Source organism: Bradyrhizobium sp. URHC0002 (assembly GCF_054059515.1).
This window is the reverse complement of record NZ_JBSSCF010000001.1, coordinates 6,335,262-6,446,312: the sequence shown is the minus strand read 5'-3', so window position 1 is coordinate 6,446,312 and position 111,051 is coordinate 6,335,262. Positions and strand designations below refer to the sequence as shown.

Sequence of the window (111,051 nt, the reverse complement as noted above, 5' to 3'; positions counted from 1 at the left end):
AGGCCGCTGCTGCGCCCGGCGCTACCTTTCGCCATACCGCGCGCGAATTGCTGGCGCTGTCGGCCTGGCGCGCCAACGACGCTACGGCAACGCGACAATGGCTGGACCTGATCGCCAATGACGGCGAAACGCCGCCGAGCCTGCGCTCGCGTGCCGAAGCGCTGCAGGCCTTGCTGCCGCCGGTCGCCAAAAGCTGATACCGGCAGAACGAATTGGGAAATCCAGTATGCGCCGCCCGCAACGTTTGATCGCAACCGCTGTCCTCATCGCGCTTTCGGGTGCGCTGGCAGGCTGTGGCAGCACTGGCAATTTCGACCCGTCCGATCTGCTCGACTTCCTCGATACTAAGAAGAAGCTGCCTGGTGACCGCAAGCCGGTGTTCCCCGAAGGCGTGCCGGGCCTTGAGCAGGGCGTGCCGAAGGAACTCTACAAGGGCTCCCGCCAGCAGGTTGACGACCCGAACGCGCAGGCTGCCGCGCCTCCGCCGGCGGAAGAGCCGAAATCGAAGCGTGGCGCGAAATCCAAGGGCAAACAGGCTGCCGCCCCCGCCGCTGCAGCAGCAGCGGACCCCGACGCCGCACCCGAGGAAGAAGGCGGCACCACCGCCGCGCCGCCGGCGCCCAAGCCGGCCAAGATCGTGCGCAAGCGCACCACCGCGCCGCCGCCGGATCAATCGGCCGCGCCTGCGCAATCCCCGCAACAATCCGCTTTCCCGGCGCCGATGCCGAGCGGTACGTTCACGCGCTGATTTCTTCTATCCGTTCGATTGACACGCCTTTGGAAAAAGGGCGTTTGGATCATTTATGTCCTTTACGATTGCCATCATCGGCCGGCCCAATGTCGGAAAGTCGACGCTGTTCAACCGGCTGGTTGGGCAGAAGCTTGCGCTGGTGGATGACGAGCCTGGGGTCACCCGCGACCGCCGCGAGGGCGATGCGCGCCTCGGCGATCTCGAATTTACCGTGATCGACACCGCCGGCCTCGACGAGGGCGCCAAGGGCTCGCTCACCGCGCGGATGCAGGAGCAGACCGAAACCGCGATCGGTCTTGCCGACGCGCTGATGTTCGTGATTGATGCGCGCGCTGGGCTAACGCCCAACGATCGCGCCTTTGCCGATTTCGCGCGCCGCGCCAACAAGCCGGTGGTGCTGGTCGCCAACAAGAGCGAAGGCAAGCACGGCGAAGTCGGCGCGATGGAATCCTACGCGCTGGGTCTCGGCGATCCTATCCAGATTTCGGCCGAGCATGGCGAGGGTTTGAGCGACCTCTACGATGCGCTACGCGTGCTGATGCCGGAGCCGGTCGAGGAGGGTGAAGAGTTCGACGACGACGACATCATCGTATCAGACGAGGAACTCGCGCAGCGTCCGATCCGCGTCGCCATCGTCGGCCGCCCCAATGCCGGAAAATCCACGCTGATCAATCATCTGCTTGGCGAGGAGCGGTTGCTGACCAGCGCCGAGGCCGGCACCACGCGCGATTCCATTTCGGTGGAGATCACCTGGCAGGGACGCGAGTTCCGCGTGTTCGACACCGCAGGGCTCAGGCGGCGTTCGCGGATCGAGGAGAAATTGGAAAAACTGTCGGTGGCGGACGCGCTGCGCGCGGTGCGCTTTGCCGAAGTCGTCGTGATGATGATGGATGCGCAGAACCGGTTCGAGGAACAGGACCTGCGGATTGCCGATCTGATCGAGCGCGAGGGACGGGCGATCGTGCTCGCGGTCAACAAATGGGATTTGATGGAGCGGAAGGGAAGTCTGATTTCCGCGCTGCGAACCGATGTCGATCATTGGCTGCCGCAGGTCAAGGGCGCGCCTGTCGTCGCGGTGTCGGGGCTGATGGGCGAGGGCATCGACCGGCTGATGACGGCGATCCAGGAAGCCTACGCGGTGTGGAACAAGCGCGTGCCGACGGCCACGCTCAATCGCTGGTTCGAGCAGGCGGTCGACGCCAACCCGCCGCCCGCGGTTTCCGGCCGGCGGCTGAAGCTGAACTACATTACACAGGCCAAGGCGCGGCCGCCGAGTTTTATCCTGTTCTGCTCGCGCGCCGACGCCGTTCCACAATCCTATCTGCGCTATCTCACCAACTCGATGCGCGAGGCCTTCGACCTGGCGGGTACGCCGATACGGATTACACTGCGCGAAAAGGCCAATCCGTTCGCCCATAAGCGCAAGCGGCCGTCATGAGCGAACAGGCGTCCACCGCTGTTGCCGACGACAAGCCGCCGGCGCGCAGCGGCGCGGCAGCCTTCATCTTCGTCACCATCCTGCTCGACATGCTCGCGCTTGGCCTGATCCTGCCGATCCTGCCAAAACTCGTGGAGAGTTTTGTCGATAACGATACCGCAACCGCTGCGCGGATCTTCGGCCTGTTCGGCACCGCCTGGGCGCTGATGCAGTTCCTGTTCTCGCCGATCCTTGGCGCGCTCTCGGACCGCTTTGGCCGGCGGCCGGTCGTGCTGCTATCGAATTTTGGATTGGCGCTGGATTACGTGCTGATGGCGTTGGCGCCGTCGCTGACCTGGCTGTTCATCGGCCGCGTGATCTCAGGCATTACGTCCGCGAGCATCTCGACCGCCTTTGCCTATATCGCCGACGTGACGCCGCCGGAACGGCGTGCCGCGGTGTTCGGCAAGATTGGCGCGGCCTTCGGCGCCGGCTTCATTCTCGGTCCCGCCATTGGCGGGCTGCTCGGTGGCATGGATCCGCGCCTGCCGTTCTGGATCGCGGCAGGTTTGAGCTTTGCGAATACGCTCTACGGCTGGCTGATCCTGCCTGAATCGCTGCCGCCGGAACGCCGCGCACCGTTCCGCTGGAAAAGCGCCAGCCCGCTCGGCGCATTGCATCTCTTGCGTTCCAACCGGATTCTCGCCGGCCTGTCGCTGGCGAATTTCTTCGGGCAGGTTGCGCATGTGGTGTTGCCCTCCACCTTCGTGCTCTACGCCACTTATCGATATGGTTGGGACACGACGACCGTCGGCCTGACGCTGGCCCTGGTCGGCGTCTGCGCCATGGTGGTGCAGGGCGCGGGCGTCGGCCCGATCGTCAAGCGCCTCGGCGAGCGCCGCGCGCTGTTGCTGGGGCTTGCCTGCGGCGCGCTGGGATTCTTCATCTATGGCGCCGCTCCGAGCGGGCCGCTGTTCTGGCTCGGCATTCCCGTGATGGCGCTGTGGGGCGTGGCGGGGGCGGCGATCCAGGCACTGACGACGCAGCTCGTAGCGCCCGATCAGCAGGGCCAGTTGCAGGGGGCGACCAACAGCGTCAACAGCATCGCCCAGATGGTGGGACCGTTTCTGTTCACGCTGACGTTTGCTTACTTCATCAGCGATGGGGCGCCGTTCAAAATGCCGGGTGCACCATTCCTGCTGGCGGCGGCGTTGCTTGGGCTGGGGCTTTTGATCGCGTGGCGGACGCTGGCGCCTAAGCGCTGAATCGTAGGGCGGGCAAGGCGCAGCGTGCCCACCATTCACGAGGAAATCCGCAGAGATGGTGGGCACGGCGCAAGTGCGCCTTTGCCCACCCTACGCTCCCCGCTACGCCGTTACTTCTTCACCAGCGGGCACTCGCTGGCTTCGAGCGGCTTGGCGGCATCTTCCGCCGAGATCGTGGCGATCTGCTTGTAGTAATCCCACGGTCCCTTTGACTCTTCCGGCTTCTTCACCTCGAACAGATAGGCCGGGATGAGACGGCGGCCGTCGGCGCGCAGCGGGCCCTTTCCGAACAGCGGATCATCCGTCGGCAATTCCTTCATCTTGGCGACGACCTTGGCGCCGTCATGCGGATTGCCGCCGAGCGCTTCCATTGCCTTGAGATAATGCAGCACCATGGCGTAGTTGCCGGCCTGCGTCATCGACGGCATCGCGTTCTTGTTGGCGAGTGCGGAGAACCGCTTCGACCAGGCGCGCGTCTGGTCGTTCTGGTCCCAGTAGAAGGATTCCGTGAACGTCAGGCCCTGCGCGGTCTTCAGCCCGAGCGAGTGCACGTCGTTGATGAACAGCAGCAGCGCGGCGAGCTTCTGGCCGGCCGCGACGATGCCGAATTCGGCCGCCTGCTTGATCGAGTTGGTGGTGTCGCCGCCGGCGTTGGCTAGTCCGATAACCTTTGCCTTGGAGGCCTGCGCCTGCAGCAGGAAGGACGAGAAATCGGCGGTATTGATCGGAGCCTTGACGCCGCCAAGCACCTTGCCGCCATTGGCGGTCACGACGGCCGACGTGTCGCGCTCGAGTGCATGACCGAACGCATAGTCGGCGGTGAGGAAGAACCAGGAGTCACCTCCGGCCTTGGTCAGCGCCTTGCCGGTGCCGTTGGCGAGCATGTAGGTATCGTAAGTGAAGGAGACAGTATTCGGCGTGCAGGCCTTGCCGGTGAGGTCCGCCGTCGCCGCGCCCGAATTGAGCAGGACGTTATTCTTTTCCTTGACGAGGTTGTTGACGGCGAGCGCGACGCCGGAGTTCGGCGTGTCGGCGATCGCGTCGACCTTGTCGTTGTCGATCCATTGCCGGGCAAGGTTGACACCGACATCCGGCTTGTTTTGGTGGTCGCCGCTGATGACGTCGATCTTCCAGCCCTTCTTGGTCAGGCCGGAATCCTCGACTGCCATCTTGATCGCAACCACCGAATTGGGGCCGCCGATGTCGGCATAGAGGCTCGACATGTCGTTCAGCACGCCGATCTTGACGGTCTTGTCCTGGGCCAATGCTGGCGTCGCGAGGCCGAGTGCGGCAAGTGCCACGGAGGCGGCGAAGCGCCGCGCAATTCTAATCGTCATGGTATTCCTCCAGAAATGGTTGTTCGCCGGCTCTCTTTGCGGAACCTGCCAGCGATCTTGCGATAGTCCTTCTCGCCGGGCCGGGCAATGCACCTATCGTAGCGCGTCCGAGGTCAGCTTGAACTTCTGGATCCGCTTACCGGTATCGACCTCGGCGGTATAGACGTTCCCCTTGGCATCCACCGCCATGGCGTGAATCCAGTGGAACTGGCCGGCATTGCGGCCGTTGCGCCCAAAACTGCCGACCACGGTACCATCGTCCCGTTTCAGCACCCGGATTTCGTTGTTCTCGCCGTCGGCGCTCAGCAAATAGGTCTGCTTCGGGTCGGGCCAGATCGCGATATCCCACACCGCGCCATTGCCGCGCGTGTTCTTTTCATAAAACCATTCCTTAACGAAGGTTCCATCTTTCCTGAACACCTGGATGCGGTTGTTGATGCGATCGCAGACATAGAGCAACCCGTCATTGGCCAGCTTCACGCAGTGCACGGGGTTGGCGAATTGCTGCGGGGCCGGTCCATTGGGATCGTAGAGCGGCTGTTTGTCGTCGCTCGGTGGTTTGCCATAGGCGCCCCAGTGCCGCTTGTAGGCGCCAGTCGTCGCATCAAACACGATGACGCGACGATTGCCGTAGCCGTCGGCGACATAGATCTCGTTGGCGTCCTGGTCGACCGCGGTCTCGGCGGGCTTGCCGAGTTGCGTGGTGTCACTGGAGCCCTTGCTCGGCGCGATCGTGCCGATCTGCATCACGAACTTGCCGTCGCCGGTGAATTTCAGGATCGCGTTGTCGTTGTCGGCGTTGCCGCCGACCCACACGAAACCTTTTTCGTCCACTTCGATACCGTGCTCGCGGCCGACCCATTCGTAGCCTTCGCCGGGGCCGCCCCAGGAGCGCAGCAGATTGCCGTCGGCATCGAACTCGAGCACCGGCGGCGCCGACACGCAGCATTTCGAGCGAGGCGGGGTCAGCGCAGCACCCTTCTCATCGTCGGTCAGCGAGCGCGGACGATGGATCACCCAGATATGGCCCTGCGCATCGACGGTGATGCCGCCGACCTGGCCGAGGATCCAGTTGTTCGGCAGTGGTTTTGGCCAGGATGCGTCGACGGCGAAAGTCGGGATGTCGCCGGCGTGTGACGGTGCGGGCGTTGCAATCAGCATTGCGGCGGTGAAGCAGGCTGCGATGGTTCTGGAGAGATTTTGGCGGGCGCGATTAAGCGTCGGCGTCATGGGTGCCTCCCGATGATTTTTCTTGGCGGGTTCTCCCGCTGGGGAGGCAGTCAATCGTGGGGAGGTCTGGGAGTCAACGGTGGACACCGTCATTGCGAGCGTAGCGAAGCAATCCATGCCTCAACAAGCGGCAACATGGATTGCTTCGCTTCGCTCGCAATGACGCGAGAAACTCGCACCCTTACTCCGGCGCGCGAAAACTCATCAGCGTGCGGGTCTTGTAGTCGTACAACTTGCCGGTCTCGTTCCACTCCGGCGCGCACATCGGCACGATGAATTCTGCCGCCTGTTCCGGCGTATCCAGCGTCGTCGGATCTTCGCCGGGAAATACGCTGGCGCGCATGCGGGTGCGGATCGGGCCGGGGCTGAACAGATTGACGCGCAGTTTCGTGCTCACGGTCTCGTTGGCCCAGGAACGCACCAGCGTATCCAGCGCGGCCTTCGAGGCCGCGTAGGGCCCTTGATACGCATTTGCCTTGCTGGCGGCGCCGGAGGTCACGAAAACGGCGCGGCCGGCGTCCGAGACCCTGAGCAGCGGGTCCATGCACCGGATGAGCTGGAAGTTCGCGGTGACGTTCACCGCCATCACGTCGTTCCAGGGTTTTAGTTCGATATGACCGAGCGGCGAGGAGGGGCCGGCGATCGCGGCGTTGCCGACGAGAATATCGATCTTGCCGTGCCGCTCGTGCAGCGCTGCGCCGAGCCGGGCGATGCCGTCGAAATCGGTGAGGTTGAGCGGCACCAGCGTGGCGCTGCCCCCGTCTTTCCGGATCTCGTCGTCGAGTTCCTCCAGCCCGCCCTGCGTGCGCGCGATGGCCACGACATGCGCGCCGGCGCGGGCGAGCGCGCGCGCCGTGGCATAGCCAATGCCGCGTGAGGCGCCGGTGACGAGGGCGATCCGGGAGGCGAGGGGTTTGGTCATGTCGTGCCACTTTCGTCATGCCCGGACTTGTTCCGGGGCATCCACGTCTTTGCGGCGGGTTTTACAGACGTGGATGGCCGGGACAAGCCCGGCCATGACGGAAAATTACTGGATTATTCGCCGTATGCGCGCCGTCAGCTCGCCTCCGCCAGCAGCGACAATTGCCGGGGCTGCGGCTCGACCTGGGTCTGGTCGGTGAGGTGGGTCGGATAGGCGCCGGTAAAACAGTGGTCCGAGAATTTCGGATTGGCGGGATCGCGGCCCGGCTCGCCCATGGCGCGGTACATGCCGTCGATCGACAGGAACGCCAGCGAGTCTGCGCCGATGATGTCGCGCATCTCTTCCAGCGAATGGGTGGCGGCGAGAAGGCCGCCACGGTCCGGCAGGTCGATGCCGTAATAGTCGGGATACAGGATCGGCGGCGAGGCGAGGCGGAAATGAACCTCGCGGGCGCCGGCGTCGCGCATCATGCGCACGATCTTCTTCGACGTGGTGCCGCGCACCAGCGAGTCGTCGATCAGGATAATGCGCTTGCCCTCGATCGCGGCGCGGTTAGCCGAATGCTTCATGCGCACGCCGAGTTCGCGCACGCTCTGAGTCGGCTGGATGAAGGTGCGGCCGACGTAATGGTTGCGGATGATGCCGAGTTCGAACGGCACGCCGGAATGCTGGCTGTAGCCAAGGGCGGCGGGGACGCCGGAATCCGGCACCGGCACCACGACGTCGACTTCGACATGGCTCTCGCGCGCGAGTTGCGCGCCGAAGGCTTTTCGGACGTCGTAGACCGAGCGGCCGCCGACGATAGAGTCCGGCCGCGAGAAATAGATATATTCGAAGATACAGGGCCGCGGCGGCTTCGGCGGGAACGGCTTGTGGCTGTGCGCCCCGGCCTCGTCGAACACGATGATTTCGCCGGGCTCGATGTCGCGGACGTATTTGGCGCCGATCATGTCGAGCGCACAGGTTTCCGAGGTCAGGATCGGGCGGCCGTCGAGATCGCCGAGCACCAGCGGGCGGATGCCGAGCGGATCACGCGCGCCGATCAGCTTCTTGTTGGTGAGCGCGACCAGCGCATAAGCGCCTTCGATCGCGCGCAGCGACTCGATGAAGCGGTCGATGAAACGGCCGCGCCTGGATTGCGCGACCAGATGCAGGATGACCTCGGTATCGGTTGTCGACTGCATCATCGCGCCGTTCTTCACGAGTTCGCGGCGCAGCGTCAGTCCGTTGGTGAGATTGCCGTTGTGCCCGACCGCGAAACCGCCGGCATTGAGCTCGGCGAACAGCGGCTGCACGTTGCGCAGGATGGTCGCGCCTGTCGTGGAATAGCGGACATGGCCGACCGCCATAATGCCGGGCAAGCGTTCGATCACTTCGCGGCGGGAGAAGGTATCGCCGACGAGACCGAGGCGGCGTTCGGAATGGAAGCGGCTGCCGTCGAAGGAGACGATGCCGGCGGCCTCCTGGCCGCGATGCTGAAGGGCGTGTAGTCCGAGCGCTGTGATGGCGGCGGCCTCGGGGTGGCCGAAGATGCCGAACACGCCGCATTCCTCGCGTAGCGTGTCGCCTTCGAGATCGTCCTGCAACTCGATGCCAAGATCTAAATCAGGATTCGGATCGAGTTGGCCGGCGGGATCGGAAGGTTTTTGCATCGCGTCCATCGCCTCTCTTTTGGCCAGAATTAGCGTGCCGCCGGTTTCTCGATCAGCTTTTTAAGGCTGTCGCGGGCAGGTTTACTGTAGCCATCGCCGGACGCAGGGGCTGCCTGGTCGGCGTCAGTTTGATCGTCTTCAGGTTTATTCTTCTTGAATCTCTTTAAGATGGTGTTCTCGGGGTCGTCCGGCAAGAGCGACATTAACCATTGCCCGGTTCCATCCAGCACTGTTCGGGACTTCGCATTGGTGATCCAGTCCGGCCGCTGCTTGTCCGGGACCAGCCAGCTGAAGAACAGGAACGCGACCACCACGATCAAAAGGCCGCGACCCAACCCAAACAGGAATCCAAGCGTGCGGTCGAGCGCACCGATCCGGGAATCCAGGATCATGTCCGAAATCCGCACCGTAATGACGGAGACCACGATCAGCGTGCCGAGGAAGGTGCCGGCCACCACCACCACGGAAGCCACCGTGTCGTTATTGAAATAAGTCTTGGCGGTCGGCAGCAGCTTCGAGAAGGCATACAGCGTCACCAGCGCCGCCGCGCCCCATGCCGCGATCGACAGGATTTCGCGCATGAAGCCGCGCACCATGGCGAGCAGCCCCGAAATCAGCATTACTCCGAGCAGGACGAGATCGAGTATCGTTATCGGCATCGGCTGGTCAGGTTCCGCTCGTAAGTTCTCAAGCAGCGAATCGGCGGTCAGGATCACCCCAAGTGAGGGGCAGACGGCGCATCCCGCAAGGCCGGATATCGCGCCATCCCGTCCGCCTTTCGCGCGCGTTGTATAGCGGCGAGGGCGGTGCGCGTCACGCCGCTTTAGCTGTTTTCACGACGGAATCGCGCCGGTGTGGCATTTTTCTCCGTCACACCCTCGCGATTGGCGTCCCGGTTGCCGGAGCCTGCGCCTCTCGGACTGCCACGTGCCGCGATATCGGCGACCAGGCTGGTCAAGCCGCCGATGCTGTTCAGCGCAAGCCCGCCATCGCCACCGACCTCGCCACGGGCCGATTCGGGCAGAACGGCGCGCCCAAATCCCAGTTTCGCGGCTTCCTTCAATCGGGCGGAGGTTTGCGCCACCGGCCGGACCGCGCCGGAGAGCGAAATCTCGCCGAAATAGACCGCATCTGTTGGTAACGGTGCGTTCACCAAGGATGACACCAGGGCGGCTGCGGCGGCGACGTCGGCCGCGGGCTCCTGGATGCGCAGGCCCCCCGCCACGTTCAGATAGACGTCGTAGCCGGACAGTTTGACGCCGCAATGGGCCTCCAGCACCGCCAGCACCATCGACAGCCGGCTCGGGTCCCAGCCCACCACGGCCCGCCGGGGGGTGCCGAGTGTGGTCGGCGCCACCAATGCCTGCAATTCCACCAGCACCGGGCGGGTGCCTTCGATGCCGGCAAAGACCGCGGTGCCCGGGCTGCCCAGATCGCGTTCCGACAGGAACAATTCCGAGGGGTTGGAGACTTCGCGGAGGCCGAGGCCCGTCATCTCGAACACGCCGATTTCATCGGTCGGGCCGAATCGATTTTTGACCGCGCGCAGGATGCGGAACTGCTGCGAGCCTTCGCCCTCGAACGACAGCACCGCGTCGACCATGTGCTCGACCACGCGGGGACCGGCGATCTGGCCGTCCTTGGTGACGTGTCCGACCAGGATGATGGCCGCACCGGATTTCTTGGCGAACCGAATGAGCGCCTGCGCCGAGGCGCGGACCTGCGTCACCGTTCCCGGCGCTGATTCCACCGTGTCGGTCCACATCGTCTGGATCGAATCGATCACGATCAGGCGCGGCACCGCGCCTTCCGACAGCGTCGATACGATGTCCTCGACCGAGGTTTCGGCGGCCAGCTGTACCGGTGCGTCCGCCAGCCCCAGCCGTTCGGCGCGCAGCCGCACCTGCGCCACGGCCTCTTCGCCCGAAATGTAAACCACGCGATGGCCGGCACGGGCCATCAGGCTGGTGGCCTGCGTCAGCAGCGTCGACTTGCCGATGCCGGGATCGCCGCCGACCAAAAGCACCGAGCCGCGGACAAACCCGCCGCCGGTGACGCGATCGAGCTCCGTCATGCCGGAGGACAGGCGCGGGGCGTCCTGGGTTTTGCCGGTCAGCGATTCCAGCGCAAACGTCCGGCCGCGGCGCTTCGAACGGATCGAGACCGGTACGCTGCCCGCCGTGTCCTCCTCGGCCAGCGTGTTCCACTCACCGCAGGACTCGCACTTGCCCTGCCAGCGGTTATACGCCGCGCCGCAGTTCTGGCAGACAAAGGCGAGGGTGGATTTGGCCATGAAGGGAGTGAGTCGCAGTCCGGATGAATGAGCAAGACTCATAGCACGAAAAGAAGCAACGCATCAGGAAGCGATAGCGGGACACGTCCAGATGCCAATAGGTCGCTCCAGACCACGAATGCTCTGTGCCGGCTGCTCGACAAGCGATACGAAGTCGCCGCTCGAATGGCTCGATTCCGTCCGTGCCTGCTGCACCAGCGCGTCGCTGACCACGATGGCGCATCCGAATTCGCGGGTCAGCGCCTCGAGCCGGCTTGCCGCGTTCACCGTGGTGCCGATCACGGCGAATTCGAGCCGGTTGAGGCCGATGTCGCCGAGCACGACCTGACCGTAGTGCAGTCCGACGCTGACCTGGATCGGCGGCTCGTTGCGGCCGCTGCGTTCTCTGTTCAATTCAGCAATCGAGCCGACCATACCCCTCGCGCAACGTAAGGCGTTCAACGCGTCGGAATCGCCGGCGAACGGCGTGCCGAATGTCGCCATCAGGCCGTCGCCGAGATACTTGTCGAGTGTTCCGCCGTGCCGAAACACTTCTCGTTCCATCCGCTCATGGAACTGTCGCAGCGTGCCGATGACCTCCGTTGGGTCTCGCCCATCGGCATAGGTAGTGAAGCCCACGATATCGGCAAACAAAACGGCGACGTCCTGAGTGTGAACCTGCGTAAGCGGTTCGTCATTGACAGACAGCTGCTCGACGACATTTGGAGAAAAATATCGCGCGAGGTTGGCCCGTTCGCGTTCGATTCCAGCGTGGCTGATCAAGAGCGCGTTCGAACGGCGCACCGCCAGTGCCAGCGTCATAGCGACGATCAGGAACACGATAATTTCCTGGAAACGCTCCGGAATGCCGATCGATGAGGGGTTGATGATGTGGAACATCCTGACGTCGGAGCCGACAGCGGCCCGCACGCTTTCCGACAAAGCGGCGTGGGTTGCGGGCTGCAGGTAGGCCCAGCCGACGCCGATCGCCCACACGGCCGAGGTCCAGAAGCCCATCGCGACCACCGTTCGCCACGAATAGGCAAGGGTGGCGGTTGCCAGAAAGACAAAGAAATAGATGAAAGTCTCGAACCGAAATTGCATGCCGACCGGCCAGTTCGCGGCGCTCAACGGATTGGGCACGACCGTGAGCAGGGTAATTAGCGCCAGATCGCAAAAGATCAGGAAAAGCTCCGGCAGCGAACGCCCCACTTTGCCGACGTTCAGTTGGGCCCAGCCGATCGCGGCAAAAAGTCCGAGCATCACGACGTAGTAGATCACGTCCCAGTTTGGGTTGATGATCGGCAAAGTAACTGCAATCACTGCCAGCGCGATCCAACGGGCCCGGACAGCGAGAAGGAGACCCTGGCGCTTGCTTTCCGCAATCGCGGCTTCGGCGAACTTCTGGGTCTCTTGTTGGGCGTCAGCTCGTCCTGCCGCCTCGCTCCGATTTTTGATTTCAGCCGTTTCCGCCAATGCGCTCAAGACATTCGTCCCCAAACTAAATGTATCGGATGATGCACCATGCCATGGCACGAGGTGCCGTTCATGCCGGCATGATACCACCGGAGGGCGTACGTCCTAGCCCTTGAAAAAATGCAGCGCGAAGCGTTCGACGTCCGACCAGGAATGCGCCAGATGCACCGCTCCAGCATCGCGCAGCTTGAGATCATGGCCTTCGCGAATGTGGCTGGCTGCGCACAGGCCGACGACCGCCATCCCGGCGGCAACGGCCGCCTTGATCCCACCTGCGCTGTCTTCAATCACAAGACACTGGTCCTGGCGCACGCCCAATTTGCCTGCGGCGAACAGGAAAATGTCCGGGTGCGGCTTTCCTCGCGCAACCATGTCGGCGCTGAAAACATGACTGCCGAATTCCGCTTCCAGGGCCAACACCGAAAGGCACAACTGCAGGCGATCAATCGAGCTGGAGGAGGCGATGCATCGGGGAATGTGAGAAAAACGTCTGATGAAGTCTGTCGCCCCGCTCACTTCCTTCAAATCTGTCCGGAAACGCTCTAGCGTCGCAAGCTTGAGCTGGCCGGAAAAATCGGCAGGCAGCGGCCGTCCGATTGCCGCTTCGATCTCCGCCACGGCTTCGTCCCACCTCCGGCCGGAATAGCGCGTGAGCGCCTCGTCCAGCGTCGTTGAATGACCGAGCCTGGTAACAGTCTCCGCCAAAACGGTATTGGCAATCGCTTCGCTGTCGGCGATGACGCCGTCGAAGTCAAAAATCAGTGCGCCCACAATTTCAATCCCGGGAAAGATCAGGGTTTCCGCATTTAACATGCGGCCGCCATGAAGGGACTCGCGCGGCTGAAAGCAGTCGAACACTTTCCATTGCGTTGTGTGTCAGCGGTCGCGCGAAAATGCCCGGGATCGCGATCCCGGGCATCACCGCTTCCTGATTGATCCAGAGCTTACTTCACCGAGACGAACGGCACCGCCGAGCCCGGCACCATGGTGGTCGGCAGCACGCCGTTCCAGCGTTCGGCCTGCACCAGGGTAACGAGGTTGGGGTTGGTGCCAAGCGCCTTGGCGCGGGCCTCGATGGCGGCGGCTTCGGCTTCGCCGGTCAGCTTGATGTTGGTGGCGCGGGCTTCGCCGTTCAGCCGTAGCGCATCGGCGGCGGCCTGTGCCTCGGCGCGGACGGCGTTGGCCTTGGCGGTCGCCTGCGTGACGGTGATCTGCGCCTGCACCTTTTCGCGCTCGGCATTCTGCTGCAGCTTCTGCACCTCGACCTCTGCCAGCATGCGCTGCTCGATCGAGTGCAGATAGTTCGCGCTGAACTCGATGTTTTCGAGCTGGACGCTCTCGATCATGATCATCGGGTCGTCCTTCAGCGATGCCGTGATGGCGTCCTTGATCGCGGAGTTCAGCGGCCCGCGCTCCTGGATCGCTTTCACCGCCGTGTAACGGCCGAACACGATCTTGACCTGCTGATTGACAGCCGGGCTGACCACCTGTTTGACCGCGGTGTCCAGTCCGCCGAACTTGGCATAGAGATCGGCCACCTTGTCGGGGGAAGCGCGCAAGGTGACGCTGATCTTGAGGTCGGCGGGCTGCTGGTCATAGGAGTAGGAGTTCATCTTGTCCCAGGCATAGGTGAAGGTCTTGACGCTGACCTTCTCCACGCTGTCGATCAGCGGGACCTTGAAGCCCAAACCCGGCTGCGCAGTGCCAATGACCGCGCCATAGCGCAGCTTCACGCCGCGCTCGGTCTGATCGACGGTGTACCAGCTTCCCGCGGCGATGATGGCGATGACAATGATGGCGACGACGGCGCCGATGATTCCCCTGGGCATTTCAGTCTCTCCAGACGTAGGTGATACGAATCCATGCCGGCATTGATCTAGGTTCACTTGCCGAGTGGATGTGACACGCGTCACTTGGTCGGTTGTTCACCGCAATTGGTTCAGATCGCGCGCCTGCTTCGGCTGGGTCTTATGAAAACGCCGTCCACAGCAGGGAGATGCCGGCGGCGAGCATGATGCCGTCCATGAGGAGGCGGAAGACGTCGGGCTCAAGACGCAGCACGAAACGTTTGGCGATGAAGGCGCCGAACATCAGCGAGGAGCCCGCAATCAGCCCTTTCAGCGCGATATCAGGCGTCAGCGCGCCGAATCGTTCGAAGGTGACCGACTTGCTCAGATAAAGCCCGAGCGAACTTGCGGCTTCGGTGGCGAGAAAGGCGCCCTTGGTCAATCCGTAAAACAGAAACAGCGGCACGCTGAGCGGACCGGTGGAAACCACGATGCCCGTGAGATAGCCGATGATGGCGCCGCCGACCGCCAGGTGCCAGAGGCGGGCTTTAAGCTGATGGCGGGTCAGCCAGTGCCGCACCGGCACCATCGCGATCAGAAACAGGCCGATCGCGATATCGACGGCGTGCGACGGCAGCGCCAGCAGCGTCCGCGCGCCAAGGGCGGCTGCCGGAATCCCCGTGATCGAATAGGCCAGGCAGGCCCGCCAGTCGACCTCGCGCCACCAGGCGAGAATGCGCGAGAAGTTCGCCATCACGGCCGCGACCGCCATGATCGGAACGGCTTCTTTCGGCCCGTATTGATAGACCAATACCGGCATCAGCATGATCGACGAACCCGTGCCGACAATGCCCGAGATGGTGCCGGCGAGCAGGCCGACAATGAGGACGAAGAGGAAGCCCAACTTGCAGTCTTTCGCGATTTCCTGATGCTGACATCATGGTGGCAGCAGGCTCAGGTTACGACCTCCTGACATCAATGGGAAAGGACCACATCGTGCCGATCAAGGGAAGCTGCCATTGCGGCAACACGCAATTCGAGGTGAGCGAGGCGCCGGCCTCCGTGACGCGCTGCACCTGTTCGCTCTGTTCCAAGCGCGGCGCGCTATGGGCCTACTACACGCCTGCGCAATTTCGCCTGACTTCGCCGCCGGAAAATGTCGCGACCTATCTGTGGGGCAGCCGCACCGTCAAACATCACTTCTGCGCCGGTTGCGGCTGCGGCACCTATTCGGAATCACCGGATTGGTCGACCGGCAAGCCGGACTTCGACAATCCGAAGGTCGGCGTCAATTCGCGGCTGTTTGACGATTTCGACCTCGACGCCGTGCCGGTCACCGTCATCGACGGCAAGAACTTATGGTGACGGGCGGTTGGCCAGCAAGACTAGGCGGCATAAAGCTCGATCGGGGTATCGAACCCCTTGAGCTGGAATGCCTTTGGTTGGCTGTCCTTCAAATCAGGCTGAGAGCGCTGAAAAACCGCCTGCGTTACGAGGATCTGGTCGGCTTTCGCAACCGACTGGGCGCGAGAGGCGGTGTTGACCACGGTACCGATGGCCGTCAGATCCCGATGGGTATGACCGAACTCGCCAAAGCTGAGTTCGCCGGAGTGAATGCCGATGCCGATCCCTAGCTCGCTTGCAGTGAGGCCATGGGCTGCAACGAGAGCCTCGCGCCGTTCGCGCCAGTTTTTCTGAATGTCGCGCGCTGCCCGCACGGCGTTCCCGGGATGCTCGGCCCGCACCATGGGGAAATTGAAGACGGCCATAACGGCATCTCCGATCGTCTTGTTGAGGAGCCCGTCATACGCCCAGATCGCGTTCGCGCATTCGTCGTAGAATGCGTCGAGCAGGCTTGAGACGGCATCCGGCGACTGCGACTGCGACAGGCTTGTGTAGCCGCGCAAATCGGCAAACATGATGGTCGCGTCGATGGTGATCTTGCGGGCTCGCATCACCTTCGTGAACATCAGCTCGCAGATGGTGCAGGTGTTCGGGTTCATTCGGCTCGGGCGAACGCCAAACGCGCGAAATGGCGCCGAGATCACACCGCGAAGCGGCACCGGAACATGCATCTGCTCCCAGCACCCTTTGCAGATTCTCGATTGTTCCAACTCCGCCATTGTCAGTAATGATCCACGAGAGCGGGAGACGTCCCGATCCTACTAGCGAGGGTCAGTGCCGGCAAGGCGACGACATCACCGCAGCGCACACCTGCCGTCTGGCGGCCGAAGGCAAAGCTGCTAGGATCGCGCCAAAACAAGCATAACGGAGGATCGCCATGGACGCCGTGACGCCGAAGGGCGCGCAGACCGCTGACACGCATTCCCATCTCGTCCGCCCCGACGGCATGGAATGGCAGAAGACGCGTTTTCCCGGCTGCGAGGCCAAGACGCTGCTGTTCGATCGCAAGACCGGCCTGATGACCGCGCTGATGCGGTTCGCGCCCGGCGCGGTGCTGCCCGACCACGAACACGTCAATATCGAGCAGACCTACGTTCTTGAAGGTTCGCTCGTCGACAAGGAGGGGCCGGCGCAGGGCATCGAATGCAAGGCCGGCGAATTCATCTGGCGCGAGCAGGGCAGCCGACATGTCGCCTGGTGTCCGGAAGGCGGGCTGATGCTCGCGATCTTCCAGGTGCCGAACAAGTTCTTCGAAGCTGACGGCCGCGTCATCGACGCCGCGGGCGAGGATTGGGATGAAACCTGGGGACACACCCGCAAGGGATGATCGAGATCCGTTATTCGCGTGATCAAGGGAGCGTTTACCATGGCCCATATCGGCCGTTCCCGGTGATCATATTAAGCCTTGCTTAGATGTTCGCTGGCTACCGTGCAACCCAAAATTGACGGTGCTGGGAATATCGATGTCGCTCTTCAATGCTTTGGATCAGATCTCGCCTGCCGTTGATCGGCAGGCCGCGACAACTCGACTGACGTCATGGCTCTATGCCGCGACGCTGTTCGTCTCGGCGCTGCTTCTGTTCTCGATCCAGCCGATGTTTGCGAAGATGGTGCTTCCGAAACTCGGAGGCGCGCCGGCGGTCTGGTCGGTCGCAATGGTGTTTTTTCAGACGGTGCTGCTGGGAGGTTACGCCTACGCCCATCTGTTGAACCGTCTGTTGCTGCCCGGGCGGGCGGTCATGTTCCATCTGCTGCTGGTCGGTGCAACCGCGATGATGCTTCCGATCGCGATTGCGCCCGATTGGGGTGCTCCGCCGCTGGATGGAACGGCGCTTTGGCTGTTCGGCCTGTTCGCGGCTTCCATCGGCCTTCCGTTCTTTACCTTGTCAGCCAGTGCGCCGCTGCTGCAAAGCTGGTTTGCCGCGAGCGGACATCGACAGGCGAGCAATCCATATGTGCTTTACGCTGCATCCAATCTTGGCTCGTTCGCCGCGCTGTTCGCCTATCCCGTCGTCATCGAACCGTTCCTGACGCTGAAAACGCAGACGGCGGCCTGGTCCATCGGGTTTGCACTGCTGGCCGTTCTCTTGAGCGTCGTCGGATTGTTTGCCACGCGCGCGGTGCCTGCCGCGGCCCAGGCCGACGTTGCGGATGATGTTCGCGCGAGTGCAGGGGAGCGGATGCGCTGGATTGCGCTGGCCGCCATTCCGTCGGGTCTGGTCATCGCCGTTACGGCGTACATGACGACCGATATTGCTGCCGCTCCATTCCTCTGGGTGGTTCCGCTTGCGATCTTCCTGCTGACTTTCGTCGCCGTGTTTAGCGAGCGGCCATGGATCGCACATGCCAGCGTGGTCAGGTTTGTCCCGTTCGCGGTGGCGCCGCTCGCGGTGAGCCTGATCGGCGGGGAGAAGGTCTTTTGGCTGACCACGATTGCCCTCAATCTCGTCGCCTTCACGCTGCTGACGCTGATGTGCCACGGCGAACTCTATGCCCGGCGTCCAAACCCCCGACGATTGACCGAATTCTACCTCTGCACCTCGTTTGGCGGGGTGATCGGTGGCGCCTTCGCGGGCTTGGTGGCGCCGCTGATTTTCAACGGCAATTACGAATATCCGATCCTGATCGCGCTGGCGCTGCTGTGCATGCCCGGCTTCTTCGCCGGCGGGCTACGCAAGGCGCTGACAGACGCGACGCCGTGGCTCCTGCTCAGTGCGGTGCTCGCGGTGATCTGGTACGCCACCCTCTTGCAGCCGCCAGCGACGCTGGAGCTGCCGTTTCAAGTGCTGCTCGCGCTGCTGGCGGCCGCGATGCTGTTTCAACGGCAGCGGCCGATGCGCTTCTTCGGCCTGGTCGTCCTGAGTTTTACAGTGACGGCCCTGTGGCGACCTGGATTAGCGCCGATCGAAACGGCTCGCAGTTTCTTTGGCGTCCATAAGGTCGCCGAGGTCGGCGACGGCAAAGCCCGCGTCCTTTATCACGGCACCACGGTTCATGGTGCCCAGCGCTTGCGAAACGACGACGGCACGCCGGTCAGCGGTCCACTGTTGCCGCAGACGTATTACTATCCGGGAGGTCCGTACTCGGAGGTGATCGGTGCCGCGCGCGCTGTTCGCGGCAATCTGGACCACGTTGCCGTCGTAGGCCTGGGCACCGGTACGCTTGCCTGCCATCGCAAGGGCGGCGAGCGCTGGACGTTCTTCGAGATCGATCCGGAAGTAATTCGCATTGCACGTGATCCGCGTCGCTTCGAGTTCCTGTCACGCTGCGCGCCCGATGCGCCCATAGTGGCCGGAGACGCGCGCCTGACATTGGAAGCATCGCATGACCGTTACGACCTGATCGTGCTGGATGCCTTCTCGTCCGATTCCATTCCGGTGCATCTGCTCACGCGCGACGCGCTTGCAGGTTATCTTTCGAGGCTTTCGCCGCATGGTGTTATCATCGCGCACATCTCCAATCGCTACCTCGATCTGGCGCCGGTGGTGGCCAACGTCGCTCATTCCCACGGGCTGGTCGCCTTTATCCGCGAAGACAACAGCGCCGGTGATATCATGGTGACATTGAAGGCGAATGCCCGCCTTGTGGTAATGGCGCGCGAGGCGGGCGATACCGGAAGCGTCGCGGCAAGCTGGACGCCGTTGCGTTCCGATCCGGCAAGCGCGTTGTGGACGGACGACTATTCCAACATTCTGGGCGTCATGCTGCGCAAGAAATTCGGCGGGTAGGGGCTTGCTGGCAGCTACTTCAGCACGATCCAAGCCGGCGCATGGTCGCTGGCGCCTTCCTCGCCGCGCACCTTGCGATCGACGCCGGCCTTGAGCAGCCGCGGAGCTATCGCCGGGCTCAGCAGCAGATGATCGAGCCGCAATCCGGCGTCGCGCGGCCAGCGGTTGCGCTTGTAGTCCCAGAACGTGAACATCGGTTTCGACGGATGGAGCGTCCGGATCGCGTCGGTCCAGCCCTGGTCCACCAGCGCCTTGAACGCAGCGCGGCTCTTGGGTTGGATCAGCGCGTCCTTGTCCCAGGACTTGGTCGGATAGATATCTGAAGCGGTCGGCGCGACATTGTAGTCGCCGGCCAGCACCACCGGGATGTCCTGCTTGAGCAGTTTGTCGGCATGCGACCGCAGCCGCTTGAACCAGTCGAGCTTGTAATCGAATTTCGGCCCGGGCTGCGGGTTGCCGTTCGGCAGGTAGATGCTGGTGACGATGACGCCGTTGACGGCGGCTTCGATATAGCGCGCCTCGTCATCATTGCGATCGCCGGGCAGCGCGGTTTGGGTCAATACCGGCTCGGCGTTTCGCGCCAGAATGGCGACGCCGTTCCAGGTTTTTTGTCCGCGCCACACCGCGCCATAGCCGGCTTTCTCGATCGCCACAACCGGGAACTCGGCATCGGTCGATTTCAGTTCCTGCAGACAGACGATTTCGGGTTTGGCCGCGCCCAGCCAGCGCAATAGGTTCGGCAGGCGGCGGTTGACATTATTGATGTTGAAGGTCGCGATCTTCATGTAGAGCTAGCCGGCATCACTATGCTTCGCCTGACACTTCGCTGATATTTGGAGATTCCATGTCGAAACTACGCTTCGCCGTTCTCGCGCTCGCCATCGGATGCTCCGGATCCGCGATTGCTCAAACCGCTGACGGGCGCGGCGCCTGCAAAGCGGACTATGACAAATATTGCGCCGGTACGCTGCCCGGCGGCGGCCGCGTCGTCGCATGTCTGAACAAGCAGCAGAATCAACTCAGCGACGCCTGCAAGAAAGTGTTGGCTGGCCGGAAGAAGCAGTAATGCACAACCTCGACATGAGGCGCCGCAACGCACCCTTGGGAATGAAGAACTAGGTGGAAGCGGCAGCAGGCTCCGCTGGCGGCGGTGCAGGAGGCTCTGCAGTGGCATTACCACCCTTGTAAATTCGCGCGTAACGCTTGCCGAGGCTGGTCAGCACCTCGTAGCCAATGGTGCCAAAATGGTGGGCGAGTTCGTCGACCGTAATGCCTTCGCCGATCAGCGTCACCATATGGCCGCGCCGCACGGCATTCTTGTCGAGATCGGTGATATCGACCGCCGTCAGGTCCATCGAAATCCGCCCCGCGACCGGGCAGCGTTTGCCGGCGACCACCACCTCGGCGCCGCGGGTGCCGTCATTGGCGCTGGCGGCGCGGAAGTAGCCGTCGGCATAGCCTGCGGAAACGATCGCTAATCTGGTCGGACGCCGCGCCGTCCAGGTGCCGCCATAGCCGACGGTATCGCCGCGCTCCACGTTGCGGATCTGCACGATGCGCGCCTTCAATTCAACAACCGGCTGCATCGGATTGTCGGCTTCGGGCGTCGGATTGATGCCGTAAAGCGCGCAGCCCGGCCGCACCAGGTCGAATTGGAATTGAGCGCCTAAGAAAACGCCGGACGAATTCGCCAGCGACGCGGGTACGCCGGAAAACACGCTCGCGATCTCGCGAAAGGCCGTGAGCTGCCTGGCGTTGGCGGGATTGTTGAGCAGTTCGGCGGAGGCGAGGTGGCTCATCACGAGCGTAATGCCGTGATCGCCGGCGGTGATTCGGGGAATGATGCCCTGCGCCTCGGTGACCGTCATTCCGAGCCGGTTCATGCCGGTATCGATGTGAATGGCCGCGCCGCCCGACCAACCCGAGCGGCGGCAAAACACGTCCCATTCGGCGAGTTCGTTGAGGTCGCCGATCACGGGCTTGCAGTCGATCCTGGCGTAGGCCTCGCCGGTGTTCTGGAAGAAGCCGTCGAGCACGTAAATTGCGGCCGCGGGCGCCGCGGCGCGAACCACGCGGGCCTCATCAAGGGTGGCGACGAAAAACGTCTTGCAACCGGCGCCAGCAAGCGCCCGCGCCACCTGTTCGGCGCCGCAGCCATAGGCGTTCGCCTTGACGACGCCGGCGCATTCGGCTGGCACCGCGGTCTTCTCGAGCTTGCGCCAATTGGCGACGATGGCGTCGAGATCGACCGTCAGCACGCCGGTGGTCGTCACGAGTGCGGCGGCCTGGTTCGCCTCCGGCGAGAGCAGGGTGCCTTGCGGGATGGATTTGGGATCGGGGGCAATGTTCATGCCCCTTTTTACGCGGCGGAACGCGGCGGTTCAACCGCAGTTCGCCTCAATAGCCGCGGTCGGGCACGTGGCCATCCTGCGCGAGATCGCTGAAGCGCGTGAACTGGCCCTCGAACTGCACTTCCACGGTCCCGGTGGGGCCATGGCGCTGCTTGCCGATGATGATTTCGGCCTTGCCGTGTACCAGCGACATGTCGAGCTGCCATTTTTCGTATTCGGGCGTGCCGATACGCGGCTCCTTGTTGGCGAGGTAATATTCCTCGCGGTACACGAAGATCACGACGTCGGCGTCCTGTTCGATCGAACCGGATTCGCGCAGGTCGGCGAGTTGCGGCCGTTTGTCGTCGCGGTTTTCGACCTGACGCGAGAGCTGGGACAAGGCGATGATCGGAACGTTGAGTTCTTTTGCCAGCGCCTTGAGGCTGGTGGTGATCTCGGTCACTTCCTGCACGCGATTGTCGGACTTCTTGCCCGAGCCCTGCAGCAGCTGGATGTAGTCGATCACGATCATGTCGAGGCCCTTTTGCCGCTTCAGGCGGCGGGCGCGGGCGGTGAGCTGCGAAATCGACAGGCCGCCGGTTTCGTCGACGTAGAGCGGCAGCGACTGCAGCTCGATCGAATAGTCGCGGATCTTCTCGAAATCGGCCTCGGTGATGCCGCCGCGGCGGATCATGCTTGAGGCGATGCTGGTTTGTTCGGCCAGAATACGCGTGGCGAGCTGTTCGGCGGACATTTCGCAGGAGAAGAAGCCGACGATGCCGCCGTTGACGGATTTCATCGTGCCGTCGGCCTGAACTTCGGCCCGGTGCGCCTTGGCGATGTTGTAGGCGATGTTGGTGGCGAGCGCCGTCTTGCCCATGCCGGGGCGGCCGGCGACGATGATCAAGTCGGAGTGCTGCAGGCCGCCCATCTTGGTGTCGAGATCGCGCAAGCCCGTGGCAATGCCCGACAGGCTGCCGTCGCGCTGGAAGGCCTTGGCGGCCATGTCGACGGCGGTGGTCAGCGCCTGCGAGAAGCGCTGGAAGCCGCCATCGTAACGGCCGGACTCGGCAAGTTCGTAAAGCTGGCGCTCGGCGTCCTCGATCTGGGTGCGCGGGGTAAAATCCACCGGCGCATCGAAGGCGACATTGACCATGTCCTCGCCGATCCGGATCAGGTCGCGGCGCAGCGACATATCGTAGACCGTGCGGCCGTAGTCCTGCGCGTTGATGATCGTGGTGGCCTCGGCTGCGAGACGCGCGAGGTACTGGCCAACCGTCATGCCGCCAATGTCGGTATCGGCGGGCAGGAAGGTTTTCAACGTGACGGGGGTAGCGACCTTGCCCATCCGGATCAGGCTGCCGGCCGTCTCGAAAATGGTCTGGTGGATCGGCTCGAAGAAGTGCTTCGGCTCCAGAAAGTCGGAAACCCGGTAGAACGCGTCGTTGTTGACCAGGATCGCGCCCAGCAGGCTCTGCTCCGCTTCGATATTGTGCGGCGCGCTCCGGTAAACCGGAGTTCCCGCGTCGGGAGCGAGTTTGAGGACGTTCGAATCAGTCAGAGCCATAGCTTGTGATGTTCTTTGGGTTTTTGGTTTTGTTAGGATCGCCGTGGACGTGGGGCAGCGATAAAGCGCCACGTGCCGACGATCCGAAAGCCCGAGTATTCCTTATGCCCGATTCACACAATGCCATGTGTGAATCCAGAGCAGGCCCCTTGACGGATTTGGACCAGAAAACGGCGCCCATCCGGCGGTGCTGGAGCGACTTCCGTGAAAATGCGGGGCAAAGTCTTAGGAGAACCTGAACCTTACCGCGATTTGAACAGACATATCCGAATGCGGGGAGACGTTTTCGACCCGCGTCTTAAGCGTTGATCAAACCAGGATCAGGTAGATGAACGCGAACAAGGCGGCGCCCACCCCGAATGCGATCAAGGCGTAGTCGATCCTGATGTCTGAATCGAACGGAGCTGGGTAGATCTGCTGGCTCATGGCGGAGACGTACGACGGGCCGCCGAGGGTTTCTGTGAAGTAGATCACACGGACGTGATTTTCTTCACCGCAGAATGGGTGGGTTACGAAATCGGGAACGGGCCGGCGAGTTTCGCGTTGCCAGCTGTAACGGACCGGAAGGACAGGCGATGGGTCAGCAAATCCAGGGTTGGCGATCGGCGAGCGGCCAGCGCTTGTGGCTGTCGATGCTGATCGACACGATGGAAGAGATTTCGCGTCCGGAACTGCGTACCGCACCCTGTGACGATCAGTTGCTTGCGGCAGTGCGCGCCCAACTCGCCCATCCGGCGTTGGTTCGTACGCCTTATGCCTCGGCTTACAGCCTCCGGAACTGACGCCACCACGATTGGGACGGACTATTCGCCCGCCAACTGCAACCGCGGCCGCCTCCCGAGTTCCATTCCGCGCAACCGCGCTTCTTCCCCGGTAATGTAATCCCGCGTCATCGGCACGATCCCCTGGCGCCTGGTGAGCTGAATCTGGAAATTCATCAAGTTCTGCTTCCGGAACGACATTTCCGACGCCGCCAGGTAAAACTCCCACATGCGGGCAAAACGCTCGTCATAGAGGCGCACTGCCTCTTCGCGCCGCGCCATGAAGCGGTCACGCCAGGCCTTCAGCGTTTCAGCATAATGCAGCCGCAGGATTTCGATGTCGCAGACCAGAAGGCCCGCCTTCTCGATCGCGGGGATGACCTCGGAAAGCGCGGGGATATAGCCGCCCGGGAAGATGTATTTCGTGGTCCATGGGCTCGTCACATCGGGACCGGTAGAGCGGCCGATCGAGTGCAGCACCATGACGCCGTCTTCGCTGAGAAGCTCGGCACAGCGCCGGAAGAAGGTTTCATAGAAGTCGATGCCGACATGTTCGAACATGCCGACCGACACGATCCGGTCGAACGGGCCGGCAATATCGCGGTAATCGCTGAGCAGGAATCTGGCCGAACCCGTCAGGTTCTTCTCGGCGGCGCGGGCGTTCGAGGCCTGCAATTGCTCAGACGAGAGCGTGATGCCGGTGACGTCGGCGCCGGACATTTCGGCCAGATAGAGGCCGAGGCCGCCCCAGCCCGAGCCGATGTCGAGCACGCGGTTGCCGCGCCCGATCAGGAGCTTGGCGGCAAGATGGCGTTTCTTGGCGAGTTGGGCATCGTCGAGTGTCGTATCCGGCGTTTCGAAGTAGGCGCAGCTATATTGCTTGTCAGCGTCGAGAAAGAGGGAATAGAGCCGCCCGTCGAGGTCGTAGTGATGGGCGACATTGTTTTTCGCCCGGCCGCGCCAGTTGAATTGCCTGGCGTGGCGGCCGAAGTAGCGCAGCCACCATTGCAGCTTGGCCCAGTGCGGCACCATTTCGGGCTGATCGAGCACGATCGCCAGCACGTCCGCGATGGTGCCGTTCTCGACCACGAACGTGCCATCCATATAGGCTTCGCCGAGGGCGAGCTCGGGATTGAGGAGAATATGGCGCTGTGTTCGTTGGGTAAGGAACCGCGCGGACACCGATGGGCCGGTTCCGTCCCCGCAGTTAAACGTTCCCCCGCTCGCGGTCGTGAAGGTCATCGTGCCGCGGCGAATGAACTGGCTCAGGAAATAACGCAGCAACCGATCCATCGAAGCTCCAATGGAACGCGACGGTTACCCCCTCCGCACTCCAGAAGGATTAGTTCCAGGAGTGTCTCAAGTGTATCATAAGTACGATGATGCCGTGGCGCTAGTGCGTTGGAGTCAAAGCGGATATTCACAAATGTCACACTCACGCAGATGCGTACTGGGCGCGCTTCCATTCGCGCCATAATCGGCTAAAAGGTGACCCCGCCGTCGGCCACGTCATGCGATGCCGGTAGCGATTCCACGTCTGGAGAAGCAGGGAATGTTGAGCCGAGCGCTCAGTTTAGCGACGGTTACGATCCTGATCGGCTGCCTCACAGCAGGCGTGGCGCGGGCGGTCGAAAATCTCGACGCCGGCAAGAGCCCCTCCCAGATCTTCTCGAACACCTGCAGCGCCTGCCACAAGAGTCCGCGCGGCCTGTTGAAGAGCGTGTCGGCTTCGTCGTTGCCGGGTTTCCTGCGCCAGCACTATACGACCGGCACCGACATGGCCTCGGTGCTTTCTTCCTATCTGATATCAAACGGGGCGGCCGACCCCCGGTATCAGAGCAAGGATCAGCCGAAGAGGGATGCCAAGCAGGACGGAAGGCCGGATCAGTTCGACCGGCCCGGTCGCCGGCAGCCACCGGCCGCACCGGCGCAGGAGGCTTCCCGGCCGGATGCCGACCGAGCCACGCCGCCGGGCGAGGGCACGCGCCCGGGCCGCGACGCGAAGCGACGGCCGCACACAACGCCTGACGCCGCCAAACCTGCAGATGGGCAGGCCCCGGTGCAGGCCGCTACCGACAGCAAATCGGGCGTCAGGCAGAAGCAGGGCAGACGTGGCAAGCCCGCCGCCGAAGAACCGCCGAAAACCGAGCAGGCCCCCCCGGGCGATGCCTCGAAGGAAGATGCGTCGCGGGATGCCGCCAAAGCTGAAACCGCCGCGACCGATCCTGCCAAGACCGACGCGATCAAGACCGACGCGATCAAGGGCGAGGTCGACAAGCCGGCCAGCGAGGCAGCGCCGTCCGCAGGCGAGTCGGCCGAGACCGCCAAGGTCGATGCTGCTGCCAAGGAGAATGCCGGAAGTGAGCCAACGCCGCTCAGGCCGGATCCGGTGCCGCCAGCTTCCGCAGCGACCGCATCTGAGCCGGCCGCGGGCGCTTCTGCAGCGTCGCCACCACCGATAACGGCTACGGCGCCCGCAGCGCCGACGGTAACGCCCGCCGGCGCGCCCGTGCCGCCAATCTCGCGCTAGGATTTTCAGATTTCCAATGCCGGCCAACGGTGTGATGTCGCTTGACCAGATCTAGAGTGCCACTCTAGAGTAATGATCCAACGGTCTTGAAAGACGGACACGAATGACCACGGCACGCGAGGATCTGCTGGCGGCGGGATTGGCGGTGTTCGACCGCGACGGTTTCGAGGGCGCGACCGTGGCCGCCATCAGAACCCGCGCGCGGGCGTCCAATGGCAGCTTCTTCCATTTCTTCGGGTCGAAGAAGGAACTGGCCGGCACGTTGTTCCTGGAAATTCTCGCCCGCTACCACGCAGCCGTTATCGCCGCAGTCGATGAATCCTGCGGGGCGCGGGAAGGCGTGGCGCGGCTGATCCGCGCGCATCTCGAATGGGTCGTCAATTCCAGGCGCGAGGCGCGCTATCTGTTCGAGATTTCCCGCAGTGAATGGTCCGAGGAGATCCGTGGCGCGCAGCGCGCACAGAATTCGCGCCTTGCGGAAGCCGTTGAGCGATGGCGCGCGCCGCTCCTCGCGCGCGGCGAATTGCTGCCGATGACTTCGTCGCTCTTCTTCAGCCAGATCATCGGACCGGCGCAGATTTTTTGCCGCGCCTGGCTGTCGGGCCGCGACCGCGCCGATCCAAGCGAACAGGCCGACATCCTGATCGCCTGCGCCATCCGCGCGGTGGTCGCGCCCGATGCGATCCACAAACCGGGAGAAACCGTATGAGTGCGAATAACGATCCCGACTTCGCGCCGATCGCGACCCGTATCCGCGACAATGTCGGCCGCCAAGGCTTCATGACCCATATCGGGGCGGAGTTGTCCGAGTTGACGCGCGGCACGTGCACGCTTGCGGTCGACCGCCGGCCGGAACTTTTGCAGCAGCACGGCCTGTTCCACGGCGGCGTCACCGCCTTCCTGGTCGACAACGCCACCACGATTGCGGCCGCAACGTCGCGGGGGCAGTCGGCGCTGACGGCGGAATACAAATTGAACCTGTTGTCGCCGGCTGTAGGCGAGCGCCTGATCTGCCGGGCGCGCGTGATCAAACCCGGGCGTCAGGTCGCCGTGGTTGCGGCCGACGTGTTCTGCGTGATCGATGGTGTCGAGAAGCACACTGCGACCGCGCTGGCGTCGATTGCCATGCTCGACGAGAAAGCGGCTGCCAGAATCCCAAGCCCGGCCTGAAGGGGCCGGGCTTGAAACGCATCACAGCGCGATAGAGCGTTTTCAAGCGAAGTGGGCGCCGGTTCGCGTGAAGAAAACGCGTCAAAAACAGGAATCTAGAGCTTCGGTTCTGATTCTATCAGAACCGATAATGCTCTAGACGCGTTACTTCTCTGTCGACGCGGGCGCCGGCGCCTCGTCGTCGTGCTGGGCTTCCGGATCGAAGAACTCGCCGGCGGCGGCGAGCGCCTCGGCGGCGGCGTCCTGGTCTTCCTGACGGGTCGAGATGTCCTCGCCGCGGTTGATGCGCTCGGCTTCGTCGGCGCTACGCGCCACGGTGACGCTGACGCTGACTTCGACTTCCGGATGCACAGCGATGGCGATCTGATGCTTGCCGATGGTCTTGACCGGCGCATCGAGCAGGACCTGGCTGCGGCTGATGGTGACGCCGTCGGCCTCGAAGGAAGCGATGATGTCGCGCACGCTTACCGAGCCGAACAACTGGCCGGTCTCGGAGGCCTGACGCAGCACGACCACGTTGCGGCCGTTGATCTTCTCCGCGACCTTGGTTGCTTCGCCCTTGGCCTTGAGGTTGTTGGCCTCGAGCTCGGCCTTCATGCCGTCGAACTTGGCGCGGTTGTCGGCGGTGGCGCGCAGCGCCTTGCCGCGCTTGAGCAGAAAGTTGCGGGCAAACCCGTCCTTGACGCGGACGACTTCGCCCATCTGACCGAGCTTGGCGACGCGTTCCAGCAAGATGACTTCCATTTTCGTTCTCCTTTTGAGTATTCCATATGCGGTTGAAGTGGATGGTTGCGGTTTCAGGATGCGGGCAGAGGCGGAGGCTTGCCGTTGCCGCGCAGATAGCGTTGGCGAAGGCCGAATACGGCGTCTGCCAGCCCGAGCGCGATCATCGCGAGTACAGGCCAGCCGAACGCGACAACGATCGCGTAGGTGCAGCAGAGCCAGAAGACGCGGCTCTTGAGTGCCTGCGTCAGCGTGTGCAGCACGGCAAAGCCGGTGAGGCCATAGGCCATCATCAGCGCGGTGGTTGCGATCTGCGCGAACATTGCGACGAGCCCGCCGATGAAGCAGAGGGCCAGCGCGACGCAGAGCGCCACCAGCGTCATCGGGGGCAATTCCGCGCTCTTCAAATCGGGCCAGGGCCGCTGCAGCCGGCCTGACGTCGCGGTGATCTTGCCCGCCAGCCAGAGGTTGAGCGTCAGCGTCATCATGGCAACGATCGTGGCCGCCGCTGGCGCGATGACAGCGAGCGCGGTGACCCAGCGTTCGATATCGCTCGACGATGCCGCATCACGCGACCCCAGGATTCGCATCAGGCCACTGCGCAGTGACCTGGTGATGGTCTCGGCGTCGCTACCGAGCGTCAGCATGGCCGAAATCGTGGTCAGTGCGGCAAAGCCTGCGATCCAGAGCAGGATGCGGCCGACCGGATACCATTCGAGTTGAGGTGCGGCCGGCGCGGCACCGTTAGCTGCGGCCGGATCGGCCGTCGGCCGTCCCAATAGCGCGAGATGGCCGAGCCACCAGGCCGGCAATGCAACGGTGATGACAAAGGCGATGCAATAGGGCAGGCCGAAAATCACGCCGAGGCCGGAAGCGGCGACAATGCCGCCGATCGTCGCGGCGATCGGTCCCCATCCCAAGGCCGCCACCATCAGCGGCAGCGGCGCCAGATAGAACAGCAGCAATGAGATCAGCGCGCCCGAGATGATCGAGGCGAACATCAGCGCCGACGCGCAGCCGGCTGCAAGACCAATGAGGACAATCGCGATCATCAGCTGTCCCGCTCCTTTCGAGCGGTTAGAGGTCGTTCGACCCCAACCATCGGCGACCGGACGACCCGGAAGCCTTATGAAGAATTGCGACCGGCGGCGCGGACGCCGCCGGTCGAAGACGTCTTAGCGAATGACGTAGGGCAGCAGGCCGAGGAAACGCGAGCGCTTGATGGCGCGCGCGAGCTCACGCTGCTTCTTGGCGGACACGGCCGTGATGCGGCTCGGCACGATCTTGCCGCGCTCGGAGACGTAACGCATCAACAGCTTGGAATCCTTGTAATCGATCTTCGGCGCATTCGGACCCGTGAACGGGCAGGTCTTGCGGCGACGGAAAAACGGACGGCGTGCACCAGCTTCAGCCATGGTTCTTACTCCTCTTCCGTCGCTTCAACAGCGGCGTCTTCGCGCGGACGGCGCGGGCCACGGTCGCCACGGAAGCCACCGCCTTCACGATCGCCACGGAAGCCGCCTTCGCGGTCACCGCGGAAGCCGCCGCCACGATCGTCGCGCTCGCGGTCACGATCGGCCTTGCGCATCATGGCCGAGGGACCTTCCTCGTGCTCTTCGACGCGGACGGTGAGGTAACGGATGACGTCTTCGGAGATCCGCTCCTGGCGCTCGATCTCGGTGACCGCGGAGGAGGGCGCATCGATATTCATCAGCACGAAATGCGCTTTGCGATTCTTGTTCATGCGATAGGTGAGCGAACGCACGCCCCAGTTCTCGGTCTTGACGACCTTGCCGCCAAGCCCTTCGACGATGCCCGTCATCTGGGTGGTCAGCTCTTCGACCTGCTGGGTGCTCGCATCCTGACGTGCGAGAAAAACATGCTCATAAAGAGGCATGGGTGTCCTTTCCTGTGTTGGCGCGGTTCCCGGCGGCAAGCCCTTCGAGACCTTCGGAAAGGACTCGATAATGCTCAGAAGGCGGAAGCACGGGACGACGGGCCAACTGGCCCTGCCACATCAACATCGCCAAAAAGGTGAGATTGCTGAGACCGTCCGTTCAGCTCCCGGCCGGGATCCACGGATGGCGCGGTTTATAAGGATTTCCAGCGCGCTGGCAAGGCTTCTTGCGGGGGATTGAGAGGGGCGCGGCCTGCCCCACGCGATGCGGGTGAGCCGGCGTGATCGGTTGACATATTTGTTTGTATAGCATACAAACAACGGGCGAGAGGGCAACAAATGGCTCCCAAATCCGTCCAGAGCGCTTCTGAAATGCTCGCCGGCGATCCCAAGCACGCCGCTCGTGCCACACGTACGGCCGGGCGCCAGATGCGGTCGCGACTGCTGGACGGCGCCAGCCGGCTGTTCAAGGAGCGGGGCCTTGCCGGAACCTCGATTTCGGACATTGCGGCGGCCGCGGACGCGTTTCCGAGCCAGATCACCTATTACTTCCGCACCAAGGAAGCCCTGTTCGTCGAAGCCGCCTCCCGCGACATGTTGTACGTGGCGCGCGCGGCCGAACAGGCCGCGTTGCTGGCCGATACGCCGCGGAATTACACACGCGCACTGGTCGAGACGGTCACGGCGACGGATTCGGTCGCCTTCTTTACCGAAGCGCTGACGCTCACGCGCCGCCGCCAGGACCTTGCGCCGTTGGTAGAACGCACCATCGAGCGGCTGCACGGCGAGGGGATGCGCGCCTATGCCGGCCAGATCGAACGGCATGGCTGGAAAAGTCTGCGCGATCCCGACGCCAGTTCGCGCCGGTTCTGGGCGCTTGCCATCGGCGTGATGGTCGAGGGCCATGCCATGGGCCGATCGGCCGAGGAAATGTGCGCCGAGATGCTGCGCGTGCTGGGCGATCAGGCGACGACAAGGATTGCCGACGACAGTACCCGACTGCGTCTCGTCGGCGACCGCGACGCTTCCGATTCGAATACAACCGACGGGGAGGGATCATCATGACCGCGCTTCGCATGCGTGCCCGCGACTTCCTGAACGAGGACCAACTGATCGCCGTGCGCCAGCGCGTGACGTGGAAGGGGATAGCCCTGATCGCGCATGCGTGGGCGCTGATATTGGGATCGATCGCGCTGGTCGCCTGGTGGCCCAACCCGCTTACCTTTCTGCTGGCGGTGGGCATCATCGGCTCGCGCCAGCTCGGGCTGGCGATCCTGATGCATGACGGCGCGCATGGATGTCTGTCGGCCGACGAAAAGGTCAACCTGACGCTGAGCCAATGGTTCTGCGCTTATCCGATCTTCGCCGAGACCCGCGCCTATCGCCGCTATCACCTGCAGCACCATGCGCGTACGCAGCAGGAGGACGATCCGGACCTGGTGCTGTCAGCGCCGTTTCCGATCACGGGGGTTAGCTATCGCCGCAAGTTCATACGCGATATCACCGGCCAGACCGGTTACCAGCAGCGCAAGGCGCAATTGCTCAATGCGCTGGGACCGAAGGAATGGCCTTTCGCGCAACGCGCCGCGCACTTCTGGGAAAAGCTTGGCCCGCAGTTTGTCGTCAACGTCGTGATGTTCGCCGGCCTTGCCGCCGCTGGCGTGTGGTGGGCCTATCCGCTGTTATGGCTGTTGCCGCTGCTGACCTGGCAGATGGTCATCACCCGCATCCGCAACATCGCCGAGCATGCGGTGGTCCCGGACTCGGCCGATCCCTTGCGCAATACCCGCACCACGCACGCGAATTTCCTGGAGCGGCTGTTCATCGCACCCTATTACGTCAACTATCACCTCGAGCATCATCTGCTGTTCTACGTGCCCTGCTACAACCTGCCGCGTGTCCACCGCATTCTCTTTGAAAGCCGGTATGCGGATCGTATGGAAGTGCAGCCGAACTACGCCGCCGTGCTGCGGCTCGCGACCGCCAAGCCAGACCAGGAGGACCGTCCCGGCAAACTGGTGAGCAGCGTGCGCCGCGCGCGGGCCGGGGCGGAGGTTGGCCATGATCAGGCCGCAGGCGGCTTTTAGAGGTGCACATCTCGTTCGCCCATGGGGTGACTTCCCTGGGCGACACTAGCCGTGAAGGAGCCAGCGAATGATCAATCTGACGACCTTGGCTGCTTACGGGGCGGTTGTGCTCGGCTTCGTATTCATTCCGGGTCCCGCCACGCTCCTCACGGTTGCACGGGCAACGAGTTCGGGCACCAAGGTGGGAATCGCTACCGGTGTCGGGATCGCGGCTGGCGACATGATTCACACCTTCATGGCGATCGTCGGCATCTCTGCGATCATCGCCACCTCGGCGTTGCTGTTCAGCATCATCAAATACATTGGCGCGGCGTATCTGGTTTATCTCGGCATTCGTGCAATTCTTGAAAAAACACCGGCCAATCTGACAGCGGGGGCACTACCAATTTCGGCCGGCAAGGCATTCAGACAAGCTATTTTGGCCGAGGTGCTAAACCCGAAAACTGCACTCTTTTTTCTCGCGTTCCTCCCGCAGTTCGTGGCGCCCGAAAACGGATCGGTGATGCTTCAATTGACGATCCTGGGCATCCTTTTTGTCCTGTTGGGGCTCGTCAGCACCGTGGTTTTTGCGGTCTGCGCGGGAGGACTGGGCAACTTTCTCCGTCGAAATCCCACCGTGCTAAAATGGCAGGGCAAGGCCGTTGGCGGCATCTATTGCGCGCTAGGTGTCCGGTTGGCGCTGCAGGAACGCTGAGCCCCCAATTTCCGACCCTCCCACGGAACGCGCCATCCCGCACCGCGGCTTGACATCCCGGCCTTGGTCAGTGTCTTACGGCCCCAATTCTCACGAGGGAGCGCCGATGACGGCTGCATTTACGTTTCCGGGGCAGGGTTCCCAGGCGGTCGGCATGGGCAAGGCCCTGGCAGAGGCCTTTCCGGCCGCGCGGGCGGTATTCGACGAGGTCGATTCGGCGCTCGGCGAGAAGCTGACCGCCATCATCTGGGACGGCCCGGCCGAAACCCTCCAGCTTACCGAAAATGCCCAGCCGGCCCTGATGGCGGTCTCGATCGCCACGCTGCGGGTGCTGGAGACCGAGGCGGGCTTTTCCATCGGGCGGGATGCGGCTTTTGTCGCCGGCCATTCGCTCGGCGAATATTCCGCGCTGGCCGCGGCCGGCAGCCTCAGCATCAGCGATACCGCGCGCCTGCTGCGTACCCGCGGCCTTGCGATGCAAAAGGCGGTGCCGGTCGGTGCCGGGGCGATGGCCGCACTGCTTGGCCTTGATTATGAGGCGGCGATGGCGGTTGCCAGCGAAGCCGCGCAGGGTCAGGTCTGCCAGGCCGCCAACGACAATGGCGGCGGGCAGGTGGTGGTGTCCGGCGACAAGGCCGCCGTCGAGCGCGCACTCGAAATCGCCAAGACCAAGGGCGCCAAGCGCGCGATGCTGCTGCCGGTGTCCGCGCCGTTCCATTGCAAGCTGATGCAGCCCGCGGCCGATGCGATGGCGGAGGCGCTGGCCGGAGTGACGATCAAGGCGCCGGCCTCGCCGCTGGTGTCGAATGTGTTGGCGGCACCGATCACCGATCCCGACGAGATCCGCCGCCGCCTGATCGAGCAGGTCACCGGCACCGTGCGTTGGCGCGAGTCGGTGGCCTACATGGCGGCGCATGGCGTCACGCGGTTCTTCGAAATCGGCGCCGGCAAGGTGCTGAGCGGGCTGGTCAAGCGCATCGCCGACGGCGCGGTCGGCGTGTCGATCGGGGGACCCAACGATATTGCGGCGGCCAAGGACGCATTGGCGGCTTCGGCCTGAAGCTTCCGGAAGGAGACATCGATGTTCGATTTGACGGGCAGGACGGCGCTGGTGACCGGCGCGACCGGCGGCATTGGCGGGGCGATCGCGCAGGCGTTGCACGCGCAGGGCGCGACGGTGGCGATATCAGGAACGCGCCGCGAGGTGCTGGATTCGTTCGCCGGCAAGCTTGGCGATCGCGTCCACGTGCTGCCGTGCAACCTTTCCGACAGCGCTGAAGTCGAGGCGCTGGTGCCCGCAGCGGAAGCTGCCATGGGGCAGGTCGACATTCTGATCGCCAACGCCGGCATCACGCGCGACAATCTGTTCGTACAGTTGCGTGACGAGGACTGGGACGACGTCATCCAGGTCAATCTGACCGCGACCTTCCGCCTCGCCCGCGCGGCAACCAAATTGATGATGCGCAAGCGCTTCGGCCGGATCATCGCGATCACCTCGATCGTCGGTGTGACCGGCAACCCCGGCCAGGCCAACTACACCGCGTCGAAGGCCGGAATCATCGGCCTGATCAAGACGCTGGGGGCGGAATACGCCAAGCGCAACGTGACCGCCAATTGCATCGCGCCGGGGTTCATCAAGACGCCGATGACGGACGCGCTCAACGACAAGCAGCGCGAGACCATCCTGACGAAGGTTCCTGCGGCGCGGCTGGGCACGCCGGAGGACATCGCCGCGGCGGCTGTCTATCTCGCCTCGAACGAGGCCGCCTACGTCACCGGTCAGACGATTCACGTCAACGGCGGAATGGCCATGTTTTGAGCCAGTTATCGCCCCGATCGATGCGGCCAAAGGCCGTTTCCCGGGGCGGTTGAGGCTTGTAGTCAAGGCTTGGGAAGTATGGTAACCGAACCCCCGACGGATGGGCAAACAAGGCCATTGCAGGATTTTGAAACCCTGTATATTGGCGTGGCAACGCCTGCCGTTCGCCGGGGCTTTGTCGGCTACCAACGTGCCGAATCAAGACTATGCGATAGCGAAGGAAGTTTAACGACCACGATAGCTCGTAGCGTTTCTGAAGCGTCTTGGGGTCGGGTCCATTGGAACAAGCACGAGGTTGAACGATGAGTGAGATTGGCGAGCGGGTTAAGAAGATTGTGGTCGAACACCTCGGTGTTGAACCCGATAAGGTTGTCGACAACGCAAGTTTCATCGACGACCTCGGCGCCGACAGTCTCGACACCGTCGAGCTTGTGATGGCATTTGAAGAAGAGTTCGGTTGCGAAATTCCTGATGATGCCGCCGAGACGATTTTGACCGTCGGCGACGCCACGAAGTTTCTCGAGAAGAACGCGAAAAGCTGACGTCCCGGGCGGGTAGTGACAGAGCCGGACGGGCCGTCGTTGAACGGTCCCCCGGTTTCTTGTTTTGGGCCGCCGGTTTCGGGCTGGAGTTTCTGACATGAGGCGGGTTGTCGTCACGGGGCTGGGCATGGTTACGCCGCTCGGCTGCGGCGTTGACACAACGTGGGCGCGTATCCTCAACGGCCAGAGCGGCGCCAGGGAGATCGATACATTTGAAGTCGCCGATCTTGCGAGCCGGATCGCTTGCGTGATTCCACGCGGCGACGGCAGTGACGGCACTTTCAATCCCGATCAGTGGATGGAGCCGAAGGACCAGCGCAAGGTCGACGACTTCATCATCTTTGCGATGGCCGCGGCGCGTCAGGCGCTCGACGACGCCGACTGGCATCCCTCGACCGAAGAAGACAAATGCGCGACCGGCACCCTGATCGGCTCGGGGATCGGCGGCCTGTCCGGCATCGCCGATACGGCGCTGCTGCTCAAGGAGCGCGGGCCGCGAAAAGTCTCGCCGTTCTTCATTCCGGGGCGGCTGATCAATCTCGCTTCCGGCTATGTCTCGATCGAGCACGGCCTCAAGGGCCCCAACCATTCCGTGGTGACCGCCTGTTCGACCGGCGCGCATGCGATCGGCGATGGTGCCCGCCTGATTGCGCTCGGCGACGCTGACGTCATGGTCGCGGGTGGAACGGAATCGCCGATCTGCCGGCTGGCAATGGCGGGCTTTTGCGCCGCGCGCGCGCTCTCGACCGGCTACAACGAGACGCCGGAAAGGGCCTCGCGGCCGTACGACAAGGATCGCGATGGATTCGTGATGGGCGAGGGTGCCGGCATCGTGGTGCTCGAGGAATATGAGCACGCGAAAAAGCGCGGTGCGAAGATCTATGCAGAAGTGGTGGGCTATGGCCTGTCGGGCGATGCCTATCATATCACCTCGCCGGCGCCGGATGGCGATGGCGGCTTCCGCAGCATGAGCGCGGCGATCAAGCGCGCCGGGATCGCGGTATCCGATATCGACTACATCAACGCCCACGGGACTTCGACGCAGATCGGCGACGAGATCGAACTCGGCGCGGTGGAGCGGCTGCTCGGCAACGCCGCCTCCAAGGTGTCGATGTCGTCGACGAAATCGTCGACCGGGCATCTGCTCGGGGCTGCCGGTGCGATCGAGGCGATTTTCAGTATCCTTGCGATTCGCGATAACGTTGCTCCACCCACCATCAATTTGGAAAATCCGTCTGTGGAAACGGCGATCGATCTGGTGCCGCAGACGGCGCGCAAGCGCGAGATTAACGTCGCGCTGTCGAATTCCTTCGGTTTCGGTGGCACCAATGCCTCCGTGATCGTTCGGCGCGTGGCTGATTAGCAGTTGTTTATAACTACTCCACCGTTTTGCCGTATTCGGCGATGACTTCTACATACGGGCGTGTGCTATCGGCTGGTCAGGGGATTGCCCGGCCGCGATTGAACCGACAGGATTCAGGTTGCATCGATGAGTGAGAGGCCGCCCATTTCACCACGGAGCCCGCGCGCTGCGTTGGAGCCCGAGCAGGTGCCGCCGCCGCCGAGGCGGTCGGAGCGCGCCCGCAATCCCTTCGTGGTGGTCGGCAATGCCATCATCACCATCCTGATCATTGCGATGATCGGGGCAGGGGCGGTGTACTATTACGGCAGGCAGATGCTGGAGACCCCGGGCCCGCTGCAGGAAGACAAGGTCGTCAACATTCCCGCGCGTGCCGGCAAGCGCGACATCGCCGACGCGCTGCTGCGCGAGGGCGTGATCAACGTCAATCCATGGGTATTCATCGGTGGCGTGTTTGCGCTGAAGGCGAGTTCCGACCTCAAGCCGGGCGAATATTCCTTCCAGAAGAAATCCAGCCTGCGCGATGTCATCGCCACCATCGTCGAGGGCAAGGTGGTGCAGCACGCCGTTACCATTCCCGAAGGCCTGACGTCCGAACAGATCGTGGCGCGGCTTACCGACAACGACATCTTCGCTGGGAGCGTGCGGGAAATGCCGCGCGAGGGCACGCTGCTGCCGGAAACCTACAAATTTCCGCGCGGCACCACGCGCGATCAGGTGATCCAGCGCATGCAGCAGACCCAGAAGCGGGTGCTCGCGGAGATCTGGGAACGCCGCAATCCGGACGTTCTGGTCAAGTCGCCCGAGCAGCTCATCACGCTGGCCTCGATCATCGAGAAGGAAACCGGCCGGGCCGACGAGCGCAGCCGCGTGGCCGCCGTATTCACCAATCGCCTGCGGCAGAGGATCAAGCTGCAGTCCGATCCGACCATCATCTATGGCCTGGTCGGCGGCAAGGGAACGCTGGGCCGCCCGATCAAGCGCTCCGAGATTACGCAGCCTTCGCCCTACAACACCTATGTGATCGAGGGTCTGCCGCCCGGACCAATCGCCAATCCGGGCCGCGCTTCGCTCGAGGCGGCGGCCAACCCGGCGCGCACGCGCGACCTGTTCTTTGTGGCCGACGGGACCGGCGGGCACACCTTTACCGAGACCTACGACCAGCATCAGAAGAACGTCGTCAAGCTGCGGGCGCTCGAAAAACAGATTCAGAACGACACCGTCGAACCGTCCGAGGATGCGCCGCCGCCCACGTCAGCCGGAGGGCCGGCCGATACCAATCCGACCGCAACCACGCCGCGGCCGGCGGGGGCGGCGAAAAAGCCGCCCGCCCGTCCTGTGGCGCCTGCGCCTGCGGCGGCGCCAGCCCGCCAAGGCGCCGCGCAGTCGACCACGACGCCGCCGGTGGTTCAGCGCTGACGCCCGGCCGGTTGAGTCCGAGTTCCGGCTACAGCCGGAACGTAATTCCACTTTGGCGGAAATCGGCTTAAGGTCGCACCGTCCCTTTCGAGTCTCGAAATCCCAGTCTTTCGGAGAGTATTACGCGATGGCGCTATCGAGCATGACCGGTTTTGCCCGGAGCCACGGCGCCAGCGGCCCCTATACGTTCGAATGGGAACTGAAGTCCGTCAACGCGAAGGGTTTTGACCTGCGCTTGCGGCTGCCGCCCGGCTGGGACGAACTGGAGGCCTTTGCCAAGAAACGCGCCGGCGAGGTGCTGTCGCGGGGTACGGTATACGCCAACCTCAACGTCAAGCGCGCCAACGCGGTCTCGACCATACGCATCAACGAAGACGTGCTCGCCTCGATCGTGAAGGTGGCGGGCGTGCTCGCCGGCAAGATCGACGCCGTGGCGCCGAGCATCGACGGGCTGCTCAGCATCAAGGGCGTCATCGAGGTCGTTGAACCCGAAAGCGACGAGACGGAAGACAAGGCGGCGAGGGACGCGGCAGCCACAGCCTTCGAGCAGGCGCTCGCCCATCTCGTCGAGATGCGCCGCCGCGAAGGCATGACGCTGGGGCAAATTCTGATCCAGCGCATGGATGAAATCGAGAAGCTGGCGAAAAAGGCCGAGGCCGCGCCCGGTCGCAAACCGGAGGCGATCAGGGCGCGCCTGGCCGAACAGGTGGCGGCCCTGCTGGAGACTTCCGAACGTTTCGATTCCGACAGGCTCAACCAGGAAGCGATCCTGATCGCGACCAAGGCCGATATCCGCGAAGAGCTCGACCGTATCGCCTCGCACGTGGCGCAGGCCCGCGAGATGATCGGCAAGGGCGGACCGGTCGGCCGGCGGCTCGACTTCCTCTCCCAGGAATTCAACCGCGAGGTCAACACCTGCTGTTCCAAATCGAACGATCTGGAATTGACCCAGACCGGGCTCGAGATGAAGAACGTGGTCGAGCAATTCCGCGAGCAGGTCCAGAACCTGGAGTAGGCGATGACGGCTGGAAGTTTCGACGGGGTGGAACGGCGAGGGCTGATGTTCGTGCTGTCGTCGCCCTCGGGCGCGGGCAAGACCACGCTGTCGCGTTTGCTGCTTGAGCGCGAGCCGGGCCTCAAGATGTCAGTTTCAGCGACGACGCGCCCGATGCGGCCGGGCGAGGTTGAGGGCCGCGACTATTTCTTCGTCGACAAGCCCAAATTCGAGACGATGGTGAAGCACGGCGAACTGCTCGAATGGGCGACCGTATTCGACAATCTCTACGGTACGCCGCGCGCACCGGTCGAAGCGGCATTGTCGGCGGGACAGGACGTTTTGTTCGACATCGACTGGCAAGGCACCCAGCAGCTACATCAGAAGGCGAGCGTCGATGTCGTCCGGGTCTTCATTCTGCCGCCATCGGCCGCCGATCTGGAGAAACGGCTGCACACGCGTGCGCAGGATTCCGACGAGGTGATTCGCGGGCGTATGAGCCGGGCCACCCATGAACTCAGCCACTGGGCGGAATACGACTATATCGTCGTCAACCACAACGTCGATGACGCGTTCGCCGAAGTGCAGTCGATCCTCAAGGCCGAGCGGCTCAAGCGTGAGCGCCGCACCGGCCTCACCGAGTTCGTTCGCAAGCTGCAGCGCCAGTTGGAAAAATAGCCGCCGCTTCCGTTTCGGTTACGTCTGCGCGCTGCGGGCGAGCCGGGACAGCATTTCCGTAACCTGCAGCTCCCGCTCCCGATCCTGGGGCACGCGATCCTGGGGCACGTGTCGGCGTTCCTGGGGCGGGCGTGGCCGCTCTTGAGGTACTCGGGTCGTCCGTTCCTGAGGTACGCGCGTCCGCTCTTGTGGTACGCGCGTCCGCTCTTGTGGCACGCGTGGCCGCTCTTGAGGCGCGCGTGCACGCTCCTGGGGTACGTGTGTCCGATCCTGGGGTAGGCGCGGATTGTACACACCTCCGGTGCGCCGCAGCCCGGCGTCCTCGTCGTGGAACATCGGTTGTGGCGAACGCCGCTTCGTCTTTGCAGTATCCCACATCGCGCGCCGCTTGCGGCGTATGGCGCGGCGCGCCCGCATGCGGCCGATCCGAACGATCGCGCTTACCGTGAGGCCGGCCAGCGCGAGGGCGGCGGCCATCACCAAAAGCAGCTTCTGCAACGACGCGGTCGGCTTTGCCGGCGCAAGGTCCACTGCGGCGGGCGCAATCTGATCAACCGCGGGCTGCTGCACTTCCTCGGCCTGCGGCGGCTGGCTTGCCGGTGGGTTCGAGGCTGCGACCTGGAGACCGGTTGGAGTTGCCAGAGATCTCGTGGTGGGAGCGTCGTTCCATCGTATCGACGACAGCGGCGCCGGCGCGAGCACGTTCGGCATGGCCGCGCGCGCGCTATCCTGCACGACAGGTGGGGGGGCGGCCGCTGCAGCCGTTCGCTCGACTCTGGCGGGCGGATTTGGCTCGGCGCGGGGTTGCTGGGAGACCCATTCGGCACGTGCGTCGGCGATCGACTTGCGGGTGATCGTTCGTTGCTGCGGCGACGCCGGCTCCTCTGCGGCCGAAGCCGGGGCCGAGGCTGGCGGCGCGGCGCGTGCGAACTTGTCGTCGGCCGTGTCGCTCTCCTCCCGGAGATACCAGCACTGACGTTTGGTGACGCGGTCGATGCGATAGTACCAATGGCTGCCCGAGGGGGTCGCGCCCTTCGGCGCGGACAGGCAACTATCCGCGGCGGCCTGGGTCGTTGCCGGCGCGGCGGCTTCCGCTGCAGTCGATAATACCTGGGCCCGGAGATCCGTCACCGCGGTCAGGTTGGCGCCTGCCACGACACCGGCAAGGAGAGCCGGGACGAATTTCACGGAACGGTTCGACATACACAACCCCGGCAACGCAACGCGACGCGACTCTTTACGCCCTCAATCTGGTCAGAGACTTGGGTGGCAATGAGCCGCAATTTCGGAGCAGATGGGGTATAATTGGGGCCGGCGGGCCGCCTCAATTTGAGGCGGGCTACAGCCATGAAAAACAGGCGTTTTTCTACTGTTTAGAGGCGGTCCAGCGTCCGGTACAGCCATCGGATCGCACGAATGAACCGGAGCCGGTGCGGCCCGAAAAACGCCCGGTACTGTTCCAACTCAAGCCCTGCACGGATCCGCCACTCCGCGTGGCGCCATTTGGGCTGACCGAGCCGGAGCTCAACTCGCCCGAAATCCTGCCGCCGGCGATGACAAATCTCTCGGTGGCGCTGCCGCAAGGCGTGCCCACGGCAACGGAGACCCATGAGCCATCGAAATTGCCACCGCCGCCGCCTTCACCACGGCTTTTTCGCGACGCGCGGGCCGGCTCGTCGGATTCGGGTTTGGCGCGACGCGCCGGCTTGGAAGATTCGACCTCGCGTGGCTTCTCGCGTGAACCGGACAGCGATTTTTCCTCGTTGCCGATGCTGCCGCCGGCGCTGCCGGATTGCGCTACCGCCGCGCCTGATATGGCGACCGAGATCACGACCGAAAGGAGGCCAATTCCGATCGAACGTTGAGCCGAATATTCCATAATGACTTGTTCCAATATTTCCCGGCCGTGGCGAGCAACCGGGCTATTGCTTCGCCGCCGTCCATCTTCCGGTGCAGCCATCGGACTGCCGGAACGTTCCGCCGCCGTTGCGGCCCGACAGGCGGCCGGTGGTGATGACCGTGATGCCATTGCCGGTGGTGGTGCCGTACACCCGCCCGTCGGGACTGACGGTGCCTCTGGCGGTCTCGCCGATGATCTTGCCGCTGGTGACGACGACCGCGTTGCTGCTGGTGCCCTGACAGGTCACGCCGACGCTGCTGACGATCCAGGCGCCATCGAAATTGTTGCCGCCACCTTCGCCGCTCTTGCGTCCGGCGCGGCGCGGTTCATCCGCCTCGGGCTCGCTGCGTCGTGCGGGTTTTGAGGATTCGGGCACGCGTGAACCGGACAGCGATTTTTCATCGTTGCCGATGCTGCCGCCCGCGCTGCCGGATTGCGCATAAGCAAGGCTGGAGCCGCAAACCAGCGGGATCAGCAGGGCAAGGATCGGGACCGAACGTCGGACGGCATTTTGCATCAGCAGGTGCTTCCAATCTCGCGAATAAAATTCAGCGGCCGGAACCATCGGCACAGACCGCGCCAATAATTCGGCAAGATTTGCCAGCCTTGCCGCACTCGTCGAGCGCCGCTTTCCTGGCCTGCGCAACGGTGTCGCGCTGAATCAGCGACCACGATTCGTCGGAGATCGCGAACGCGCCGCATCGCGAGCCGTAGAAACTCAACTCCATCGGACACTTGTTCGCGCCGCACTTGCTGCGTGCGTCGTCGATCGCCGCCCGGCGCGAAGCGTGATTCCAGGACATTCCCCATTTGTCGCCATCGGGCCCGTAGACGATCGAGGCCCACGGTTTCAAATCGTCCATCTTGCGCAGCCGGGTCAGCACGCCTTCGGTGGCTTCACCGTTCGGCGTCATCTTGACCTTCTCCTGAAACTTAGCGACCGCCAGGCGCATGCCGTTCTTGCTGTCCAGCGGCTCCGGGTCGTAATTCAGCTCGAACAGGCGGTCGCTCAATTCGCGCAGCAGCACGGGATCCTTGATCGGAATGCGGTCGGGATCGGGACGCAGCGTCGAGGCCAGCGGATCGGGCTGTGGCGCGACCGCGAGCTGTTGGGATGAAGCGACCGGGGCAGGGGCCACGAAATAGAAATTGCCGTCGATCGGCGAGGACGACACCCAGGGCTGCTGCGATCCGCCGGTCTGGCGTTTCACGGCGAGGCCGACCTGGTTGAAGGTCTGGAAGATGTCGAGCCCGGCCTGCTTGACGGTCGCGGCAAGCGCTTTGGTATAGGGGCTGTGGCCGTCGGCGCCGTCGAGCGCGACATTGCCGGGCTGCGTCGCATAGGAGATCAGCGTCCCCTCCGGCGCGCGCATCTGCGCCAGACCGCCGTCGGAGGCGCGCAATCCGCGGGCGCCGAATGGGTTGTTCCGGCAGGCATCGAGGATCACCATGTTGAGGCGCGTCCCCGAGCCCTGCATCTGGCGCAGCACGAGGTTGACGTCGACCATCTGGAAATCGACATCGGCCTCGCGCGTCGGGTTGGCGCTGACCGGAACGAGATAGTTCGCGCCGGAGACCTGCACGCCGTGGCCGGCATAGTAAAACAGCGCGACGTCGGCGCCCTGAACCTGGCGGCCGAAATTCTGCACGGCCAGATCCATCGCCGGCTTGTCGAGATCGAGCTGGGCGCGACCGCCGATCAGGGTGAAGCCGAGGGCTGCGAGCGTCTCGGCCATCAGCGCCGCATCGTTGCGGGGGTTATCGAGCCGGGTGACGTTTTGATAGGCCGAGTTGCCGATGACCAGCGCGACGCGCTTTTCGGCCGCGGCAGGTGCTGTGAGGGTGAGCGCCAGCCATGCCGCCAGGCCTGCGATTTTCCAGATTTTCCCGCCGAACCCCCCGGGCATTTTCAATAAGACCCCATAATGAAACGACGGCAGATTATCAGTCCGCGCGCGCTGCGAAAAGCGGTACGGCGTCGCAAACAGGGGCGGATAGGCTGGGCAATGTCGGTACTCCGATGCGCGCATCGTTTGATTTCGATGGATGCGGCCGGTGGCTTGATACGATAGTGCGATCTCGCGGCGCGGCGCGCCCGAAGTGATGCGATCTTCGATGCCCTCTCGAAAACAGAGGGTGCAGGGAAAGCCGGGTGTCCATGATACCCGCAGTCGTGCGCAAGAATGCACACGGCGGACCGCAAGTGCGCCGGAACACCCGGCCTTCCCTGCGCAACTGATCCGCCCATAGACATCGGGCAGACCTCGCGTCCAATGCGTATTTTGCATTGGATGATGCAGATGATGCGAATTAATCTGACAAGAAGCTTCCACGACTAATTCTCGAGGCGCTGGAAACGCAGCCAGGATCGAGCCCATCGATCGCAGCGCTTTTCCGATGCGCCTGCCCCGGCGCCGGAGATTACCGAATGAAGTGCATTCCCGTCCTGTTAGCCGTCATGTCGCTCGGACTCATCCTGAATCACGGAGTATCCGCCGCAGAGACGGCCGACCTCGTCATCAGCGGCGGGACGATCTACACCGGTGCAGATGAAGCCCCGTTCGTGGGCGATGTTGCGGTCACTGACGACAAGATCGTCTATATCGGCCCCCATGCCGGCGCACCGACCGCAAAGACGAGCATCGACGCACAGGGCATGATTGTCGCGCCCGGCTTCATCGACGTTCACACCCATCCGGAGAATTATCTCCGCTCGCCCGATGCGGCCAAGCGGCTGAACGCGCCGTGGCAGATGCAGGGTGTTTCAACCACCTTCATTGGCGTCGATGGCCGGGGGACGCCAGAGGTGGCTGCCGATCAGGCGCAGCTCGAAGCCCAAAAGATCGGCACCAACGTCGTCAGCTATGTCGGTTTTGGCGCCGTCCGCGAGGCGGTGCTGGGCGAGGATGCGCGTGCGCCGACGCCTGCCGAACTGGAGCGCATGAAGCAACTCGTCGCCAAGGGGATGTGCGACGGCGCCATCGGCCTTTCCGCCGGCCTGTTCTATGCACCGCAGAGTTTTGCCAGGACAGACGAGGTGGTTGCGCTGGCCAGGGAGGCCGCCCGGCGCGGCGGCGTCTACGACACCCACCAGCGCGACGAGAGCTCTTACTCCATCGGCCTCATGAACTCGGTCAAGGAGGTGCTGCAAATCGGCCGTGAGGCCGAAATCCCCGTGCACTTCGCGCACCTGAAAGCACTTGGCATCGATCTGCAGGGACAAACGCCGGAAGTGATCCGCCTGATCGAGGCGGCGCGGGCGACCGGTCTGAAGGTGACGGCCGACCAGTATCCATGGCTGGCTTCCAGCACCAGCCTCGACGCGGCGCTCGTGCCGCGCTGGGCGGTCGATGGCGGCTATCCGGCGATGATCCAGCGCTTCGACGATCCGACGGCGATGGCCAAAATTCGCGGAGAGATGATCGAGAATTTGCGCCGCCGTGGCGGCGCGGAATCGATCCTGCTGACCAGCGTCGACCGGCCTTGGACCGGCAAGCGGCTGTCGGAAATGGCTGATACATGGAAGATCGAGCCGATCGACGCCGCCGTCCGGATTCTCCGCGCCAATGTCAAAGATTCGATCGCCTCGTTCAACATGATCGATAGCGACGTCGATCTGGTCATGAAGCAGCCATGGGTCGTTACCGGTTCGGATGGTACCGATGGTCATCCCCGCCAGTACGCCACCTTTCCGCGCAAGTACGCGGTCTATGTGCAAGAGCGGCATGTCATCGACTTGAAGACTTTCATCCGGCAATCGACCGGCCTGTCGGCCGATATCTTCAAGCTCGATCGGCGTGGCTACCTGCGGCCCGGTTATTTCGCAGATGTCGTGGTGTTCGACCCCGCCCGCTACGCACCCAAGGCGGACTATGTGCGCCCGCGCGAGTTGAGCGTCGGCGTGCAAACCCTGCTGGTCAACGGCGCGCTGTCCGTTCAGGACGGTAAGTTGACCCCCGTCGCCGCCGGTCGGGCGCTCAAGCACACGCCGACATCAGGGACTTGCCCTTAGGAAAGCTCGCATTACGCAATTACGGTGGCAGTGCACCCAATAGACACGTCGCACCTTCGCGAGCGAAGCCCGAGCGCGATAGCGCTTATTTGAAGTCGCAGACCGTTTGGCCGTCCTTACTGACGCCTTCCGAACCGCGGAAGGAAATGTTGTTCCACCACTGCCCAAGGGCAGTCGGATCGCAGGCGAGCTTCACGCTCATGCCCCCGGCGAATTTGATCCAGTCGGCGAAGCTGTTGTTTGACACCGCGATCACCACGGGAATGTCAGCGTCCAGCGCCCGCTCGATCACGCGAGACAATCCCTTGCCGTCACGCTCGCGCTTGCCAAAACGGTTAATGATCACGAGGTCGGCGCCCGCCTCCATCGCGCCGGCGACCCGGGCGGCCGCGTCCTGTAGCCGGCCGAGGTCCAGCTTGCAGCCGCTTGCCGGGGAGGTTGCATTCTGCGCCAGCGCCAAAACCTCGCCGTTGTGAATCAGCACGGCCGAGAGGCTTGCATCGGCGCATTGGCCGGCCTGCACCATGCCGACCGCACGAAAGCCGCGGGCATTGAGGTCCGCGGCGAAGGCGCGCAGGACCGCATCGGGATCCTCATCCCGTTCGTACACAAGGGCAGCGAGGTCGCATTGGGCATCGAACATGGGCCGCCTCCGGTTGTCCTGTTACGAAGTGGGGCGCGGCGGTTCCGCCGCGCCCCCTGGTGCGATCAGGCCGCAGCTCCCGGGCCGTTGATGATCTGCAACTGGGTGAACTCGGCGAGTCCTTCCTCGGCGAATTCGGTGCCGATGCCCGACTGCTTGGCGCCGCCGAACGGGATGTTCGGGGCCATGTCGAGATGCTTGTTGATCCAGACTGTGCCAGCCTCGATCTGGCTGGCGATGGCGTGGGCACGCTGGACGTCGGACGACCAGACCGACGCGCCGAGGCCGTAGGTCGTGGCGTTGGCACGGCGGATCACGTCATCCTTGTCGGAATATTTGATCACCGGCAGCACGGGGCCAAACTGCTCCTCGTCGACCAGCTTCGAGCCTTCCTGGATGTCGCGCACGATGGTCGGCTCGATGAAATAGCCGGGGCGATCCATCGCCGAGCCGCCGGCGATGACGTTGCCGTTCTTGCGGGCATCATCGAGGAATGCCTTCACCTTCTCGTACTGCATCTTGTTCTGCAGCGGTCCGAGCTTGGTACCCTGCTTGGAGCCGTCGTCGACCACCGTGTTCTTGGCGATCGCGACCAGTTCGTTACAGATTTCGTCATAAACGGACTCGTGGACGTAAAGCCGCTTGATGGCGAGGCAGACCTGGCCTGAATTCTGGAACGCACCTTCGAAAATGCCGGGTGCGACCTTCTTCGGATCGACGTCGTCGAGCACGATGCCGGCGTCGTTGCCGCCGAGTTCCAGCGTGATCCGCTTCAATGTCTGCGCCGCGCTCGCCATCACCTTCTGGCCGGTTGCCGACGAGCCGGTAAAGGAAATCTTCCGGATATCCGGATGCTTGGTCATGGCGTCGCCGAGGTCGTTGGCGTCGGTGATCACGTTGAGCACGCCCTTCGGCAGAATATCCTTCACGATCTCGGCGAATTTCAGCGTCGCCAGCGGCGTGGTCGGTGCGGGCTTCACTACCAGCGTGTTGCCGGCAAGCAGCGCCGACGGCAGCTTGAAGCTGAGGATCAAAAGCGGATAGTTCCAGGGGATGATGGCGCCGACTACGCCAAGCGGACGGCGATACGCCTCGACGCGGCGGTCGCCGGAATTCTCGATCACGCGCATCGGCAGTTCGAGCGAACCGAGATAGCGGAAGAAGCCGGCCATGCCCATGACCTCGCCGGTGGCGTCCGCGAGCGGCTTGCCCTGCTCGGCGGTCAGGAGGCGCGCCAGTTCGCCTGTGTTGGCTTCGATGGCCTCGGCCATCTTGACGACGAGCGCGCGGCGCTGCTCGATCGGGGTCGCCGCCCAGGCCGGAAAGGCGGCCTTGGCCGCAGCGACGGCCTTTTCGAGCTGATCCCTGGAGGCGCGCGGGCACTGCGTCAGCACCTCTTCGGTGGCGGGATTGAGGACCGGCATGGTCAGGTCGCCGGGTATCATTTTGCCGTCGATGAGAAGATTGTAGTCGCTCATTGGCTTTCTCTCCCTGTCAACGGGCCGTTCACGGCCTCGTTATATTTTACCGTATATCACGTATGCGACGACCTCGCCACGGCCTAGGTGGCTGGACGAGGGCGCCGGTAACGATATATTCTATCGAATATAACGAGAAGATGATCGGGAGTTTCCGGTATGGAGATCGAGACCCAGGAGCTTACCACCTGCGAGGTGGCGGCCGATGGTTGCGCCATTTCTCTGGGGTTTGTGGATTCCAAGGGCGAGCCGGCGACGATCCGGTTGTCGGTCAACCAGGTCGGCGCGCTGGTCATGACCTTGCCCGGGCTGATCAGCAAGGCGCTGCAGACCCGCTTCGGCGACCAGAGCCTGCGCTATGCCTATCCGCTCGATTCCTGGGTGATCGAGCAATCCACCGACCCGAAGCATGGCATGATGACATTAAGGACGTCCGACGGCTTCAGCGTCTGCTTCTCGATCCCGCGCAAACAGCAGAGCGAGCTCGGCGAGGCGTTGACGGCGCCAGCCCCGAGGGCGACGACACGGTCGAACTAGCGTGGCAGCACCCCGCGACGTTGGCAGATAACGATCCCTGCAAAACATTGATCGCAATAACACAAGGGAGACCAGACATGGCTGTCACGCAGGCAATTCCGATCACGCGCCATCCTTTTGCGGATGGTTCCTACAAGAAGATGCTGATTGACGGCCAGTGGGTCGACGCGGCCTCCGGCAAGAAATTCGAGACACACAACCCGGCGACCGGCGAGTTGCTCGCAACCGTTGCCGAGGGTGACGCGGAGGACATCAACCGCGCCGTGGCGGCAGCCCGCCGCGCGTTCGAGGGGCCGTGGAGCAAGGTCCGGCCGTATGAGCGGCAGGGTCTGCTGCTGAAGCTCGCCGATCTCGTCGAGAAGAATTTCGAGGAGCTGTCGCAGCTCGACACCGTCGACATGGGCGCGCCGATCAGTCGTACCCGCGGCAACAAACTACGCGTGCTTGGCATGCTCCGCTATTACGCGGGGCAGGCGACCGCGCTGCACGGTGAGACCATCGAGAACTCGCTGCCTGGTGAAGTCTTCTCCTACACGCTGAAGGAGCCGATCGGCGTGGTCGGCGCGATCATTCCCTGGAACGGTCCGCTGGGCGCCAGCGTCTGGAAAATCGGCCCTGCAATCGCGACCGGCTGCACGGTGGTGCTGAAGCCCGCCGAGGAGGCGCCGCTCACCTCGCTGCGGCTCGCCGAGCTCTGCATGGAAGCCGGCATTCCCCCTGGTGTCGTCAATGTGGTGCCCGGCTATGGCGAGACCGCGGGTGCGGCGCTCGCCTCCCATCCCGGCGTCGACAAGGTCGCGTTCACCGGTTCGCACGTCACGGGACAGTCGATCGTGCGGGCGTCGGTCGGCAACCTCAAGCGTGTCTCGCTCGAGCTTGGCGGCAAGTCGCCGGACATCGTGTTCGCCGATGCCGATCTCGACGCCGCGGTGCCGGGGGCCGCGATGGCAGTGTTCGCCAATTCCGGTCAAATCTGCAGCGCCGGCACGCGGCTCTTCGTCGAGAGCAAGATCTATGACGAGTTCGTCGACCGCGTCGCCGAATTCGGCAAGAAACTCCAGGTAGGTAACGGCCTCGATCCGAACACCCAGATAGGGCCGCTGGTGTCGAAAGATCAGCTCGATCGCGTCTCCGGCTATCTCGACATCGGCCAGAAGGAAGGTGCGAAGGCGCTCGCCGGCGGTTCGCGGCTGACCGAAGGCGCGCTGTCGAAGGGCTATTTCGTGCCGCCGACGGTGTTTGCCAACGTGCAGGACAATATGCGGATCGCGCAGGAGGAGATCTTCGGCCCGGTGATTTCCGCGATCTCGTTCAAGGACAGCGACGATCTGATCAAGCGCGCCAACGCTACCACGTTCGGCCTCGGCTCCGGCGTCTGGACCACCAATGTCAGCAAGGCGCATCAGGTCGCGAAGGCCTTGCGCGCCGGCTCGGTTTGGGTGAATTGCTACCAGGCGATGGACCCGGCGGTTCCGTTCGGCGGCTACAAGATGAGCGGCTACGGCCGCGAGTCCGGCAAGCAGCACGTTGAAGAATATCTCAACGTCAAGGCGGTCTGGATCAAGACGGCCTGACGTTGCGCGAGAGCGGCGGCCTTTTGGCCGCCACTTTCTTTTCAGCGGTTTGCCGCCTTCTTCGATCGACCGATGTCGGTACGCAGCGCCTGCAATTCCTTGCGGACGGCGCTGGCGGCGTCGCGCTCGATCTTCCGGTAGCGCGCGACCAGCGAGACCCCGAAAGGCGTCAGCGCCGTCCCGCCTCCATTCTTGCCGCCGGTCTGCCGATCCACCGCTGGATGACGACAGATGCGGTTGATTTCGTCCACCAGGTCCCAGGCGCGCTTGTAGGACATGTTCATCGCGCGGCCGGCCGCCGAAATCGAACCGAACTCCTGGATTTTTTCCAGCAACTGGATTTTTCCCGGGCCGATCCGCCCCTCGGTATCGAGGTCGATGCGAACACTAAGCGTAGGGAGCGGAGCAACGTTGGACTTCTGCATGGAATCGCTTTCTGGTCCCGAGACCGCAGCTTGCCACTGCGGTCTGTTGCGAACAATGGCGCCTGATGCGCTGCCGGGCGGGCGATAACTTGTCGCCGCGCGCCCCCCGCAAGCTGCTTGCGGCCAGCGCCATATCCGATAGGATATAACGTCTGCGCATGAAACGCTAACTTGATGGGATCGACGGCGATGGCTCATCGTGAAGCAGTGACAGGCTACTCCGGTCAACACGTCGTTCCGGAACCGCGGTATCAATGCGCATGCTGCGCAGGATTCATCGAAAATCTTTCCAGCGAAACGATCCCGAGCGGGCTCGACCTCAAGCTTAATTTCATCTCTGACGAATGCTTGTTGATTTGCAACGCATGCACATCCCGGCTGGTTGAAGCCAATAAAATGCGACCGGCAGATCGCCGGAAGTAGGTGCGTTGCCCTAGCAAGCCCATCTGGCGGACCGTGAGCGGCGGCTATTGCGCTATTACGGTGACAGTGCACTCAAGTGAAACGTCGCTGCGATAAGTCAAGTGCACTGTCACCGTAATCTTTCGCTCTACCAAGCCCTCAGGGTATGATCTCCGGCCGCACATACCAGTCTTTGGAGGTCGCTTTTCTGTGCAGCGGGAAGGGATTGAACTGGTTGGCGAGGAAGATTTCGGAGAATCCCTGATCACACGAGCCAAAGCCAACACTCGCGCACGGCGCCAAGTAGACCCGTAACCTGCCAGCACTCATGTGGACCTGCCAATCGGCGGTCACGGCCTGCAAATCGCTCACGGTCACGTCGGGGCCCGAACTGACTGGACTCGCAGCGCCGGCGCGGTCCGTCGCCTGGGCTCGGGTCGAGTAGGTTCCTCCCGGCAGCCCGCATTCCTGATATTTGAACTTATCCTGGCTCAGAGCCGCGGGTTTTCGCGCTCGCGTCCCCAACTCGACTTCGACGTTGGCGAGCTGTCCCTCGGGATCGGATGCCGAGCCTGTTACCGTGATGCAGTCACCACTGACTGAGGCGCTGCTGACCGTGACGCTGGGTGGGATATTCGGCGGGGGCGATCCAACTGTGATCGGGTTGCCTGATATGTTCGTGGTGGCACCGTCATTGTCTTTCGCGGTCGCGACGGGCACGTAGATGGCATCCGTATGCAGATTGTCGAACGTCACGGCCCAATTGCTGGTCCCCGACGCGGCTTTCGCTGGTTGAGGAAAGCGGCCATCAAGCCGCACTGTCACACCTGCAACCGAGCCCGCGGAGGCGGAAGCCGTTCCATTCATGCTGATCGAATTTCCGGTGGCCTGAGCCGAACTGATGGAGATCGACGGGGGCGGGGTCTCGCGGAAAGGATGCGCCTTGAAGAAAGCCCATTGCAACTCGCTGGCGCTCGGCCCGGTCGGATCGGCAAATTGTCCGCTGTTGTCGCCGACCCAATAGTGAGTACCGGTGCCGATGAAATCGCCGCGCTTGCCTTCGTAAAAGACGGTCTCGACCACGGAGCGCTGCGGGCTGCCATACCTTGTCTGGGTGCAGGGCACGCCCTCAGCCGTGCAATCCAGTGTCGCGGTCGCAGAGGGGCTGAGTCCGTAACGGCGGATCCAGGCATCCCGCATGTTCTCGGAGGCCAATTTATTGACGACGCAATCGTTGCGCGAGTGAATGGCCATGATCGGAACTGGACGCTGCTCCTCGGGTTGCTGCTGCTCCGTCTTCATTGCGACCACATCGGCGGAGACCGGCTTGAAACTCCCCGGATTGGCGCAGACGAAACCCACCGCGGAGGAGGTCTCTGCGTAGGGCAAACCCTCGACGGAGCCGGCCGCGGCAAAATAGTCGCTGTGCGCGACGGCGAGCGCCACCGACATCCCGGCGCCGGAGGACAGGCCGGTCACATAACGCCGGTTGGGATCGATCTTCAACTCAGCCTCGATCTCGAGCGCGATCTGGTGCAGGTCCTCGGCCTCGCCGGCACCCTTGTGAATGTGCTGGTCGAGAAAGAAACCCCAGCAATTCATTTCCCGCATACCGTCATAGGAGGTGATGAAGGGGTAAACCGCGATGAAGTTGTCGCGCTCCGCCAGATCCTTGAAGCGCGTCTCGTTGATCATGTTGACCTCGGTCTGGCGGCAGCCGTGCAAGATCATCACGAGCGGTACCGCATCCTGCCCCGTGTAGGCGGACGGCACAAAGACCTGATAGTGGCGGTCGCGCGAACCTGCGTATGATTTTGCCGTGAACACCTTCTGCCGCAATTCGCCGGCAGAAGCAGCGCCGCTGAGCAACCAGCAAAGAACAAGCGTCAGCAATCGGCACAGGATGGGAAACATTGGACCCTCCGATCTTCAACGACACCAAAGATGCGACGCCGACGTTTGACGCGATCAAGGTTTCGGCGTCACCAGATCGATAAGCCGTTAGCAGCAATAACAGTCGCACTGCAGCGACGGCGATCCTGTGATCCAAAACACAGGTCCAAAGTATCTTTTTTGCGAGGAGATAGCGGAACAACGGCAAGCCGACAGGCGACGGAAACGCCGTGCCCAGCGGACAGCGATGCTGCGGCAAGCCGAACGGCGGCTTTCGCTTTCCCCCTACGTGCTGCAGCGATAGCTGATCGATCTTTCCAATTAGTACCATTGGTCAGTGCTGCCATGTTGCAGCAGCGAAGCCAGACACAACCTCTATCGACGTACTCGGTTGAGCCCGTTACGATGCGCTTGAATTGAAGCGGCGGGAGCTCTTTGGACTGCAGCAAGAAACCAGAACTCACACGGGGGGCGGCGATGGTGCGGGCGCGGCATGCGGTGCTGGTGGCGGCGATGATGGCGGCGATGGGCAAGCCGGTCGCGGCGGAAGTGCTCGACGCCACCTATCGCGGCACGATGGTGTGCGACAAGCTGCCGTTTGCCAGCCAGCAGGCGCGCGAGGCCATCGAGGTCACGATTTCCGGCGGGGCTGTGCGCTACAATCATGTGGTGCGGTTGCGCAATGCCGCCGTCGAAGCCGCGGCCGAGCAGGGCACGGGAACGATCGACGGCCAGAAAATCAATCTTCAGGGCACCTGGAAAAGCGGCAGCCGACAATACGAGGCGAAATACAGCGGAAACTTCGTGCGGCGCAGCGCCAAGCTCAAGGGCACGCAGACCTGGACCGACGGCGGCAAGACCGCAACCCGTGCCTGCGCGGGCGCGATCAAGCGGCCGCTGAAGCCATTCCTGCCGCGCGACAGGAAGTAGGGGGCTGCGGGGTGGGATCGTGAGGCACTCACTCCCGCGCTCGCAGGCTAGGCGAGCCCGCCGTGGCGCGCTATTCTTCTTCCACCCCACGTTGTCTCGGCTGCAACAAAAACGGGTGACTCATGGACAGCGATCCCTCACAGATCCCGGTTGAGGCGATTCCATTCGAATACGGCCTGACCCACTTTGCGCAGAGCGTCAGAGGACGAGCCAAGATCGTCGCGATCGGCTCGTCGTCGACGATAGGCCACGGCAATATCAAGCCCTATCCGGAGCGGCTGCTGTCGTTTCTCCAGGCCCAATATCCGAACGCAGAGATCACCATGGTCAACCGGGGAATCGGCGGCCAGGAAGCGCCGCTCGAGTTTCAGCGGTTCGATACCGACGTCATCGCCGAGAAGCCCGATCTGGTGATCTGGCAGGTCGGAACGAATGCGATCTGGCAAAGCCCGAGCGCTGTTCCTCCACCTCCGTCCTTCGACGAAACCACCAGCGCCATCCGCGAAGGACTGGTCAAACTGCGCAACCAGACGCAGGCCGACGTCATCCTGATGGACCTCCAATACGTCCCGGCCGTGCTGACCCCGGCAAAGAAGGACAAGGCGATCGCGATGGTCAAGGCGATCGGCGAACTGGCGCGCGACGGCGTCAATGTATTCCGCCGCTTCGAATTCATGAAGGGCTTGTCTGAGGTCGAGCAGGTTTCGTTCGACCGGATGGTCGACCCGGATGATGAGCGCAGGCTGCACGACAGCGACTGGGCCACGCATCGTGTGGCGTGGGCGATGAAGCTCGCGATCGTCGGCGGCGTCAACAAGGCATGGTCATCGGCAGCCGTGCCTTCGCGACCGTCACAGCCAAGTTAAGCGCACTGTCGCCGTCGTTCAGTTCCGCACTGTCAGCGCAATTCGCGCGCTCATCGCACTCGGCGGAACGATTTCATCCGTGACCGACAGGCTCGACCGGAGCCCGGTAGAGCTCGTTACTGTCTCCGTCGGTAACCCGCACGGCACATCCTCTCGAACATAGCTCGGGACGAACGATGCAAAGTTCGTTCACGAGGCTATCGGCTTTATCGATCGCGTAATCTGTGGTTTCGAGGATCATGCCGCCCTGGCTTTGGAACTCCGCGCCGATGACGAGATCAAAATTGAAGTATGGCATTCGAGCCCCCTGCCAAATTCCAACTTCCTGGAATCTAACCTGAGTCTGGTTGGTTCCTTCATTACAACTCTGCTTGCGATATCTGATTGCAGCCGCCTGTTGCGTTTCGGTATCGCGACCGCACCATAGCGCACATTGACGGTGCATCTGCGCGGTGCGCTCTGTTGCAGCACGCTGTCCATGAAGATCGTTCTCGATTCGAAAAACCGTTCAGCACCGTCAAGCGATCGCCCGCATTCCGTGGAATTACGGTGAAGGTGCGCTCGCCGATGATGCCTCCGAAGACGCAACAGCGTCGCTGTCGCCGCAATTCATGGCAACGGATGCGCGCCTGCACCGCCTCAGTTCTTCAGCACGGCGCGGGCGAGCGCCATTCAACGCTTCTGGTACGGGTGGAAGATGTGGTCCTTTGCCTTCACCGCCACATGGCACGCGTGTCCGCAGTCGGAGGGGCTGGGATCGGCCGTGAAATTGTCGGATGCGGCTTCGTAGTTGAACAGGGCGTATCCCCATCCGCCGCTTTGCGGAAATCTCTTGCTGTCCTTTTCGATGACGAAGGCCTGCGTGAAGACGTCTGGCACGTCTACGGCGAATGGGGCCTCCGTGCTCTTCTTCGGCTTCCACTGAAGTTTTGCGATCTTGGAGCCATCCGGGAAAGGCTGGCCGTTGTTTGGTACGCCGGCCTTGTACGCCTCGATCATGGTCGGATTGGCCACGATCACCTTGAGCACTTCATCGGTCCGGGCGGAAGAGACCACCGCCCAGTCCTCGTATCCCTTGAAATCAGAGAACGCGATTCCGCTTGGCGAATTCAGCGAGTACTTGTCCTGCGCGTAAACGGCCGCGCCGCCCACGACGACAAGCCCTGCCGCGGTTATCGCAATCCTGAGTTTGCTGTTGCGCTTCATGGGTGATCCCTTTTGGTGCCTGTTTCATCTTTGGCCACTTCGGGGTTCCATCTTAGCCATTTGGCCATGCCGGGGGTTATGCACTTTGCGGGGATCAGCCGTCCCGCTTCGTCCTGACATCGTCGCGGCGCGGGGTGAGCTTCAATGCCCGTTCTTTCGGCAAACCCGAAGTTGCCGACATGTTGTGGAATCACATACCTTCCGCGCGGGGTAGTGAAGAAAACGGGATGGAAACAATGAAGATCCATGTCCTGGAGCGCGCCCTGACGGCTGCCTGCATCGTCGCTGCCATTGCTGTTGTATGGTGGGGCTTCAAGATACTGTCTGCGTGACTTGGACGGCATCGGTGGCTCGACCGCTCCCAGGCGGGAACTCCGCTACCTAAGCGCTGGCGAGACGCCATTTCTGCAAAGCGATATGTGAACCGCTTCACTTAGGCGTGGCAAAAAGGATTCACCATTCTCAATCAGACAAAAGAAAGCCAAAATCTAATTGACGCCGATTGAGAGCTGAATCATGTTAGCGAATCATCATTGCAAGTAACGAGTATTGCTTCCGCGTAAGCCTTCTTCGAATTTTTGGGTGACGCGCGATGTATTACGGCATCTATCTCTTCGCCATTGCGCTTGTCATCATGATAGGTCAGTTGGCCTTTGCGCTCTATCAAGTGGCAAGCTTGTTGTATCTGTCATGAGCAGGACAGGGAATTTCACCTTGCCCTGCCACACAGCCGCCATCATCCACGCCGGCAGGTAAAGGCGCGGTACGATTGCCGTCGCGATGATGTGAGCGCGGCTGCCTCAGTTCTTCAGCACGATCCGCCCGACGACTTTCCCGGCCCGTAGCTCGTCGATCCATTTCTGGACGTCGGCCATCGGCTCTTCCTTCATCGGCGTCGGCTTGATCTTGCCGGCGCGGGCGAGCGCCATCAATTCCTTGGCTTCGGCGAGCGTGCCGACCATGAAGCCTTCGATGGTCATGCGCTTGTAGACCCATTGCACCATCGGCAGGCTGAAATTGCCGCCCATCAGGCCGGAGACCACGATCTTGCCGCCGCGCGCCACCACCGACACCGCAAAGGCCATCGATTTCTCGTTGCCGGCAAAATCGACGATCTCGTCGAAGCCACCTTCGGTCTCCTTGATCATGCGCCTGACGACTTCAGGCTCGGCGGGATCGTAGGCGACCGCGGCGCCGTTCTGCAGTGCGCTCTCGCGCGCGGCGGGGCTGAGATCGGCGACGGCGATCTTCTGCGTGAACATCGCCTGCGCGAACGAAAGCCCCATCATGCCGACGCCGCCGAGGCCGATCAGCAGCAGATTGCGCTGGCGCGGGCGGTCGACCAGCCGCTTCAGCGCGCCATAGGCGGTGACGCCCGAGCACATCAGGGTTGCCGCCTGATTGACCGGTAGCGGATCGTAATCCAGCAGGTACTTTGCGTCGGGCACCAGCACGTGGGTGGCAAAGCCGCCGTCGATGGACACGCCGAGGAAGCGCTGCTTGACGCAGAGGTTCTCGTCGCCGTTGGCGCAGTCGCGGCACTGGCCGCAGCCGATCCAGGGGAATACCGCCTGCTTCTTTCCGATCAGCTCCTTCGAGGCATCGGGACCGACCTCATCGACGACGCCGGCGATCTCGTGGCCGAGCGTGAACGGCAGCGTCATGCCGCGCGTGGTGTCGAGCCGCTTGCCGCCGCCCAAATCAGCATAGCCGTCCTGGATGTGGAGGTCGGAATGGCACAGCCCGCAGCGCTCGATGCGGACGAGGACTTCGCGGCCTTGCGGCTTCGGCGTGTCGACGATGGTTTCGCACAACGGCGCATCGAACTTGACCAGCGACTGGCGACGCATCAGCGCCATGGCAATATCTCCCTTGAGCAGACGTTTCTTCAGGACGTTTGAGTTCTTGTGTTTCGTATATCGGTCAATTCACGGGCCATGGCAACAAAGCCCGAGATCGGAATGGTCTCCGCCCGCCGGGTCGCATCGACCTCCGCGGCTGCCGCCAGCCGCGCCGGATCGACCGACAGCGATTTGAGGCTCTGCCGCAGCATTTTCCGGCGCTGGCCGAAGGCCGCGGCGGCCACCTGTTCGAGGGCGCGGCGGTCGCATGGCGCAGGCGTGCTGCGCGGCACCAGCCGCACCACCGAGGAGGTCACCTTGGGCTGCGGCACGAAGGCGGCGGGGGAAATATCGAACAGGATTTTGGTCTCGGCGCGCCAGTTGGCGAGCACCGCGAGCCGGCCATAGGCCTCGTCATTCTCCTGCGCGACGATGCGCTCGGCGACCTCGCGCTGAAACATCAGCACCATCATGTCGTACCAGGGCGGCCATGGCTCGATCGAAAGCCAGTCCACCAAAAGCGCGGTCGCGATGTTGTAGGGCAGGTTGGCGACGATTTTTGCGCGCTCGCCGCCGAGCATCGGGCGGGGGTCAAAACGCTGCGCGTCGGCGTGCACGATCTCGAGCCGGCCGGGATAACGTTTTGCGATGTAGTCGAGCGGCGCCAGCGCGCGCTCGTCGCGCTCGACGGCGATGACGCGCTTCGCGCCCAGCGCCAGCAACGCGCGCGTCAGACCGCCGGGGCCGGGGCCGATTTCGATGATGGTGGCGCCTTCGAGCGGACCCGCGGCGCGCGCGATCCGCGCGGTGAGGTTGAGGTCGAGCAGGAAATTCTGGCCGAGGGATTTGCGCGCCGACAGGGAATGTTCGCGAATGACGTCGCGCAGCGGCGGCAGATCGTCGATCGCGCTCATGAAGGTTTGGTCGTCGCCATCCGTGCGGCGAGCCGCAGGGCTGCGGCGAGACTCGACGGATTGGCCCTGCCGGTGCCGGCAATGTCGAAGGCCGTGCCGTGATCCGGCGAGGTGCGGATGAACGGCAATCCCAGCGTGACGTTGACGGCGTCCTCGAACGCGATCGTCTTGATCGGGATCAGCGCCTGGTCGTGATACATGCAGATGGCGCAGTCGTAGGTCTTGCGGGCCGCTGCGTGGAACATGGTATCCGCAGGCAAGGGGCCCCTGGCGTCGATGCCTTCCGCGCACAGCGCCTCAATGGCGGGTGCGACGATGTCGATGTCTTCGCTGCCGAGCGAGCCGTCTTCGCCGGCATGCGGGTTGAGGCCCGATATCGCAAGCCGCGGCCGGGCCAGGCCGAAATGCGCCCGGAGATCCGCGACCGCAATCCGGGCGGTGGTCACGATCAGCTCGCTCGTGAGCTGGGTCAGTGCCTCGCGCAGCGAAAGGTGGATGGTGACGGGAACGACGGCGAGCGCCGGCGACCACAGCATCATCACCGGCTGCGGCGCGCGGCCGCCATTGGCGGCGAGCTCGGCGAGAAATTCGGTGTGGCCGGGATGGCGGAATCCCGCGCGGTACAGCACGCTCTTGGCGATCGGGTTGGTGACGACGGCGCCGGCTCTGCCGCGCCTGACATGGTCGACGGCCTGGCGAATGGAGGCCAGCGCGGCGGTCGCGCTGGTGTCGTCGGGCTGTCCGGGCCGCGCGGTGGCGATTTCGCCCGTCGCCACCACGGGCAACGCTTTCGCGAATGCTGCGCCCGCTTCCTCAGGGACGGCATCGGCAAGCTCGACCTGCAATCCCAGGATTTTCGCTCGCTCCGCAAAGAACGCGCGGTCGCCGAGCAGATAGAACGGCGGAAGATCCAGCTCTTTGCGCCGCAGCCAGGCTGCGAGGGCAATGTCGGGGCCGATGCCCGCGGGCTCGCCGGATGTCAGCGCGAGAGCCTTGGTCTTCAGAACCTCAGTATTCAGAACATTGGTATTTGGAGGCTTGGCCATCAGAGCTTGGCCATCAACGACATTCGATCATCGCGGCTTTGCGGAGGTCGTTCAGATAGGATTTCTGTTTCGCCTCGTATTTCTGGGTGAACATCTTTTCGCGGATTTCCCGCTTCTTCGGCGTGTCGATCTTGGTCGGTTTGCGGTCGCACAATGCCACCATCTCGACGCCCTGTTTGGTGATCTCGGGCGGGGTCAGATGGCCGACCGGCGTCTTGTCCAGCAGCTCACGCAACGGGCCGGGAATGTCGGCCGAGGTCTTGGTGACGGTCTCGCGGATCGCAGCATTCTGCATCGACTTGAAGTAGGAATTGGCCTGCTCGCAGGTCTGGACGCGCTCGCGCACGGTTTCCGCTTCCTTGCGCCGCAAATCGACCGCCGCCGGCGCCGAGCCGCGCGGCACGATCAGCACGATCGGCTGCAGCTTGTATTCGAACGCCTCGGTCTGGGTCGGTTCGCCGCTTTCCTGGGCGGCGGCGGCAACGTCCTTCTCGCCGACCTGGAGGCTCTCCTTGAAGCGGCCGCGCACCAGACTGCCCCAGACCATCTCGGCCTTGAGGCGAGACTTCAGCGTATCCGGCCGGATACCCTGGCTCTCCAGGGATTTGGTCAGCTGCTCGGGCGACAGCCGCATGCGTTGGCTCATTCCCGAATAGGCTTGATCGACATCGCTAGCGGTAGGATCGACGCCGAATCTCTTGGCCTCCTTGATCTTCACCTTTTCATTGGTCAGCTCGTCGACCACTTCTTGTCGCGACATCTGCTTCCGCGTGGTCAGGAAATTGAGCTTAGTACGCTGCTCGATATCGAGACTGGTGATGGGTTCGCCGTTGACCATGCAGGCAATCGACTGCGCCAGCAACGGCGACACCCCGCCGGCCAGCACGGCAAGCGCGACGGCGCAGCAAGCGGCAAGGGGCCAAACATGGGACCAAGGTCGGCGAGAAGGGAGCTTGATGGTGGTCATGGTCATGTCAGCAGTATCAACCAATTCGTACCGCGTTGCGCTGGGTACTCTCGGGCACGGTCGGCCTCACGCTACTGAATGCCGCCGCTGCCGGCCGTCGAGGATGAATTCGCGAGGGTTCGCAGGCCGATCTGCAGCATGAACGCGTGGCTGAGCACCGGCGGCGTCGTGCCGGCGGAGTAGCTGTACGACGTGACGTAATTGGCCGCCAGCACGAAGCAGTCATCCACATAGCCGGCGCCGACGATGTACTGGTTCAGCTTGTTGGCTTCAAGATCCCACCGCGCCGCTCCCGACACCACCCAGTTCGACGCAAGCTTGATCGAGGCGCTGCCGAGCAGGCCTTCACGCCGGGTCAGGTATCCGAGCTCTGGCTGTGCGGCATAGTTGCCGTACATCATGCTCACCGACCAGCGGTCGAACGCAGCGCGTCCTTCGGCTTCGAAGCGATTGACGTTCAGCGTCGCCTCATCGATGCGCGAGCGCACGCTGAACGTATAGGTCCGGTTCGGGGAATAATTGACGCGGGCGACGTAGTCAGACCGGGTGTTCTCCAGGCCGGAATTGAGCCCGGTGTTAGTCGCATCCTTCACCGCATACGAATTCAGGCCGTACAACTGGTAGGATTGTCCGACCAGCACATTGATGCTGCCGCCACGATCGAACTGCGTGGTCGCCTGGACGCCGACATTGGCGCGTCCGCCGCCTTCGACGCGGTCGTAGCCCGAGAACTTGTCAACCGCGAACAGGTTGCTGGCGTCGAACACCATGCTCTGCGCGTCTTCGTTGGGCAGCTTGCCGGCGTAGGTCTCGTTGGGACGGGCGATGATCTGCGCGATCGGCTCGATCGTGGTGGTGCCCCAGGGCTGAACGTTGATGAAGGGATAGCGATATTCGAGGCCGACGGCCGGCATCGGACGCAGCGCCTGGGTGTCGCCGACGGGAAGGAAATTCGAAACACCCGGCTGGTTCGAAACCGAGGAATTGATGGCGTCGACGCGCATAATCGCAAACGGCGTCCAGATTTGACCGAACGGATCGGTGTACGACTTCCGCCATTGCGCTTCGGCCGTCAGGCGCGTGTAAGTGCCGGGGAAGCCGCGCAACAGGCATTGCGACGGCGTCCGCGCCAGTGGATCGGCTGATGTCGTTGTGCACAGGCTGGCGGTGTTGGCCAATGTCGTGATCGGGTCGAAGGCCGCCGTATCACGCGAGAGGTTGGTGAAGTTGGTCCTGTAGCTGACTTCGCCGCCAAAGATCGGGCGGTTGATCACGTTGTTGTAGTCGATCACTGGATAGACCACCGGAACCTGATTCTGGTTGCCGGAGAAGGAGAGGTAATAGATCGTGCGCGCGTCGAAGTAGCTGCGGCTGCCGACGCCGGTCAGATAAAGCTGCGAGATCGCTTCCGTCGGAAGGCTCAGGAACGAGCCGAGCGGGTCCTTGTACTGGGCCAGCCGGTAGTCCGAGAAGAAGTAGTAGTCCGACAGCAGGACGCCGTCCCAGCCCCAAACCCATTTGTCGTTGAGCGCGAACTGGCCTTTGGTGTCGACGCCGCCGCGGAACTGGCGGTCGCCGGGCTGACCGGCGTAGGCGCCCTGGTCGAGCTGATCGATGCCGTAGGCGCGGATCTGGTAGGAGCCGTTGATCAGGCGCTGGCGGAATTCACCCTGCAACAGCACGCCCTGCCGCGTGGTGAAACGCGGATTGAAGGTCGCGTCATAGTCCGGTGCGATCGCCCAGTAGAACGGGGTTTCCACGCCGTAGCCGTAGCCTGTGACCGTCGTGTAGGACGGCATCAGGAAGCCGGTCTTGCGCTTGACGGTCGGATCGGGCGTCGAAAAATACGGCAGGTACGCCATCGGCACGCCGAAGAACTCGAGCTGCGCGTTTTCGAAGTACAGCATCTTGTCGGTCTGGTCGTGGATGATACGCGCACCCTTGACCTGCCACAGCGGCGGCTTCTTCGGATTGTCCTTACAGGGCGCGCAGGCGGTGTACACGCCGTTCTCGAACACGGTGTAATTGCCGGCCGAGCGATCGGCGCGCGTCGCCGCCATCCGCGTGGCGTCCGCGGTATCGACGCGCAGCGAATCGACGAACCCGTCACGGTAGTCGTCGCTCAGGTCCATGATGTTGGCGTAGGTGATTTTGCCTTCCGCATCGGTAAGGCGGATGTTGCCTTCCGCATGCAGCCGCTTAGTCTTCTGATCAAAGATGACCTTGTCGGCCTCCACGCTGGTGCCGTTGTAGAACATCTGCACGTTGCCGACCGCCGACACGCGCTGGTTGTTGTAGTCGTAGTCCACCTCGACCGCTTGCACGGTCATCTTGCCGTCATTGGTGACGGGGCGCGGCGGCGGCTTGGGTGGCCGTGGATTGTAGGTGAAGCTTTGCGCCGAGGCCGGAACCGTCAGGGCAAACTCAATCGCGCCCGCCAAAACGAATCCGGCGAGCAGCGCAAACATAGAAACGCCAAAGGCGGCCAAGCGCGTTCGGGAGCGGCGCACATCGGTGCGCCGCCTGAACGCAGGCGACCTCAACTGGCGGGCGGCGACAACGGCCACTACCCGTCCTCCTGGTACAGCAAGGCCAAAAAGCCGGTGAGGCCACCCACACAGACGGGCAACCACGCCGCAGCGATCGGATGCATCAACTCAGCCTTGCTCAAATCCTCAGTAACTTTCGATAAAACGTAGAGCAGAAAGCCCGCGCCCACGCCACTCAAAACCATCTTTTGCACGCCGCCCATCCGGAAGAAGCGAAGGCTCACGGAAGCCGCCAACATCACCATTGCAGCCAGCAAAAACGGCTGTGCGATGAGCTTATGGTACTGCAAACGGTAGCCTGCGGTCGCGAAGCCCGAGCTTTCGGAAGAGCGGATATAGCCGGGAAGTTGCCAAAAGGACACGGTTTCGGGGGTGGAGAAACTGTTGCGAACCTGGGCCGGGGTGAGGGTGGTCGTGAGGTAATAGTTGTCCTGATCAACCGGAGGTTTATCCAGGGAGTACCTGCGTACCGATTTGAAGGCCCAGCGGCCTTCCTCGAGGGTGGCTTCGCGGGCTTCGATTCGCTCCTTGAACTGGAGATCAGAGTCGAACCGGAACACGGTCAGTCCCGTCAGCCGGACGCCCTGCTGTTCGCTGCGCGCCGCATTGATGATCGACTGGCCGTCGCTGTTGATCTGGTTGAGCCAGAAACCGGATGCATCCTGGATGCCGCCGCCGGGGGCCGAGCCGAACAGTTCGGCCTCCATTCGTTTGGAGAGTTCGCGTAAGTTCGCCGACATCGGGTTGTAGGCAACGGTCGCCACGATGCCGAGGATGATCGAACTTGCCAGCGCCGGCGAGATGAACTGCCAGGCGGATACGCCGGCCGCACGTGCGACCACCAGTTCGAGCCGCCGCGACAGTGCCAGATAGCAGGTCATCGCGCCGATCAGGACGCAGAATGGCATCAGCTTTTCGAGCAGTTGCGGCACCCGGTAAAGCGATGTCTGAGCCACTGTAATCGCGGAGGCCGACACCAGCCCGGAGGTCTTGCGGACCATTTCGATGTAATCGACCAGCACGAGCAGCACGAAAATGCTCGCAAACACGCCCACCGCCGCGACCAGGAAGCGGCCCGCAAAGTATCTCCCGAGCGTGTTGGTTATCATGCTCATGCTGTGACCGGCCGTCCAAACAGCCGCGCCAGCCGCGCGTTCGACCTGTTGATGGCCTCCATCAGCATAGCCGGCGGCTCCACCACGATGCCGCCGACGATCATCCACAGCCCGAGACCGATCGAACCGAACAGCATCAAATACTGGACGATAGCCATGCCCGGCGACTTCACCGTCATGACCGAGCAGGCGAATCCCGCCATGCGCAGGCCGAACACCGCCAGGATCGATCCGCCAATGGAAAAATTGCGGCTCTGGCGCGTGGTGCGCGGCGTACCGAGGAAGGCAAAGGTCAGGACTGCGAACGCGAACGGATAAACCGGCGCCAGGAAGCGGTCATGCAACTCGGCGCGAAACTGCCCGGACAATTGCTTGAAAACCGCATCGTCTTCCGAGGGCGAAACCAGCTCCCAGAGATAGCGTTCGCGAATTCCCAGTGCGACGTCGCGGCCGCGATTGGAGAATTTCGACATGTCGAAGGCATAGCGGGCGAAAGCCACCAGCGCCGGATCGCGCTTTCCCGCCTCGAAACGTTCGAGGTTGCCGTCCTCCAGCACTAAATAGGAGCCGCTCTCGTTCTTCAGCACCGTGCCATGGTCGGCGATGATGGTGACGCGCTCCTTGGGATCGCGGCGGTCATCGACGAAGATGCCGGCGAGAACGCCGCCCGGTTGCCGTTCCCGAATCCTGATCGTCAGGTTCTGGTCGAGCTGGGCGAAACGTCCGGGCTGCAGGATGTTGGTCAGCACGTCGGCCGTGATCTCGGCGTCCCATTGCTTGATCCGGCGCAGGCCGTCGGGAGCGAGAAAGGCCGCAATGAAGATGACCAGGAGCGCCACCACGCAGGTGGCGAAGAAAAACGGGCGGAACAGCCGGTACGGGGAAAAGCCCGCGGCGTTCATCACGATGATTTCGGAATCGGTGGCGAGCTTGTTCAGCGTATGCGAGATCGCGATCATCAGCGCGATCGGCGCGATGACCAGCACCAGCGCCGGAATCACCAGGCTGGTGATGCCGAGAAAGGTGATGATGGTCTGGCCCTGGCTGGTCATCAGATCGATGCCGCGCAACGCCTGCGTAATCCAGATCACGCCGGTGAGGCTGACCAGGACCAGCGCAAACGACGCGAGCGTCGTGCGGAAAATGTACCTGTCGATCGACCCCATCGTTACCGTACGATCCCGCCCCTACGCGCCCCAAAGGCTGCTTCCGACCAAACCCCTTTTACAGGGTTCCCCATTGGTCGAACCGCCTATCACCGGTCGTCTACACCACACTACCATCCCTTTGATCCGTCAACAAAATGGCCGGGCCGTGGCGTCGGGCCGATATGGTTAATAATTCACTTCTTGTGGCCTTCCGGCCACTGCGGCGCTTGGCAGCGGCGCGGGTGACAGGCCATAGTGCCGAAAACATCAGGTCCCGAGCGATTTGGGCCGTTACCGAAGAGAACATTCCATAATGCGGCCCGATTCCGGACCGCAAGACAGCCCTGAATTCTGGAGGATTTCCTATGTCCGACGCCGTCAAGGTCGGCTTTGTCGCCTTTTCCGCCGCGCCCCGTGGCGTTCTCGTGGTGTTTTGCGATGACGCATTGAAGTTCGGCGAGACGACGCGGAAGGCGCTGGGGAAGGCGGCCGATACCGTCAAGCGGGCGGCGGCGGCTAACCAGTTCAAGGGCAAGAGCGGATCGACGCTCGATATCCCGGCGCCGGAGGGAATCAAGGCGGAGCGCCTAATCGTGGTCGGTGTCGGCAAGGCGGCCGATATCAAGGAGAAGGATTTTCTCAAGTTCGGCGGGGTGACGGCGGGCAAGCTCAACGCCGCCAGCGCGGCGGTCACCGTGATCGCGGAGCTGCCTGAAGGGGCGATGCAGGGCGATTCCGCCGCCGCGATCGCGTCGGGCATCCGGCTGCGGGCGTACAAATTCGACCGCTACAAGACCAAGAAGAAAGACGGCGAGAACGACGCGCTTCGCGCCGACGTTTCGATCGCTGTCGAGGATGTAGCCGCCGCGCGCAAGGCCTTCGCGCCGGCATCCCATGTCGTGGATGGCGTGGTGATCGCGCGCGAACTCGTCAACGAGCCGCCGAATGTGCTGTACCCGGTGGAATTCGCGCGCCGCGCCAGCCAGCTCAAGAAGCTCGGCGTCGAAATCGAGGTGCTCGACGTCAAGGCGATGCAGAAACTCGGCATGGGCGCATTGCTCGGCGTCGCACAGGGCTCGACGCAGCCGGGCCGCACCGTCATCATGCGCTGGAACGGCGGCAAGAAGAGCGAGCAACCCGTTGCTTTCGTTGGCAAAGGCGTTTGCTTCGATACTGGCGGCATTTCCATCAAGGGCGCCGCCAGCATGGAAGACATGAAGGGCGACATGGGCGGCGCGGCCTGCGTGGTCGGCCTGATGCATGCGCTGGCTGCCCGTAAGGCAAAGGTCAACGCGGTCGGCGCCATCGGCCTGGTCGAGAACATGCCCGATGGCAACGCCCAGCGCCCCGGCGATATCGTCACCTCGATGTCGGGGCAGACCATCGAAATCATCAACACCGACGCCGAAGGCCGGCTCGTGCTGGCCGATGTGCTCTGGTACGTGACCAAGAAGTTCAAGCCGAAATTCATGGTCGACCTGGCCACGCTGACCGGCGCGATCATGGTCGCGCTTGGAACCGAATATGCCGGCATGTTCTCCAACAACGACGAACTGGCCGAGCGGCTGAGCAAGATCGGAAATGAGACCGGCGAGCGCGTCTGGCGCATGCCGCTCGGCCCCGAATACGACAAGCAGATCGATTCGCAGTTTGCCGACATGAAGAACACCGGCGGCCGTAACGGCGGCTCGATCACCGCCGCGCAGTTCCTGCAGCGTTTCGTCGACAACACGCCGTGGGCGCATCTCGACGTCGCGGGGACCGCGATGGGCGCGCCGAAAACCGACATCAACCATAGTTGGGGTTCGGGTTACGGCGTTCGCCTGCTGGACCGGCTGGTCGCGGAATATTACGAAGCTGCGAAGTAATCTGGTCGCTGCCGGATGACGGAAATCCTGTTCTATCATTTGCAGGGCATGTCGCTCGAAAGCGTACTGCCGCCGCTTCTGGAAAAGTCGCTCGAGCGCGGCTGGCGCGTGGTCGTGCAATCGACCTCGCCGGAGCGCACCGAGGCGCTCGATGCGCATTTGTGGACCTACAGCGACGATTCGTTTCTGCCGCACGCCACATGGCGCGCCGGCGATGCACAGGACCAGCCCATCATTCTCTCAATCGAGGAAGGCAACCCGAACCGGGCCAATGTCAGGTTCCTGATCGACAACGCGGCGTTGCCGGCCGATTGCGACAGCTACGAACGGGTGGTGCTGGTCTTCAATGGCGACGATGCAGAGGCGCTGACCGCGGCGCGCGGCGCTTGGACCGATTGCAAGGCGCGCGGGTTCGATCTGACGTATTGGCAGGCCGATGAGCGGGGCCGGTGGCAGCGGCGGCAATAGCAATGCTTGAAAAAATTTAGCGATCGCTTGGAAATTGGCGACTCTCGGGAATTAATGATAATCTGCGGTTCCTGCGCCGAGCTTTGCGGGCAGCCATGGTCGTGCCGCAAAGTGATGGTCGGACAAGTGGTTACAGTAAGGGGTGGGAGCCTGGTCTAGTGTGCGACGCGGAATGATCGATCGAAAACCACTGTTGACGTTGTTGCTGCTCGGGCCTGCGCTTGCAGGCTGCACGGGTGCGTCGGACCTTATGTCGAGGGACGCGGACTGGTTTTCGCGCACCGGACGCGTGTTCATCCGAAACGTGTCGATCGAAACGCCTCCGCTCAGCCCGGACAAGCCCGTGACGCCAGATGAACTCGTCGCCGCGGACGGCGGCTGTCCCGGAATGGCGACGCCGGGCGCTGGTGCAAACGCGCTGACAGATGGCGCGGCAGGTAGCCCGCCTCCCTCGACGACGGGGACGGTGGCGCTCGGTCATACCGAATGCGACGTCGTGCGCGGCATCGGTGCACCCGACAACGTCAATTTCTCCAGCAACGCGCGCGGTGACCGCGTGGCGGTCGTCAACTATTCGCGTGGCCAGCGGGCCGGCATTTACACCTTCACCGCGGGACGCCTGACCTCGATCGAGCGCGGGGCCGAGCCGGCGGCGCAGCCGAGAGGCGCCAAGCCGAAGAAGAAGCCGGCTGCGTAAGCCTCGCGGCCATAATGGGTTTTAGCCCGCCGCTTCGTCAAACTGAGAGCTGGCTTCCAGCCAATTTTCCTCTGCCTGCCGCAGCGCGTTTTCGGCGCCGGCGCGCGCCTTGCTGAGCTGGGCGGCCTGCTTGGGATCGCGCGTGAATAGATCCGGCAAGGCAAGCGCGGTGTCGATCTTGGCAATAATGCCGTTGATGCGCTCGATTTCGGCCTCGGCCTCGGCGATCCGCTGCTTCAGCGGCGTTCGCCTTTCGCTTTTGCCGCGCTCGGGCTTTGCGCTCTCCTTGCTACGCTCGTTGTTGCGTTCGCGCGAACCGCCGCGTGGGTCACCGATCGACAACACCATTCGCCTGTAGTCGTCGAGGTCACCGTCGTAGGTCGTCACCGTCTGATTGGCGACGACCCACAGTTGATCGGCGCAGGCTTCGATCAGGTAGCGGTCGTGCGAGACCATGATCACGGCGCCGGGAAAATCGTTGATCGCCTCGGCCAGCGCCGCACGGCTGTCGATGTCCAGATGGTTGGTCGGCTCGTCGAGGATGATCATGTTCGGGCCGAAGAATGTGGCGAGCCCGAGCAATAGCCGCGCCTTCTCGCCGCCCGACAGGCTCTTGACCAGGGTGTCGCCGGCCTTTCCGGAAAACCCGATCGCGCCGGTGCGGCCGCGCACCTTGGTTTCCGGCGCATCGGGCATCAGCCTGCGGACGTGGTCGTAGGGCGAGCCGTCGAGGTTGAGCTCGTCGACCTGATGTTGCGCGAAATAGCCGACCGAGAGTTTTTCCGCCCGTGTGACCCGGCCGGAGAAAGGCAGCAGCTTGTTGGCCAACAGCTTGACCAGCGTCGACTTGCCGTTGCCGTTGGAGCCGAGCAGGGCGATGCGATCCTCGGTGTCGATCCGCAGCGTCACGCGGTTGAGCACCGGCCTTTTCGGATCGTAGCCGACCGAGACGTCGTCGACCGCGATGATCGGCGGCGACAGCATTTTCTCCGGCGTCGGGAACGTGATTTCGCGCACATCCTGCGTCACCAGCGCGGTGACCGGCTTCATCCGCTCCAGCATTTTCACGCGGGACTGCGCCTGGCGGGCCTTGGAAGCCTTCGCCTTGAAGCGATCGACAAAGGCCTGCAGCCGCTTGCGCTCGTCGGCCTGGCGCTTGGCGTGCTTGGCGTCCAGCATTTCGCGCGTGGCGCGCTGTTCCTCGAACGAGGAATAGGTGCCTTTGTAGAGCGTCAGCTTGCCGCGATCGAGGTGCAGGATCTGGTCCACCGAGGTGTCGAGCAGGTCGCGGTCGTGGCTGATCACGATCACGGTGCGCGGATAGTTGGCCAGATGGTCTTCCAGCCACAGCGTGCCTTCGAGGTCGAGATAGTTGGTCGGCTCGTCCAGCAGCAACAGATCCGGCGCCGAAAACAGCGTCGCCGCCAGCGCCACCCGCATGCGCCAGCCGCCGGAGAATTCCGAACACGGCCGCGCCTGGTCCGCGGTGGAAAATCCGAGGCCGCTCAGGATGGCTGCCGCGCGGGCCGGCGCGGAGTGGGCGTCGATGTCGACCAGCCGCATCTGGATCTCGGCGATCCGGTGCGGATCCTCGGCGGTTTCGGCTTCATTGAGCAGCGCGTCGCGCTCCAGATCGGCTTTCAGCACGACGTTGATGAGGCTTTCCGGCCCATCGGGCGCTTCCTGCGCCAGACTGCCGATGCGCCACCGGGGCGGTAGGGTGATGCCACCCGATTCGGTCGGCAGGTCGCCGCGGATCGCGTGAAACAGCGTCGATTTGCCGACGCCGTTGCGACCGACGAAGCCGACGCGCGCACCGGGCACGATCTGCACCGTACTGTCGTCGATCAGGAGCCGCCCGGCAATGCGGACCGAAATATCCGTGATGGAAAGCATGCGGCCTTGTCACCGGAGCCGGCGCCAAACGCAACCCATTTATCGGCAAATCAGCGATCCGGCGGCCCTCAATGCAGTTCGTTGTCGCGGCGGCGCAGTTCGTCGACGAGTTCGCGCAAACGTGGCGACAGGTCAGTATCGGGGCGCAGGCTTTGCTGCAGACGTTCGCCGATGGCGTCGCAGATCGACACGCATGTCTTGTGATCGATCTGTTCGATATCGCTGTTGATTCGAGGTTGCATGTCGATCTCTACGAGTTCCACCTCACAGCGTTCGCAAGGCTTGATGATATTGATGGGTCAAGTCACAACGGCGAAATTGGTTTCCGTGCATGGACGGCATGCATTCTCCTCCAAGTAGTGGAATCCGTTCGGCAATCCGGTTCCACGGCATAAAAAAAAGCCCCGGCGCGGCGGCCGGGGCGTCAGTCAGGGGGAAGCTCAAATCAGGTTCAGTAGCAGCGGTTCACCAGCCGCCAGCGCGGACCCCAGGGGGTCGGAACCAGGCGCCGCGCGTAGCAGCCGCCATATCCGCCGCCGTAATAGGCCGGGCCGCCGATGAAGACGCGGGGTCCGCCCCAGCCGTGATGATGATGCCAGCCGCCATGATGAAAGCCGCCGCCCCAGGCCGAGGCCGATGTCGGCGCCAGCGCGGCCGCACCCAGCGAAGCCGCGGCTACTGCAACGAGCGAGAGTTTGCGTAACATGATCGTCTCCTCAAAGTTTCGGTGCCAGCTGGCACCATCAGTGAGATCGGGTCCCGTGACGTCCAGAGCCCGGCGGATGCGCGTGCCCTGCGTTCGATCGTCGTTAAGCCTACGGCCGCGAAGCTGAATGAGGACGGCACGGCGGCTTCAGACGGGGTTCACCTGCGTGAAATTGCTGTAATCTTCGCCCCCGCGGCGCGTGCGTGGCACGAAAACACGCCAAAAAGGTGTGGCAGGCGCGTCACACGGTCGCTTGCCGTCGTGAGGTGGCGCCGATATAAGCCCCGCAACTCTCCAACCAGCGTTTTTGCAAGGACGTATACAATGGCGACTGAACGCACTTTCTCGATCATCAAACCGGACGCGACCGAGCGCAATCTGACCGGCGCCGTCAACGCGCTGATCGAGAAGGCGGGCTTGCGTATCGTGGCCCAGAAGCGCATTCGCATGACCCGCGAACAGGCGGAAACCTTCTACGCCGTTCACAAGGCGCGTCCGTTCTTCGGTGAACTGGTCGACTTCATGACCTCGGGTCCGGTCGTGGTGCAGGTGCTGGAAGGCGAGGGCGCCGTCCTGAAGTATCGCGACGTGATGGGCGCGACCGATCCGTCGAAGGCGGCGGACGGCACGATCCGCAAGGTCCATGCAAAGTCGATTGGCGAGAACTCGGTGCACGGTTCGGACGCACCGGAGACCGCCGCGATCGAAATCGCGCAGTTCTTTTCCGGCAACGAAATCGTCGGCTGATTGATTGGGAAGGCGGCAAGCAATAGCCGCGCGCAACGGCTGAAGGGCCGGGGGGAGAAAACGCTGTGAACTGGCTGTGGCAAATCTTTGATCCCGCGACGATCTCGGCGTTCTTCACCCAGTTTCATACCGAGATGCAGCAACCCGCTTTCTGGGTTGCGCTCGGCAAGATCATGTGGATCAACATCCTGCTGTCGGGTGACAACGCGCTTGTCATCGCGATGGCGTGCCGGGGCTTGCCGCCGCGGCAGCGGTTCTGGGGCATGGTGCTCGGTGCCGGCGTCGCCGTCTTCCTGCGCATCATCTTCACCGGCATCGTCGTGACGCTGATGAACCTGCCGTTCCTCAAGCTGGTCGGCGGATTGGCGCTGCTCGTGATCGCGGCAAAGCTGCTCGTGCCGGAAGACGAGGACGAGGGCGACGTGCACGCTGCCGCGCATCTATGGGCGGCGGTGCAGATCGTGGCGATCGCCGACATCGTCATGAGCCTCGACAACGTCATCGCGGTCGCTGCGGCGGCCAATGGCAGCATTCCCCTGCTTGTCCTCGGGCTTGCCATCAGCGTTCCCCTGATCGTCGCGGGAGCTGCGCTGATCATGGCGTTGCTGACGCGCCTTCCGGCGCTGGTGTGGGCCGGCGCGGGCCTGCTCGGCTGGATCGCCGGCGAGGTGATGGCGACCGATCCTGCAGTGCAGCCGTCGCTGCACGCGTTCTTCAACGGTCCGGTCGGTGTCGGCCTCGATGGCCTCCTCAAATCGCTCGGCATGGCGCCGCAGTTCGCCAACAACGGGCATGGCGGCGAGGTGATCCTTGGAATCATCGGCATCATCATCGTGCTCGTCGCGGGATCGATCTGGCGAAAGCGCAAGCTGCAGGGCGCCGAGCACTCCGCCCCGGCGTAGGCAAGGACCTCCGCCGCCGACGGACATGGTGGCTGATGGGGCTACCGATTGCCTTTGCCCCCGGCCGGTTCCATACAGGTTCCCATGACCGAGCCGTTATTGGGGCGCAGCGTCAACCGACTCGAAGACGAGCGCTTCGTGCGGGGACGCGGGCGCTACATCGCCGACCTCGTGGCGCCAAACGCGCTTCATGGCGTCGTCGTTCGTTCGCCGCATGCGCATGCGCGCATCACGGCGATCAGCGTCGATGCGGCACGCCGGATGCCCGGTGTTGCGGCCGTGCTCACCGGACAGGAATTGGCCGCCGACAATATTGGACCGCTGCCGTGCGCGGTGACCCATATCCCGATGACGACGCCGCTGGTGGTGCCGCCCTGTCACGCCCTGGCGCGCGACACCGTTCGTTATGTCGGCGAGCCCGTCGCATTCGTGGTTGCGGAAAGCACTGAGGCCGCGCGCGATGCCGCCGAGGCCATCGTCGTCGACTATGTGCCGTTGCCGCCGGTGGTCTCGATCGCGGATGCGGTTCTGCCGGACGCGCCGGAGATCTGGCCGGAGGCAAAGGGCAACATCGCGTTCCAGTTCAACCGTGGCGAGATCGGCCCGGTAGAAGCTGTGATCCGCGACGCCGCCCATGTCGTGGAATGCGAACTGGTCAACAACCGCGTCGTCGCCGCGCCGCTGGAGACGCGCGGTGCGCTGGGGCAGTTCGATGCTTCGAGTGGCCGTCTGCACCTGACCGCCTCGGCCGCCGGCGCGCACGCGATCCGCGACCTGCTCGCCGACGGTGTCTTTCGCATCGGCCGGGAAAAACTTCGCGTCAGCATCCCCGACGTCGGCGGCGGCTTCGGGATGAAGAACGTGCTCTATCCGGAATGGATGCTGGTGCTGTGGGCGGCGCGCCGCCTCGGCCGCCCGGTCACGTGGATCGGCGATCGCAGCGAGGATTTTACCGGCTCCGTCCATGGCCGCGACAGCCTTATCCGGGCCCGCCTCGCGCTGGATCAAGACGGCCGCTTCCTCGCGCTCGACACAAAAGTCCTCGCCAATATGGGCGCCCATGTTTCGACGGTGGCGCCGGCCGTGCCGACGATGGCGATGGCGAGCGCGATGGGCGGCGTCTACGACATTCCGCTGATCGCCTTTCAGACCAGCGGCGTGTTCACCAACACGACGCCGATCGACGCCTATCGCGGCGCCGGCAAGCCCGAGGCGAACTATCTGATCGAGCGCTGCATCGACCTCGCCGCCCACCAGCTCGGGATGGATGCGCTGAAGCTGCGGCGCAAGAACATCTTTCGCCGCTTCCCCCATTCAAGCGCGATGGGGCTTTCGGTCGAGCAGGGCAGCTTTGCGCATGCGATCGATCACGCGGTGAAGGCCGCTGCGGGATTCGATGCGCGCCGACGAAGCTCGCGCAAGCGGGGCAGGCTGCGTGGCCTCGGCTACGCCTGCTTTCTCGAAACGTCGCGTGGCCAGCCCAATGAAGTGGCGGAAGTGCGTGTCGGTGACGATGGCCTGATCGATCTGATGGTCGGCACGCATTCCAACGGTCAGGGCCACGAGACCACGTTCGCCCAGATCGCGGCCGATGCGTTTGGCTTGCCGGCGGAGCGCTTCCGGTTTCGGCAGGGCGATACGGATGATCTCGATTCCGGTGGCGGGCACGGCGGGGCGCGCTCCATGCATCAGGGCGGCACCGCACTGTTGATGGCGGCCGAAGGCGTGATCGAGAATGCGCGGCGGCTTGCCGCGCGTCTGCTGCAGGCCGACGTGGAGGCGGTTCGCTACGAAGCCGGCATGTTGCGCGTCGCCGTGACCGGGCAGGAGATCAGCCTCGAGGAGGTGGGGCGCGCTTCGTATCAGACGCCCGGCGACGATGTCGCGCCCGGCCTCGCGCACAAGGCGACCCATTTGTGCGACCGCTACACCTTTCCCAACGGCTGCCATGTTGCCGAAGTCGAGATCGACGCCGAGACCGGCGAGGTCAGGCTCGACCGCTACGTTATCTTCGACGACTACGGCCGGCTGCTCGATCCGCGCCAGACGCTGGGGCAGGTCCATGGCGGCGTCGTGCAAGGGATCGGGCAGGCGTTGTTCGAGCACGCGCTGTTCGATGCCGAGACCGGGCAGATACTCTCGGGCTCGCTGATGGATTATGCGCTGCCGCGCGCGGACGACCTTCCCGCGTTCGAGGGCAATCTAACGGGCGACTTTCCAAGCCGCGCCAACCGGCTGGGCGTCAAGGGAAGCGGTCAGGCCGGCGCCATCGCAGCCCCCGCCACCATCATGAACGCCGTGATGAACGCGCTGACCCCGCTGGGCGTGCGGCATCTCGACATGCCCGCAACGCCCTCCCGCATCTGGCATGCGATCCGGGCGGTAGCAGCGCAATCACGCACTGGCACGACGTCCGACGACCAATAGTCCCGATGAGGGACTGAGCCAGCTCAGGCCTGACAGACAGCCGACGACCGTTGCTGCGATGGCGCCCATGACGGTGTGGGCGCAACGGTCGTATCCGGTCGTGATCCGTCGCCAGTCCTGATCGTCCGCTCCTAATCACGGCAAGGTGACGAATGACCTGATTACGCCGTCGTTGACATGCAGGTATTTACCTGCATATCATATTCTCCATACGAGCGAGACCGATGCAGGCCGACAAGGTTTTCAAAGCGCTGGGCGATCCGACACGCAGAAAGCTGCTTGATCTTCTTTGTGAAAAGAACGGGCAGACGCTGGGCCAGCTTTGCGAAAACCTCGACATGGCCCGGCAATCCGCCACCCAGCACCTCGAAATCCTGGAGGAGGCCAATCTGGTGAGCACGGTCAAGCGCGGCCGGGAAAAGCTGCATTTCATCAACCCCGTGCCGCTTCACGAGGTCTACGAGCGGTGGGTGCGGAAATTCGAACGACAGCGGCTCAGCCTGCTGCACGACCTGAAGAAAGAGCTCGAAGGAGAATAACAATGACCCAAGAGACGACCAGCTTTGTCTACGTAACCTATATTCGCTCGACGCCGGAGAAGGTGTTTGCGGCGATCACGAAACCGGAGATCGCGAGGCGTTATTGGGGCCACGAGAACGTCTCCGACTGGAATCCCGGAGCGAAATGGGAGCACGTCCGCGCCAATGATGAACGGACCGTCCAGGTCGTCGGCAAGGTGATCGAAGTCTCGCCGCCAAGCCGTCTCGTCATCACCTGGGCGAATGCGTCGCAGGCCGCCGATCCTTCCGCCTACAGCCGGGTGACGTTCGAGATCGAGGAATACGAGGACATGGTGCGGCTGACCGTCAGCCATGACGAACTCATAGCCGGCAGCGGGATGGCGAACGGCATCAAGAAGGGGTGGCCGGTCGTCCTCGCCAGCCTGAAATCCCTGCTGGAAACCGGCGAGGGACTCGATGTTTTCGCCAAGCCGAAATCGGCTTGATCCCTTGCCGCATCAATCCAGAACCGGAGAATGACCATGACCAAGCCCTATATCGGCGGATGTGCGTGCGGCGCGATCCGTTATGAGACGAGCAGCAAACCCATCGTCGAGAGCCACTGCCAATGCGGCGATTGCCAGAAGCGAAGTGGCACGGGGCATGGATCCTATCTGGTCTTCCCCCGGCGAGCCGAAATGAGCATTACCGGTGAAGCGAAAGACTGGCGGGTCGCCGGCGACAGCGGGAATGAAAAGCTCCACGCCTTCTGCCCGACCTGCGGAACGCCGGTCTACCTGACATTCGTCGCCATGCCGGAACTGATAGCGGTCCACGCGACCAGCCTTGACGACCCGAGCCAGTTCAATCCGCAACTGGTTACGTACGGCATCCGCGGCCATGCCTGGGACGCGATGGATTCATCGCTGCAGACATTCGAGCGAATGCCGCCTGGTTAGGCGTTGCCGGGAGCCATACGAACGCGGGCGATCATCTGGACAGCCGGATCGCGAATGTCGAGTGAGGTCACTACAGGCGAGGCAGTGTCATTCGGCGCGCTGATCTCGCTTTTATTGAGCCGTGCCTGCCACAGCTTCGATCTCGACACGAAAACCGTAGTGCAACGTCGGGACGGGAACGACCGCGCGGGCCGGTCGGACGGCGCCGATCCACTCGGAATAGAGTTTGTCGAAGACCGGCCAGTCATTGATGTCCGTGACGTAGACGCGAACATGAATGAGCTTGTCGACGGCGCTGTTTGCTGCCTCCAGGGCAGTCGCGAGATTGGCCAATACCTGACGCACTTGGGTCTGAAAGTCCCTGTCCGCAAGCCTCGCGCCATTGGCGGAGATCGGCAATTGTCCGGACACAAAAACAAGAGCACCGGCTCTCACCGCGTGACTGTAGTGCCCACCAGGAGCCGCCATTCCGTGAGGTTCCAGGTAGTCAATGTCACCAGCCATTGAACCTCCGCCATGTTTCAATGCTGCCGTCCGTGGTGGCATGATATTCGGAGAATTGCGCTCCGGTAGCGCAGGCGTGATTCGGGAGTATTCGAAGTCGTGTGCCGATCGGGAAGCGATTTTCAGGAGAGATGAGACGTCCGTTCGTCGCGGCGAGGATCCCATGTTCCTGATTTGCCGCGATCATGACCAAGTCTTCCTTGAGCGGGCGCCCTCCTAAGTCGCATGCGATCCCGTATCCGTAATCATGGCGCTGACGAGCAGTGCCGCCGTCTCGGCTCATCGCCATCCATCCGGCATCGACGATGATCCAGCCTTTTTCCGATTGATGGCCGACCACGGTCGTCAGCACGGAAAGGGCAATATCGTCGATCCCGCAGACGCCGACATTCGTCATGAACAGATCGAAGAACACATACACGCCGCAGCGCACTTCCGTAACGCCGTCCAAGGCGCGGGCGGATAGCGCCGTCGGGGTCGATCCGACGCTCACGACCGGGCAAGGAAGGCCGGCGGCACGAAGCCGTTCGGCCGCGCGCACGCTCAAGGCACGCTCCTGCTCCGCCAGGCGCTCCAAGGCCTGGGGATCGTCGAGTTCATAGGAATTTCCGGCATGAGTCAGCACGCCGCAAAGCGCAGCGCCACCGGTGTGAAGAATGCGACCGATCTCGATGAGACGCTCCTCCTCGGGGCCCACACCTGAGCGGTGCCCGTCAGTGTCGACTTCGATCAGGACTTCGAGAGGATCGCGGTGCGACTGCGCCTCGACGACGGCTTGCGCAGCCTCGACCGAGTCGATCAGAATTTTGAGACGGCAGCCCTGATCACGCAGTGCTTGGGCCCGGCTCAGCCTGTGCGGAGCGATGCAGACCGCGTAGAGAATGTCGTCGTAGCCCGCGGCAAAAAACTCCTCGGCTTCGCGCAGGGTCGAGACAGTGATGCCTTTCGCGCCTGCGGCGCGCTGGCTGTCGGCAACAGCGACGCATTTGGTCGTCTTGACGTGGGGACGGAAACCGACGCCCAAGGCGTTCATCCTGTCCTGCATTCGCGCGATATTGCGCTGCGTGCGCGCGACGTCGACGACGGCAGCGGGCGTTTCGATATCGGAGAAAGATGTCATGCTCAGTCCAGATATTCGCCCTTGGCGCGCAGCACTGGTACGTCGTGCTCCAGCCCTTGAGCGATCAGCGCGCTGACCGCGCCGGGCTCGAGATCCGCTCCCCGTGGCAGTTCGACACCAACCGCTGTCATTTGCCGCATGACATCCGGGTCGGCGAGTGCTGCGCGCAAGGCGTCATTTAATTTCTGACGCACCGCCGCGGGCGTTCCCTTCCGCACGAAGACCGCGTTCCAGGAGCGGAGGTTCACGCCCGGATAGCCGGCCGCTGCCGCAGTAGATACTTGAGGCGCCTGCGGCAGGGGTTGATCACTCAGCGCTGCGATTGCCTTGATCGTTCCGCCGAGCACTTGAGGCAGCGCGGTGGTGGTCTGGTCGCACATGAAGTCGACGTGACCACCCATGAGATCGTTCATCGCGGGGGCAACGCCGCGATATGGAACATGGGTGATGTTCAGTTTCAGGTTCGACAGCAGCAGAACGCAGGCGTAATGCGAAATCGATCCGACGCCGGCGCTGCCATAGGTGAGTCTCTCGCGGTTGGCACGGGCATAGATGACGAAGTCCTGTAGATTGGACGCCGGCAAGTCCAGCTTCGCGACAAGAAGCGTGGATGCCATCCCAGCGAGGCCCACCGGCTCGAAGTCGGCGACAGGGTCGTAAGGCAGGCGCTTGAAGAGCGCGACATTCGCGACATGTGTGCCGATGGTGCCAAATCCGAGCGAGTATCCATCCGCAGGCGCCTTTAGCAACTTGGTCAGGCCGATGGTGCCGCTGGCGCCCCCGATATTTTCCACGACGATGGATTGCTTCAAGTGGGCAGCCATGGCCTGAGCCACTGCCCGTCCAAGCGCGTCGCTCGGGCCACCGGCGGGAAATGGAACGATCAGCGTCAATTGCTTCTCGGGAAACCCCTGAGCAGTTGCCGCAGAGATGTTCAATGCAACCGCGAGCAAGGCCGCTAACATGCGGGATATCATGAAAAGTCCTCCAGCCACGGAATGAGCTCATCGAGATTAGCAGACTCTTTCTCGGCTGCCGGCGCGCCATCGGGACGCGCCAAGCCCACGCGATTGTGCCAGTAGGTGCGCAGTCCGACGGCTGAAGTGCCGATGAGGTCGTAGCCGGAGCCTGCGACAAACGCTGCGTCCGCGGCCGACACGCCCAGCATGTCCAGGGCCAGACGATAGGGGCGGGCGTCGGGCTTATAGAAGCCGGCCTCCTCCGCGGTGATCACGACATCCCATTGCGTGCGGAGACGGGCGGCGGCCATTCGTCCAAGGCGCGTCGAGCAATTGGTGACGACTGCCAGGCGCGTGCGTCCGGCCAACCGGTCGAGTGCAGCCTGCGCGCCGCTCCAGACGGGGAGGGATAGCCAATTTGCTTCGAGGGCGTCTGCCGCCGATGGAGCGAGACCGGTCGTGCGCGCAGCCTGGCGGACCAGATCCTCATACGGGACATAACTCCCGCAACCATATGTCAGGCGGAGATACTCGGCCCTCCAGGTTCGGCCCGATGCTTCGGATCCGGCGGAGGCATTCCAGACGCTCCAGGAATCGAGGAGCGCGGTGAGAAGATCAAAAAGAACGGCGCGCGGCATGGTCATGTCAAACCTCTATCATCCCAGTGATCAGTTGTGTTTAAGTAGGATTATCTCTTCCGTTCAGGAAAATTGAATGATTGCGCTTGAGGATTTGCGGTTTGTGGTGGCCCTGAGTCGAACCGGCTCGCTAAGCGCGGCGGCGCGGGCGCTCGATGTCACGCCGCCGGCTCTTTCCATGCGATTGAAGAAGCTGGAGGCTGTTCTCGGGGTCAACCTTGTCGTTCGCAACTCCCGGGGGCTGCGCTTCACGCCGGAAGGCGAACGACTTGTCCATGAAGGCCAGTCGCTGTTGGCGCGTGTCGATGGGCTGGCGGACAGTCTCAGCGGTGGCGCATTTGCTGGCCCCTTGCGGGTTGTCGCGCCGTTTGGCTTCGGCAGGATCCATGTCGCGCCCGTCATGGCGGCATTCATTCGCGACTACCCGCAAGTGCGTGCGACGTTGGATCTTTCCGAAGCGCCCTGGAACAGCAATGTCGAGGCTGACGTCGTCATCCATATTGGAACAGTGCGGGATTCCTCGTGGGTGGCTCATCTCCTTGCCCGCAACGCGCGCTGGGTCTGCGCCAGTCCCAGCTATCTTCGACGACATGGAACGCCGTCACACCCTCGAGAGCTGGTGCAGCATGCCTGTCTCTCGGTTCGCGAAAACGAAGAGGACGTGACGCTGTGGCGCTACAAAGACAGCCACACATCGTCCCGGCGGTCGGAGGCGCTTCGAATAAGTCCGGCACTCACGAGCAACAATGGCGAGGTTGTTCGTGAGTGGGCCGTCGCGGGGCTGGGCGTCGCTCTCAGGTCCGAATGGGACGTCGCACCATCCGTCAAACGCGGCGAACTGCGTCGGCTGTTTGCTGAATACGAATTCGAAGGGGCCGACATTCTGGCTTTGGTGCCAACGCGTCGCGGGGTCTCAGCTCGTGTTTCGCATTTTGTTGAAAGCCTGAAGACCCGCTTTCAACCGAAGCCGCCTTGGCGAAGTCTTTGACAGTATGACCAACCGCTACTCGGACTGCGCTCGAAGCCGCCTTGTTAACGCTTGCTCCTGCGGCCGTTTCCCTTCGCCGGCCAGCGCCCTTCGTTGACGACGGCGCGGACGATCTCGACCACGGTGCTGCGTACCTCGAGGAACGCCTTGGTCTGCGGCCGGTCCGCGAGCGCGACCAGAGCGCAGGAGCGCGTCAGCGGCGGATCGATGATGCGCCGTGCGTGATATTTCTCCGCCGCCAGGTCGGAGAGGACGGTTGCGCGGGAGAGGATCGCGCATCCCAATCCAGCCTCGATCGCCATTCGCAAGGCCGACAATGAATCGACTTCGAGCGTTTCACTGGGCGTGATCTGATTGCGGAGAACCTGGGTCTGGATGATGGCGCGCGATGCCGGCATCGGCGTTAGTCCAACCACGCTTCGTTGCGGAATGGCGGAGAAGGCGATCGGGCTGGATGATCGCCCGATCAGGTTCGGATGCCCGACGAGGTAGAGGTCCTCGTCGTGCAGCGCCTCGACATCCAGGCGGGCGTCCCTCGGGGGATTATAGGCCAGCGCGAGATCGACCGTGCCTGAGAAGACGCGCTCGATCAGCGCCGGCGACAGCGCCTCGACCATCGTCAGGTGGACACCGGGGGAGTTCTTTCGCACCGCCTTCATGACATCGAGGGCGACCATCGAGAGCGCGGTGTGGCTAAGGCCGATGCAGACCGGCCCGGTCGCGGCCTCGTTATAGGTCCGTACGTCCTCTTCCGCCTTGCCCAGCGCGGACAGCACGGCGCTGGCATGTTCGTAGAGCCGCCGGCCGGCCGCGGTCAGCGCGATCCCGCGCGGCCGTCGTTCCAGCAGCTTGACGCCGAGATCGGTTTCGAGGGCGGCGACATGGTGACTCAACGCCGACTGCGCGACATTGAGCGTCTCCGCCGCCCGCGACAGCACGCCGGCATCGGCGATGGCGATAAAATACCTGATCTGCCGCAATCCGAGCGCCACTGAAATCGCCCTCACATCTAATTATCAGAACGGAATGATCTTCATATTATATTTGCCAGATGTCTATGGGCGCGGCAAGCTGAGGTCATAACCAATAAAGACCACCCGGGGAGCTCGGCGCATGGACCTGCCGGATAGCGTCGTCATTAGCGAGGAGGGGCCTCGCGAAGGTTTTCAGATCGAAAAAGGCCCGATCGCGACCGCCGACAAGATCGCGCTGATCGATGCGCTTTCCATGTGCGGGCTTCGCAGGATTCAGGTCGGCTCTTTCGTCAATCCCAAGCATGTTCCGGGTTGGGCCGATGCTGAAGCGGTCATCGAAGGGTTCACCCAGCGTGAAGGCGTCGAATACTCCGCGCTGTGGTTCAACGAGAGCGGATTGCAGCGCGCGCTTGCGTTCAGGGGGAAGCTCACTCTTGCCGGTTTCATTTCGCTGAGCGCATCCGAGCCTTTCGCGATCAGGAACCTCAATCGCGACCGCGCCGGACAGATCGAGGCGATGCGCAAAAACTTGCGCGCGCACCGGGAAGCGGGCGTGCCGATCAGCAAGATCATCGTGATGGCCGCCTTCGGCTGCAACTTCGCGGGAGACATCGCGCCGGCGCAGGTCGTCGAGACGGTCGCAGACGCACTTGCCATCGCGCGCGAGGCCGGCGTGGCGGTGCAAGACGTTACGCTGGCGGATTCCATGGGCTGGGCAACGCCCGTCCGAGTAGCGGCCGCGGTCGACGCCGTTCGCGACCGCTGGAGCGATTTGCGGATCGCGCTTCATCTGCACGACACGCGCGGGCAGGGCATCGCCTGCGCCTATGAGGGCCTGCGGCTCGGAGTGATCGCGTTCGATGCCGCGGTGGCAGGGCTCGGCGGCTGTCCGTTTGCCGGCCAGCCAGGCGCGCCCGGCAACATCGCCACCGAAGAACTCGCGCTGCTCTGCGAGGAGATGGGTATCGCGACCGGCCTCAACATCGAGGCGCTGATCGAGGCCGGGCGGCTTGCCGAGCGGATCGTCGGGCACCGGCTGCCGAGCGCTGCATTGCGATCGGGAACGCTCGCCGCATTCAGGAGACGGGCTGCATGACGACTTCTTCCAAGCCGCTCGCGGGGCTGAAGGTGCTCGATTTCGGTCACACCATCATGGGGCCGTGCGCCGGCGTCGTGTTTGCCGATCTCGGCGCCGACGTGGTGAAGATCGAGCCGGTCGACGGCGATCCGACGCGGCGATTGCCGGGTTTCGCCGCCGGATTCTTCGCGACCTACAACCGAAACAAGCGCTCGATCGCCATCGACTTGAAACGATCAGAGGGACAGGCGATCGTGCATCGGCTGGTCAAGGATGCCGATGTCGTACTGGAGAATTTTGGCCCGGGCACCATCGAACGGCTGAAATGCAGTTGGGAGGATCTGCGCCAGATCAACCCGCGCCTCGTCTACCTCTCGATGAAGGGTTTCCTCAAAGGACCATACGAGAACCGCGGCGCGCTCGACGAGGTGGTGCAGATGCAGTCCGGGCTCGCCTATATGACCGGGCCGCCGGGCCGGCCGTTGCGCGCCGGCGCCCCTGTCATCGACATTCTCGGCGGCGTGTTCGGCGTGGTGGCAGCACTATCAGCGCTTCGAGAGCGCGACGCCACCGGCATCGGGCAGAAGGTCGCCAGTTCGCTGTTTGAAAGCGCGACGTTCATGCTCGGTGCGTTGGTGGTCGGCAGCGCCGTGATCGGCGGACCGCTGCCGCCGATGCCGGCCCGCAAGAATGCCTGGGGCGTATACGACGTCTTCACCGCTTCCGACGGTGGCCAGGTTTTCATCGGCTGCACGTCGGACGGACATTGGCAACGCTTCTGCGAAGCTTTTGGATTCGACGACTGGCGCGACGATCCGCGGCTTGCGGGGAATGCCAATCGTTGCGAGGCGCGCGAGTGGATGCTGCCCGAGCTGGAGCGGCGGATCACGAAATTGCCGCTCGATGAAATCCTTGAAAAGTGCGAGGCGGCGCGGGTAGCCTATTCGCGCGTCGGACGGCCCGATGAATTGTCTGGTGATCCGCATCTGCTGGCCCATGGCGGCCTGCTTGCGACGGCCGTATCCGGACTGGGCGGCGGACCGCTGGTCGGAATCCCCGCGCTTCCGGTGGAGTTCGGCGACGGGCGCGAACGCGCAAGTCTCGACCGCCAGCCACCAAAGGTCGGCGAACACTCGCGCGAGATTCTGAGCGCAGCCGGATATTCGGAGCAGGAAATCATCGAACTGCGCGCGGCGGGCGTATTGGGCGAGGCTGCGAGCGTGCCGGCATAGAAGCGAACAAGAAGAAGCGAACAAGAGCGGTCCAGCCGCCTCGCGCAACGCAACATGGTCAGGGAGGAGGCGGAGCATGATGTCCGGCAAACTGGTTCGAGCGAGGGCTCACATCCTCGGCGTGGCGACCGCGGCGCTTGCACTGGGCGCGGTCGCGTTGCCTGCAAAGGCGCAACCATATCCGTCGCGATCGATCACGATGCTGGTCGGCTATTCCGCGGGAGGGCAGGCCGACGCGTTGGCCCGGATCGTAGGCAAGCAACTCGGCGAGACCCTCAAAGTATCCGTCGTCATCGAGAACAAGACGGGGGCCAACGGCATGATCGCGGCCCAGGCGGCCGCGCGCGCCGAGCCTGACGGATACACCATTCTCATGGTGACGGATGCGATGGTCACCATCGATCCGCACCTCGCCACAAGCAACCATTTCGACCTTTCGAAGGCGATGGAGCCGGTCATCAACGTCGCATGGTCGCCGCTGCTGCTTGCGGCGGCCAACAATGTGCCGGCGAATTCGGTGGCTGAGCTCGTCGCGCTGGGCAAGCAAAAGACGCAGAATTTGAGTTTCGGGAGCTCGGGCAGCTCCACGCCGCACCGCCTCGCAGGCGAGATGCTGCAGAAATACGGCGGCTTCACCATGACCCACATTCCCTACAAGGGGACGGCGGCCTCGGTGAACGATCTGCTGGGCGGGCAGATCCCGCTGCTGTTCGGTGCACCCACGGCGGTCGAGCCGCTGGCTGCGGCGGGCAAGATCAAGCTGCTCGGCGTCACGTCGGAAAAGCGCTACCCGTTGCTTCCCGACGTGCCGGCGATCAGCGAAACTTTTCCCGAGTTCAAGATCGTCAGCTATATCGGATTCATGCTCCAGAGGAACACGCCCAGGCCGGTGATCGCTACCTTGAACAAGGAAGTGAACCAGATACTTGCGTCGGATTCGATGCGGGCCTGGCTGGACAAGCAGGGCATGGTCGCCGTCGGCGGTACGCCTGACGATTTCAGGCGCCAGATCGAGGTGGACTATCAGGCGCGCGGTGAGCTTGTCCGCGCGCTCGGCATTACCGGCGAGTGAGCGAGGAAGCGCCGTCGTCTCCTCAGGCGCTTTTTGGTTTCTTCCGGGCAGCGCGCGCCGAAACGTTCAATGCCGCGGCCTCGCGAATGAGCGCCTTCAACGCCTTTTCATCGATCTTGTCGCCGTGATGGAAATCGATCGCGCGCCTGGTGTTGCCTTCGAGGCTTGAGTTGAAGAGGTCTGTCGGATCGTCCAGCGCGGCGCCTCTGGCGAAGGTCATCTTGACGACAGCCTTGTACGTCTCGCCGGTGCAGATGATGCCGTCGTGCTCCCACACCGGAACGCCCCGCCACTTCCACTCCTCGACCACGTCGGGGACGGCCTGCTTGATGATGCCCCTGATGCGCGCCAGCGTCTCGCCGCGCCAATCGCCCAGCTCCTTGATCCTCGCATCGATGTGCCGGGAGGGAGAGTCTCCTGCTTTTGCTTCCTTCGCGCCGGTCTTCTTCATGCTTGTCGCTTTCTTCATGGCTGTTGTCGCTCCGCTCACATTCGTTCGCCGGGCAATTGGCTGGCTTGCTTTACCCAGGCGGCAAGCTGCGCTTCATCGAGCTGGTCGTCCTCGTGAATGTCGAGGTAGCGGGTGTCCTTGCCCTTGGACGCGCCGGGAGGGAGAGGGTGCAGCGACGAGCCGCGGAAGAAAGCCACTTTGACGTACTTCGTGAAGCAGTGAAAGCTGAGGAACCAGCCTTGGTCTCCAACGCCATAGAAGGGGGAATTCCATTTCACGGCCTTGCTCACGCCGGGGACGGTGCGCGCGATGAGGGCATCAAGATGGTGCCCGACATCGCGTTTCCAGCCCGGCATGGCCGCGATGAAGGCCTGCACGGGTGCGTCGCCGTCCCCCTTCGCGATCTGGGGATTGCCGCCTGAGAGCAGGACCGGCTTTGCGGCGGCCTTCTTTGCGACCTTCGCCGACTTCACCTTGGCCATTGCGGTTCGCTCCTATCCGGCGCCTCCCGCGCCGCGCAACTTGGCGGCATAGGGCAGCGCGAACATGTATAGACCCGTGAACAGGAGCAAAAACAGCGGGAGCAGTGGCGAGTAGACGACCAGGGCCGGAGGTTCCCCCAATCCCATGGCGACGAAGTTGGCGATGACGGTCGCCGTAAAGACGATCGACAGCCAGCGATGGATCTGCCGGATGGACATATTCCAGTTCAATGAGACCTCCTTTGATTTGAAACAAGCGAAGCGCGACGCGGCGGATTTCAATCCGCCCGCGCCAGGACCTCATCCAGCTTCGCAAAGAACTGCTGCCATCCGACCTTGGCGCCGCCAAAGGCCTGCTTCTGATCCGGCCGGAAGCCCGATTGCTCCATGCGCAGCAGGGTCCCCGTGCGCGTTGGCGTGAGCGTAAACGTCACCACGCTCTGCAGATCGAACGCCGCATCCGCGTGCTTGAAATTCCAGGTGTAGGAGAGCGCCTTGTTCGGCTCGATAGCGAGGACCTCGCAGTCCAGCACGCCGCCCCAGTCGCCGCGAAGATTGAAATGGTGGCCCACGACCGGCTTGAAGTCGTTCTTCATCAGCCATTCCTCCATCAAATGCGGTTGCGTGAGCGCGCGCCAGAGCTTTTCCGGCGGATGCGGCATCTCCCGTTCGACGACGACGGTGCGTGTTTCAGTCGCTGTATTGGTCATTGGTCCATCCGTTTGAGCAGGTCTTCGAGATCGTCGAATTTTCTCTGCCAGAATCCGGCCATCTCGCTCGTCCAGTCGATCAGCGGGGCCAGGGCGCCGAGCTGCGCGCTATAGTGCGTCTGTCGGCCTTCGTGGCGGTCGCGCACCAGCACCGGCCTGCTTGAGAACGCCGAGATGTTTTGAAACGGCCGGTTGCGAGATCCCGGCCCGCGCCGTAAGCGCCCCCACCGTCTGCTCTCCTTCGCGGCACAGCCGCTCGAAGATCGCCCGACGGGTCGGATCGGCAAGTGTTTTGAAGAGTACATCGTGGGCAGTTGGCATCTGGGATCGATAACCTTTGGGTTATTGGTTGATCCATAACCGCGGAGATATGCATTAGTCAAGCAGGAATTTGGAGCGGCCTAGTAGGCTTGCTCGAGGAAGCCGGCGGTCGCCATCGCGCGGGGCCGCGATGTCGCAATAGTCTGGCTATCCCGGGCCGAAATCATACTCCGATGGTTATGCATCATCTGGCCCGGCCGCCGTGCAGAGCCGCAGGCCACGGGCGTCGACGGCATGGTCGTTGGCTCGTTGTCGAAGGCGGCAGAAACGACCATGTATGGGGCAGGGAGGTGAGGCCTATGGGAGATGCCAATCGTCAGGCCCATTGGGAAAACGTCTACACGACGAAGCGCGAGACCGAGGTCAGCTGGTTTCAGCAAAGCCCGGCGCCTTCGCTCGACTTGATCGTGCAAACGGGTGCAACGAGTGAGTCCGCCATCATCGACATCGGCGGCGGCGCTTCGCGGCTGGTCGACTGTCTCGTTGAGCAGGGGTTTGAAGATGTCACCGTGCTCGATGTGTCGGGCGCAGCATTGGCTGCCGCTAAGAGCCGCCTTGAAAGCCATCTTGGCGCCGGCGCAGAGAGCGTCAACTGGATCATTGCTGATGCGACGACATGGGAGCCGGCGAGGGTCTACGACATCTGGCACGACCGGGCGGCGTTCCACTTTCTCACGGATGCGAACGATCGCGCCGCCTACATCGCCCGCCTTGGGCGTGGCCTCAGGATCGGCGGTCACGCCATCATCGCTACTTTCGCGCCCGACGGGCCTGAAAAGTGCAGCGGCCTGCCGGTCGCGCGCTACGACAGCGCGAGCCTCGGCCAGACGCTCGGCGCAGCGTTCTGGCTGGTCCATACTGAGCGGCACCGGCATGCGACGCCTTGGGGCTCAGGGCAGGCCTTCCAGTTCAGCGTGTTCCGGCGCGAGGGCTGATCCGGGCCCACGAGCGGCGCGGCTAATGCGCCATGCCGCGGGCCAGTTCCTGGCAGGCCTCCATGCAGCGGCGGCAGCTTTCCGCACAGATGCGGCAATGCTCATGCATGGATGCGTGCTTCTGGCACTCCTCCGCGCAAAGCCGGCAGGCGGCAGCACAGACGCTGAGCATGCGGCGCATCACTTCGTCGTCGGAACCGGTCCTGCGGGTCATGATGCGGCCGGTGATGTTGCAGATGTCGGCGCAATCAAGATCCACGCGGATGCACTGGGTCAGCTCCTGCACCATGCGCTCCGACAGGCAGGCGTCGGCACAGGAGGTGCAGGTCTGGGCGCAGGAGTAACATTCCTCGATGCAGCGGATCAGGGCGTCGTTGATCTGGCCCTGGGCGGCCGGGTGGGTGCCGATCATTTCGCGGGCGTGCATGGTGGGCTCCTTGCTTGAAGGCCGGCCGCAGACGCGGCGGCCGCTCATTTTAAGCCGCAGCCAGCGAAAATGTTCTGGGTTTCGGCAATATTCCGGCGTCCATCCGGCGGGTTCCGTTAACATAATCCGCTTTCGTGATGGAACCTAGCTTCCCATCATGGGCCGGATCATGCGAAACCCCCCCCGTGAAACGTTCGATCCACCTTTGCCGGCTGGTGGCGGTCTTTTTGATCGCTGGCCTCGTATTTGCCCCGCTCGCGGCGCGGGCGAACGCGAATCCAACGGCATCGATGGCCATGGCCGCCATGGCCGACGAAGCAGCGTCCGTGTCCGAAGACATGCCGTGCTGCCCGGAGAAATCGTTGCCGATGGATTGCGCCGATTGCCCGCTGATGGCGATCTGCATGGCCAAGACGTTGCAGGCGCAGCCCTCGGCCGGCGTTGCCGAAATCCAGCCGGTTACGCTTCGAATGCTGCTTCCCGGCAGCGATCCCGAAGTGGAAAGCGTCGCGTACTCACCCCCTCCAAAACCTCCCCGATCCCTGGTCCGTTCGGCGTAACGCCGAAATTCGCGCGCGGCGCTTGGTGGCGTACGCGCCCATGCTGCGTTCGCAGCTGACCAGAAGATCGAGGGTTATCTCCATGAAGGCCAATCAGTTTTCGCGCAGCCTGCGGCTTGCGCTGACCGGCGCTGCCTTGACGTGCGGCGCTACCGTCGCGTTCGCCGATATCAAGAATTACGAATTCAAACTCGTCGAACCGACCGTCAAGGCCGGTCCCGACAAGACCATCGCCGTGAGGCTCGTCGACAAGACGACGGGCAAGCCGGTTCCGGATGCGGTCATTTTCGCCACGCGCCTCGACATGGCTCCGGATGCCATGCAGGAGATGGTCACCAAGATCGAACCGGTTCCGGGAGCTGAGCCCGGCACGTACAAGTTCAGGGCCACGTTCGGCATGGCCGGCCGGTGGCAGTTGTCACTCGGCGCCAAGGTGCAGGGTGAAACCGGCACGGTCGAAAACAAGCTCGTCATCCAGGCCGACCAATGAAACGGTCGGTTCTGATTGGAATCGCCGCTGCCGTCACGGTTGCGACGGTCGCAGGCGTCCTCTCGCGTCCGTATCTCTGGCCGAGCAGCGAGACGAAGCACGCACACGTCATGGAGCGGGCGCGCGCCGAACCGGGTGCTGCGATCTACTATCAGGATCCGGACGGCAAGCCCTTCTATTCGCTGACGCCGAAGAAGACGCCTGATGGCCGCGACTACCGCGCCGTTCCTGCCGGGGCCGACGTCAGTTTCGACGATCCGGCGGATGTGGCGGCTGCGCCGCCTGCGGATCGCAAGATCAAGTATTACCGCAATCCGATGGGCCTGCCGGACGTCTCGCCGACGCCCAAGAAGGACGCGATGGGGATGGATTACATCCCCGTCTACGAAGGGGAGGACAGCGACGACGGATCGGTCAAGCTGTCGCCGGGCAAGATCCAGCGTACCGGCGTCAAATCGGAACCGGCTACCCGGCGTGTGATCCGCACCACGGTCCGCGCCCCCGGCACCATTCAGCTCGACGAGCGCCGCGTCTCTGTGATCGCGATGCGCTCCGAGAGCTATGTCCAGAAGGTCGCCGACGTCACCACCGGCACGCATGTCGTCAAGGGACAGCCGCTGATGGAAATCTACAGTCCGGCAATCTCGTCGGCGGCCGCGGAATACATCTCGACGCTCAATTCCAAGGTCACCGGCGGCGACGGGCCCTACGGCAGGGGCTCGCGCCAGCGACTGATGAATCTCGACGTGCCCGAAGCCGCCATCGCCGCCATGGAGAAAGGGCGCAACGTTCCGATCGGAATCGAATGGACGTCGCCACGCGACGGCATCGTTCTCGAACGCAACGTGACCGAAGGCATGCGCGCGCAACCCGGCGAGACCCTGTTTCGGATCGCCGATCACAGGGTGGTGTGGGCGATCATCGATGTCGCCGAGCGCGATCTGGGGGCGATGGCTGCGGGCCAACGCACGATCGTGCGCGCGCGAAGTTTCCCCGGGCGGGAGTTTGCGGGAAAGATCAACGTGATCTATCCGCAGATCACCAAGGAGACGCGAACGGCGCGGGTGCGCGTCGAATTGCCCAATCCGGAGGTGTTGCTGATCCACGACATGTATGTCGATGCCGAGATCGAGACCGGCAGCGCGGATTCCGTGCTCGCGATTCCCGAAAGCGCCGTACTGGACAGCGGCAGCCGGCAGGCCGTGCTGGTGGACAGGGGGGAAGGGCGGTTCGAGCCGCGCGAGGTCAAGCTCGGCCATCGCGGCGAGGGCTATGTCGAGGTCCGCGAGGGCCTCGCCGAGAATGATCCGGTGGTGACATCAGCCAATTTCCTGATCGATGCCGAAAGCAATCTCAAGGCGGCGCTGAAGGGATTTGCGGAAGGGACCCAGCCATGATCGCCCGCCTCATCGCGTGGTCGGCGCGCAACCTGCTGCTGGTGTTCTTCGGCACCACCTTCGCCGCCGCCGCTGGCCTCTATGCGTTGGCGCACCTGCCGCTCGACGCCATTCCTGATCTCTCGGATACGCAGGTGATCGTCTACACGGAATATCCGGGGCAGGCGCCGCAGGTGATCGAGGATCAGGTCACCTATCCCCTGACCACGGCCATGCTCACGGTGCCCCGCTCGAAGGTCGTGCGCGGGTTCTCGTTCTTCGGCGTGTCGTTCGTCTATGTCATCTTCGAAGATGGCACTGACATCTATTGGGCGCGCTCCCGCGTGCTGGAGTTTCTCAACAGCGCGGCCTCGCGGCTGCCCGCCGGCGTGACGCCGACCATGGGCCCCGATGCCACCGGCGTGGGCTGGGTCTACCAATATGCCGTGATGTCGAAGGAGCTGAATCTCGCAGACACCCGCGCCATCCAGGACTGGAACCTGAAATTTGCGCTGGCCAAGGCGGAGGGCGTCGCCGAGGTCGCCAGCGTCGGTGGCTTCGTGCGGCAATACAACGTCGTGCTCGATCCGCAGCGGATGCGCGATCTCGGCATCACCATGCCAAAGATGCGCGATGCGATCCGCGCCAGCAATGCCGATGTCGGCGGCCGTACCGTCGAACTGTCCGAGTTCGAATATGTCATCCGTGGCAAGGGCTATCTGAAGGGGATCAACGACCTCGGCAACATTGTTCTGAAGAGCAGTAACGGCACGCCGGTGTTGCTCAGGGATATCGCCCGCGTCGAACTGGGGCCGGACGAGCGCCGCGGCATTACCGAGCTCAACGGCGAGGGCGAGGTCGCCAGCGGCATCGTGCTGCAGCGTTTTGGCGTCAATGCGCTGGACGTGATTCAAAACGTCAAGAAACGGTTTGCGGAGATCGCGAGCAGTTTGCCGAAATCGGTCGAGATCGTGCCGGTCTATGACCGCTCCAACCTTATCAACGCCGCCATCGACACGCTCAAGAACACGTTGCTGGAGGAGTGCATCATCGTTGCATTGGTGTGCATCGTGTTCCTGCTGCACGTCCGCAGCGCGCTGGTCGCCATTTTGATGCTGCCGGTCGGTGTGCTGATGGCGTTCGGGGCGATGAAGCTGTTGGGGCTCGGCTCCAACATTATGAGCCTCGGCGGCATCGCGATCGCGATCGGCGCCATGGTGGATGCGGCGATCGTCATGATCGAGAATGCCCACAAGCATCTCGAACGGGCGGAGGCCGGGCAATCCCGCGTGAAAATCCTGATCGAGGCGGCGGCGCAGGTCGGCCCGGCGCTGTTCTTCAGCCTGTTGATCATCACCGTCTCGTTCATGCCGATCTTCACGCTGGAGGCGCAGGAGGGTCGTCTGTTCAGCCCGCTCGCCTTCACCAAGACGTTTGCGATGGCGGCGGCGGCGGTCCTTTCTGTCACGTTGGTGCCGGCGCTGATGGTGGTGTTCGTGCGCGGCAAGATCATTCCGGAGCACAGGAATCCGATCAACCGTTTCCTGATCTGGATCTATCGGCCCGTCATCAAGGCGGTGATGCGCGCCAAAATCCTCGTGATCCTGATCGCGGTCGGCATTCTTGCCGTCACGGTGTGGCCGGCTCGACAACTCGGCACCGAGTTCATGCCCAATCTGAACGAGGGCACGCTGCTCTACATGCCGACCACGCTGCCCGGACTTTCCGTCACCAAGGCAGCTGAATTGCTGCAGATGCAGGACCGGATCATCCGGAGCTTTCCCGAAGTGGCGTCGGTTTACGGCAAGGCCGGCCGCGCCGCGACCGCGACCGATCCGGCGCCGACCGAGATGTTCGAAACCATCATCAACCTGAAACCGAAGGCCGAATGGCGGGCAGGGCTGACGCCCGAGGGGCTCACAGCCGAAATGGACAAGGCGCTGCAGTTTCCCGGCGTATCGAATGCCTGGACCCAGCCGATCAAGGCCCGCATCGACATGCTTTCGACGGGGATACGCACGCCAATCGGCGTCAAGGTGATCGGTACTGACCTGGTCGAGATCGACCGTTTGGCCAAACAGGTCGAGCAGGTGCTGCGGACGGTGCCGGGGACGTCATCGGCTTATGCCGAGCGTGGCATCGGCGGCTACTACCTCGATATCGTTCCCGACCGCGCGGCGCTCGCGCGCTACGGCATCATGATCCAGGACGTGCAGGACGTCATCGCGACCGCGCTCGGCGGGCAAACCGTGACGACCACGGTCGAGGGCCGCCAGCGCTTTTCCGTCAACATGCGCTATCCCCGCGACCTGCGCAGTGACCCGCAGACGATCGCCCGGGACGTCCTGGTGCCGATGCCGGCCGGCGGCGCGGTACCGCTGGGGGAGGTCGCAAAAATCGCGCCGGCGCGCGGGCCGACCTCGATCCGGACCGAGAACGGCCAGCTCGCGGTCTACGTCTATGTCGATATCAGGGATCGCGACATCGGCGGTTACGTCGCCGATGCGCAAGGTGCCGTCAAAGCCAGCATCCAGTTTCCACCCGGCGCCTATTTGATGTGGAGCGGGCAGTATGAGTATCTGGAGCGGGCGGCGGCGCGGCTCAAGATCGTGGTGCCGGTGACGCTCGCGATCATCTTCCTCTTGCTCTATCTCAATTTCCGCTCGCTGACGGAAACGCTAATCGTGATGCTGTCGCTGCCGTTCGCGCTGGTCGGCGGTCTCTGGCTGATGTGGTGGCTCGGCTTCAACCTGTCGGTCGCCGTCGTGGTCGGCTTCATCGCGCTGGCGGGCGTCGCCGCCGAGACCGGCGTGGTGATGTTGATCTACCTCAACCAGGCGCTGGATGAGCGGCGGGCGCGCAGGGCGGCCGAAGGCGGCGCGCTGACGCGGAGCGACCTTTACGACGCCATCATGGAAGGCGCGGTGGAGCGGGTGCGTCCGAAGATGATGACGGTGGTCGCCATCATGGCCGGACTGCTGCCGATCATGTGGAGCACCGGCACCGGCTCGGAGATCATGCAGCGCATCGCCGTGCCGATGATCGGCGGCATGATCTCCTCGACACTGCTGACGCTGATCGTGATCCCTGCCGTGTTCGGCCTCCTCAAAGGTCTTGGATTGCCCGGCGACCCCGAACAAAGTCAGCGCACGGCGGTGATTGCGAAGCAATCGAAGGAAACCCAACGTATTGCGGAGCTCGCCGGATAAGATAAGCCACCGGAATGCAGCAACCGCTCGCGGCCCTCGACGGCAGCCGCGCGCTCTGTTCCCCATTGGAACATTTGGCGAGGGTTTCGACTTCCTTTCCTGGTACGGCAGTCGAGACGGAGAAGGCCGTTAACGGCGCCCGGGCTCTGAAAAAGACCGCCCATCATTAGGAAAGGTCGACATGCCGCGCTACTTTTTCAATGTTTATCACGACCGGCCCGAACTGGACGAGGAGGGCGAGGAATTGCCGGACGCGCAAGCGGCGTGGCATGAAGCCACGGTGACTGCGGGACAGATCATCCAGGACCTCGACGGCAGGTTGCGCCCGGGCCAGGACTGGCGCCTGGAAGTAACCGACGAATTCGCAAATCCGCTCTACGTCATTCACGTCAGCGCCGACCAGCTCAAGTAAGGCCGTGGTCCCGACCACAAGGTCAGGTTGGGACCGGCGGACGATTTGTCGACCTATTTGGGAGTACGCAAGCCCGGCGATGCGAGCCAGCGGTCAATGACGGCCGCGGCTTCGTTTGCAACCGCCACCTCCATCAGACGCTCTCGCTCGCGCCCTGGTGGCAGGCAAGCTGCTTTTTCGCGGGCGTGAAAGGCAAGCTGGTTGAGCCGTTCCTGGAGTGGAAGCGCCGGGCGGCTCCGATTGCGCGTTTTCTTCATGTGGATCTCCTTGCTGGCCTGATCCTTTCATGTTGCGGCGGGCGCATCCTTAACCTTTGTTGGGAACCGGCCTCGGGTCCGCGTCGTTTCATTCCGGTCTGAATGGAAGGAGAGGCGGCTTTGGAGCGGGAGCTGGTGTTGGCGGCCATGTTGCGGCGGCTCGATACCGTTACGGGATTGGACGAGGCGGACATTGCCGCCATCCGCGCGTTGCCGATCGTCGTGCGGCAATGGGAGGCTGGTCGTCCCATCGTATCCGACGGCGATCGTCCGACGGATTGCTGTCTCGTGATCGAGGGGTTTTGCGTGCGCGCCAAGACGACGTTCAGCGGTCAGCGGCAAATTCTTTCAATCCATATCCCCGGTGATATCCCGGATCTCCAGAGTCTGCATCTGCACAGGATGGATCACGATCTCATCCCGGTGATCCCGTCCACGCTTGGCTTGATCAGTCACGCCTCGTTGCGTGCCTTGACGCGTACCAGGCCGAACGTCGCCGAAAAGTTCTGGCGCGACACGCTGATCGATGCGGCAATATTCCGGCAATGGATCGTCAACGTCGGCCAGCGACCGGCGGACAGCCGGCTCGCCCACACCGTCCTCGAGTTGCGCCAGCGCCTTGCCGTCGTCGGCCGTACGGCGGGGGATACATTTGAAATGCCGCTCACGCAGGAACAGATTGCAGAGGCGCTGGGGATCACGCCGGTCCATGCCAATCGCATCATCAGGCAACTGCGCGAGGCGAAAATCGTCGATATCAGCCGCGGGCGCGTGGTCGTGCTCAACGAAGCGAAGCTTGCGCAATTGGCGCAGTTCGACGACCGCTATCTTCATCAAAGCCCAACGCTGTGAAGCCGCATCCGAGCGGAAATTTTGAGTGCCGGCCGCCGATACCGCCGGGATCGATGACGATGTGCATGTATTTGTCGATCCCGTGGAACGATTCAGTCTCGGGAAAATTAAGCAATGGTCCAAGGGATGGACACGTTAAACTCAAGTGGCTGCCGATGCGGTCCCGCCCCCAAGGCTCATTGACAGCCGCTTTTTTGTCGCCACCGCCATGAAGAATTTCGCCAACGCGTCCTTCCCGCCCGAGGTGATCTCGTTGATGGAGCAGGCGCTTGATGCGGCGGTGGCGTCGCTTCCCGAGCCCGTCCATTCCACCCATGTTCAATGTATCGCGGAAGCGATCCTGCGCGCCGCCGACAAGGGCGAGCGCGACCCGCAAATCCTGCAAAGGCTCGCATTGCTGGAGCTGCAGATCGTTCGGCGCTAGCCTGGCTGGCCGGCCGCCGACGAGAGACCGCGCGGTGCTCGAACACCATCACCTCGCGGCTGCGGGATCGGAGGAGCGTGGGCTCCGAAACAAAACGTGTGACGCCGTTCACCAACGTCCCTAAAAAGATCAGATAAGCTTGGTTACCCGAAGCGGCTGCGTCGGGCGTATGTCGGTTGATCCGTTTTCGATCCTATCGGGAGGAAGACGTGCCAGATCATGCAAGAAGTCATGCTGTAATTATTGGCGCCGGCATGGCCGGCCTTACGGCCGCTCAGGCGATCTCCCGGCATTTCGGCAAAGTCACGATCATCGAGCGGGACGTGCTTCCCGCCGAGGCCGCGCCTCGAAGCGGCACGCCGCAGGCCCACCATGCCCATGCGCTTCTCGCGGGCGGGCTGAAGGCCCTGCAGACCCTGTTTCCGGGATTTGAGAACGATCTGGCGGAAGCGGGCGCCGTGAAGATCCGCACGGGTAAGGATATCCGGTGGGAGCGCCCCGGGTTCGATCCATTCCCGGTTCGCGATCTCGGCATCGACGTTTTCTGCATGTCGCGCCCACTGCTCGAAGCCGTTACTCGGCGACGCGTTCAGCAGAGCCCGAATGTCAACATTTGCGAGCGTGCTCGCGTAACCAGGCTTGTCGCATCGCGGGATGCAATGCGGGTCGAGGCGGTCCGTTATGACAGCGAAGATGGGCCTGCCGTGACCCTGGAAGCCGACCTGGTTGTTGATGCTTCCGGCCGCTGTGGCCTGACGCTGAAGCTGCTCGAAGAGCTTTCTCTGCCGAAGCCCGAAGAAACCGAGATCGGCATGGATCAGGCTTACGCGAGCACCATTGTCGAACGCCCGATCGATCACGATGCCGACTGGCTGGGCAATATCATCCTGCCGTCCGCACCCGCCAGCAGCCGCGGAGCCTTCCTGTTTTCGATCGAGAAGCAGCGATGGCTGCTTTCCATCGGAGGCAATCATGGCGATGCGCCTCCGGGCGACCGCGCGGGATTCATGGATTTCGTCAGGAGCCTGCGCACCCCGACCATCTATAACGCGGTCAGGGACGCCCGACCGGTGACCGATATCGTCCGCTACCAGCTGCCTTGCAGCACACGGCGACATTTCGAGCGCCTGGAGTCTTTCCCGGCAGGGCTGCTGGCGATAGGCGATGCCCTCTGCCGCTTCAATCCGGTCTTCGGCCAGGGCATGAGCGTGGCAGCACAGGAAGCCGTGATCCTGGACCGGCTGTTGGCGGAAGATGTTCCCGTCGAGCGGCTGGCGCGTGACTTCTTCGCGGCCATCCAGGATACCATCGCGACGCCGTGGGGCGTTGCCGTCAATGATTTCGTCTATCCTGCTACGCGCGGTGTTCGCCCCGCCGACCTGGCCCAGCGCCTGCAGTATGGTGCAGCCTTGACCAAGCTCGCCGCTGACGATCCCGAGGTGCACCGGCTGACTGCGGAAGTCTCGCAACTGCTCAAGCCGCAGGCCGCGCTGCGCGAGCCAGCGCTCGCGGCGCGCGTGATGTCGCGGATGTGACTGATAACGAGGGGAAGGCCGCGCTTCTGTCCGTCAGTTCCGGACGATCGAGCCGGTGCGGCCGATCAGCCGTGCCAGCTGCTTGAAGCGGCTGCCGACACGGTCGGCGACGAGATCGACCATGCGATGCTCGAACACCAGCATCAGCTTGCGGCCGCGGGTTCGGAAATGCGTCGCGGGCAACACGCCGGTGCGTGCCGCCGAGATCAGATGCGCGACGCGGAAGGCGGCGCCGAGAACGCGGGCGCGTTCGTCCATCGCCGGCGGCACCAGTTCGCGGATGCGCGTCGGCGGTTCGTTCTCCTCGCTCAAGCCGGCGTAGCGATAGAACACCGACAGCGCGACAAAGGCGCGGCCCTGATGGCTGATCGAGCCAAAATTGCCGTTGGTGATCAGGCTCAGCGTTTCCTCGCCGCGGTGGTCGGGATGCACGCGCCAGCCGACATCGGATAGCAGGCAGGCGGCGTGGCGCAGGCGGCGGTCTTCAGCGGTCTCGCGCAGCTTCACGACCCGCACCAGCCGATCGGTCCATGCGACCAGTTCCTCGGCGTGGCGCGCGGAACGCGACAGCAGCCCGTTCAGGGTTTGGGCGGCGCAGATGAAGCCGTCCTTGGCGCGCTCCTGCGGCGGCAGCATCTCGTAGAGCAGGCCTTCGCGGACCCCGAAGGTCGAGAACACGATCGTCTTCGGCTTGCCGATGCGGATGATGTATTCGAGCACCAGCGCCGCATAGGTCAGCAGCGGACGCCGTGCATCCGCGATCACTTCGATATCGGCGAGCATGTTGGCCGCCGCAAGCCGGCGCAGGCGCCGGGCGAAATCCAGCGCGTCGGCGGCCGGTAACTCGTAGCCATGCATCACGCGCAGCGGATAGTCGCTCTGGACGATGTGGATGCGCGCCAGCGCGCGCCAGGTGCCGCCGACCGCATAGAAGGTGCGGCCTTGGGCGGCCTTGAGCTGGGCCACGTTGGACAGATCGTTGTTGACGATGCGTTCGGCGCGCTTGAGCGATTTTTGTGCGAGATCCTGCAGCGCCAGGCTTCCGAGCGGCAGCGTGACGCCGCTGTGGACTCTGTTTTTCTGCACGTCGATCAGTTCGAGCGAACCGCCGCCGAGATCGCCGACAATGCCGTCGGGATTGTGGATGCCGGAGACGACGCCGAGCGCGGAAAGCTTCGCCTCGCGCGGCCCCGACAGGATTTGAATCTCCGCGCCGCAGATGCGCTCGGCCCTGGCGATGAAGTCGGGGCCGTTCTTGGCGTCGCGGCAGGCGGCGGTGGCGATGGCGAAGACGCGCCCGACCTGCTGGATCCGACACAGCGCCCGGAATCGCCGCAGCGCCGTCAGCGCCTTGGCAACCGCATCCTCGGCCAGCAGGCCGGTGCTCTGCACCTCGCGGCCGAGCCCGCACAGCGCCTTCTCGTTAAAGATGGTGACGAGGCTGCGCGCCATCGTCTCATAGACGACGAGACGAACCGAGTTCGAACCGATGTCGATGACGGCGACGCTGGAAGCGCGCTTGCGCGGTCGCTTCACAGCCGCGGTTCCTTATGAGGATTGCTGACGCTCGTTACGGCGCGTGAGGCGGCGCGGCGAAGATTCCTTGAGAGACTTTCCACGGCCAGACAGACTCGGATTCGTCATGAAATAGTTGTGCAGATTGAACGGCTCTTCGCCTTTCGCGGCCTTCATACGCGTTGAGGACCCGTCCGGCAACAACTGCCAGCTCTGCTCGGTATCCTTCAGATTCGCGACCATGATCTGTTCGAGAACCTGCTGATGTACCGTGGGATTTTGCAACGGACAGAGGATTTCGACGCGGCGGTCGAGGTTGCGCGGCATCATGTCGGCGGACGAGATATACACAGCCGCCTTCGGGCCAGGCAAGCCTTGCCCCATACCAAAGCAGTAGATGCGGCCATGCTCCAGGAAGCGGCCGATGATGGATTTGACCCGGATGTTCTCGGAAAGTCCTGATATGCCCGGCCGCAGACAGCAGATGCCGCGCACCACCAGTTCGATCGACACGCCGGCCTGCGAGGCCTCGTACAGCGCGTCGATGACATCGGGGTCGACCAGCGAGTTCATCTTCATCCAGATCACGCCCGGCTTGCCGTGCCTGCTGTGATTGGCCTCGCCCTTGATATGTTCGATGATGCGCTTGCGCAGCGTCAGCGGCGACACCGCCATCCGCTCGATGTCGCTCGGCTCGGCATAGCCGGTGATGTAGTTGAATACCCGCGCCGCATCGCGGCCGATGATCGGGTCCGAGGTGAAATAGGAAAGATCGGTATAGATGCGCGCCGTCACCGGATGGTAGTTGCCGGTGCCGGTATGGACGTAGGTGGTCAGATTGCCGCCCTCGCGCCGCACCACCATCGACAGCTTGGCGTGGGTCTTCAGTTCGAGGAAGCCGTACACGACCTGCACGCCGGCGCGTTCGAGGTCGCGCGCCCAGCGGATGTTGGCTTCTTCGTCGAACCGCGCCTTGAGCTCGATAAGCGCAGTGACCGATTTGCCGGCTTCCGCGGCCTCGGCGAGCGTTCGCACGATCGGCGAATTGTTCGAGGTACGGTAGAGCGTCTGCTTGATGGCGACGACATCGGGATCGCGGGCAGCCTGCTGCAGGAATTGCACGACGACGTCGAAGGATTCGTAGGGGTGATGGACGATCAGGTCCTTTTGCCGGATCGCGGCGAAGATGTCGCCGCCGTGGTCGCGCACCCGCTCCGGATGGCGCGGCACGTAGGGTGTGAATTCGAGGTCGGGGCGGTCGAGCCGGGTGAGCTGCGAGAGCTCGTTCATCGCCAGCACGCCGTCGACGAGAAACACTTCGTCGTCGGCGGCCGAAAGCGCCTGCTGCACGAAGCCGCGCAGCGCTTCCGGCATCTTGGCTTCCATCTCGAGGCGGATCACCGAACCCCGTCGCCGCCGCTTCAGCGCGCTCTCGAACAGCCGAACCAGATCCTCGGCCTCTTCCTCGATTTCGAGTTCGGAGTCCCTGATAATGCGGAAGGCGCCCTGGCCCTTGACGGTGTAGCCGGGGAACAGGCGGCCGATGAACAGCCCCGTGGCCTGCTCCAGCGGGATCAGGTGCACCGCGCCGTCCTTGCCTGCAGGCATGCGGATGAACCGGTCGATCTTGCCGGGCATGCGGATCAGCGCGTTCATCGGCTTGCCGTCGGACACCCGCGCCAACTGCAGCGCGATGGTGAAGCCGAGGCTCGGGATGAACGGGAACGGGTGCGCCGGATCGATCGCCAGCGGCGTCAGCAGCGGGAAGATGTTGCGGAGGAAGTGATCCTCGAGCCAGCCGCGCTCCGCCTTGGTGAATTCGTGGCCGTCAACCAGAATGATGCCCGTCTCCGACAGGGTGGTGCGCAGATCTCGCCAGATCGCCTGCTGGTCGGAGGCAAGCTCCGAAACCGTCTTGTTGATGAGGACGAGCTGCTCGGCCGGGGTCATGCCGTCGGGGCTGCGTTCGGCGATACCTTCACGGACCTGTGCCTTGATACCGGCGACGCGGACCATGAAGAATTCGTCAAGGTTATTGGCGGAAATCGACAGGAACCGGACCCGCTCCAGCGCGGGATGGCCGGGATTGACCGCCTCTTCGAGGACCCGGCGGTTGAAATGTAGCCAGGAAAGCTCGCGGTTAATGAATCGCTCGGGGCTCGTGGCAATCGTTGGGGGAGCCTCGGAAACCGGTTCTTTTTCTTTTATTTCAATAACTTGGGCCGAATCCATAAGGCTTTGATCCATCTCGGGAGAGGCGAGCTAGTTTAAGGGAATGCAGTCCACAGCATGTGATACGCCGATGACGTTTCAATGACATTGATGTTCCGCCCGGGGCTGCCGTCAAGGCGGCAGGTAGCAGCACGCGCCGTCGATCAGGCGTTGCGCAGTACCTCCACAGCCAGCGCCCGGGTCACCGGCCGGCCCAGCCGCAGCGCCTCGGTATCCAGAAGGCCGACCGCCCGGCGGGCGGCGGCATAGGAGCGCTCGATCCGGGTGACGAGGTAGCTCACGACAGCCTCGTCGATACTCAATTGGCGATCCGCGCAGAACTTGATGATCAAGCCGCGAAACAGCAGGTCGTCGGGCGGCAATAGCGGTACGACGGGTGCGGCGCGCAGCCGCGACCGGAGATCGCGCAGCTCCACCTCGAATGCGACAGGCGGAACGCGGCCCGTGATCAGGACGTAGGCCTCATCCTCGCGCGCGAGGTTCAGGAGGTGAAACATCGCGCGTTCGTCGAAGTCGGTCGGTCTCAGGTCTTCGACCACCAGCGCGCCAGTGGCGAGCGCGCCGGGAACGGCGGCAGGGCTGAGCGCATGCGCCGATACCGAGCGCGCGCCGGCCTGTTCGGCCCAGATCGCGGCGAGATGACTCTTGCCGGAGCCCTCGGGTCCGACCAGCAGCATGATGCGGTTCGGCCAGTCCGGCCAGCTTTCGATCAGCGAGAGCGCGGCTTCATTGGCCGGCCCTTCGAGGAAATTGTCGCGGGTCAGGCTCTCCGCATGCGGCAGCGCAAAGGCAAGCTGACGGGGTTGAACGCGGACTGCCACGCAAATCTCCGGGACGGGATACTACAGTAAATACAAGATCTAGCGCGCGTCGATCGTGCTCATGTGCCGCACCCACTCGACGAGATAGAGCGAGACGGAAACCAAAGTAAAGACCGTAACAAAACCCATCAGGATCACGTCATAGGGCGCCGGCTTGAAGTTGAAACCGAGCGAAGCCAGCACCAGCGCCGCGAACGCCACCTGCGCCACCGTGTTGAGCTTTGACACCATCAGGGGTTTCATCGGGATAGGCCTGTCGAACAGCCACGACACGATCACGGCCGTGACGATCATGATGTCGCGCGACACCACCAGGATGACGAGCCAGCGCGGCACCGCGCCCCAGATGCCGAGTGCCACGAAGATCGACACGAGCAGCGCCTTGTCGGCGAGCGGGTCGAGCAGGGCGCCCAGTTCACTCGACATGTTGAACCGCTTGGCGAGAAAGCCGTCGACGGCGTCGCTCACCCCCGCGATGACGAAGATCGCGAAGGCGATCTCCATCTGGCTGGAAACGATCGCCCAGACGATGACCGGGACCAGAATGATGCGCCCCAGCGTAATGATGTTTGGAATACTCAACTCGGTCGCTTCCCGGCTCCCGGCCCAAATCCGGCCCCTGGCGGGTTCTGCCGGTTCTTATCTACATAGTATATGCGCCAAGCGCTTGCGAGCCATTGCAGGATCGCGGAATTCCTCGTAACCAGCCGTCATCATACTGGAATTTGGGCATGATCGACCGCAAAAACGGGCTCACTTACGCCGATTCGGGCGTCGATATCGATGCGGGCAACCGCCTGGTCGATCTCATCAAGCCGATGGTCCGTGCTACCGCCCGGGCGGGCGCGGACGCCGAAATCGGCGGATTCGGCGGCCTGTTCGACCTCAAGGCGGCGGGTTTCAAGGACCCGGTGCTGGTGGCGGCGACGGACGGCGTCGGCACCAAGGTCAAGATCGCGATCGAGACCGGCCTGCACGGCGGCATCGGCATCGACCTGGTGGCGATGTCGGTCAACGACCTCGTGGTGCAGGGTGCGGAGCCGCTGTTCTTCCTCGACTATTTTGCCTGCGGCAAGCTCGAACCGGAAGCGGCTGCGGCGATCGTGGCCGGCGTCGCTGAGGGCTGCCGGGAATCCGGCTGTGCCCTGATCGGCGGCGAGACCGCCGAAATGCCGGGCCTCTACAAGGGCGGCGATTACGACCTCGCGGGCTTTGCGGTCGGCGCCGCCGAGCGCGGCACGCTGCTGCCGAGCGCGGATATCGCCGTGGGCGATGCCGTCATCGGATTGGCCTCGTCGGGCGTTCACTCCAACGGTTTTTCGCTGGTCCGCAAGATCGTCGAGCAATCCGGGCTCGGCTTCGATGCGCCGGCGCCGTTCTCGCCGGTCATGACGCTGGGCGGCGCGCTGCTGGCGCCGACGCGGCTCTATGTAAAGTCCTGCCTGCGCGCGATCCGCGAGACCGGGGCCATCAAGGGCCTCGCGCATATCACCGGCGGCGGCTTCACCGACAATATTCCCCGCGTGCTGCCAAAGCATCTCGGCGTCGGCATCGATCTGGCTCGGCTGCCGGTGCTGCCGGTATTCAAGTGGCTGGCCGCGCAGGGCGGCATCGCCGAACTCGAATTGCTGCGCACCTTCAACTGCGGCATCGGCATGGTCGCCATCGTCAAGCCGGATGCGATCGAGCAGGTGACGGAAATTTTGACCGAAGGCGGTGAGACCGTTGCCTTGCTCGGCGAAGTGATCCCGGCTGCGGGTGAACATCGCGTGGTCTACAACGGTCACCTCGATCTTTCGCAATGAAGCGCCGTGTCGCCATCCTGATTTCCGGGCGTGGATCGAATATGGCCGCGCTGATTGATGCGGCGAAGGCCGCGGATTTTCCGGCCGAGATCGTCGCCGTCGTTTCCAACCGGGCCGATGCGGCCGGGCTGGAGAAGGCAGAAGCGAGCGGCATCGCGACTGTCGTCATCGAGAGCAAGCCGTTCGGCAAGGATCGCGCCGGCTTCGAAGCCGTCCTGCAGCAAGCGCTGGACGAGAAAAACGTCGATCTGATCTGCCTCGGCGGATTCATGCGACTGTTCACCGCCGATTTCGTGCAGCGCTGGTACGGCAGGATGCTCAACATCCATCCTTCGCTGCTGCCATCGTTCCCCGGTCTCGATCCGCACGGCCAGGCGTTGCAGGCCGGGGTGAAGATCTCGGGCGCGACCGTACACTTCGTGATCCCGGAAACCGACGCCGGGCCAATCATAATGCAGGGCGCGGTCGCGGTGGCCGATGACGACACGGCCGACACGCTGTCGCAGCGCATCCTCGGCATCGAGCATCGCATCTACCCGGAGGCGCTGCGTTTGTTGGCGAGCGGCAAGCTTCGTCTCGAAGGCGACATCTGCAAGTTCGCCGACAGCACCGACCGCGACGGCACCCTGATTTCGCCGCGGACGATCTGATATTATCTGGAAGTGTGCGCGAACGGGCGCGATAACCGCGCTCCGCAAATCCATCGAGGTTCCATGATCACGCTCTACGGCTCCGGGCCCAATTTCGGCCTTCCCGACGCAAGCCCGTTCGTGACCAAGGCTGAGACCTTGTTGCGGATGTCGAAACTCCCGTTCGAAAAGGCGTTGATGAGCTTTTCGAAGGCGCCGAAGGGCAAGATTCCCTACATCGAGGACGGCGGCCAGCTGCTCGGCGACTCCACGCTGATCCGCTGGCACCTCGAGAAGAAATACGGCATCGATTTCGACCAGGGTCTCACCGCCGAACAGCTCGCCATCGCCTGGGCGTTCGAGAAAATGGCAGAGGACAATCTGTACTGGGCCAGCGTCTACTTCCGCTGGATGATCGACGACAATTTCCGCAAAGGGCCGGTCAATTTCTTCAAGGGCGTGCCTGCGCCGGTCCGGCCCGTCGTGGTATCGATGATCCGTCGCCGTCTGCGCAAGACGTTGCAGGGGCAGGGGATCGGCCGTCACTCCGCCGACGAGATCACCGCGATCGGAATCCGCTCGATCGATGCGATGGCCGCCTATCTCGGCGACAAGCCGTTCTTCATGGGCAGCACGCCCGCCGGCATCGACGCCACGATGTTCGCCTTCGCGGTCAGTGCGATTTGTCCGCTGTTCGAGTCGGATTTGCAGCGGGCGGCCGCAAGCCATGACAATTTGCGCTGGTATGTCGGCCGGATGACCGCGCGATTCTATCCGGAGCTCAGCGAGGTCGCCGGATGCCAGGCGGCCGCCTGAGTTCGAGGGCAGGGCAAAACCTCCCCGATGGGGCTTCTGGCGATTGCCCAAAACTTGGTCGCGGTGTCGCGCGAGCTGTGGCAGCCGGACAACAATAGCGCGTATTCGGCAGTGCGGCGGGGGGCCAACCGATTGACCCTTCGCATGAACTGGGGGCAAATCGTTCCGGTTGATCGGGTTTTGCGCATTTTTCGAGCCGGCGCTTTTGCCTTTGGGAATGGATTGGATGCGCTGCTCTTCGCGGCTTTCGCGGGCACGAAAAATCAGGATCGGCCGTGCGCTCGCGCGGCTTGTCGCGATCGCGTTCGTTCTCATCGGCATCATGTCCGTCGCGCAGGCGCAATCGCCGACGCCGACACCCACTCCGACCCCCACGCCTTCACCGACCCCCAGTCCGACGCCGACGGTGATCAATTCGACGGTGTCGTCGGGTGCGGCGGTGACCAACCTCGGCAGCAATTTCCTGGAACGGCTGGGCAATCAGTCGAGCAACGGCTTCAACCGCCTGCAGCGGACCAATCCCGGCGGCGGCGGTGCCTCCGAGAGCACGGAAGCGCCGCGCTACCGGACCTGGTTCGAAGGCTACGGAAACTACACGAAGACCAGCGCGGTCGGCGATTTTGTCGGCGATACCAGAAAGACCTGGGGTGGCGTAGCCGGGATCGGCGCGCGGGTGGCACCGGGCATCAATATCGGCTTTTCCGTCGATCAGAGCCGCTCCGCGATCGATATTCCGCTGGCGCTGCAATCGGCGACGATTGACCTGACCCAGATCGGTTTCACGGCTTCCGTCGATAGCGGGCCGTGGACCTGGGCCAGCGCGGTGGTGCACGGTTTCGGCAACATCAATTCGCGCCGCGACACCGGGCTTGGAATTGCGACCGCCGGATACAACGCGAAGCTCGACGGCGTCCTGAGCGAGATCAGCTACTACTGGACCAGGGACCAGGGCCGCATCGTGCCCAAGGCCGCGTTCGAATATGTCCGCGCCCAGAACGGCTCGTTGCAGGAGATCGGTGGCCTTGATCCCGTGACGGCGACGGGCGCCACCGTTGAGCGCGGGCGGTTATTGATCGGCGCGGAGATCGGCCAATACTGGATATTCGACGGCAAGATTTTCGACCTGTCGGGCTACGGCAAGTTCGTCGACAACGTCGTGCAGAATTTCTCCGACATCACCGTCAGCCAGGGCGTACAGAGCATTACGTTCCAGGGTATCGGCGAGAGCCGGTACGGCGCCGATGTCGGCGCCTCGGCCTCGCTGAGCCTCACCAACACCGCGCGGCTCTACGTCAACTACGACGCCAAATTACGCGCCGCGTTGCAGTCGCATCAGGGCACGCTGGGGCTGGAGTTGAAGTGGTAGTGCCGCAAGGTGATGCGCCTGTGGCCTCATGGTTCGAGACGGCGCTACGCGTCTCCTCACCATGAGGATCTCAGACCTCATCCTGAGGAGCATCGCAAGGCGATGCGTCTCGAAGGATGAAAGCCACAGTGCCCCCGCTAGACCCGATCCACCCTGACGACACGGCCTTTTTCGATCGCAAGCGCCAGCCTGCCGTGTTTCAGCGCGATCGCGGCTTCGCCGAACAATTCGCGGCGCCAGCCGTGCAAAGCGGGGACGTCCGCCTGATCGTCGGCTGCGATCTGGTCGAGATCGTCGACGGTGGCGATGACCTTGCTGGCGACGGCATGGCGTTCCGACGTCATCCGCAGCAGCACCTTCAGGAGTTCGACCGTCGCAGCCCCGTTCGAATTGCCGCGCGGCTTTTCAATCTTCGGCAGCGTGTGGGGATCGCGGGCGAGGCCGCGCTGCACGGCGGCGATGATATCGGAGCCCCATTTCGAACGATCGAAGCCCTTCGGCAGCGAGCGTAGACCGGCGAGGCGTTCGAGACTGGTCGGGGCGTGGGTGGCGATGTCGCCGACCGCATCGTCCTTGAGCACGCGGCTGCGCGGCACGTCGCGGCCTTGCGCTTCCTGCTCGCGCCAGGCCGCCACTTCCATCAGGACCGCGAGCTCTTTCGGCTTGCGCACCCGCGTCTTGAGTCGCTCCCAGGCGCGCTCGGGGTGGAAATCATAAGTCTTCGGCGAGGTCAGGACTTCCATTTCCTCGCTGACCCAGTCGCTGCGGCCGCGCTTCTTCAGGTCGGCGTCCAGCGCTGCAAAGACGTCGCGCAGATGGGTGACGTCGGAGACCGCGTAATGCATCTGCTCCGGCGTCAGCGGCCGGCGCGACCAGTCGGTGAAGCGGTGGGTCTTGTCCGGCCGGTGACCGGTGACGCGCTCGACGAGCTGGTCATAGGCGATGCTGTCGCCATAGCCGAGCACCATGGCCGCGACCTGGGTATCGAAGATCGGGTGCGGAATGGTGCCGGACTGGTGCCAGACGATTTCGATATCCTGGCGGGCGGCGTGAAACACCTTGAGCACCGCCTCGTTCCCCATCAATTCGAAGAACGGCTTGAGGTCGATGCCGGGAGCCAGCGTGTCGATCACGACGGCCTCGTCCGCACTCGCCATCTGCACGACGCAGAGCAGGGGATAGTAGGTCGTCTCCCGCAGGAACTCGGTGTCGACGGTGATGACCTTGTGCTGAGCGAGCCGGGAGCAGGCAGAGGCGAGGTCGGAAGTGGTGGTAATCAGATCCATGAACAATCCATGACGCGTCGGACAGGCGTTCTGCCGAAAACGTTGATATGTCAAGGGTGTTGGGCCGGATTTGAGCCCTGCATTTGAGCCTGAGCACGGCTTTTTTGCGACCCAACCGCGGCCAGGCGGCTGGATACCGGCTGGCCATCGCCCGGCTTGACCAGGCGACCCAGTATTTCAGAGATGCGGGTGATGAATGGAGAGGCCGCGGCGTGCTGGATACCCGCTTTCGCGGACGCGACGGCGCCTCTCGAAACCGCTTACTCGTAGCGGACGCGCCGCGACCGCCGACGGCCCGACGGCAGCGCGAGCACGATGAGACAGAGCCCAATCATCACCATTCCCATGAATTCGAAAGCAAAGGCGTCCACGGCAATTCTCCCCCAAGTAAACCGATAGAATTGTGGGGAGCGCGTTGAGGGTTTGTTAATTTGTGGAACCGGGGGCGAAGTCCGTCGGCGGATGGTGGATGGGCGCTTAAGGATTGGGGTTAACGGGCAATAGTCGTCATGCCCTGCGATGAGATTTGCAACGCCGTCATGGCCTGCGACAAACGCAAATGCGTTTGCGCACGGGAGTGAAGCGACGGAGCGATCCGTCCCTCCACAAGTGGCGAAATGGATTGCTTCGCTTGGCTCGCAATGACGTGGAAAGATCAGCGCCTCACGTCCCGCAAAACGTCTGCAGCACGCGCTGCCCGGGCAGCGGCGGATCGGCGTAGGCCGCGAAGCCAGGCTGATCCTCGAACGGTTTTGACAGCACCATCAGCAATTCCTCGAACGGCGCGTAGTCGTCGTTCACGGCCGCCGCGATCACGGCTTCGACGCGGTGGTTGCGGGGAATGAACGCCGGATTGACGGCGCGCATCGCGGCCTGCCGCTCGGCTGCGGATTGCGGCTCGTTGGTGAGGCGCTGGCGCCATCGTGCGCCCCATTCGTCGAAGGCCATGGGATCGGTGAACTGGGCCCTGACGCTGTCGTTGTCGGCATCCGCAGCGGCATCTGCCAGGCGACGGAAGGTGAGGGTGAAATCGGCCTCGTTCTTCGCCATAACGTCGAGCAGGTCCTGCACCAGCGCCTCGTCGCCCTCGCGGGCGGTGAACAGGCCGATCTTGTTGCGCAAGCCGGCCTGATAGGCGGCGGTGAATTTTTCGGCGAACTCGCCGAGGATGAACTGCGCCTGTTCGATCGCCTTGTCCTTGTCGTCGGAGAACAGCGGCAGCAGGCATTCGGCGAGGCGCGTCAGATTCCAGAGCGCGATGCGTGGCTGGTTGGCGTAGGCGTAGCGGCCTTGTTCGTCGATCGACGAGAACACCTGCGCGGGGTTGTATTCGTCCATGAAGGCGCAGGGGCCGTAATCGATGGTCTCGCCCGAGATCGAGCAATTGTCGGTGTTCATGACGCCATGGATGAAGCCGACCAGAAGCCAGCGCGCGACCAGATCGGCCTGGCGGGAGACGACGCCTTCGAGCAGCGCGTGATAGGGGCGCTCGGCGTTCGCCACGTCAGGATAGTGCCGTGCGATGACGTGATCGGCGAGCTTCCGCACGCCTTCGGTGTCGCCGCGCGCGGCGAAGAACTGGAAGGTGCCGACGCGGATATGGCTGGCGGCGACACGCGTGAGCACGGCACCGGGCAGCATGGTCTCACGCTGAACGCGTTCGCCGGAGGTCACCGCGGCAAGCGAGCGTGTGGTCGGGATGCCCAATGCAAACATCGCCTCGCTGACGATGTATTCGCGCAGCACGGGGCCGAGCGCGGCGCGGCCGTCGCCCCGGCGCGAGAAGGGCGTAGGCCCGCTGCCCTTGAGCTGGATGTCGCGGCGGACGCCGTCCTTGTCGATGACTTCGCCGAGCAGGATCGCCCGGCCGTCGCCGAGCTGGGGCACGAAATGACCGAACTGGTGGCCCGCATAGGCCATCGCGATCGGGTCGGCGCCGTCAGGGAGGCGCTTTCCGGCGAGGATTTCGGCCCCTTCCGGGCCCTCCAGGACATCTGGATCGAGCCCGAGATGGACGGCCAGGGCCCGGTTCAGCTTGATTAGCCGGGGGGCGGCGACGGGCGTCGGGGCCACCCGGGCGAAAAAGTTCGCCGGCAGCGCCGAATAGGTGTTCTGGAACGGGAAATGGACGGTCATGACCCAAAGATAGGCGCGGGCACGCAATAGGCAAACGGTTAGGGCCGGTGCGGGCGGAAATCTCGCGTTTCGAGCGCAAAACAGGCCCTGCCATTGGTTGCCGCCCCCAGCGGTGTCGGGTAAACCCTCCCGCAATTCGCGCGGCCGTTGGCCCCGATTCTGACCTCCGACATCTGATTTTTGGGAATTCCATGCATCGCTACCGGTCACATACATGCGGCGCGCTTCGCGACCGCGACATCGGCCAAACCGCCCGTCTTTCAGGTTGGTGCCATCGTATCCGCGACCATGGCGGCGTGCTGTTCATCGATCTGCGCGACCATTACGGCATCACGCAATGCGTGGCGGACCCGGACTCGCCCGCGTTCAAGGAAGTCGAGAAGTTCCGCTCGGAATGGGTGGTGCGGATCGACGGCAAGGTGCGCCGGCGTCCCGACGGCACCGACAATCCGGAACTGCCGACCGGCATGGTCGAGGTCTATGTCAGCGAGATCGAGGTGCTCGGACCGGCGGCCGAGCTGCCGCTGCCGGTGTTCGGCGAGCAGGAATATCCCGAAGACATCAGGCTTAAGTACCGTTTCCTCGACCTGCGTCGCGAGAGACTGCACCAGAACATCATGACCCGCGGCGCGATCGTGGATTCCATGCGCAAGCGGATGAAGGAGCAGGGCTTCTTCGAGTTCCAGACCCCGATCCTGACGGCGTCCTCGCCGGAGGGCGCGCGCGACTTCCTGGTGCCGTCGCGGATTCACCCGGGCAAATTCTACGCGCTGCCGCAGGCGCCGCAGCAGTACAAGCAGCTCCTGATGATGTCTGGCTTCGACCGCTACTTCCAGATCGCGCCGTGCTTCCGCGATGAGGATCCGCGCGCTGATCGTTTGCCGGGCGAGTTTTATCAGCTCGACCTTGAAATGAGCTTTGTCGAGCAGGAGGACGTATTCGCGGCCGTCGAGCCCGTCGTCACCGGCGTGTTCGAGGAGTTCGCCAAGGGCAAGCCCGTGACAAAAGGCT

The 111,051-nt window shown here is 63.3% G+C and carries 112 protein-coding genes and 1 pseudogene (2 of these 113 running past the window's edge); 54 read left to right on the top strand and 59 right to left on the bottom strand.

The genetic code is table 11. The annotated features are described in order from the left end of the window. The 4 genes in view from ACVWVY_RS31545 to ACVWVY_RS31530 are tightly spaced (at most 55 nt apart) and all read left to right on the top strand, a layout consistent with a single transcriptional unit that may run on beyond the window. Positions 1–197 carry the 3' portion of a tetratricopeptide repeat protein gene (locus tag ACVWVY_RS31545; RefSeq protein WP_456630036.1) on the top strand. It extends 457 nt beyond the left edge of the window, so only the last 197 of its 654 coding nucleotides appear in the window; its start codon lies off the left edge, out of view; its stop codon occupies positions 195–197. A 29-nt stretch (positions 198–226) separates the two neighbouring features. Next, the gene (locus ACVWVY_RS31540) at positions 227–748 is read left to right on the top strand and encodes a hypothetical protein (protein WP_456630035.1); all 522 of its coding nucleotides are present in this window, start codon (positions 227–229) and stop codon (positions 746–748) included. A 55-nt stretch (positions 749–803) separates the two neighbouring features. Then, entirely contained in the window at positions 804–2,189 is a 1,386-nt protein-coding gene (gene der / locus ACVWVY_RS31535) for a ribosome biogenesis GTPase Der (protein WP_456630034.1), read from the top strand. Continuing rightward, positions 2,186–3,433 carry a TCR/Tet family MFS transporter gene (locus tag ACVWVY_RS31530; protein WP_456630033.1) on the top strand — a complete coding sequence of 416 codons (1,248 nt, stop codon included), beginning with the start codon at positions 2,186–2,188 and terminating at the stop codon, positions 3,431–3,433. Before der ends, ACVWVY_RS31530 begins: the two co-directional genes overlap by 4 nt. 110 nt (positions 3,434–3,543) lie before the next feature. Here ACVWVY_RS31530 and ACVWVY_RS31525 read toward each other — a convergent pair whose 3' ends face one another. From ACVWVY_RS31525 to ACVWVY_RS31480, 10 genes are all read right to left on the bottom strand, one after another. Next, a complete protein-coding gene (locus ACVWVY_RS31525; protein WP_456630032.1) occupies positions 3,544–4,770 on the bottom strand; it encodes an ABC transporter substrate-binding protein in 1,227 nt (408 codons plus the stop codon). Positions 4,771–4,863: 93 nt separating this feature from the next. Then, on the bottom strand, positions 4,864–6,000 hold the full coding sequence (locus ACVWVY_RS31520) for a hypothetical protein (protein WP_456630031.1): 1,137 nt from the start codon (positions 5,998–6,000) through the stop codon (positions 4,864–4,866). Positions 6,001–6,181: 181 nt separating this feature from the next. Beyond that, on the bottom strand, positions 6,182–6,922 hold the full coding sequence (locus ACVWVY_RS31515) for an SDR family NAD(P)-dependent oxidoreductase (RefSeq protein ID WP_456630030.1): 741 nt from the start codon (positions 6,920–6,922) through the stop codon (positions 6,182–6,184). Positions 6,923–7,056: 134 nt separating this feature from the next. Next, entirely contained in the window at positions 7,057–8,574 is a 1,518-nt protein-coding gene (gene purF, locus ACVWVY_RS31510) for an amidophosphoribosyltransferase (RefSeq protein WP_456632355.1), read from the bottom strand. A gap of 29 nt (positions 8,575–8,603) precedes the next feature. Continuing rightward, entirely contained in the window at positions 8,604–9,233 is a 630-nt protein-coding gene (locus ACVWVY_RS31505; protein ID WP_456632354.1) for a CvpA family protein, read from the bottom strand. A gap of 164 nt (positions 9,234–9,397) precedes the next feature. Next, positions 9,398–10,867 carry a DNA repair protein RadA gene (radA, locus tag ACVWVY_RS31500; RefSeq protein WP_456630029.1) on the bottom strand — a complete coding sequence of 490 codons (1,470 nt, stop codon included), beginning with the start codon at positions 10,865–10,867 and terminating at the stop codon, positions 9,398–9,400. Between the two features lie 63 nt (positions 10,868–10,930). Further along, positions 10,931–12,169 (bottom strand): adenylate/guanylate cyclase domain-containing protein, encoded by a 1,239-nt coding sequence (locus ACVWVY_RS31495; protein WP_456630028.1) that lies wholly within the window; start codon positions 12,167–12,169, stop codon positions 10,931–10,933. Between the two features lie 258 nt (positions 12,170–12,427). Then, positions 12,428–13,135: an HAD family hydrolase gene (locus ACVWVY_RS31490; protein ID WP_456630027.1), complete on the bottom strand. Its 708-nt coding sequence runs from the start codon at positions 13,133–13,135 to the stop codon at positions 12,428–12,430. Between the two features lie 131 nt (positions 13,136–13,266). Continuing rightward, entirely contained in the window at positions 13,267–14,151 is an 885-nt protein-coding gene (locus ACVWVY_RS31485; RefSeq protein ID WP_456630026.1) for a prohibitin family protein, read from the bottom strand. A 139-nt stretch (positions 14,152–14,290) separates the two neighbouring features. Next, complete coding sequence (locus ACVWVY_RS31480) at positions 14,291–15,013, bottom strand: sulfite exporter TauE/SafE family protein (RefSeq protein WP_456630025.1); 723 nt, start codon at positions 15,011–15,013, stop codon at positions 14,291–14,293. Positions 15,014–15,105: 92 nt separating this feature from the next. Between ACVWVY_RS31480 and ACVWVY_RS31475 the strand changes: the two genes are divergently transcribed. Beyond that, positions 15,106–15,474, top strand: a complete 369-nt coding sequence (locus ACVWVY_RS31475; protein WP_456632353.1) for a GFA family protein — start codon at positions 15,106–15,108, stop codon at positions 15,472–15,474. Between the two features lie 20 nt (positions 15,475–15,494). On the opposite strand, the gene ACVWVY_RS31470 is transcribed toward ACVWVY_RS31475, so the two are convergent. Next, entirely contained in the window at positions 15,495–16,223 is a 729-nt protein-coding gene (locus tag ACVWVY_RS31470; RefSeq protein WP_456632352.1) for an adenylate/guanylate cyclase domain-containing protein, read from the bottom strand. Positions 16,224–16,390: 167 nt separating this feature from the next. Between ACVWVY_RS31470 and ACVWVY_RS31465 the strand changes: the two genes are divergently transcribed. Both ACVWVY_RS31465 and ACVWVY_RS31460 read left to right on the top strand, forming a co-directional pair. Further along, a complete protein-coding gene (locus tag ACVWVY_RS31465; RefSeq protein ID WP_456630024.1) occupies positions 16,391–16,840 on the top strand; it encodes a cupin domain-containing protein in 450 nt (149 codons plus the stop codon). 136 nt (positions 16,841–16,976) lie between these two features. After that, positions 16,977–19,241 (top strand): fused MFS/spermidine synthase, encoded by a 2,265-nt coding sequence (locus ACVWVY_RS31460; protein WP_456630023.1) that lies wholly within the window; start codon positions 16,977–16,979, stop codon positions 19,239–19,241. Between the two features lie 14 nt (positions 19,242–19,255). On the opposite strand, the gene ACVWVY_RS31455 is transcribed toward ACVWVY_RS31460, so the two are convergent. Continuing rightward, positions 19,256–20,026 (bottom strand): exodeoxyribonuclease III, encoded by a 771-nt coding sequence (locus ACVWVY_RS31455; protein WP_456630022.1) that lies wholly within the window; start codon positions 20,024–20,026, stop codon positions 19,256–19,258. 59 nt (positions 20,027–20,085) lie between these two features. On the opposite strand from ACVWVY_RS31455, the gene ACVWVY_RS31450 reads away from it, so the two are divergent. After that, the gene (locus tag ACVWVY_RS31450; RefSeq protein WP_456630021.1) at positions 20,086–20,307 is read left to right on the top strand and encodes a cysteine rich repeat-containing protein; all 222 of its coding nucleotides are present in this window, start codon (positions 20,086–20,088) and stop codon (positions 20,305–20,307) included. Between the two features lie 49 nt (positions 20,308–20,356). On the opposite strand, the gene alr is transcribed toward ACVWVY_RS31450, so the two are convergent. The 3 genes from alr to ACVWVY_RS31435 all read right to left on the bottom strand — a co-directional run bounded on the left by alr (position 20,357) and on the right by ACVWVY_RS31435 (position 23,612). Then, the gene (gene alr / locus ACVWVY_RS31445; protein ID WP_456630020.1) at positions 20,357–21,592 is read right to left on the bottom strand and encodes an alanine racemase; all 1,236 of its coding nucleotides are present in this window, start codon (positions 21,590–21,592) and stop codon (positions 20,357–20,359) included. A 46-nt stretch (positions 21,593–21,638) separates the two neighbouring features. After that, a complete protein-coding gene (locus ACVWVY_RS31440; RefSeq protein WP_456630019.1) occupies positions 21,639–23,138 on the bottom strand; it encodes a replicative DNA helicase in 1,500 nt (499 codons plus the stop codon). Between the two features lie 309 nt (positions 23,139–23,447). Next, positions 23,448–23,612, bottom strand: a complete 165-nt coding sequence (locus ACVWVY_RS31435; protein ID WP_456630018.1) for a hypothetical protein — start codon at positions 23,610–23,612, stop codon at positions 23,448–23,450. Between the two features lie 101 nt (positions 23,613–23,713). On the opposite strand from ACVWVY_RS31435, the gene ACVWVY_RS31430 reads away from it, so the two are divergent. Next, on the top strand, positions 23,714–23,920 hold the full coding sequence (locus ACVWVY_RS31430; RefSeq protein ID WP_456630017.1) for a transcriptional regulator: 207 nt from the start codon (positions 23,714–23,716) through the stop codon (positions 23,918–23,920). A 21-nt stretch (positions 23,921–23,941) separates the two neighbouring features. On the opposite strand, the gene ACVWVY_RS31425 is transcribed toward ACVWVY_RS31430, so the two are convergent. After that, a complete protein-coding gene (locus tag ACVWVY_RS31425) occupies positions 23,942–25,192 on the bottom strand; it encodes a class I SAM-dependent methyltransferase (RefSeq protein WP_456630016.1) in 1,251 nt (416 codons plus the stop codon). 259 nt (positions 25,193–25,451) lie between these two features. Here ACVWVY_RS31425 and ACVWVY_RS31420 point away from each other — a divergent pair, with 259 nt between their 5' ends. The 3 genes from ACVWVY_RS31420 (at position 25,452) to ACVWVY_RS31410 (ending at position 27,599) form a co-directional block, all read left to right on the top strand. Beyond that, positions 25,452–26,429: a hypothetical protein gene (locus ACVWVY_RS31420; protein ID WP_456630015.1), complete on the top strand. Its 978-nt coding sequence runs from the start codon at positions 25,452–25,454 to the stop codon at positions 26,427–26,429. A 103-nt stretch (positions 26,430–26,532) separates the two neighbouring features. Further along, positions 26,533–27,138 (top strand): TetR/AcrR family transcriptional regulator, encoded by a 606-nt coding sequence (locus tag ACVWVY_RS31415; RefSeq protein WP_456630014.1) that lies wholly within the window; start codon positions 26,533–26,535, stop codon positions 27,136–27,138. After that, on the top strand, positions 27,135–27,599 hold the full coding sequence (locus ACVWVY_RS31410; RefSeq protein WP_456630013.1) for a PaaI family thioesterase: 465 nt from the start codon (positions 27,135–27,137) through the stop codon (positions 27,597–27,599). Before ACVWVY_RS31415 ends, ACVWVY_RS31410 begins: the two co-directional genes overlap by 4 nt. A gap of 144 nt (positions 27,600–27,743) precedes the next feature. On the opposite strand, the gene rplI is transcribed toward ACVWVY_RS31410, so the two are convergent. The 4 genes from rplI to rpsF form a co-directional block, all read right to left on the bottom strand. Further along, positions 27,744–28,343, bottom strand: coding sequence for a 50S ribosomal protein L9 (gene rplI / locus ACVWVY_RS31405; protein WP_456630012.1), 600 nt, complete (start codon positions 28,341–28,343; stop codon positions 27,744–27,746). 53 nt (positions 28,344–28,396) lie between these two features. Further along, positions 28,397–29,374: a hypothetical protein gene (locus ACVWVY_RS31400; protein WP_456630011.1), complete on the bottom strand. Its 978-nt coding sequence runs from the start codon at positions 29,372–29,374 to the stop codon at positions 28,397–28,399. Between the two features lie 123 nt (positions 29,375–29,497). After that, positions 29,498–29,737, bottom strand: coding sequence for a 30S ribosomal protein S18 (gene rpsR, locus ACVWVY_RS31395; protein ID WP_002711478.1), 240 nt, complete (start codon positions 29,735–29,737; stop codon positions 29,498–29,500). A 5-nt stretch (positions 29,738–29,742) separates the two neighbouring features. Then, entirely contained in the window at positions 29,743–30,219 is a 477-nt protein-coding gene (gene rpsF, locus ACVWVY_RS31390) for a 30S ribosomal protein S6 (protein WP_456630010.1), read from the bottom strand. Positions 30,220–30,558: 339 nt separating this feature from the next. Between rpsF and ACVWVY_RS31385 the strand changes: the two genes are divergently transcribed. The 10 genes from ACVWVY_RS31385 (at position 30,559) to gmk (ending at position 39,812) form a co-directional block, all read left to right on the top strand. Beyond that, on the top strand, positions 30,559–31,284 hold the full coding sequence (locus tag ACVWVY_RS31385) for a TetR/AcrR family transcriptional regulator C-terminal domain-containing protein (RefSeq protein WP_456630009.1): 726 nt from the start codon (positions 30,559–30,561) through the stop codon (positions 31,282–31,284). Continuing rightward, positions 31,281–32,306: a fatty acid desaturase family protein gene (locus ACVWVY_RS31380; RefSeq protein WP_456630008.1), complete on the top strand. Its 1,026-nt coding sequence runs from the start codon at positions 31,281–31,283 to the stop codon at positions 32,304–32,306. Before ACVWVY_RS31385 ends, ACVWVY_RS31380 begins: the two co-directional genes overlap by 4 nt. A 67-nt stretch (positions 32,307–32,373) precedes the next feature. Continuing rightward, a complete protein-coding gene (locus ACVWVY_RS31375) occupies positions 32,374–33,000 on the top strand; it encodes a LysE family translocator (protein WP_456630007.1) in 627 nt (208 codons plus the stop codon). Between the two features lie 106 nt (positions 33,001–33,106). Further along, complete coding sequence (gene fabD, locus ACVWVY_RS31370) at positions 33,107–34,060, top strand: ACP S-malonyltransferase (protein WP_456630006.1); 954 nt, start codon at positions 33,107–33,109, stop codon at positions 34,058–34,060. A gap of 21 nt (positions 34,061–34,081) precedes the next feature. Beyond that, entirely contained in the window at positions 34,082–34,819 is a 738-nt protein-coding gene (gene fabG / locus ACVWVY_RS31365) for a 3-oxoacyl-[acyl-carrier-protein] reductase (protein ID WP_456630005.1), read from the top strand. A gap of 302 nt (positions 34,820–35,121) precedes the next feature. After that, complete coding sequence (locus tag ACVWVY_RS31360; protein WP_008969609.1) at positions 35,122–35,361, top strand: acyl carrier protein; 240 nt, start codon at positions 35,122–35,124, stop codon at positions 35,359–35,361. A gap of 97 nt (positions 35,362–35,458) precedes the next feature. Next, positions 35,459–36,724: a beta-ketoacyl-ACP synthase II gene (fabF, locus tag ACVWVY_RS31355; RefSeq protein ID WP_456630004.1), complete on the top strand. Its 1,266-nt coding sequence runs from the start codon at positions 35,459–35,461 to the stop codon at positions 36,722–36,724. A 126-nt stretch (positions 36,725–36,850) separates the two neighbouring features. Next, positions 36,851–38,140: an endolytic transglycosylase MltG gene (mltG, locus tag ACVWVY_RS31350; RefSeq protein ID WP_456630003.1), complete on the top strand. Its 1,290-nt coding sequence runs from the start codon at positions 36,851–36,853 to the stop codon at positions 38,138–38,140. A 127-nt stretch (positions 38,141–38,267) separates the two neighbouring features. Further along, complete coding sequence (locus tag ACVWVY_RS31345; protein WP_456630002.1) at positions 38,268–39,155, top strand: YicC/YloC family endoribonuclease; 888 nt, start codon at positions 38,268–38,270, stop codon at positions 39,153–39,155. Between the two features lie 3 nt (positions 39,156–39,158). Then, complete coding sequence (gmk, locus tag ACVWVY_RS31340; RefSeq protein ID WP_456630001.1) at positions 39,159–39,812, top strand: guanylate kinase; 654 nt, start codon at positions 39,159–39,161, stop codon at positions 39,810–39,812. An 18-nt stretch (positions 39,813–39,830) separates the two neighbouring features. On the opposite strand, the gene ACVWVY_RS31335 is transcribed toward gmk, so the two are convergent. From ACVWVY_RS31335 to ACVWVY_RS31320, 4 genes are all read right to left on the bottom strand, one after another. Further along, positions 39,831–41,015: a hypothetical protein gene (locus ACVWVY_RS31335; RefSeq protein ID WP_456630000.1), complete on the bottom strand. Its 1,185-nt coding sequence runs from the start codon at positions 41,013–41,015 to the stop codon at positions 39,831–39,833. A gap of 163 nt (positions 41,016–41,178) precedes the next feature. Further along, positions 41,179–41,691, bottom strand: a complete 513-nt coding sequence (locus ACVWVY_RS31330) for a hypothetical protein (RefSeq protein WP_456629999.1) — start codon at positions 41,689–41,691, stop codon at positions 41,179–41,181. A 43-nt stretch (positions 41,692–41,734) separates the two neighbouring features. Continuing rightward, on the bottom strand, positions 41,735–42,229 hold the full coding sequence (locus ACVWVY_RS31325) for a hypothetical protein (protein ID WP_456629998.1): 495 nt from the start codon (positions 42,227–42,229) through the stop codon (positions 41,735–41,737). A 31-nt stretch (positions 42,230–42,260) separates the two neighbouring features. Beyond that, the gene (locus ACVWVY_RS31320) at positions 42,261–43,619 is read right to left on the bottom strand and encodes a caspase family protein (protein ID WP_456629997.1); all 1,359 of its coding nucleotides are present in this window, start codon (positions 43,617–43,619) and stop codon (positions 42,261–42,263) included. Positions 43,620–44,140: 521 nt separating this feature from the next. Here ACVWVY_RS31320 and ACVWVY_RS31315 point away from each other — a divergent pair. Then, positions 44,141–45,724: an N-acyl-D-amino-acid deacylase family protein gene (locus ACVWVY_RS31315; protein WP_456629996.1), complete on the top strand. Its 1,584-nt coding sequence runs from the start codon at positions 44,141–44,143 to the stop codon at positions 45,722–45,724. Positions 45,725–45,809: 85 nt separating this feature from the next. Here the strand turns inward: ACVWVY_RS31315 and ACVWVY_RS31310 are convergent, their stop codons facing one another. Continuing rightward, a complete protein-coding gene (locus ACVWVY_RS31310) occupies positions 45,810–46,367 on the bottom strand; it encodes a DUF2478 domain-containing protein (protein WP_456629995.1) in 558 nt (185 codons plus the stop codon). Between the two features lie 65 nt (positions 46,368–46,432). Continuing rightward, positions 46,433–47,845 carry an aldehyde dehydrogenase family protein gene (locus tag ACVWVY_RS31305; RefSeq protein ID WP_456629994.1) on the bottom strand — a complete coding sequence of 471 codons (1,413 nt, stop codon included), beginning with the start codon at positions 47,843–47,845 and terminating at the stop codon, positions 46,433–46,435. 159 nt (positions 47,846–48,004) lie between these two features. On the opposite strand from ACVWVY_RS31305, the gene ACVWVY_RS31300 reads away from it, so the two are divergent. Further along, positions 48,005–48,382 (top strand): hypothetical protein, encoded by a 378-nt coding sequence (locus ACVWVY_RS31300; protein WP_456629993.1) that lies wholly within the window; start codon positions 48,005–48,007, stop codon positions 48,380–48,382. A 77-nt stretch (positions 48,383–48,459) separates the two neighbouring features. Further along, complete coding sequence (locus ACVWVY_RS31295; RefSeq protein ID WP_456629992.1) at positions 48,460–49,956, top strand: aldehyde dehydrogenase family protein; 1,497 nt, start codon at positions 48,460–48,462, stop codon at positions 49,954–49,956. A gap of 41 nt (positions 49,957–49,997) precedes the next feature. On the opposite strand, the gene ACVWVY_RS31290 is transcribed toward ACVWVY_RS31295, so the two are convergent. Further along, the gene (locus ACVWVY_RS31290; RefSeq protein ID WP_456629991.1) at positions 49,998–50,381 is read right to left on the bottom strand and encodes a winged helix-turn-helix domain-containing protein; all 384 of its coding nucleotides are present in this window, start codon (positions 50,379–50,381) and stop codon (positions 49,998–50,000) included. Positions 50,382–50,942: 561 nt separating this feature from the next. Next, complete coding sequence (locus tag ACVWVY_RS31285; protein ID WP_456629990.1) at positions 50,943–52,697, bottom strand: extracellular catalytic domain type 1 short-chain-length polyhydroxyalkanoate depolymerase; 1,755 nt, start codon at positions 52,695–52,697, stop codon at positions 50,943–50,945. 456 nt (positions 52,698–53,153) lie between these two features. Between ACVWVY_RS31285 and ACVWVY_RS31280 the strand changes: the two genes are divergently transcribed. Continuing rightward, on the top strand, positions 53,154–53,606 hold the full coding sequence (locus tag ACVWVY_RS31280; protein WP_456629989.1) for a hypothetical protein: 453 nt from the start codon (positions 53,154–53,156) through the stop codon (positions 53,604–53,606). Between the two features lie 122 nt (positions 53,607–53,728). After that, positions 53,729–54,472, top strand: a complete 744-nt coding sequence (locus tag ACVWVY_RS31275; protein WP_456629988.1) for an SGNH/GDSL hydrolase family protein — start codon at positions 53,729–53,731, stop codon at positions 54,470–54,472. A gap of 73 nt (positions 54,473–54,545) precedes the next feature. Here the strand turns inward: ACVWVY_RS31275 and ACVWVY_RS31270 are convergent, their stop codons facing one another. From ACVWVY_RS31270 to lptF, 9 genes are all read right to left on the bottom strand, one after another. Beyond that, positions 54,546–54,770, bottom strand: coding sequence for a hypothetical protein (locus ACVWVY_RS31270; protein WP_456629987.1), 225 nt, complete (start codon positions 54,768–54,770; stop codon positions 54,546–54,548). A gap of 374 nt (positions 54,771–55,144) precedes the next feature. Continuing rightward, a complete protein-coding gene (locus tag ACVWVY_RS31265) occupies positions 55,145–55,678 on the bottom strand; it encodes a cytochrome P460 family protein (protein ID WP_456629986.1) in 534 nt (177 codons plus the stop codon). 800 nt (positions 55,679–56,478) lie between these two features. Next, the gene (locus ACVWVY_RS31260) at positions 56,479–57,537 is read right to left on the bottom strand and encodes an alcohol dehydrogenase (protein WP_456629985.1); all 1,059 of its coding nucleotides are present in this window, start codon (positions 57,535–57,537) and stop codon (positions 56,479–56,481) included. A 29-nt stretch (positions 57,538–57,566) separates the two neighbouring features. Next, entirely contained in the window at positions 57,567–58,433 is an 867-nt protein-coding gene (gene rsmA / locus ACVWVY_RS31255) for a 16S rRNA (adenine(1518)-N(6)/adenine(1519)-N(6))-dimethyltransferase RsmA (protein WP_456629984.1), read from the bottom strand. Beyond that, positions 58,430–59,479, bottom strand: a complete 1,050-nt coding sequence (gene pdxA, locus ACVWVY_RS31250) for a 4-hydroxythreonine-4-phosphate dehydrogenase PdxA (RefSeq protein WP_456629983.1) — start codon at positions 59,477–59,479, stop codon at positions 58,430–58,432. The genes rsmA and pdxA overlap by 4 nt, the downstream gene beginning before the upstream one ends. 13 nt (positions 59,480–59,492) lie before the next feature. Beyond that, positions 59,493–60,446 (bottom strand): SurA N-terminal domain-containing protein, encoded by a 954-nt coding sequence (locus ACVWVY_RS31245; protein ID WP_456632351.1) that lies wholly within the window; start codon positions 60,444–60,446, stop codon positions 59,493–59,495. 71 nt (positions 60,447–60,517) lie between these two features. Continuing rightward, a complete protein-coding gene (locus tag ACVWVY_RS31240) occupies positions 60,518–63,013 on the bottom strand; it encodes an LPS-assembly protein LptD (protein WP_456629982.1) in 2,496 nt (831 codons plus the stop codon). Further along, the gene (lptG, locus tag ACVWVY_RS31235) at positions 63,013–64,110 is read right to left on the bottom strand and encodes an LPS export ABC transporter permease LptG (RefSeq protein WP_456629981.1); all 1,098 of its coding nucleotides are present in this window, start codon (positions 64,108–64,110) and stop codon (positions 63,013–63,015) included. The genes ACVWVY_RS31240 and lptG overlap by 1 nt, the downstream gene beginning before the upstream one ends. Then, entirely contained in the window at positions 64,107–65,276 is a 1,170-nt protein-coding gene (gene lptF / locus ACVWVY_RS31230; protein ID WP_456629980.1) for an LPS export ABC transporter permease LptF, read from the bottom strand. The genes lptG and lptF overlap by 4 nt, the downstream gene beginning before the upstream one ends. Before the next feature lie 347 nt (positions 65,277–65,623). Between lptF and ACVWVY_RS31225 the strand changes: the two genes are divergently transcribed. The 3 genes from ACVWVY_RS31225 to ACVWVY_RS31215 all read left to right on the top strand — a co-directional run bounded on the left by ACVWVY_RS31225 (position 65,624) and on the right by ACVWVY_RS31215 (position 68,291). After that, positions 65,624–67,126 (top strand): leucyl aminopeptidase, encoded by a 1,503-nt coding sequence (locus ACVWVY_RS31225; RefSeq protein ID WP_456629979.1) that lies wholly within the window; start codon positions 65,624–65,626, stop codon positions 67,124–67,126. A 15-nt stretch (positions 67,127–67,141) separates the two neighbouring features. Next, complete coding sequence (locus ACVWVY_RS31220; RefSeq protein WP_456629978.1) at positions 67,142–67,594, top strand: DNA polymerase III subunit chi; 453 nt, start codon at positions 67,142–67,144, stop codon at positions 67,592–67,594. A 172-nt stretch (positions 67,595–67,766) separates the two neighbouring features. Continuing rightward, positions 67,767–68,291 (top strand): hypothetical protein, encoded by a 525-nt coding sequence (locus tag ACVWVY_RS31215; protein ID WP_456629977.1) that lies wholly within the window; start codon positions 67,767–67,769, stop codon positions 68,289–68,291. A gap of 21 nt (positions 68,292–68,312) precedes the next feature. Here ACVWVY_RS31215 and ACVWVY_RS31210 read toward each other — a convergent pair whose 3' ends face one another. The 3 genes from ACVWVY_RS31210 to ACVWVY_RS31200 form a co-directional block, all read right to left on the bottom strand. Then, positions 68,313–70,187 (bottom strand): ABC-F family ATP-binding cassette domain-containing protein, encoded by a 1,875-nt coding sequence (locus ACVWVY_RS31210; protein WP_456629976.1) that lies wholly within the window; start codon positions 70,185–70,187, stop codon positions 68,313–68,315. A 68-nt stretch (positions 70,188–70,255) separates the two neighbouring features. Then, positions 70,256–70,429 carry a hypothetical protein gene (locus ACVWVY_RS31205; protein WP_456629975.1) on the bottom strand — a complete coding sequence of 58 codons (174 nt, stop codon included), beginning with the start codon at positions 70,427–70,429 and terminating at the stop codon, positions 70,256–70,258. Between the two features lie 209 nt (positions 70,430–70,638). Continuing rightward, positions 70,639–70,893, bottom strand: a complete 255-nt coding sequence (locus ACVWVY_RS31200; RefSeq protein WP_456629974.1) for a sulfur globule protein precursor — start codon at positions 70,891–70,893, stop codon at positions 70,639–70,641. 324 nt (positions 70,894–71,217) lie between these two features. On the opposite strand from ACVWVY_RS31200, the gene ndk reads away from it, so the two are divergent. The 6 genes from ndk (at position 71,218) to ACVWVY_RS31170 (ending at position 76,428) form a co-directional block, all read left to right on the top strand. Beyond that, positions 71,218–71,640, top strand: coding sequence for a nucleoside-diphosphate kinase (gene ndk / locus ACVWVY_RS31195; protein ID WP_456629973.1), 423 nt, complete (start codon positions 71,218–71,220; stop codon positions 71,638–71,640). Positions 71,641–71,705: 65 nt separating this feature from the next. Further along, positions 71,706–72,542: a TerC family protein gene (locus tag ACVWVY_RS31190; RefSeq protein WP_456629972.1), complete on the top strand. Its 837-nt coding sequence runs from the start codon at positions 71,706–71,708 to the stop codon at positions 72,540–72,542. 84 nt (positions 72,543–72,626) lie between these two features. Continuing rightward, positions 72,627–74,969 (top strand): xanthine dehydrogenase family protein molybdopterin-binding subunit, encoded by a 2,343-nt coding sequence (locus ACVWVY_RS31185; protein WP_456629971.1) that lies wholly within the window; start codon positions 72,627–72,629, stop codon positions 74,967–74,969. A gap of 224 nt (positions 74,970–75,193) precedes the next feature. Beyond that, the gene (locus ACVWVY_RS31180; protein WP_456629970.1) at positions 75,194–75,508 is read left to right on the top strand and encodes an ArsR/SmtB family transcription factor; all 315 of its coding nucleotides are present in this window, start codon (positions 75,194–75,196) and stop codon (positions 75,506–75,508) included. A gap of 2 nt (positions 75,509–75,510) precedes the next feature. Then, on the top strand, positions 75,511–75,975 hold the full coding sequence (locus ACVWVY_RS31175; RefSeq protein WP_456629969.1) for an SRPBCC family protein: 465 nt from the start codon (positions 75,511–75,513) through the stop codon (positions 75,973–75,975). Between the two features lie 36 nt (positions 75,976–76,011). Further along, the gene (locus tag ACVWVY_RS31170) at positions 76,012–76,428 is read left to right on the top strand and encodes a GFA family protein (protein ID WP_456629968.1); all 417 of its coding nucleotides are present in this window, start codon (positions 76,012–76,014) and stop codon (positions 76,426–76,428) included. A 111-nt stretch (positions 76,429–76,539) separates the two neighbouring features. On the opposite strand, the gene ACVWVY_RS31165 is transcribed toward ACVWVY_RS31170, so the two are convergent. From ACVWVY_RS31165 to ACVWVY_RS31150, 4 genes are read right to left on the bottom strand one after another with little or no spacing between them, the layout of a single operon-like run. Continuing rightward, positions 76,540–76,932 carry a RidA family protein gene (locus tag ACVWVY_RS31165; protein ID WP_456629967.1) on the bottom strand — a complete coding sequence of 131 codons (393 nt, stop codon included), beginning with the start codon at positions 76,930–76,932 and terminating at the stop codon, positions 76,540–76,542. Next, the gene (locus ACVWVY_RS31160; protein ID WP_456629966.1) at positions 76,922–78,052 is read right to left on the bottom strand and encodes a DSD1 family PLP-dependent enzyme; all 1,131 of its coding nucleotides are present in this window, start codon (positions 78,050–78,052) and stop codon (positions 76,922–76,924) included. Before ACVWVY_RS31160 ends, ACVWVY_RS31165 begins: the two co-directional genes overlap by 11 nt. Before the next feature lie 2 nt (positions 78,053–78,054). After that, a complete protein-coding gene (locus ACVWVY_RS31155; protein WP_456629965.1) occupies positions 78,055–79,029 on the bottom strand; it encodes a tripartite tricarboxylate transporter substrate-binding protein in 975 nt (324 codons plus the stop codon). After that, the gene (locus ACVWVY_RS31150; RefSeq protein ID WP_456629964.1) at positions 79,026–79,655 is read right to left on the bottom strand and encodes an HAD-IA family hydrolase; all 630 of its coding nucleotides are present in this window, start codon (positions 79,653–79,655) and stop codon (positions 79,026–79,028) included. The genes ACVWVY_RS31155 and ACVWVY_RS31150 overlap by 4 nt, the downstream gene beginning before the upstream one ends. 70 nt (positions 79,656–79,725) lie before the next feature. Here ACVWVY_RS31150 and ACVWVY_RS31145 point away from each other — a divergent pair, with 70 nt between their 5' ends. Next, positions 79,726–80,637, top strand: a complete 912-nt coding sequence (locus tag ACVWVY_RS31145) for a LysR family transcriptional regulator (RefSeq protein ID WP_456629963.1) — start codon at positions 79,726–79,728, stop codon at positions 80,635–80,637. A 44-nt stretch (positions 80,638–80,681) separates the two neighbouring features. Here the strand turns inward: ACVWVY_RS31145 and ACVWVY_RS31140 are convergent, their stop codons facing one another. Next, positions 80,682–81,629, bottom strand: coding sequence for a LysR family transcriptional regulator (locus tag ACVWVY_RS31140; RefSeq protein ID WP_456629962.1), 948 nt, complete (start codon positions 81,627–81,629; stop codon positions 80,682–80,684). A gap of 121 nt (positions 81,630–81,750) precedes the next feature. Here ACVWVY_RS31140 and ACVWVY_RS31135 point away from each other — a divergent pair, with 121 nt between their 5' ends. The 3 genes from ACVWVY_RS31135 (at position 81,751) to ACVWVY_RS31125 (ending at position 84,993) form a co-directional block, all read left to right on the top strand. Beyond that, positions 81,751–82,707 (top strand): hydroxymethylglutaryl-CoA lyase, encoded by a 957-nt coding sequence (locus tag ACVWVY_RS31135; protein ID WP_456629961.1) that lies wholly within the window; start codon positions 81,751–81,753, stop codon positions 82,705–82,707. Next, complete coding sequence (locus tag ACVWVY_RS31130; RefSeq protein WP_456629960.1) at positions 82,704–83,921, top strand: CaiB/BaiF CoA transferase family protein; 1,218 nt, start codon at positions 82,704–82,706, stop codon at positions 83,919–83,921. The genes ACVWVY_RS31135 and ACVWVY_RS31130 overlap by 4 nt, the downstream gene beginning before the upstream one ends. A 76-nt stretch (positions 83,922–83,997) precedes the next feature. Further along, positions 83,998–84,993, top strand: coding sequence for a Bug family tripartite tricarboxylate transporter substrate binding protein (locus ACVWVY_RS31125; protein WP_456629959.1), 996 nt, complete (start codon positions 83,998–84,000; stop codon positions 84,991–84,993). A gap of 22 nt (positions 84,994–85,015) precedes the next feature. Here ACVWVY_RS31125 and ACVWVY_RS31120 read toward each other — a convergent pair whose 3' ends face one another. The 5 genes and pseudogenes from ACVWVY_RS31120 to ACVWVY_RS31100 form a co-directional block, all read right to left on the bottom strand. Continuing rightward, entirely contained in the window at positions 85,016–85,462 is a 447-nt protein-coding gene (locus ACVWVY_RS31120; protein WP_456629958.1) for a DUF1801 domain-containing protein, read from the bottom strand. A 17-nt stretch (positions 85,463–85,479) separates the two neighbouring features. Then, entirely contained in the window at positions 85,480–85,926 is a 447-nt protein-coding gene (locus ACVWVY_RS31115; RefSeq protein WP_456629957.1) for a DUF1801 domain-containing protein, read from the bottom strand. Positions 85,927–85,938: 12 nt separating this feature from the next. Then, complete coding sequence (locus ACVWVY_RS31110) at positions 85,939–86,157, bottom strand: hypothetical protein (RefSeq protein WP_456629956.1); 219 nt, start codon at positions 86,155–86,157, stop codon at positions 85,939–85,941. 47 nt (positions 86,158–86,204) lie between these two features. Beyond that, positions 86,205–86,636, bottom strand: a complete 432-nt coding sequence (locus tag ACVWVY_RS31105; protein ID WP_456629955.1) for an SRPBCC family protein — start codon at positions 86,634–86,636, stop codon at positions 86,205–86,207. Next, positions 86,633–86,957: pseudogene (locus ACVWVY_RS31100) on the bottom strand (ArsR/SmtB family transcription factor). Before ACVWVY_RS31100 ends, ACVWVY_RS31105 begins: the two are co-directional and overlap by 4 nt. 299 nt (positions 86,958–87,256) lie before the next feature. Here ACVWVY_RS31100 and ACVWVY_RS31095 point away from each other — a divergent pair. Next, the gene (locus ACVWVY_RS31095) at positions 87,257–87,892 is read left to right on the top strand and encodes a class I SAM-dependent methyltransferase (RefSeq protein ID WP_456629954.1); all 636 of its coding nucleotides are present in this window, start codon (positions 87,257–87,259) and stop codon (positions 87,890–87,892) included. A gap of 22 nt (positions 87,893–87,914) precedes the next feature. On the opposite strand, the gene ACVWVY_RS31090 is transcribed toward ACVWVY_RS31095, so the two are convergent. Both ACVWVY_RS31090 and ACVWVY_RS31085 read right to left on the bottom strand, forming a co-directional pair. After that, positions 87,915–88,319: a four-helix bundle copper-binding protein gene (locus tag ACVWVY_RS31090; RefSeq protein WP_456629953.1), complete on the bottom strand. Its 405-nt coding sequence runs from the start codon at positions 88,317–88,319 to the stop codon at positions 87,915–87,917. Positions 88,320–88,368: 49 nt separating this feature from the next. Beyond that, on the bottom strand, positions 88,369–88,725 hold the full coding sequence (locus ACVWVY_RS31085) for a hypothetical protein (RefSeq protein ID WP_456629952.1): 357 nt from the start codon (positions 88,723–88,725) through the stop codon (positions 88,369–88,371). On the opposite strand from ACVWVY_RS31085, the gene ACVWVY_RS31080 reads away from it, so the two are divergent. The 5 genes from ACVWVY_RS31080 to ACVWVY_RS31060 all read left to right on the top strand — a co-directional run bounded on the left by ACVWVY_RS31080 (position 88,724) and on the right by ACVWVY_RS31060 (position 94,366). Next, positions 88,724–88,879: a hypothetical protein gene (locus tag ACVWVY_RS31080; RefSeq protein ID WP_456629951.1), complete on the top strand. Its 156-nt coding sequence runs from the start codon at positions 88,724–88,726 to the stop codon at positions 88,877–88,879. The genes ACVWVY_RS31085 and ACVWVY_RS31080 overlap by 2 nt on opposite strands. 82 nt (positions 88,880–88,961) lie before the next feature. After that, positions 88,962–89,369 carry a FixH family protein gene (locus ACVWVY_RS31075; protein ID WP_456629950.1) on the top strand — a complete coding sequence of 136 codons (408 nt, stop codon included), beginning with the start codon at positions 88,962–88,964 and terminating at the stop codon, positions 89,367–89,369. Then, on the top strand, positions 89,366–90,766 hold the full coding sequence (locus ACVWVY_RS31070; protein ID WP_456629949.1) for an efflux RND transporter periplasmic adaptor subunit: 1,401 nt from the start codon (positions 89,366–89,368) through the stop codon (positions 90,764–90,766). Before ACVWVY_RS31075 ends, ACVWVY_RS31070 begins: the two co-directional genes overlap by 4 nt. Continuing rightward, entirely contained in the window at positions 90,763–93,954 is a 3,192-nt protein-coding gene (locus tag ACVWVY_RS31065) for an efflux RND transporter permease subunit (protein ID WP_456629948.1), read from the top strand. The genes ACVWVY_RS31070 and ACVWVY_RS31065 overlap by 4 nt, the downstream gene beginning before the upstream one ends. Before the next feature lie 181 nt (positions 93,955–94,135). Then, a complete protein-coding gene (locus ACVWVY_RS31060) occupies positions 94,136–94,366 on the top strand; it encodes a DUF6894 family protein (protein WP_456629947.1) in 231 nt (76 codons plus the stop codon). Positions 94,367–94,419: 53 nt separating this feature from the next. On the opposite strand, the gene ACVWVY_RS31055 is transcribed toward ACVWVY_RS31060, so the two are convergent. Next, positions 94,420–94,623, bottom strand: coding sequence for a hypothetical protein (locus ACVWVY_RS31055; protein WP_456629946.1), 204 nt, complete (start codon positions 94,621–94,623; stop codon positions 94,420–94,422). A 147-nt stretch (positions 94,624–94,770) separates the two neighbouring features. Here ACVWVY_RS31055 and ACVWVY_RS31050 point away from each other — a divergent pair, with 147 nt between their 5' ends. From ACVWVY_RS31050 to ACVWVY_RS31040, 3 genes are all read left to right on the top strand, one after another. After that, on the top strand, positions 94,771–95,475 hold the full coding sequence (locus tag ACVWVY_RS31050; RefSeq protein WP_456632350.1) for a Crp/Fnr family transcriptional regulator: 705 nt from the start codon (positions 94,771–94,773) through the stop codon (positions 95,473–95,475). Positions 95,476–95,683: 208 nt separating this feature from the next. Then, on the top strand, positions 95,684–95,899 hold the full coding sequence (locus tag ACVWVY_RS31045; RefSeq protein WP_456629945.1) for a hypothetical protein: 216 nt from the start codon (positions 95,684–95,686) through the stop codon (positions 95,897–95,899). A 209-nt stretch (positions 95,900–96,108) separates the two neighbouring features. After that, entirely contained in the window at positions 96,109–97,434 is a 1,326-nt protein-coding gene (locus tag ACVWVY_RS31040; RefSeq protein WP_456629944.1) for an FAD-dependent oxidoreductase, read from the top strand. A gap of 33 nt (positions 97,435–97,467) precedes the next feature. Here ACVWVY_RS31040 and ppx read toward each other — a convergent pair whose 3' ends face one another. The 4 genes from ppx to ACVWVY_RS31020 form a co-directional block, all read right to left on the bottom strand. Then, positions 97,468–98,970, bottom strand: coding sequence for an exopolyphosphatase (gene ppx, locus ACVWVY_RS31035; protein ID WP_456629943.1), 1,503 nt, complete (start codon positions 98,968–98,970; stop codon positions 97,468–97,470). Between the two features lie 12 nt (positions 98,971–98,982). Continuing rightward, positions 98,983–101,181 carry an RNA degradosome polyphosphate kinase gene (locus tag ACVWVY_RS31030; RefSeq protein WP_456629942.1) on the bottom strand — a complete coding sequence of 733 codons (2,199 nt, stop codon included), beginning with the start codon at positions 101,179–101,181 and terminating at the stop codon, positions 98,983–98,985. 143 nt (positions 101,182–101,324) lie between these two features. Beyond that, entirely contained in the window at positions 101,325–102,002 is a 678-nt protein-coding gene (locus ACVWVY_RS31025; protein ID WP_456629941.1) for a chromosomal replication initiator DnaA, read from the bottom strand. A gap of 39 nt (positions 102,003–102,041) precedes the next feature. Then, entirely contained in the window at positions 102,042–102,584 is a 543-nt protein-coding gene (locus ACVWVY_RS31020; protein ID WP_456629940.1) for a CDP-alcohol phosphatidyltransferase family protein, read from the bottom strand. 149 nt (positions 102,585–102,733) lie between these two features. Here ACVWVY_RS31020 and purM point away from each other — a divergent pair, with 149 nt between their 5' ends. From purM to ACVWVY_RS31000, 4 genes are all read left to right on the top strand, one after another. Then, complete coding sequence (purM, locus tag ACVWVY_RS31015; protein ID WP_456629939.1) at positions 102,734–103,807, top strand: phosphoribosylformylglycinamidine cyclo-ligase; 1,074 nt, start codon at positions 102,734–102,736, stop codon at positions 103,805–103,807. Continuing rightward, entirely contained in the window at positions 103,804–104,457 is a 654-nt protein-coding gene (purN, locus tag ACVWVY_RS31010) for a phosphoribosylglycinamide formyltransferase (protein ID WP_456629938.1), read from the top strand. Before purM ends, purN begins: the two co-directional genes overlap by 4 nt. Before the next feature lie 63 nt (positions 104,458–104,520). Next, positions 104,521–105,252 (top strand): glutathione S-transferase family protein, encoded by a 732-nt coding sequence (locus tag ACVWVY_RS31005; protein ID WP_456629937.1) that lies wholly within the window; start codon positions 104,521–104,523, stop codon positions 105,250–105,252. A 226-nt stretch (positions 105,253–105,478) separates the two neighbouring features. Continuing rightward, entirely contained in the window at positions 105,479–106,618 is a 1,140-nt protein-coding gene (locus tag ACVWVY_RS31000) for an autotransporter outer membrane beta-barrel domain-containing protein (protein ID WP_456629936.1), read from the top strand. A gap of 137 nt (positions 106,619–106,755) precedes the next feature. Here the strand turns inward: ACVWVY_RS31000 and rnd are convergent, their stop codons facing one another. Continuing rightward, positions 106,756–107,904, bottom strand: a complete 1,149-nt coding sequence (gene rnd / locus ACVWVY_RS30995; protein ID WP_456629935.1) for a ribonuclease D — start codon at positions 107,902–107,904, stop codon at positions 106,756–106,758. Positions 107,905–108,567: 663 nt separating this feature from the next. After that, a complete protein-coding gene (locus tag ACVWVY_RS30990) occupies positions 108,568–110,040 on the bottom strand; it encodes a protein adenylyltransferase SelO (protein ID WP_456629934.1) in 1,473 nt (490 codons plus the stop codon). Positions 110,041–110,231: 191 nt separating this feature from the next. Here ACVWVY_RS30990 and aspS point away from each other — a divergent pair, with 191 nt between their 5' ends. Further along, positions 110,232–111,051, top strand: partial view of an aspartate--tRNA ligase gene (gene aspS, locus ACVWVY_RS30985; protein WP_456629933.1) — the 5' portion only. 956 nt of this gene lie beyond the right edge of the window; 820 of the gene's 1,776 nt are visible here — the first part of the coding sequence; its start codon is at positions 110,232–110,234; its stop codon lies off the right edge, out of view.

Bases quoted from the DNA above. Each gene is read 5' to 3' on its own strand.
- ACVWVY_RS31155 (WP_456629965.1), bottom strand. From the start codon at position 79,029: ATGATATCCCGCATGTTAGCGGCCTTGCTCGCGGTTGCATTGAACATC.
- ACVWVY_RS31515 (WP_456630030.1), bottom strand. From the start codon at position 6,922: ATGACCAAACCCCTCGCCTCCCGGATCGCCCTCGTCACCGGCGCCTCA.
- ACVWVY_RS31225 (WP_456629979.1), top strand. From the start codon at position 65,624: ATGTCCGACGCCGTCAAGGTCGGCTTTGTCGCCTTTTCCGCCGCGCCC.
- ACVWVY_RS31520 (WP_456630031.1), bottom strand. From the start codon at position 6,000: ATGACGCCGACGCTTAATCGCGCCCGCCAAAATCTCTCCAGAACCATC.
- ACVWVY_RS31210 (WP_456629976.1), bottom strand. From the start codon at position 70,187: ATGCTTTCCATCACGGATATTTCGGTCCGCATTGCCGGGCGGCTCCTG.
- ACVWVY_RS31130 (WP_456629960.1), top strand. From the start codon at position 82,704: ATGACGACTTCTTCCAAGCCGCTCGCGGGGCTGAAGGTGCTCGATTTC.
- ACVWVY_RS31325 (WP_456629998.1), bottom strand. From the start codon at position 42,229: ATGCAAAATGCCGTCCGACGTTCGGTCCCGATCCTTGCCCTGCTGATC.
- ACVWVY_RS31440 (WP_456630019.1), bottom strand. From the start codon at position 23,138: ATGGCTCTGACTGATTCGAACGTCCTCAAACTCGCTCCCGACGCGGGA.
- ACVWVY_RS31245 (WP_456632351.1), bottom strand. From the start codon at position 60,446: ATGACCACCATCAAGCTCCCTTCTCGCCGACCTTGGTCCCATGTTTGG.
- ACVWVY_RS31215 (WP_456629977.1), top strand. From the start codon at position 67,767: ATGATCGATCGAAAACCACTGTTGACGTTGTTGCTGCTCGGGCCTGCG.
- ACVWVY_RS31290 (WP_456629991.1), bottom strand. From the start codon at position 50,381: ATGCAGAAGTCCAACGTTGCTCCGCTCCCTACGCTTAGTGTTCGCATC.
- ACVWVY_RS31460 (WP_456630023.1), top strand. From the start codon at position 16,977: ATGTCGCTCTTCAATGCTTTGGATCAGATCTCGCCTGCCGTTGATCGG.
- ACVWVY_RS31050 (WP_456632350.1), top strand. From the start codon at position 94,771: ATGTTGCGGCGGCTCGATACCGTTACGGGATTGGACGAGGCGGACATT.
- ACVWVY_RS31485 (WP_456630026.1), bottom strand. From the start codon at position 14,151: ATGCCCAGGGGAATCATCGGCGCCGTCGTCGCCATCATTGTCATCGCC.
- ACVWVY_RS31420 (WP_456630015.1), top strand. From the start codon at position 25,452: ATGTTGAGCCGAGCGCTCAGTTTAGCGACGGTTACGATCCTGATCGGC.
- ACVWVY_RS31175 (WP_456629969.1), top strand. From the start codon at position 75,511: ATGACCCAAGAGACGACCAGCTTTGTCTACGTAACCTATATTCGCTCG.
- alr (WP_456630020.1), bottom strand. From the start codon at position 21,592: ATGAACATTGCCCCCGATCCCAAATCCATCCCGCAAGGCACCCTGCTC.
- ACVWVY_RS31005 (WP_456629937.1), top strand. From the start codon at position 104,521: ATGATCACGCTCTACGGCTCCGGGCCCAATTTCGGCCTTCCCGACGCA.
- ACVWVY_RS31335 (WP_456630000.1), bottom strand. From the start codon at position 41,015: ATGTCGAACCGTTCCGTGAAATTCGTCCCGGCTCTCCTTGCCGGTGTC.
- ACVWVY_RS31135 (WP_456629961.1), top strand. From the start codon at position 81,751: ATGGACCTGCCGGATAGCGTCGTCATTAGCGAGGAGGGGCCTCGCGAA.
- lptG (WP_456629981.1), bottom strand. From the start codon at position 64,110: ATGAGCATGATAACCAACACGCTCGGGAGATACTTTGCGGGCCGCTTC.
- ACVWVY_RS31170 (WP_456629968.1), top strand. From the start codon at position 76,012: ATGACCAAGCCCTATATCGGCGGATGTGCGTGCGGCGCGATCCGTTAT.
- rnd (WP_456629935.1), bottom strand. From the start codon at position 107,904: ATGGATCTGATTACCACCACTTCCGACCTCGCCTCTGCCTGCTCCCGG.
- der (WP_456630034.1), top strand. From the start codon at position 804: ATGTCCTTTACGATTGCCATCATCGGCCGGCCCAATGTCGGAAAGTCG.
- ACVWVY_RS31415 (WP_456630014.1), top strand. From the start codon at position 26,533: ATGACCACGGCACGCGAGGATCTGCTGGCGGCGGGATTGGCGGTGTTC.
- ACVWVY_RS31125 (WP_456629959.1), top strand. From the start codon at position 83,998: ATGATGTCCGGCAAACTGGTTCGAGCGAGGGCTCACATCCTCGGCGTG.
- ACVWVY_RS31180 (WP_456629970.1), top strand. From the start codon at position 75,194: ATGCAGGCCGACAAGGTTTTCAAAGCGCTGGGCGATCCGACACGCAGA.
- rpsR (WP_002711478.1), bottom strand. From the start codon at position 29,737: ATGGCTGAAGCTGGTGCACGCCGTCCGTTTTTCCGTCGCCGCAAGACC.
- ACVWVY_RS31400 (WP_456630011.1), bottom strand. From the start codon at position 29,374: ATGATCGCGATTGTCCTCATTGGTCTTGCAGCCGGCTGCGCGTCGGCG.
- ACVWVY_RS31380 (WP_456630008.1), top strand. From the start codon at position 31,281: ATGACCGCGCTTCGCATGCGTGCCCGCGACTTCCTGAACGAGGACCAA.
- ndk (WP_456629973.1), top strand. From the start codon at position 71,218: ATGGCGACTGAACGCACTTTCTCGATCATCAAACCGGACGCGACCGAG.
- ACVWVY_RS31280 (WP_456629989.1), top strand. From the start codon at position 53,154: ATGGTGCGGGCGCGGCATGCGGTGCTGGTGGCGGCGATGATGGCGGCG.
- rsmA (WP_456629984.1), bottom strand. From the start codon at position 58,433: ATGAGCGCGATCGACGATCTGCCGCCGCTGCGCGACGTCATTCGCGAA.
- ACVWVY_RS31145 (WP_456629963.1), top strand. From the start codon at position 79,726: ATGATTGCGCTTGAGGATTTGCGGTTTGTGGTGGCCCTGAGTCGAACC.
- ACVWVY_RS31285 (WP_456629990.1), bottom strand. From the start codon at position 52,697: ATGTTTCCCATCCTGTGCCGATTGCTGACGCTTGTTCTTTGCTGGTTG.
- ACVWVY_RS31540 (WP_456630035.1), top strand. From the start codon at position 227: ATGCGCCGCCCGCAACGTTTGATCGCAACCGCTGTCCTCATCGCGCTT.
- mltG (WP_456630003.1), top strand. From the start codon at position 36,851: ATGAGTGAGAGGCCGCCCATTTCACCACGGAGCCCGCGCGCTGCGTTG.
- ACVWVY_RS31075 (WP_456629950.1), top strand. From the start codon at position 88,962: ATGAAGGCCAATCAGTTTTCGCGCAGCCTGCGGCTTGCGCTGACCGGC.
- ACVWVY_RS31375 (WP_456630007.1), top strand. From the start codon at position 32,374: ATGATCAATCTGACGACCTTGGCTGCTTACGGGGCGGTTGTGCTCGGC.
- ACVWVY_RS31530 (WP_456630033.1), top strand. From the start codon at position 2,186: ATGAGCGAACAGGCGTCCACCGCTGTTGCCGACGACAAGCCGCCGGCG.
- ACVWVY_RS31310 (WP_456629995.1), bottom strand. From the start codon at position 46,367: ATGTTCGATGCCCAATGCGACCTCGCTGCCCTTGTGTACGAACGGGAT.
- ACVWVY_RS31425 (WP_456630016.1), bottom strand. From the start codon at position 25,192: ATGGATCGGTTGCTGCGTTATTTCCTGAGCCAGTTCATTCGCCGCGGC.
- ACVWVY_RS31085 (WP_456629952.1), bottom strand. From the start codon at position 88,725: ATGCAGATCGCCATCAGCGGGCAATCGGCGCAATCCATCGGCAACGAT.
- ACVWVY_RS31410 (WP_456630013.1), top strand. From the start codon at position 27,135: ATGAGTGCGAATAACGATCCCGACTTCGCGCCGATCGCGACCCGTATC.
- ACVWVY_RS31090 (WP_456629953.1), bottom strand. From the start codon at position 88,319: ATGCACGCCCGCGAAATGATCGGCACCCACCCGGCCGCCCAGGGCCAG.
- ACVWVY_RS31275 (WP_456629988.1), top strand. From the start codon at position 53,729: ATGGACAGCGATCCCTCACAGATCCCGGTTGAGGCGATTCCATTCGAA.
- ACVWVY_RS31305 (WP_456629994.1), bottom strand. From the start codon at position 47,845: ATGAGCGACTACAATCTTCTCATCGACGGCAAAATGATACCCGGCGAC.
- ACVWVY_RS31270 (WP_456629987.1), bottom strand. From the start codon at position 54,770: ATGCCATACTTCAATTTTGATCTCGTCATCGGCGCGGAGTTCCAAAGC.
- ACVWVY_RS31490 (WP_456630027.1), bottom strand. From the start codon at position 13,135: ATGTTAAATGCGGAAACCCTGATCTTTCCCGGGATTGAAATTGTGGGC.
- ACVWVY_RS31315 (WP_456629996.1), top strand. From the start codon at position 44,141: ATGAAGTGCATTCCCGTCCTGTTAGCCGTCATGTCGCTCGGACTCATC.
- fabG (WP_456630005.1), top strand. From the start codon at position 34,082: ATGTTCGATTTGACGGGCAGGACGGCGCTGGTGACCGGCGCGACCGGC.
- purN (WP_456629938.1), top strand. From the start codon at position 103,804: ATGAAGCGCCGTGTCGCCATCCTGATTTCCGGGCGTGGATCGAATATG.
- ACVWVY_RS31000 (WP_456629936.1), top strand. From the start codon at position 105,479: ATGCGCTGCTCTTCGCGGCTTTCGCGGGCACGAAAAATCAGGATCGGC.
- ACVWVY_RS31320 (WP_456629997.1), bottom strand. From the start codon at position 43,619: ATGCCCGGGGGGTTCGGCGGGAAAATCTGGAAAATCGCAGGCCTGGCG.
- fabD (WP_456630006.1), top strand. From the start codon at position 33,107: ATGACGGCTGCATTTACGTTTCCGGGGCAGGGTTCCCAGGCGGTCGGC.
- ACVWVY_RS31185 (WP_456629971.1), top strand. From the start codon at position 72,627: ATGACCGAGCCGTTATTGGGGCGCAGCGTCAACCGACTCGAAGACGAG.
- ACVWVY_RS31200 (WP_456629974.1), bottom strand. From the start codon at position 70,893: ATGTTACGCAAACTCTCGCTCGTTGCAGTAGCCGCGGCTTCGCTGGGT.
- ACVWVY_RS31095 (WP_456629954.1), top strand. From the start codon at position 87,257: ATGGGAGATGCCAATCGTCAGGCCCATTGGGAAAACGTCTACACGACG.
- ACVWVY_RS31295 (WP_456629992.1), top strand. From the start codon at position 48,460: ATGGCTGTCACGCAGGCAATTCCGATCACGCGCCATCCTTTTGCGGAT.
- ACVWVY_RS31265 (WP_456629986.1), bottom strand. From the start codon at position 55,678: ATGAAGCGCAACAGCAAACTCAGGATTGCGATAACCGCGGCAGGGCTT.
- ACVWVY_RS31330 (WP_456629999.1), bottom strand. From the start codon at position 41,691: ATGGAATATTCGGCTCAACGTTCGATCGGAATTGGCCTCCTTTCGGTC.
- ACVWVY_RS31030 (WP_456629942.1), bottom strand. From the start codon at position 101,181: ATGGATTCGGCCCAAGTTATTGAAATAAAAGAAAAAGAACCGGTTTCC.
- rplI (WP_456630012.1), bottom strand. From the start codon at position 28,343: ATGGAAGTCATCTTGCTGGAACGCGTCGCCAAGCTCGGTCAGATGGGC.
- fabF (WP_456630004.1), top strand. From the start codon at position 35,459: ATGAGGCGGGTTGTCGTCACGGGGCTGGGCATGGTTACGCCGCTCGGC.
- ACVWVY_RS31065 (WP_456629948.1), top strand. From the start codon at position 90,763: ATGATCGCCCGCCTCATCGCGTGGTCGGCGCGCAACCTGCTGCTGGTG.
- purF (WP_456632355.1), bottom strand. From the start codon at position 8,574: ATGCAAAAACCTTCCGATCCCGCCGGCCAACTCGATCCGAATCCTGAT.
- ACVWVY_RS31060 (WP_456629947.1), top strand. From the start codon at position 94,136: ATGCCGCGCTACTTTTTCAATGTTTATCACGACCGGCCCGAACTGGAC.
- ACVWVY_RS31165 (WP_456629967.1), bottom strand. From the start codon at position 76,932: ATGGCTGGTGACATTGACTACCTGGAACCTCACGGAATGGCGGCTCCT.
- ACVWVY_RS31450 (WP_456630021.1), top strand. From the start codon at position 20,086: ATGTCGAAACTACGCTTCGCCGTTCTCGCGCTCGCCATCGGATGCTCC.
- ACVWVY_RS31160 (WP_456629966.1), bottom strand. From the start codon at position 78,052: ATGACATCTTTCTCCGATATCGAAACGCCCGCTGCCGTCGTCGACGTC.
- ACVWVY_RS31070 (WP_456629949.1), top strand. From the start codon at position 89,366: ATGAAACGGTCGGTTCTGATTGGAATCGCCGCTGCCGTCACGGTTGCG.
- ACVWVY_RS31345 (WP_456630002.1), top strand. From the start codon at position 38,268: ATGGCGCTATCGAGCATGACCGGTTTTGCCCGGAGCCACGGCGCCAGC.
- ACVWVY_RS31385 (WP_456630009.1), top strand. From the start codon at position 30,559: ATGGCTCCCAAATCCGTCCAGAGCGCTTCTGAAATGCTCGCCGGCGAT.
- ACVWVY_RS31150 (WP_456629964.1), bottom strand. From the start codon at position 79,655: ATGACCATGCCGCGCGCCGTTCTTTTTGATCTTCTCACCGCGCTCCTC.
- ACVWVY_RS31105 (WP_456629955.1), bottom strand. From the start codon at position 86,636: ATGACCAATACAGCGACTGAAACACGCACCGTCGTCGTCGAACGGGAG.
- ACVWVY_RS31055 (WP_456629946.1), bottom strand. From the start codon at position 94,623: ATGAAGAAAACGCGCAATCGGAGCCGCCCGGCGCTTCCACTCCAGGAA.
- ACVWVY_RS31115 (WP_456629957.1), bottom strand. From the start codon at position 85,926: ATGGCCAAGGTGAAGTCGGCGAAGGTCGCAAAGAAGGCCGCCGCAAAG.
- ACVWVY_RS31120 (WP_456629958.1), bottom strand. From the start codon at position 85,462: ATGAAGAAAGCGACAAGCATGAAGAAGACCGGCGCGAAGGAAGCAAAA.
- ACVWVY_RS31465 (WP_456630024.1), top strand. From the start codon at position 16,391: ATGGACGCCGTGACGCCGAAGGGCGCGCAGACCGCTGACACGCATTCC.
- rpsF (WP_456630010.1), bottom strand. From the start codon at position 30,219: ATGCCTCTTTATGAGCATGTTTTTCTCGCACGTCAGGATGCGAGCACC.
- ACVWVY_RS31045 (WP_456629945.1), top strand. From the start codon at position 95,684: ATGAAGAATTTCGCCAACGCGTCCTTCCCGCCCGAGGTGATCTCGTTG.
- ACVWVY_RS31205 (WP_456629975.1), bottom strand. From the start codon at position 70,429: ATGCAACCTCGAATCAACAGCGATATCGAACAGATCGATCACAAGACA.
- ACVWVY_RS31525 (WP_456630032.1), bottom strand. From the start codon at position 4,770: ATGACGATTAGAATTGCGCGGCGCTTCGCCGCCTCCGTGGCACTTGCC.
- ACVWVY_RS31080 (WP_456629951.1), top strand. From the start codon at position 88,724: ATGGCCAAGACGTTGCAGGCGCAGCCCTCGGCCGGCGTTGCCGAAATC.
- gmk (WP_456630001.1), top strand. From the start codon at position 39,159: ATGACGGCTGGAAGTTTCGACGGGGTGGAACGGCGAGGGCTGATGTTC.
- purM (WP_456629939.1), top strand. From the start codon at position 102,734: ATGATCGACCGCAAAAACGGGCTCACTTACGCCGATTCGGGCGTCGAT.
- ACVWVY_RS31430 (WP_456630017.1), top strand. From the start codon at position 23,714: ATGGGTCAGCAAATCCAGGGTTGGCGATCGGCGAGCGGCCAGCGCTTG.
- radA (WP_456630029.1), bottom strand. From the start codon at position 10,867: ATGGCCAAATCCACCCTCGCCTTTGTCTGCCAGAACTGCGGCGCGGCG.
- ACVWVY_RS31455 (WP_456630022.1), bottom strand. From the start codon at position 20,026: ATGAAGATCGCGACCTTCAACATCAATAATGTCAACCGCCGCCTGCCG.
- pdxA (WP_456629983.1), bottom strand. From the start codon at position 59,479: ATGGCCAAGCCTCCAAATACCAATGTTCTGAATACTGAGGTTCTGAAG.
- ACVWVY_RS31300 (WP_456629993.1), top strand. From the start codon at position 48,005: ATGGAGATCGAGACCCAGGAGCTTACCACCTGCGAGGTGGCGGCCGAT.
- lptF (WP_456629980.1), bottom strand. From the start codon at position 65,276: ATGGGGTCGATCGACAGGTACATTTTCCGCACGACGCTCGCGTCGTTT.
- ACVWVY_RS31220 (WP_456629978.1), top strand. From the start codon at position 67,142: ATGACGGAAATCCTGTTCTATCATTTGCAGGGCATGTCGCTCGAAAGC.
- ACVWVY_RS31505 (WP_456632354.1), bottom strand. From the start codon at position 9,233: ATGCCGATAACGATACTCGATCTCGTCCTGCTCGGAGTAATGCTGATT.
- ACVWVY_RS31360 (WP_008969609.1), top strand. From the start codon at position 35,122: ATGAGTGAGATTGGCGAGCGGGTTAAGAAGATTGTGGTCGAACACCTC.
- ACVWVY_RS30990 (WP_456629934.1), bottom strand. From the start codon at position 110,040: ATGACCGTCCATTTCCCGTTCCAGAACACCTATTCGGCGCTGCCGGCG.
- ACVWVY_RS31260 (WP_456629985.1), bottom strand. From the start codon at position 57,537: ATGGCGCTGATGCGTCGCCAGTCGCTGGTCAAGTTCGATGCGCCGTTG.